The sequence below is a fragment of the Rhodoferax sp. GW821-FHT10B06 genome (assembly GCF_059415605.1).
The window spans coordinates 1-112,623 of the sequence record NZ_JBWKNO010000007.1 but is presented as its reverse complement, the minus strand read 5'-3'; the positions used below and the strand labels follow the sequence as shown (position 1 = coordinate 112,623).

At 61.0% G+C, this 112,623-nt stretch carries 104 protein-coding genes, 2 tRNA genes and 1 pseudogene (1 of these 107 only partly in view); 60 read left to right on the top strand and 47 right to left on the bottom strand.

What is annotated here, in order from left to right; translation table 11 throughout:
• On the top strand, window positions 1-180 hold the 3' end of the coding sequence (locus AC07O2_RS13125) for an ABC transporter ATP-binding protein (protein WP_495076187.1). 546 nt of this gene lie to the left of the window's left edge; the window shows 180 of its 726 coding nt (coding positions 547-726); its start codon lies off the left edge, out of view; its stop codon occupies window positions 178-180.
• Window positions 181-199: 19 nt separating this feature from the next.
• Here AC07O2_RS13125 and AC07O2_RS13120 read toward each other — a convergent pair whose 3' ends face one another.
• The 4 genes from AC07O2_RS13120 to tauA all read right to left on the bottom strand — a co-directional run bounded on the left by AC07O2_RS13120 (window position 200) and on the right by tauA (window position 3,286).
• Entirely contained in the window at window positions 200-421 is a 222-nt protein-coding gene (locus AC07O2_RS13120; RefSeq protein WP_495076186.1) for a YMGG-like glycine zipper-containing protein, read from the bottom strand.
• Window positions 422-609: 188 nt separating this feature from the next.
• Entirely contained in the window at window positions 610-1,473 is an 864-nt protein-coding gene (locus tag AC07O2_RS13115; RefSeq protein WP_495076185.1) for an ABC transporter permease subunit, read from the bottom strand.
• On the bottom strand, window positions 1,470-2,264 hold the full coding sequence (locus AC07O2_RS13110) for a taurine ABC transporter ATP-binding protein (RefSeq protein ID WP_495076184.1): 795 nt from the start codon (window positions 2,262-2,264) through the stop codon (window positions 1,470-1,472). Before AC07O2_RS13110 ends, AC07O2_RS13115 begins: the two co-directional genes overlap by 4 nt.
• An 8-nt stretch (window positions 2,265-2,272) precedes the next feature.
• On the bottom strand, window positions 2,273-3,286 hold the full coding sequence (tauA, locus tag AC07O2_RS13105) for a taurine ABC transporter substrate-binding protein (protein ID WP_495076183.1): 1,014 nt from the start codon (window positions 3,284-3,286) through the stop codon (window positions 2,273-2,275).
• Between the two features lie 558 nt (window positions 3,287-3,844).
• Here tauA and AC07O2_RS13100 point away from each other — a divergent pair.
• On the top strand, window positions 3,845-4,768 hold the full coding sequence (locus AC07O2_RS13100) for a choice-of-anchor L domain-containing protein (RefSeq protein WP_495076182.1): 924 nt from the start codon (window positions 3,845-3,847) through the stop codon (window positions 4,766-4,768).
• Window positions 4,769-4,857: 89 nt separating this feature from the next.
• A complete protein-coding gene (gene prsT / locus AC07O2_RS13095) occupies window positions 4,858-7,713 on the top strand; it encodes an XrtA/PEP-CTERM system TPR-repeat protein PrsT (protein WP_495076181.1) in 2,856 nt (951 codons plus the stop codon).
• Between the two features lie 100 nt (window positions 7,714-7,813).
• Here prsT and AC07O2_RS13090 read toward each other — a convergent pair whose 3' ends face one another.
• Complete coding sequence (locus AC07O2_RS13090) at window positions 7,814-8,968, bottom strand: hypothetical protein (protein ID WP_495076180.1); 1,155 nt, start codon at window positions 8,966-8,968, stop codon at window positions 7,814-7,816.
• Window positions 8,969-9,252: 284 nt separating this feature from the next.
• On the opposite strand from AC07O2_RS13090, the gene smc reads away from it, so the two are divergent.
• The 7 genes and pseudogenes from smc to AC07O2_RS13055 all read left to right on the top strand — a co-directional run bounded on the left by smc (window position 9,253) and on the right by AC07O2_RS13055 (window position 18,184).
• Window positions 9,253-12,780, top strand: coding sequence for a chromosome segregation protein SMC (smc, locus tag AC07O2_RS13085; RefSeq protein ID WP_495076179.1), 3,528 nt, complete (start codon window positions 9,253-9,255; stop codon window positions 12,778-12,780).
• The gene (locus AC07O2_RS13080) at window positions 12,777-13,808 is read left to right on the top strand and encodes a cell division protein ZipA C-terminal FtsZ-binding domain-containing protein (RefSeq protein ID WP_495076178.1); all 1,032 of its coding nucleotides are present in this window, start codon (window positions 12,777-12,779) and stop codon (window positions 13,806-13,808) included. The genes smc and AC07O2_RS13080 overlap by 4 nt, the downstream gene beginning before the upstream one ends.
• A 149-nt stretch (window positions 13,809-13,957) precedes the next feature.
• On the top strand, window positions 13,958-16,048 hold the full coding sequence (gene ligA, locus AC07O2_RS13075; RefSeq protein WP_495076177.1) for an NAD-dependent DNA ligase LigA: 2,091 nt from the start codon (window positions 13,958-13,960) through the stop codon (window positions 16,046-16,048).
• Complete coding sequence (gene def / locus AC07O2_RS13070) at window positions 16,045-16,584, top strand: peptide deformylase (RefSeq protein WP_495076176.1); 540 nt, start codon at window positions 16,045-16,047, stop codon at window positions 16,582-16,584. The genes ligA and def overlap by 4 nt, the downstream gene beginning before the upstream one ends.
• Before the next feature lie 95 nt (window positions 16,585-16,679).
• On the top strand, window positions 16,680-17,171 hold the full coding sequence (locus AC07O2_RS13065; protein WP_495076175.1) for a hypothetical protein: 492 nt from the start codon (window positions 16,680-16,682) through the stop codon (window positions 17,169-17,171).
• An 86-nt stretch (window positions 17,172-17,257) separates the two neighbouring features.
• Window positions 17,258-17,665: pseudogene (locus AC07O2_RS13060) on the top strand (NAD(P)-binding domain-containing protein); the annotation flags it as partial.
• Between the two features lie 9 nt (window positions 17,666-17,674).
• Window positions 17,675-18,184: a DUF1932 domain-containing protein gene (locus AC07O2_RS13055; protein ID WP_495076321.1), complete on the top strand. Its 510-nt coding sequence runs from the start codon at window positions 17,675-17,677 to the stop codon at window positions 18,182-18,184.
• Window positions 18,185-18,261: 77 nt separating this feature from the next.
• Here the strand turns inward: AC07O2_RS13055 and AC07O2_RS13050 are convergent, their stop codons facing one another.
• Both AC07O2_RS13050 and AC07O2_RS13045 read right to left on the bottom strand, forming a co-directional pair.
• Window positions 18,262-19,152: a dienelactone hydrolase family protein gene (locus AC07O2_RS13050; RefSeq protein ID WP_495076174.1), complete on the bottom strand. Its 891-nt coding sequence runs from the start codon at window positions 19,150-19,152 to the stop codon at window positions 18,262-18,264.
• A gap of 74 nt (window positions 19,153-19,226) precedes the next feature.
• Complete coding sequence (locus tag AC07O2_RS13045; RefSeq protein WP_495076173.1) at window positions 19,227-19,784, bottom strand: C40 family peptidase; 558 nt, start codon at window positions 19,782-19,784, stop codon at window positions 19,227-19,229.
• A gap of 248 nt (window positions 19,785-20,032) precedes the next feature.
• Between AC07O2_RS13045 and AC07O2_RS13040 the strand changes: the two genes are divergently transcribed.
• From AC07O2_RS13040 to AC07O2_RS13030, 3 genes are all read left to right on the top strand, one after another.
• Window positions 20,033-21,031 (top strand): S1/P1 nuclease, encoded by a 999-nt coding sequence (locus AC07O2_RS13040; RefSeq protein WP_495076172.1) that lies wholly within the window; start codon window positions 20,033-20,035, stop codon window positions 21,029-21,031.
• A 153-nt stretch (window positions 21,032-21,184) separates the two neighbouring features.
• Complete coding sequence (locus tag AC07O2_RS13035) at window positions 21,185-22,534, top strand: glutamine synthetase family protein (protein ID WP_495076171.1); 1,350 nt, start codon at window positions 21,185-21,187, stop codon at window positions 22,532-22,534.
• 75 nt (window positions 22,535-22,609) lie between these two features.
• Window positions 22,610-23,782, top strand: coding sequence for an extracellular solute-binding protein (locus AC07O2_RS13030; RefSeq protein ID WP_495076170.1), 1,173 nt, complete (start codon window positions 22,610-22,612; stop codon window positions 23,780-23,782).
• A gap of 75 nt (window positions 23,783-23,857) precedes the next feature.
• Here AC07O2_RS13030 and AC07O2_RS13025 read toward each other — a convergent pair whose 3' ends face one another.
• Complete coding sequence (locus AC07O2_RS13025; protein WP_495076169.1) at window positions 23,858-24,412, bottom strand: LuxR C-terminal-related transcriptional regulator; 555 nt, start codon at window positions 24,410-24,412, stop codon at window positions 23,858-23,860.
• A gap of 77 nt (window positions 24,413-24,489) precedes the next feature.
• Between AC07O2_RS13025 and AC07O2_RS13020 the strand changes: the two genes are divergently transcribed.
• On the top strand, window positions 24,490-25,197 hold the full coding sequence (locus AC07O2_RS13020; protein ID WP_495076168.1) for a CoA transferase subunit A: 708 nt from the start codon (window positions 24,490-24,492) through the stop codon (window positions 25,195-25,197).
• Between the two features lie 2 nt (window positions 25,198-25,199).
• Window positions 25,200-25,838, top strand: coding sequence for a CoA transferase subunit B (locus AC07O2_RS13015; protein WP_495076167.1), 639 nt, complete (start codon window positions 25,200-25,202; stop codon window positions 25,836-25,838).
• Window positions 25,839-25,841: 3 nt separating this feature from the next.
• On the opposite strand, the gene AC07O2_RS13010 is transcribed toward AC07O2_RS13015, so the two are convergent.
• The 3 genes from AC07O2_RS13010 to AC07O2_RS13000 all read right to left on the bottom strand — a co-directional run bounded on the left by AC07O2_RS13010 (window position 25,842) and on the right by AC07O2_RS13000 (window position 28,642).
• Window positions 25,842-27,017: a PQQ-dependent sugar dehydrogenase gene (locus tag AC07O2_RS13010; protein WP_495076166.1), complete on the bottom strand. Its 1,176-nt coding sequence runs from the start codon at window positions 27,015-27,017 to the stop codon at window positions 25,842-25,844.
• 77 nt (window positions 27,018-27,094) lie between these two features.
• Window positions 27,095-27,168, bottom strand: a tRNA-Gly gene (locus tag AC07O2_RS13005).
• A gap of 28 nt (window positions 27,169-27,196) precedes the next feature.
• Window positions 27,197-28,642 carry a gamma-aminobutyraldehyde dehydrogenase gene (locus AC07O2_RS13000; protein ID WP_495076165.1) on the bottom strand — a complete coding sequence of 482 codons (1,446 nt, stop codon included), beginning with the start codon at window positions 28,640-28,642 and terminating at the stop codon, window positions 27,197-27,199.
• A gap of 170 nt (window positions 28,643-28,812) precedes the next feature.
• Here AC07O2_RS13000 and alaS point away from each other — a divergent pair, with 170 nt between their 5' ends.
• From alaS to AC07O2_RS12975, 5 genes are all read left to right on the top strand, one after another.
• Complete coding sequence (gene alaS / locus AC07O2_RS12995) at window positions 28,813-31,533, top strand: alanine--tRNA ligase (RefSeq protein ID WP_495076164.1); 2,721 nt, start codon at window positions 28,813-28,815, stop codon at window positions 31,531-31,533.
• Between the two features lie 42 nt (window positions 31,534-31,575).
• On the top strand, window positions 31,576-32,679 hold the full coding sequence (locus tag AC07O2_RS12990; protein ID WP_495076163.1) for an ABC transporter substrate-binding protein: 1,104 nt from the start codon (window positions 31,576-31,578) through the stop codon (window positions 32,677-32,679).
• A gap of 15 nt (window positions 32,680-32,694) precedes the next feature.
• Window positions 32,695-33,930, top strand: a complete 1,236-nt coding sequence (locus AC07O2_RS12985) for a sensor domain-containing diguanylate cyclase (RefSeq protein ID WP_495076162.1) — start codon at window positions 32,695-32,697, stop codon at window positions 33,928-33,930.
• A gap of 225 nt (window positions 33,931-34,155) precedes the next feature.
• Window positions 34,156-34,638 (top strand): class I SAM-dependent methyltransferase, encoded by a 483-nt coding sequence (locus tag AC07O2_RS12980; protein WP_495076161.1) that lies wholly within the window; start codon window positions 34,156-34,158, stop codon window positions 34,636-34,638.
• Window positions 34,639-34,709: 71 nt separating this feature from the next.
• On the top strand, window positions 34,710-35,573 hold the full coding sequence (locus AC07O2_RS12975) for a dienelactone hydrolase family protein (RefSeq protein WP_495076160.1): 864 nt from the start codon (window positions 34,710-34,712) through the stop codon (window positions 35,571-35,573).
• Window positions 35,574-35,631: 58 nt separating this feature from the next.
• Here the strand turns inward: AC07O2_RS12975 and AC07O2_RS12970 are convergent, their stop codons facing one another.
• Together AC07O2_RS12970 and AC07O2_RS12965 are read right to left on the bottom strand one after the other, a co-directional pair.
• The gene (locus AC07O2_RS12970) at window positions 35,632-37,146 is read right to left on the bottom strand and encodes a methyl-accepting chemotaxis protein (RefSeq protein WP_495076159.1); all 1,515 of its coding nucleotides are present in this window, start codon (window positions 37,144-37,146) and stop codon (window positions 35,632-35,634) included.
• A gap of 243 nt (window positions 37,147-37,389) precedes the next feature.
• Window positions 37,390-39,942 carry an ATP-binding protein gene (locus AC07O2_RS12965; protein WP_495076158.1) on the bottom strand — a complete coding sequence of 851 codons (2,553 nt, stop codon included), beginning with the start codon at window positions 39,940-39,942 and terminating at the stop codon, window positions 37,390-37,392.
• 206 nt (window positions 39,943-40,148) lie between these two features.
• On the opposite strand from AC07O2_RS12965, the gene AC07O2_RS12960 reads away from it, so the two are divergent.
• The 3 genes from AC07O2_RS12960 (at window position 40,149) to AC07O2_RS12950 (ending at window position 41,646) form a co-directional block, all read left to right on the top strand.
• Window positions 40,149-40,490, top strand: coding sequence for a hypothetical protein (locus AC07O2_RS12960; protein WP_495076157.1), 342 nt, complete (start codon window positions 40,149-40,151; stop codon window positions 40,488-40,490).
• Between the two features lie 152 nt (window positions 40,491-40,642).
• Window positions 40,643-41,353 carry a response regulator gene (locus AC07O2_RS12955; RefSeq protein WP_495076156.1) on the top strand — a complete coding sequence of 237 codons (711 nt, stop codon included), beginning with the start codon at window positions 40,643-40,645 and terminating at the stop codon, window positions 41,351-41,353.
• 11 nt (window positions 41,354-41,364) lie between these two features.
• A complete protein-coding gene (locus AC07O2_RS12950) occupies window positions 41,365-41,646 on the top strand; it encodes a hypothetical protein (RefSeq protein WP_495076155.1) in 282 nt (93 codons plus the stop codon).
• On the opposite strand, the gene AC07O2_RS12945 is transcribed toward AC07O2_RS12950, so the two are convergent.
• The 5 genes from AC07O2_RS12945 to AC07O2_RS12925 all read right to left on the bottom strand — a co-directional run bounded on the left by AC07O2_RS12945 (window position 41,636) and on the right by AC07O2_RS12925 (window position 46,327).
• Window positions 41,636-42,523: a pseudouridine synthase gene (locus AC07O2_RS12945; protein WP_495076154.1), complete on the bottom strand. Its 888-nt coding sequence runs from the start codon at window positions 42,521-42,523 to the stop codon at window positions 41,636-41,638. The two genes, AC07O2_RS12950 and AC07O2_RS12945, sit on opposite strands and share 11 nt — an antisense overlap.
• Window positions 42,520-43,242 carry a tRNA (guanosine(46)-N7)-methyltransferase TrmB gene (gene trmB, locus AC07O2_RS12940; RefSeq protein WP_495076153.1) on the bottom strand — a complete coding sequence of 241 codons (723 nt, stop codon included), beginning with the start codon at window positions 43,240-43,242 and terminating at the stop codon, window positions 42,520-42,522. The genes AC07O2_RS12945 and trmB overlap by 4 nt, the downstream gene beginning before the upstream one ends.
• A complete protein-coding gene (gluQRS, locus tag AC07O2_RS12935; protein ID WP_495076152.1) occupies window positions 43,239-44,195 on the bottom strand; it encodes a tRNA glutamyl-Q(34) synthetase GluQRS in 957 nt (318 codons plus the stop codon). The genes trmB and gluQRS overlap by 4 nt, the downstream gene beginning before the upstream one ends.
• A gap of 20 nt (window positions 44,196-44,215) precedes the next feature.
• Window positions 44,216-45,286 (bottom strand): NAD(P)/FAD-dependent oxidoreductase, encoded by a 1,071-nt coding sequence (locus AC07O2_RS12930; RefSeq protein ID WP_495076151.1) that lies wholly within the window; start codon window positions 45,284-45,286, stop codon window positions 44,216-44,218.
• Between the two features lie 99 nt (window positions 45,287-45,385).
• Complete coding sequence (locus tag AC07O2_RS12925; protein ID WP_495076150.1) at window positions 45,386-46,327, bottom strand: LysR family transcriptional regulator; 942 nt, start codon at window positions 46,325-46,327, stop codon at window positions 45,386-45,388.
• A gap of 127 nt (window positions 46,328-46,454) precedes the next feature.
• Between AC07O2_RS12925 and AC07O2_RS12920 the strand changes: the two genes are divergently transcribed.
• From AC07O2_RS12920 to AC07O2_RS12905, 4 genes are all read left to right on the top strand, one after another.
• On the top strand, window positions 46,455-47,156 hold the full coding sequence (locus AC07O2_RS12920; RefSeq protein ID WP_495076149.1) for a pirin family protein: 702 nt from the start codon (window positions 46,455-46,457) through the stop codon (window positions 47,154-47,156).
• 32 nt (window positions 47,157-47,188) lie between these two features.
• Window positions 47,189-47,599 carry a DoxX family protein gene (locus AC07O2_RS12915; protein ID WP_495076148.1) on the top strand — a complete coding sequence of 137 codons (411 nt, stop codon included), beginning with the start codon at window positions 47,189-47,191 and terminating at the stop codon, window positions 47,597-47,599.
• 58 nt (window positions 47,600-47,657) lie between these two features.
• A complete protein-coding gene (locus AC07O2_RS12910; RefSeq protein ID WP_495076147.1) occupies window positions 47,658-48,212 on the top strand; it encodes a flavodoxin family protein in 555 nt (184 codons plus the stop codon).
• An 82-nt stretch (window positions 48,213-48,294) separates the two neighbouring features.
• Window positions 48,295-49,170, top strand: coding sequence for a pirin family protein (locus tag AC07O2_RS12905; RefSeq protein ID WP_495076146.1), 876 nt, complete (start codon window positions 48,295-48,297; stop codon window positions 49,168-49,170).
• Here the strand turns inward: AC07O2_RS12905 and AC07O2_RS12900 are convergent.
• The gene (locus tag AC07O2_RS12900) at window positions 49,167-50,087 is read right to left on the bottom strand and encodes a DMT family transporter (RefSeq protein WP_495076145.1); all 921 of its coding nucleotides are present in this window, start codon (window positions 50,085-50,087) and stop codon (window positions 49,167-49,169) included. The genes AC07O2_RS12905 and AC07O2_RS12900 overlap by 4 nt on opposite strands.
• A 120-nt stretch (window positions 50,088-50,207) precedes the next feature.
• Between AC07O2_RS12900 and AC07O2_RS12895 the strand changes: the two genes are divergently transcribed.
• From AC07O2_RS12895 to AC07O2_RS12885, 3 genes are all read left to right on the top strand, one after another.
• A complete protein-coding gene (locus AC07O2_RS12895; RefSeq protein ID WP_495076144.1) occupies window positions 50,208-51,119 on the top strand; it encodes a LysR family transcriptional regulator in 912 nt (303 codons plus the stop codon).
• 104 nt (window positions 51,120-51,223) lie between these two features.
• On the top strand, window positions 51,224-54,139 hold the full coding sequence (locus tag AC07O2_RS12890; protein ID WP_495076143.1) for a tetratricopeptide repeat protein: 2,916 nt from the start codon (window positions 51,224-51,226) through the stop codon (window positions 54,137-54,139).
• Window positions 54,136-54,534, top strand: coding sequence for a hypothetical protein (locus AC07O2_RS12885; RefSeq protein WP_495076142.1), 399 nt, complete (start codon window positions 54,136-54,138; stop codon window positions 54,532-54,534). Before AC07O2_RS12890 ends, AC07O2_RS12885 begins: the two co-directional genes overlap by 4 nt.
• 71 nt (window positions 54,535-54,605) lie before the next feature.
• Here the strand turns inward: AC07O2_RS12885 and AC07O2_RS12880 are convergent, their stop codons facing one another.
• On the bottom strand, window positions 54,606-55,370 hold the full coding sequence (locus AC07O2_RS12880; RefSeq protein ID WP_495076141.1) for a sulfurtransferase: 765 nt from the start codon (window positions 55,368-55,370) through the stop codon (window positions 54,606-54,608).
• A 54-nt stretch (window positions 55,371-55,424) separates the two neighbouring features.
• Here AC07O2_RS12880 and dnaE point away from each other — a divergent pair, with 54 nt between their 5' ends.
• Window positions 55,425-58,964, top strand: a complete 3,540-nt coding sequence (dnaE, locus tag AC07O2_RS12875; RefSeq protein WP_495076140.1) for a DNA polymerase III subunit alpha — start codon at window positions 55,425-55,427, stop codon at window positions 58,962-58,964.
• Window positions 58,965-59,021: 57 nt separating this feature from the next.
• On the opposite strand, the gene AC07O2_RS12870 is transcribed toward dnaE, so the two are convergent.
• The gene (locus tag AC07O2_RS12870) at window positions 59,022-60,674 is read right to left on the bottom strand and encodes a SulP family inorganic anion transporter (protein WP_495076139.1); all 1,653 of its coding nucleotides are present in this window, start codon (window positions 60,672-60,674) and stop codon (window positions 59,022-59,024) included.
• Window positions 60,675-60,802: 128 nt separating this feature from the next.
• On the opposite strand from AC07O2_RS12870, the gene imuA reads away from it, so the two are divergent.
• From imuA to sixA, 5 genes are all read left to right on the top strand, one after another.
• A complete protein-coding gene (imuA, locus tag AC07O2_RS12865) occupies window positions 60,803-61,516 on the top strand; it encodes a translesion DNA synthesis-associated protein ImuA (RefSeq protein WP_495076138.1) in 714 nt (237 codons plus the stop codon).
• Window positions 61,476-62,825, top strand: a complete 1,350-nt coding sequence (locus AC07O2_RS12860; RefSeq protein WP_495076137.1) for a Y-family DNA polymerase — start codon at window positions 61,476-61,478, stop codon at window positions 62,823-62,825. Before imuA ends, AC07O2_RS12860 begins: the two co-directional genes overlap by 41 nt.
• On the top strand, window positions 62,818-65,991 hold the full coding sequence (locus AC07O2_RS12855; protein ID WP_495076136.1) for an error-prone DNA polymerase: 3,174 nt from the start codon (window positions 62,818-62,820) through the stop codon (window positions 65,989-65,991). The genes AC07O2_RS12860 and AC07O2_RS12855 overlap by 8 nt, the downstream gene beginning before the upstream one ends.
• 216 nt (window positions 65,992-66,207) lie before the next feature.
• Window positions 66,208-68,301: a polyphosphate kinase 1 gene (ppk1, locus tag AC07O2_RS12850; RefSeq protein ID WP_495076135.1), complete on the top strand. Its 2,094-nt coding sequence runs from the start codon at window positions 66,208-66,210 to the stop codon at window positions 68,299-68,301.
• 5 nt (window positions 68,302-68,306) lie between these two features.
• The gene (sixA, locus tag AC07O2_RS12845; RefSeq protein WP_495076134.1) at window positions 68,307-68,768 is read left to right on the top strand and encodes a phosphohistidine phosphatase SixA; all 462 of its coding nucleotides are present in this window, start codon (window positions 68,307-68,309) and stop codon (window positions 68,766-68,768) included.
• A gap of 53 nt (window positions 68,769-68,821) precedes the next feature.
• On the opposite strand, the gene AC07O2_RS12840 is transcribed toward sixA, so the two are convergent.
• Complete coding sequence (locus AC07O2_RS12840; RefSeq protein ID WP_495076133.1) at window positions 68,822-69,352, bottom strand: hypothetical protein; 531 nt, start codon at window positions 69,350-69,352, stop codon at window positions 68,822-68,824.
• Window positions 69,353-69,492: 140 nt separating this feature from the next.
• Between AC07O2_RS12840 and AC07O2_RS12835 the strand changes: the two genes are divergently transcribed.
• Together AC07O2_RS12835 and AC07O2_RS12830 are read left to right on the top strand one after the other, a co-directional pair.
• Window positions 69,493-71,376: an EAL domain-containing protein gene (locus AC07O2_RS12835; RefSeq protein WP_495076132.1), complete on the top strand. Its 1,884-nt coding sequence runs from the start codon at window positions 69,493-69,495 to the stop codon at window positions 71,374-71,376.
• Window positions 71,377-71,432: 56 nt separating this feature from the next.
• Window positions 71,433-71,509: transfer RNA gene (locus AC07O2_RS12830), tRNA-Pro, on the top strand.
• A 424-nt stretch (window positions 71,510-71,933) separates the two neighbouring features.
• Here the strand turns inward: AC07O2_RS12830 and AC07O2_RS12825 are convergent.
• Window positions 71,934-72,776 carry a hypothetical protein gene (locus tag AC07O2_RS12825; RefSeq protein WP_495076131.1) on the bottom strand — a complete coding sequence of 281 codons (843 nt, stop codon included), beginning with the start codon at window positions 72,774-72,776 and terminating at the stop codon, window positions 71,934-71,936.
• 15 nt (window positions 72,777-72,791) lie between these two features.
• Between AC07O2_RS12825 and AC07O2_RS12820 the strand changes: the two genes are divergently transcribed.
• The 6 genes from AC07O2_RS12820 (at window position 72,792) to AC07O2_RS12795 (ending at window position 81,145) form a co-directional block, all read left to right on the top strand.
• Entirely contained in the window at window positions 72,792-73,658 is an 867-nt protein-coding gene (locus AC07O2_RS12820) for a M15 family metallopeptidase (protein WP_495076130.1), read from the top strand.
• Window positions 73,659-73,756: 98 nt separating this feature from the next.
• The gene (locus tag AC07O2_RS12815) at window positions 73,757-74,020 is read left to right on the top strand and encodes a PAAR domain-containing protein (protein WP_495076129.1); all 264 of its coding nucleotides are present in this window, start codon (window positions 73,757-73,759) and stop codon (window positions 74,018-74,020) included.
• A gap of 39 nt (window positions 74,021-74,059) precedes the next feature.
• Complete coding sequence (locus AC07O2_RS12810; RefSeq protein WP_495076128.1) at window positions 74,060-75,487, top strand: hypothetical protein; 1,428 nt, start codon at window positions 74,060-74,062, stop codon at window positions 75,485-75,487.
• Between the two features lie 72 nt (window positions 75,488-75,559).
• Window positions 75,560-79,381: a type VI secretion system membrane subunit TssM gene (gene tssM / locus AC07O2_RS12805; protein WP_495076127.1), complete on the top strand. Its 3,822-nt coding sequence runs from the start codon at window positions 75,560-75,562 to the stop codon at window positions 79,379-79,381.
• A complete protein-coding gene (gene tagF / locus AC07O2_RS12800; protein WP_495076126.1) occupies window positions 79,378-80,364 on the top strand; it encodes a type VI secretion system-associated protein TagF in 987 nt (328 codons plus the stop codon). The genes tssM and tagF overlap by 4 nt, the downstream gene beginning before the upstream one ends.
• 4 nt (window positions 80,365-80,368) lie before the next feature.
• Window positions 80,369-81,145, top strand: a complete 777-nt coding sequence (locus tag AC07O2_RS12795; RefSeq protein ID WP_495076320.1) for an OmpA family protein — start codon at window positions 80,369-80,371, stop codon at window positions 81,143-81,145.
• Window positions 81,146-81,172: 27 nt separating this feature from the next.
• Here AC07O2_RS12795 and tssA read toward each other — a convergent pair whose 3' ends face one another.
• On the bottom strand, window positions 81,173-82,234 hold the full coding sequence (gene tssA, locus AC07O2_RS12790; RefSeq protein ID WP_495076125.1) for a type VI secretion system protein TssA: 1,062 nt from the start codon (window positions 82,232-82,234) through the stop codon (window positions 81,173-81,175).
• A 103-nt stretch (window positions 82,235-82,337) separates the two neighbouring features.
• On the bottom strand, window positions 82,338-85,820 hold the full coding sequence (gene mfd / locus AC07O2_RS12785; RefSeq protein ID WP_495076124.1) for a transcription-repair coupling factor: 3,483 nt from the start codon (window positions 85,818-85,820) through the stop codon (window positions 82,338-82,340).
• An 82-nt stretch (window positions 85,821-85,902) separates the two neighbouring features.
• Between mfd and ispD the strand changes: the two genes are divergently transcribed.
• Window positions 85,903-86,637, top strand: coding sequence for a 2-C-methyl-D-erythritol 4-phosphate cytidylyltransferase (ispD, locus tag AC07O2_RS12780; RefSeq protein ID WP_495076123.1), 735 nt, complete (start codon window positions 85,903-85,905; stop codon window positions 86,635-86,637).
• On the top strand, window positions 86,637-87,110 hold the full coding sequence (gene ispF, locus AC07O2_RS12775; RefSeq protein ID WP_495076122.1) for a 2-C-methyl-D-erythritol 2,4-cyclodiphosphate synthase: 474 nt from the start codon (window positions 86,637-86,639) through the stop codon (window positions 87,108-87,110). The genes ispD and ispF overlap by 1 nt, the downstream gene beginning before the upstream one ends.
• Here the strand turns inward: ispF and AC07O2_RS12770 are convergent.
• Window positions 87,099-88,442 (bottom strand): ATP-binding protein, encoded by a 1,344-nt coding sequence (locus AC07O2_RS12770; protein WP_495076319.1) that lies wholly within the window; start codon window positions 88,440-88,442, stop codon window positions 87,099-87,101. The genes ispF and AC07O2_RS12770 overlap by 12 nt on opposite strands.
• A 129-nt stretch (window positions 88,443-88,571) precedes the next feature.
• Window positions 88,572-89,303: an osmolarity response regulator transcription factor OmpR gene (gene ompR / locus AC07O2_RS12765; RefSeq protein WP_490594065.1), complete on the bottom strand. Its 732-nt coding sequence runs from the start codon at window positions 89,301-89,303 to the stop codon at window positions 88,572-88,574.
• A 193-nt stretch (window positions 89,304-89,496) separates the two neighbouring features.
• On the opposite strand from ompR, the gene AC07O2_RS12760 reads away from it, so the two are divergent.
• Together AC07O2_RS12760 and arfB are read left to right on the top strand one after the other, a co-directional pair.
• Window positions 89,497-90,228 (top strand): SIMPL domain-containing protein, encoded by a 732-nt coding sequence (locus AC07O2_RS12760; RefSeq protein ID WP_495076121.1) that lies wholly within the window; start codon window positions 89,497-89,499, stop codon window positions 90,226-90,228.
• Complete coding sequence (gene arfB / locus AC07O2_RS12755) at window positions 90,228-90,644, top strand: alternative ribosome rescue aminoacyl-tRNA hydrolase ArfB (RefSeq protein ID WP_495076120.1); 417 nt, start codon at window positions 90,228-90,230, stop codon at window positions 90,642-90,644. The genes AC07O2_RS12760 and arfB overlap by 1 nt, the downstream gene beginning before the upstream one ends.
• Window positions 90,645-90,654: 10 nt before the next feature.
• Here arfB and AC07O2_RS12750 read toward each other — a convergent pair whose 3' ends face one another.
• From AC07O2_RS12750 to AC07O2_RS12735, 4 genes are all read right to left on the bottom strand, one after another.
• Window positions 90,655-91,452 (bottom strand): UDP-2,3-diacylglucosamine diphosphatase, encoded by a 798-nt coding sequence (locus AC07O2_RS12750; protein WP_495076119.1) that lies wholly within the window; start codon window positions 91,450-91,452, stop codon window positions 90,655-90,657.
• A gap of 7 nt (window positions 91,453-91,459) precedes the next feature.
• Window positions 91,460-91,966: a peptidylprolyl isomerase gene (locus AC07O2_RS12745; RefSeq protein ID WP_495076118.1), complete on the bottom strand. Its 507-nt coding sequence runs from the start codon at window positions 91,964-91,966 to the stop codon at window positions 91,460-91,462.
• Window positions 91,967-92,037: 71 nt separating this feature from the next.
• Window positions 92,038-92,616: a peptidylprolyl isomerase gene (locus AC07O2_RS12740; RefSeq protein WP_495076117.1), complete on the bottom strand. Its 579-nt coding sequence runs from the start codon at window positions 92,614-92,616 to the stop codon at window positions 92,038-92,040.
• 64 nt (window positions 92,617-92,680) lie between these two features.
• Entirely contained in the window at window positions 92,681-93,223 is a 543-nt protein-coding gene (locus AC07O2_RS12735; protein ID WP_495076116.1) for a tetratricopeptide repeat protein, read from the bottom strand.
• Window positions 93,224-93,414: 191 nt separating this feature from the next.
• On the opposite strand from AC07O2_RS12735, the gene cysS reads away from it, so the two are divergent.
• From cysS to AC07O2_RS12720, 3 genes are all read left to right on the top strand, one after another.
• Window positions 93,415-94,791 carry a cysteine--tRNA ligase gene (cysS, locus tag AC07O2_RS12730; RefSeq protein WP_495076115.1) on the top strand — a complete coding sequence of 459 codons (1,377 nt, stop codon included), beginning with the start codon at window positions 93,415-93,417 and terminating at the stop codon, window positions 94,789-94,791.
• 48 nt (window positions 94,792-94,839) lie between these two features.
• Window positions 94,840-95,508 (top strand): DNA-3-methyladenine glycosylase family protein, encoded by a 669-nt coding sequence (locus AC07O2_RS12725; RefSeq protein WP_495076114.1) that lies wholly within the window; start codon window positions 94,840-94,842, stop codon window positions 95,506-95,508.
• A 78-nt stretch (window positions 95,509-95,586) separates the two neighbouring features.
• On the top strand, window positions 95,587-96,564 hold the full coding sequence (locus AC07O2_RS12720; protein WP_495076113.1) for an acetyl-CoA carboxylase carboxyltransferase subunit alpha: 978 nt from the start codon (window positions 95,587-95,589) through the stop codon (window positions 96,562-96,564).
• Between the two features lie 64 nt (window positions 96,565-96,628).
• Here AC07O2_RS12720 and AC07O2_RS12715 read toward each other — a convergent pair whose 3' ends face one another.
• Window positions 96,629-98,044 carry a phospholipase D-like domain-containing protein gene (locus AC07O2_RS12715; RefSeq protein WP_495076112.1) on the bottom strand — a complete coding sequence of 472 codons (1,416 nt, stop codon included), beginning with the start codon at window positions 98,042-98,044 and terminating at the stop codon, window positions 96,629-96,631.
• Between the two features lie 128 nt (window positions 98,045-98,172).
• On the opposite strand from AC07O2_RS12715, the gene AC07O2_RS12710 reads away from it, so the two are divergent.
• Complete coding sequence (locus AC07O2_RS12710; RefSeq protein WP_495076111.1) at window positions 98,173-98,358, top strand: hypothetical protein; 186 nt, start codon at window positions 98,173-98,175, stop codon at window positions 98,356-98,358.
• Between the two features lie 23 nt (window positions 98,359-98,381).
• Here the strand turns inward: AC07O2_RS12710 and AC07O2_RS12705 are convergent, their stop codons facing one another.
• The 6 genes from AC07O2_RS12705 to AC07O2_RS12680 form a co-directional block, all read right to left on the bottom strand.
• Window positions 98,382-98,651 carry a hypothetical protein gene (locus AC07O2_RS12705; protein WP_495076110.1) on the bottom strand — a complete coding sequence of 90 codons (270 nt, stop codon included), beginning with the start codon at window positions 98,649-98,651 and terminating at the stop codon, window positions 98,382-98,384.
• A gap of 70 nt (window positions 98,652-98,721) precedes the next feature.
• Entirely contained in the window at window positions 98,722-99,486 is a 765-nt protein-coding gene (locus AC07O2_RS12700) for an amino acid ABC transporter ATP-binding protein (protein WP_495076109.1), read from the bottom strand.
• Entirely contained in the window at window positions 99,470-100,123 is a 654-nt protein-coding gene (locus AC07O2_RS12695) for an amino acid ABC transporter permease (protein ID WP_495076108.1), read from the bottom strand. Before AC07O2_RS12695 ends, AC07O2_RS12700 begins: the two co-directional genes overlap by 17 nt.
• Window positions 100,124-100,140: 17 nt before the next feature.
• Window positions 100,141-100,812 (bottom strand): amino acid ABC transporter permease, encoded by a 672-nt coding sequence (locus AC07O2_RS12690; RefSeq protein WP_495076107.1) that lies wholly within the window; start codon window positions 100,810-100,812, stop codon window positions 100,141-100,143.
• A 96-nt stretch (window positions 100,813-100,908) separates the two neighbouring features.
• On the bottom strand, window positions 100,909-101,700 hold the full coding sequence (locus tag AC07O2_RS12685; protein WP_495076106.1) for a transporter substrate-binding domain-containing protein: 792 nt from the start codon (window positions 101,698-101,700) through the stop codon (window positions 100,909-100,911).
• The gene (locus AC07O2_RS12680) at window positions 101,697-102,476 is read right to left on the bottom strand and encodes a GntR family transcriptional regulator (protein WP_495076105.1); all 780 of its coding nucleotides are present in this window, start codon (window positions 102,474-102,476) and stop codon (window positions 101,697-101,699) included. Before AC07O2_RS12680 ends, AC07O2_RS12685 begins: the two co-directional genes overlap by 4 nt.
• Before the next feature lie 167 nt (window positions 102,477-102,643).
• Here AC07O2_RS12680 and AC07O2_RS12675 point away from each other — a divergent pair, with 167 nt between their 5' ends.
• A complete protein-coding gene (locus tag AC07O2_RS12675) occupies window positions 102,644-103,630 on the top strand; it encodes a diguanylate cyclase domain-containing protein (protein WP_495076104.1) in 987 nt (328 codons plus the stop codon).
• Here AC07O2_RS12675 and AC07O2_RS12670 read toward each other — a convergent pair.
• The 7 genes from AC07O2_RS12670 to AC07O2_RS12640 form a co-directional block, all read right to left on the bottom strand.
• A complete protein-coding gene (locus AC07O2_RS12670; protein ID WP_495076103.1) occupies window positions 103,627-103,989 on the bottom strand; it encodes a PilZ domain-containing protein in 363 nt (120 codons plus the stop codon). The genes AC07O2_RS12675 and AC07O2_RS12670 overlap by 4 nt on opposite strands.
• A 38-nt stretch (window positions 103,990-104,027) precedes the next feature.
• A complete protein-coding gene (locus AC07O2_RS12665; RefSeq protein WP_495076102.1) occupies window positions 104,028-104,267 on the bottom strand; it encodes an HNH endonuclease in 240 nt (79 codons plus the stop codon).
• A 115-nt stretch (window positions 104,268-104,382) separates the two neighbouring features.
• Window positions 104,383-104,802 (bottom strand): hypothetical protein, encoded by a 420-nt coding sequence (locus AC07O2_RS12660; RefSeq protein WP_495076101.1) that lies wholly within the window; start codon window positions 104,800-104,802, stop codon window positions 104,383-104,385.
• Window positions 104,803-105,002: 200 nt separating this feature from the next.
• Window positions 105,003-106,256, bottom strand: a complete 1,254-nt coding sequence (locus AC07O2_RS12655) for a hypothetical protein (RefSeq protein ID WP_495076100.1) — start codon at window positions 106,254-106,256, stop codon at window positions 105,003-105,005.
• Window positions 106,257-106,266: 10 nt separating this feature from the next.
• Window positions 106,267-107,016, bottom strand: a complete 750-nt coding sequence (locus AC07O2_RS12650; protein ID WP_495076099.1) for a hypothetical protein — start codon at window positions 107,014-107,016, stop codon at window positions 106,267-106,269.
• Between the two features lie 40 nt (window positions 107,017-107,056).
• Window positions 107,057-107,587 carry a hypothetical protein gene (locus tag AC07O2_RS12645; RefSeq protein WP_495076098.1) on the bottom strand — a complete coding sequence of 177 codons (531 nt, stop codon included), beginning with the start codon at window positions 107,585-107,587 and terminating at the stop codon, window positions 107,057-107,059.
• Complete coding sequence (locus AC07O2_RS12640; protein WP_495076097.1) at window positions 107,584-107,862, bottom strand: DnaJ domain-containing protein; 279 nt, start codon at window positions 107,860-107,862, stop codon at window positions 107,584-107,586. The genes AC07O2_RS12645 and AC07O2_RS12640 overlap by 4 nt, the downstream gene beginning before the upstream one ends.
• A gap of 429 nt (window positions 107,863-108,291) precedes the next feature.
• Between AC07O2_RS12640 and AC07O2_RS12635 the strand changes: the two genes are divergently transcribed.
• The 5 genes from AC07O2_RS12635 to AC07O2_RS12615 all read left to right on the top strand — a co-directional run bounded on the left by AC07O2_RS12635 (window position 108,292) and on the right by AC07O2_RS12615 (window position 110,105).
• Window positions 108,292-108,522 carry a hypothetical protein gene (locus AC07O2_RS12635; RefSeq protein ID WP_490594091.1) on the top strand — a complete coding sequence of 77 codons (231 nt, stop codon included), beginning with the start codon at window positions 108,292-108,294 and terminating at the stop codon, window positions 108,520-108,522.
• Between the two features lie 85 nt (window positions 108,523-108,607).
• Window positions 108,608-108,775 carry a hypothetical protein gene (locus AC07O2_RS12630; RefSeq protein ID WP_490594092.1) on the top strand — a complete coding sequence of 56 codons (168 nt, stop codon included), beginning with the start codon at window positions 108,608-108,610 and terminating at the stop codon, window positions 108,773-108,775.
• Window positions 108,776-108,877: 102 nt separating this feature from the next.
• Window positions 108,878-109,117, top strand: coding sequence for a hypothetical protein (locus AC07O2_RS12625; RefSeq protein WP_495076096.1), 240 nt, complete (start codon window positions 108,878-108,880; stop codon window positions 109,115-109,117).
• Between the two features lie 2 nt (window positions 109,118-109,119).
• Window positions 109,120-109,497, top strand: coding sequence for a DOPA 4,5-dioxygenase family protein (locus AC07O2_RS12620; RefSeq protein ID WP_495076095.1), 378 nt, complete (start codon window positions 109,120-109,122; stop codon window positions 109,495-109,497).
• 2 nt (window positions 109,498-109,499) lie between these two features.
• Window positions 109,500-110,105, top strand: a complete 606-nt coding sequence (locus AC07O2_RS12615) for a DUF2242 domain-containing protein (RefSeq protein ID WP_495076094.1) — start codon at window positions 109,500-109,502, stop codon at window positions 110,103-110,105.
• Between the two features lie 7 nt (window positions 110,106-110,112).
• On the opposite strand, the gene AC07O2_RS12610 is transcribed toward AC07O2_RS12615, so the two are convergent.
• Together AC07O2_RS12610 and AC07O2_RS12605 are read right to left on the bottom strand one after the other, a co-directional pair.
• Window positions 110,113-110,481 carry a thioredoxin family protein gene (locus AC07O2_RS12610; RefSeq protein ID WP_495076093.1) on the bottom strand — a complete coding sequence of 123 codons (369 nt, stop codon included), beginning with the start codon at window positions 110,479-110,481 and terminating at the stop codon, window positions 110,113-110,115.
• Between the two features lie 39 nt (window positions 110,482-110,520).
• Complete coding sequence (locus AC07O2_RS12605; protein ID WP_495076092.1) at window positions 110,521-111,426, bottom strand: LysR family transcriptional regulator; 906 nt, start codon at window positions 111,424-111,426, stop codon at window positions 110,521-110,523.
• 80 nt (window positions 111,427-111,506) lie between these two features.
• Here AC07O2_RS12605 and AC07O2_RS12600 point away from each other — a divergent pair, with 80 nt between their 5' ends.
• Both AC07O2_RS12600 and AC07O2_RS12595 read left to right on the top strand, forming a co-directional pair.
• Entirely contained in the window at window positions 111,507-111,848 is a 342-nt protein-coding gene (locus AC07O2_RS12600) for a protocatechuate 4,5-dioxygenase subunit alpha (RefSeq protein ID WP_495076091.1), read from the top strand.
• A 2-nt stretch (window positions 111,849-111,850) separates the two neighbouring features.
• Window positions 111,851-112,623: class III extradiol dioxygenase family protein (locus AC07O2_RS12595; RefSeq protein WP_495076090.1), on the top strand; the 773-nt coding region annotated here is incomplete at its 3' end.

The following is a 112,623-nucleotide window of genomic DNA, read 5'->3' as shown; positions in this document are numbered from 1 at the left end:
CGCATCACCCGCGAGGAAGGCTTGTCGGCCATCATCGTCGAGCAGCATCCGCAGGCGATTCTGGCGATCTCCGATACCGCTGCCGTGCTGGACCGCGGAACCGTGGTCTACACCGGAACGGCAAAAAGCCTGCAAGAGCAGCCGGAGCTGCTCAGCAGGCTTTTGGGTGTGTCGCGTTAGCTAGGCAGCGCAGATCAGCTTACTTGCTGACTTCGTGGCCGATGAAGGCGCCGGCTGCTGCACCAGCGGCCGTGCCTACCGCGTTACCCCCTAGAACCAGGCCGGCAGCACCGCCGATGGCTGCGCCAGTAGCGGTGTTTTGCTGCCTGCGGTTCATGCCTGCGCAGCCGCCCAAGGTGAGCAAAACGGCGGCTATGGTGGCAGTAGCGATGGCGCGGTGGATGCGGTAGTTGCTGTTCATGGAGTTTCTCCTGTGGGTTTTGTATATCTACAGTATTGAAAATTCCCGACCATCCGCACAGCAGACGATGCCGTTACTGTTCGTAGCCCGATTCCTACATACAGGGCTTTTGCTCCTCCTATTCATCTGGGTAAAAAGGCTGCTGGCGCAGCTAATTCCTGCGCCAGTAGCTATCAAATTTGAAGCAGTCAGTGTTTGCCCTTCCAGGGCAGTAGCCAGCGCTCTAGTAGGCGCATGGCCAGGGAAAACGCAAACGCGCAGGCCGCGATGATGACGATGCCGACAAACACCGCGTCAGTCGCCAGGAAGTGGGATGCCGACATCACCATGAAGCCTATGCCGCGCGTGGCCGCGATCAGTTCCGCCGCTACCAGCGTGCTCCAGCCCACGCCCAGCGCGATGCGGATGCCGGTCAAAATCTCTGGCAGCGCAGACGGCAGTACCACCTGGCTGAACAACTGCCAGCGGTTGGCGCCCAGCGACAGCGCAGCGTTCACCCGCTCTTGCGACAGGGACCGCACGCCGGCCTGGGCCGACAGCACGACGGGCGCGAACATGGCCAGCGTCAGCAGAGTGATCTTCGACGCTTCGCCTATGCCCAGCCAGATGATCATCAGCGGCAGATAGGCCAGCGGCGGCAGCGGCCAGTAGAACTCTATGGGCGTGTCCAGGATCCCCTTGGCCCAGCGGTTCAGCCCCATGGCGATGCCCACTGGTATGCCCAGTGCCACCGCGATGGCGGCGGCCGACAGAATGCGCCCCAGGCTGGCCCGCACATGCTCCCATAGCGAGGCATTGGCGTAGCCGTCTTCCCAGATGCTGCGGGCCGTGGCTAGCACCTCGGCCGGGGTGGGCAGGAACAGGTGCGGCACCAGTCCGGTCTGCGCCACGGCCCACCACAGCAGCAGGATGGCGGCGCCAGTGGCGACACTGGTGGTGACGGTGCTGTGTTCGCCCACGCCAAAGCTGCGCATTTTCACCAGCCTCGGTGTGGTCGCCGGTGTGGGCGTGCTGCTGGCGTGGATGTTGCCGGGTACGGCAAGTTCGCTCATAACGTGGCCTCTTCTGTACTGTGTTCGGATCGGTGGACGATGGCGCGTATGTCTTCGCGCAGCTGGGCGAAGGCGGGCGATGTCTTGATGGCGCGGGCGTCGCCGTCGCGGGCGTACTGGCGTACAAAGTCCAGATTGAAGCGCGCCACAATGCGACCCGGCCGGGGTGACATGACGATCAGCTCGGTACCCAGGAACAGCGCTTCTTCGATGGAATGGGTGATGAAAAACACCCGCTTGCCGGTGCGCGCCCAGACGGATACCAGCAGCTCTTGCATATGCTCTCGGGTCATGCTGTCCAGCGCGCCAAAGGGCTCGTCCATCAACAAGATGTCCGGGTCGGGCGCCAGGGCACGGGCCAGGCCCACGCGCTGGCGCATGCCGCCTGACAGCTCGTAGGGCGCGGCGTTGGCAAAGTCCTGCAGACCCACCAGGCGCAGCAGCTCCAGCGCCCGCTCGTGGCGCTCGGCGCGCGGCAGGCCGGCAAACTGCAGGCCCAGGGCGACGTTGTCGAGCACGGATTTCCAGGGCAGCAGCGTGTCCTTTTGGAACACCACGCCACGATCGGCACCCGGACCCTCTACCGGGCGCCCGTCCAGCGTGATGCTGCCATCGGACAAAGGTAAGAAGCCGGCCATGGCGTTCAGCAAGGTGGATTTGCCGCAGCCGGAAGTGCCCAGAGCCACCACAAAGCTGCCCTGTGGGATGTCCAGCGATACCCGGTCCAGCGCATGCACCGGCCGGCCGTCGCGGGCTTCAAAAAATACGCTGGCGTGTTGGACGCGGAGCATGGATGCGCTTATTTCTTCAGGGCTACCACGGCGGCGGGCGTCACAAAGGCCGCGTAGCTGGGCAATACCTCGGGGATCTTCTTTTGCTCTTTCAGGAACACCGAGGTTTCCTTCAGGATGCGGGCCACGCCTGACTTCTCGCCGCCGCCCAGCCACGCGTCAGACGCTTGGGTGTTCAGGCTCAGCAACGACAGGTTTTGCAGCGCAGCGGCCTGGTCGGCCGGGGTGCCGCCGAGCAGCTTGGCCAGCAGCTTGGTGTTTTCGCTGTCGGCGGTCCATGCGGCCTTGTTGCTGGTGAACGAGGTGGTGTATTTGTCCACCACGCTGGAGAAGGACTTCAGGAACTCCGGGTGCTCCTTGGCGAAGGCGGCGGTGGCCACCCAGGCGGAGAAGGTCGGCGCGCCTTTGTCGGCCACATCCTTGGAGGTCACCAGCACTTTGCCGTTCTTCTTCAGCTCGGTCAGCGCCGGGTCCCAGACAAAGCCGCCGTCAATATCGCCCCGGTTGAAGGCGGCCACGATGTCGGGCTGGGGAATGGCAAAAACCTGCACATCTTTTTCAGTCAGGCCCTGGGTCTTCAGCAGCGCTAGCAGCTGGTAGTGGTCGGTGGACACGGGGGCTGCGGCCAGCTTCTTGCCCTTCAGGTCGGCCAGGCTGTTGATGCCGGAGCCGTTGCGCACCACCAGGGCCTCATCGATGCCGGAGATGGAGGCCACGTAGAAGGCCTTGACGTCCAGGCCGCGCGAGGTGGCGGCAGCGTAGGGGCTGGAGCCCACGTAGCCAATCTGTACATCGCCCGATGCAATGGCTGCAAAGATGTCGGCACCGGAGTTGAAGCGACGGAAGTCGATCTCAAAACCCGTGGTCTTGGCGTAGTCGCCATTGGCAATGCCGACCGACGAGGGCAGGGCGTCCGTCTGGTAGCCCACCACTACTTTTTTGTCGGCCGCTGTGGCCGTGAGGGCGGTGCCCAATACCAGCGCGCCCACGGCGGCCGTCCATAGTTTTTGTGCGAATCGCATGCTTCCAGCTCCTGATAGTTTGCGGCCACGGCAAGCGGCGGCCTTGGAGCGGAATCTTAGGTTTAGATGTGTATGCAGCTATAGAACGATATCAACATACGATATGCGAATAATTGGGGCTCGAAGAACTTAAAGATTGAATAAGTTTCCTGCTTAGATGTTGCCTGCGCTAAATCCTATGAAGTTAGCAGCATTTTCAAGATCTATCGGGAAAAGAGGCGCAGCCTAAAAAAATAGAGCTAATGGGTTTGTTGCTTCGCTTGTAAATGCAGATGAGCTACCGACATGCCCAAATCCTTGCCTCTGCATTCTCAGCAACCAGCAAGCGCAGTTGAGTTTAAGGGGCCGCTTACCATGCGCTCGGGCGTCGTTCAAAGCCTTTTCACTTGTATTTAATTGTGTCGATGATCTTTACATTGGTACATGTAAGCATATGTATTTTCTTTGTAAGTGATTGATTTTGTTGGGATTAATTGAATTTAAAAAACTGGCTCGAATGTTGCTGCTTGATAAATGTGATGTGCAAACCTGTTTACTTTCAACCCAATGGGAGACTCTATGCGTAAATTTTTTTTGAATAGCAAGTCTGCAGCACTTGCTGCAGCATTTACCGTCATGGGACTTGCCTCGACCGGTGCGTCGGCTGCATTGGCTATTACGCCGATTACCAGCACAGCGGGCATTGCCTCTACTTTGGAAAGTGCTTTGCTCGCTCCGTCCAGCGGTATATCCGTCGTTGCGGGCACGTCGACCTACCAAGGCGTTAATACCGCGGGCGTGCAACAGTCTGGTACTTACACGGGCTTTAATGTGACCTCTTCGGGTGGCGATCCGACGCTGTCCATGGCTGACGGTATTGTGTTGACGAGCGGTATTGCAAATATCCCCTTGACCAATACGGCCCATCCATTCAGCCACACCACAAATAGTGGCGCATATGCGCCTTTGGGGGCCTTGAGTGCAAGCAAAGGCGGTACGAGCACTACTTTTGACGCCAATGTCTTGAGCTTCAATTTCAATGTGGACAGCAGCATTAGCTCGGTTTCCGCGAAGTTTTTGTTTGGCACAGAAGAGTTTCCTACCCAAACGGTCACCGATATTTTTGGGTTTTTCGTTGATGGTGTGAACTTTGCCCAGTTCAGTAACGGTCAGCTGATTTCCAATACTCCTGGCAGTCCGACCAATTTCTTCAACAACAGTTCCGGCGCGTACGGCATTGAATTTGATGGTTTGACCCAAGTCTTTACGGTTACCGGTCTTCTGGGTGCAGGCAATGCGGATGGAACTCACACGATCACGATTGCGATTGCAGATACTTCCGACTCTATCTATGACAGTGCAGTGTTCATTAATTCTTTGACGGCCGGAACTGCGACTGGCGGTGGTATCGGAAATAACACGGTTCCAGAACCCGGTTCGTTGGCTTTGATCGGGTTGGCGCTGGCGGCCTCTGTGATGGTCAAGCGCGGCAAGAAGGCTTGATTGGCGTGAACGGTTATTAACGGCGTAGTTATTTGTTTTATTACTACGCTTTTTTGAGCGTCTGATTTAGACACATTCCCCACGGGAATGTGTCTTTTCTTTATTTTGCAGTACCATTTTCGTTAAGCCTCAAGGCTTGCGGTACCCATCCATGGTTTTTGAACATGCCGATCCGCTTTTTAATCTGCGTCCCAGCTATTGCAATCTTGTTGGCGGCTTGTGGCGGCGGTAGCTATGACAGCTATATGGCATCGGCCAAAGAGGCTTTGGCCAAGGGAGATAAGGCTGCGGCAATTATCCAATTGAAGAATGCAGTGCAGCAGCTACCTGAAGCCGGTGAAGCACGCTTGATGCTTGGGCAAGTTTTTCTCGATTCTGGTGACACTTCATCGGCGGCTATCGAATTTCGCAAGGCGGCTGATCTCAAATACTCGCCGGCGCGTGTGGCGCCTGCCACGGCACGTCTGCTGCTGGAGCAGCGGGACTACAAGAAAGTCGTAACGCAGTTTGCTGAAACAACACTGGCCGATCCTTTGGGGCAAGCTGATCTGAAAACATCGCTTGCTGCTGCGTATGAGGCGCTGGGCGATCACCCCCATGCTGATGCCGCATTGGACGAAGCCCAAAAGGCCGTTCCGCATTTTTCCCCTGCAGATATTTTGCGGATACGCATCAATGCAAGAGCTGGTCGCTATGTTGAGGCGTTGCGGCTAATCAATGAGACTTTGGAGCGAGATACCCGTTTGGGTGAGGTTTGGCGACTGAAAGGTGACGTACTGCTGAATAGTGGGGGCAGTGCATCAGATGCCGTATCGGCTTACCGCCATGCGCTTTCGTTGCGGAAGGTCGATCTAGCTGCCCATGCAGGATTGTTAGACCATTTGATTGCCGTTGGTGACATGACCGCTGCTGCAGCCCAATTTGAAAACATGAAAGCGGCGCTGCCGGGAAATCCACAGACTCGGTATTACGAAGCATTGCTCACCTACCACCGTAAAGATTATGCGCTGGCACGCGAGCAGGTGCAGCAACTGATAAAAATGGCGCCAGAGCATTTGCGGACTCTGCAATTGGCCGGTGCCGTGGAGTTTGAATTGAAGTCTTACTCCCGTGCCGAGGAGTTTTTAGCGAAGGCTTTGCTCATAAACCCTGACTTGAGGACATCCCGGTGGATGCTGGCGCAGACATACCTTTTGACGGATCAACCAGCCAAAGCTGTAGCAATAGTTGAATACCTTTTGCAAAAAGGCTCGTCAGATGCGCAAACTCTAGCACTTGCTGGTGAAGCCTATAGGCGTGTGGGCGAGCAGAAGAAAGCACAGACTTATTTTGCGCAAGCGGCGAAGCGCAATCCTGCCGACACGCGTAGCCGGACCCTTCTGGTACTGGACAAGTTGTCTAATACCGAGAGCACGGCCAATGCCAAGTCGGACGCGTTGATTGACGAATTGAAGGCCATTGCAGCCAGCGACGCCGGAATCTCCACGGACGTGGCACTCGTTCGAACTCAGCTTCAACACCGCAATTTCGAGAAGGCGCTGCTCGCAATTGATGGACTCGAACGTAAACAGCCCGACAAGCCTTTCGGCGCCAATTTACGCGGTATGGTTGAGCTTGCGCGCAACGATGTGCCAACGGCTCGCAAAAATTTCGAGCGTGCCGTGGCGCTCGACAAAACCTATTACCCCCCGGTTGCGATGCTGGCTACGCTGGATATAGCTGAAAAGAAACCGGAGCAGGCGCGCAAGCGGTTTGATGATCTCTTGGTTGCGAATCCCAAAAGCGTTGAAGCTTTGCTGGGAAAGGCGGATTTATTGGCCCAATCCGGAGCCAACAAGGATGACGTAACGGCTTTGATCGATAGTGCGGTGAAGCTGCAACCTGATGCATCGTCTGCGCGTATTGCTTTGGTAGAGCATCAGTTGCGCAACAACGATACCAAAGCCGCCTTGCAGGCGGCACGCGATGGTCTCGCTGCCATGCCCCATGATCCGTCCATGCTAAACACCATGGGCGTCGTGTTGACGCGTGCGGGCGAATACAACCAGGCTATTGACACGTTCAATAAACTTGCTCTTGCCATGCCGCGATCACCGACGCCCTATTTGCGCCTTGCCGAGGTTGCTGTGGCGCAAAAGGATATGGCATCGGCTAATGACAACTTGAAGCGTGCCATCGAAATTGCACCTGATATGGTGGCTGCCAGAAGTCGCCTGGTGGAGGTCCAGATTGCATCAGGTGACGCTGCTGGCGCTTTGGTCAGCGCACGTGTCTTGCAGAAAGAACGTCCTGAGCTTGCACTTCCCGATACTTTGGAGGGAGATGTGCTGGTCGTACAGCAAAGCTGGCCCGCCGCAGTCGTGGCGTATCGCCGCAGCTTTGACAAGGCGCAAGACTCTGGAGTGGCCATAAAGCTCCATGCAGCTTTAAATAAGACGGGTGCTTCTGCAGACGCTGAAAAGCTGGCGTCACGCTGGCTTGGTAACCATCCCGATGACGTCAACTTTCTTTTCCATCTGGCCGGTTCTGAGTCACTGCAAGGCCGGTTCGCTGATGCTGAAAGGCATTTCCAGGCAGTCGTGAAATTGAGTCCCGACAATGCGGCCGCATTTAACAATTTAGCCTGGGTTACTTTGAAGCTGGGCAAGCCCGGAGCCACGGCTTATGCTGAAAAAGCCAACTTGCTTCAACCACAGCAGTATGCGTATATGGATACGTTGGCAATGGCTTTGGCCGCCGATAACAAGTTGACGCGTGCCATTGAGGTGCAAAAAGCAGCGGTTGCGTTGCAGCCATCGGATCACTGGATGCGTTTACGTTTGGCCAAGCTCTATATCAAGGCGGATGACAAGGCACAAGGGCGCGTGGAGCTTGAGCGTATTGCCAAAATTGGTCGAAGTTTTCCTGGCCAAACAGAAGTGAGCGAATTGTTGAAAACCATGTAGTTCACCGCTGTGGCTCGGTTGTTATGGAGGTGGAGGATACCTCCATCACAATCACTCCACTAGTGTCTTGCATATGTAGTTATTAACTTGATAGCAAGCTTCAGTCGGTGATCTGTGGTGGCTGTGGGTGTTGCTGCAGATACCAGGCGCGCAGGCCGTCGTCTTCGAAGGCGTAGTCGCCGCGGCCGGCACGCCAGATCAACTCTTTGTCGCGCAGCGCGTCCAGCGCGCCCTGGATGGCTGAGTTGTTCAAGGCTTTGCCCAGCACGGCCTGGTAGGCGGCTAGCGCAGTTTCGGCAAATGGGGTGTAGTCGGGGGCCAGGCGGGCGATGGCGTCGAGCACGGCCTTTTGCGCGCCGGGCAGGCTGTTATAGGCAGATGCAAATTCCTGCCAGGCGCGGCTCTGCAGCTGCTGGGCGTTGCGTTCAATCAGTGCGTCCAGCGCCTCGGCGCCGCCCCAGTCGGCCACGGCTTCGCCGACCACGCGCTTCAGCATCTCGGGCCGGCGGCCCAGCAGGTCAAAGGCGCGCTCCAGCGTCTCGGCGCTGAAAGCCTTGCCATCGGCAAATTGGGGTTTCAGCCAGGAGGCGTAAGCTTCTACAAAGCCCCGGTCCAGCAGCGGGAATCGGGTTACGCCGGCGCCGTAGAAGGGCTCGCTCTTGCGCAGCACCAGGTGCGTCAGCTTGTCGCGGTTGGAGCCGGTCATCACCAGGTACAGGCCGCGCTCGGGCGTGCCTTGGTTGAGGCGATCACGCGCGGCTTTGAGCGCGAACATGGCCTGGGTGCCGGCGGGGGTGGACAGGGCATGCTGGGCTTCGTCCACCAGCAGCACCAGGGGTTTGCCGCATTTCAGGCGCAGCCGCTCCAGCGCGTCGGCCAGCGTGGCGCCACCGGTCTGGCCGATCTTGTTCAGGTCCAGACTCAGAGCCCCCAGTACATTCAGCTTGTCCAGCCCCACGCCCTTGGCGGCCTTGAGCACCACGCCATCAAAGCGGGCCAGGGCTTCGCGCACCACGGAGATGATGAGTTCGGCCGGGTCGCGGCTGCGGTCGGACCACAGGTCTACGTACAGTGTCTCCCAGCCGCGCTTGCGCATCTCGGGCACCATGTCTTCGCGCAAAAAGGTGGATTTACCAGTGCGCCGGGGTGCGGCCAGGAACAGACCGGAGGTGGCGTCCAGGATGCCACGGCCCTCCAGCGCGTCGCAGTAGCTGGCCGCCAGGGCGGTGCGGCGGTAGGTGAAGAGGTCGGCCATGGGTTTTATGGATTAATTATTTCGTAAAACATAATTTTACGGAAGATTGGATAATTGCACCATAAAGCCCTTGCTTGCGGCACGATGCTGCCGGGCTTGTGAAAGAAATACGGGCCTACCGCAGATTCTGTCTGCGCTGCAAGCTATTGAATTGGTAGCAATTGGTAGCAGTTGATCTGGGATACGCCCGGGGGCTCGGGTAAACTCGATTCTGCTTTTGTGGCGCGTATCGCGTATACAAATGCCTTGCAGACCAACCCACTCGCTATAACAACCAGACTTCGGTGCGCCTCCAATCCATCAAGCTCGCGGGCTTCAAGTCCTTTGCCGAACCCACCACCTTCCATCTGCCGGGCCAACTGGTTGGCGTGGTGGGGCCGAACGGCTGCGGCAAGTCCAACATCATGGACGCGGTGCGCTGGGTGCTGGGCGAAAGCAAGGCCAGCGAGCTGCGCGGCGAGTCCATGCAGGACGTGATCTTCAACGGCACCACCACGCGCAAGCCGGCCAGCCGCTCCAGCGTGGAGCTGGTGTTCGAGAACAACGACCACCGTGCCGGCGGCCAGTGGGGCCAGTTTGCCGAGATCGCCGTCAAGCGCGTGCTGACCCGTGAAGGCAATAGCAGCTACTACATCAACAACCAGCCGGTGCGCCGGCGCGACGTGCAAGACGTGTTCCTGGGCACCGGCCTGGGCCCGCGTGCCTACGCCATCATCGGCCAGGGCACCATCAGCCGCATCATCGAGTCGCGGCCAGAAGAGCTGCGCCTGTTCCTCGAAGAAGCTGCCGGCGTCTCCAAATACAAGGAGCGCCGCCGCGAGACCGAGAACCGCCTGAGCGACACGCGTGAAAACCTGACCCGCGTGGAAGACATCCTGCGCGAGCTCAACGCCAACCTGGAGCGCCTGGAAAAGCAGGCCGAGGTGGCCCACAAGTACAACACCCTGCACGCCAGCGCCACGCTGAAGCAGCATCAGCTGTGGTTCCTGAAGAAGACCGAGAGCGAGGCTGACCAGGGCAAGGTCAAGGCCGACGCCGCCCAGGCGGTGAACGACCTGGAGTCGCGCATTGCCGACCTGCGCCATGTCGAGGCCGAGCTAGAAACCATACGCCAGGCGCATTACGACGCGGGCGACGCGGTCAACCAGGCCCAGGGCAAGCTGTACGAGGCCAGTGCCGAAGTCGGCCGGTTGGAGGGCGAAATCCGCTTCGTGGTCGAAGGACGCCAGCGCGTCGAGCTGCGCCTGACCACATTGAAAGAACAAATCCAGCAATGGGCTACGCGCCAGGAAGACGCGCATTTCGAACTTGAAAATCTGGAGGCCACCGGCATCGAGGCGGAAGAAAAAGCCGAGCTGCTCGCCGCCCAGGTGGAAGAGCAGGCCGGGCAGATTCCCGACCTGGAAGACGCCTTGCAAAGCGCCACCCGTGCCGCCAACGAGCAGCGCACAGGCGTGGTCCAGGTGCAGCAGCAGATCCAGGTGCTGGCCGCCGAGCAGCGCAGCATTGAAGAACAGTTCCGCCAGCTGGACCAGCGCCGTGAGCGCCTGGAGGGCGACAAGAAATCCCTGGCCGCACCCGACGATGCCCGTCTGGAGATGCTGCAAGGCCAGCTGGATGAAGCCACCGAGGCCGTGACAATAGCCGACGCGCGCCTGCAGGAGCTGCAGAAAAACCTGCCCCAGCTGGACGAAGACCGGCGCAGCAAGCAAACCGCCGTCAACACCGAATCTGCTCGCCAGGCCGATATCTCGGCCCGTCTGGAGGCGCTGAAGGCGCTGCAGGAAAAGGTCAAGACCGACGGCAAGCTCAAACCCTGGCTGACCCGCCACGGCCTGGAAGGGCTGCAAGGCGTGTGGGGCAAGTTGCACATTGAGCAGGGCTGGGAAAACGCCCTGGAAGCCGCACTGCGCGAGCGCATGGGCGCGCTGGAAGTATCCCGGCTGGACATGGTCCGTGCCTTCGCTGGCCTGGACGGCAATGATGTGCCTCCGGCCAAGCTGGCTTTCTACAGCGCGCCGCCGGCCGGCCCCGCACCAACTGCTGCCGCCTTGCCCCGTCTTGCCGATTTGCTGCGTTTGAACGATGCCGGCCTGGCCGCCTTGCTGGGCGACTGGCTGCACGGCTGCTATACCGCAGTCAGCTTTGAAGACGCGCTGCAGCAACGCAGCCAGCTGCAGACCGGCGAAGTGATTTATGTGCAAAGCGGCCACGCCGTCAGCCTGCACAGCGTATCTTTTTACGCCCAGGACTCCGAGCAGGCCGGCCTGTTGGCGCGAGCCCAGGAAATTGAAAATTTAGAGAAGCAGCTGCGCGCCCAGACGCTAATCAATGAGGAAACCCGCTACGCTTTGGTGCGTGCCGAGGCCGCCTACAACGAATCCTCGCAGCGCCTGGTCACGGCCCGGCGCGAAGCCAGCGAAGCACAAACCCAGGCCCACGCGCTGCAGGTCGAAACCCTGCGCCTGGGCCAGTTGGGCGAGCAGGCCCGTGCGCGCAGCCAGCAGCTGGCCGGCGACCTGGCCGAGGTCGAGGCCCAACTGGACGATCTGCAAGAGCGCCGCGTCACCGCTGAGGCCCGCTTCGAAGAGCTGGATATGCAGCTGGCCGACAGCCAGGAGCGCCATGCCCAGCTGGACGAGCGCGTCATCGAAGTGCAGCGCAAGCTGAACGAATGCCGTGAGCAGCAACGCAGCCTGGAGCGCCAGGCCCAAGAGGCCACCTTCGCCCAGCGCAGCCTGGGCGCGCGCCGTGCCGAGCTGGCGCGCGCGGTGGACATGGCGCAGCAGCAAACCGTGTCGCTGACCGACGAACAACAGCGCGCCCATGACGAACTGGCCCGCCTCAGCGACGCAGCCGCCCAGGGCGGCCTGCAGACCGCGCTGGCCCAGAAGCTGGAGCGCGAAGCCGCTCTGGGTGCACAGCGCAGCCAGTACGACGACCTGACCGCCCGCCTGCGCGCCGCCGACGAGGCCCGCATGCAGAATGAGCGCGCACTCGACCCGCTACGCCAGCGCATCACCGAATTCCAGCTGAAAGAGCAGGCCGCGCGCCTGGGCTCGGAGCAGTTCACCCAGTTGCTCACCGAGGCCAAGGCCGACCTGGAAGCGATTGCCAAGTCCATTGCCGATGGCGATGTGCGCATGCACGGCATGCAGAGCGAAATCGACAGGCTGAACCGCGAAATCACTGCCCTGGGCGCCGTGAATCTGGCCGCGCTGGACGAGCTGACCGTGGCGCGCGAGCGCAAGCAGTTCCTGGACGCGCAGACCGCCGACCTAGTGGACGCCATGACCACGCTGGAAGATGCCATCAAGAAGATCGACGGCGAAACCCGCGAACTGCTGTCCGGCACCTTTGACACCGTGAACGGCCATTTCGGCAAGATGTTTCCCGAGCTGTTCGGTGGCGGCAATGCGCGGCTGGTCATTACCGGCGACGAGATTCTGGATTCCGGCGTGCAGGTGGTGGCGCAGCCGCCCGGCAAGAAGAACCAGACCATCCATCTGCTGTCGGGCGGCGAGAAAGCCCTGACGGCGATTGCCCTGGTGTTCGCCATCTTCATGCTGAACCCGGCACCGTTTTGCCTGCTGGACGAGGTGGACGCGCCGCTGGACGACGCCAACACCGAGCGCTATGCCAAACTGGTGGCCAGCATGAGCCGCGAGACCCAATTTCTTTTCATCAGCCACAACAAGATCGCCATGGAAATGGCCCAGCAACTGATTGGCGTGACCATGCAGGAGCAGGGCGTTTCGCGCATTGTGGCGGTCGATATGGAGTCGGCCCTTTCCATGGCCGAAATGACATGACAACTACCCTACAACTGGGGCTGGCGGTGGGAGGCGGCCTGGTACTGGCCGCCGTCGTCGCACATAGCACCTGGACAGCCCGCAAAAACGCCCCCAAGCAACCCGATCCACCGCCGCCCAGCGCCTTCCCCGACACGGAGGAGGGTGTGCAACGCCAGGAACCATCGTTCGAGGGCGAGCTGCCGCCGTTGCCCGTGCCCGAGCGCAAGCCCGGCATGGACGCCTTGATAGACGGGCTGGCCACGGTGGCCGTGGAGCAGCCCGTGTCGGGCGACGCGGCCCTGGCCGCCATGCCGCCGACACGCCGCGTGGGCAGCAAACCCTTTGCCATCGAAGGACTGAATGCCTCCAGCCAGCAATGGGAAACCCCGGCCGCCGGCCAGCGCTACACCCAGTTTCAGACCGGCGTGCAGCTGGCCAACCGCACGGGTGCGCTGAACGAGATCGAGTTTTCCGAGTTCGTGATGAAGACCCAGGCCTTTGCCGATGCGGTCAACGGCCTGCCCGAGTTCCCCGAGATGCGTGAAGAAGTGGCCCGTGGCCGCGAGCTGGACCAGTTTGCCAACGACCACGACGCCCAGCTGGGCTTCACCCTGCGCGCCGTGCACGCGGCCTGGAGCCCCGGCTATGTGCAGCAGCATGCCGCACGCCTGGGCTTTGTGCCCTCGCTGATCCCGGGCCGTATGGTGTTGCCCTCGGCCACGGCGGGCATGCCGCCGGTGCTGGGCCTGGCTTTCGACGCCCAGGCCGCGCTGGCCGAAGACCCGGACCAATCGGCCCTGCGCGAGGTGTCGCTGAGCCTGGACGTGCCCCAGGTGGACCGCGCCGAGCAGCCCTTTGTGCGCATGCGTGAAACCGCCAAGGCCCTGGCCGAGGCCATGGACGGCAGCATCACCGACGACCGAGGCTACCCCTTGCCCCAGGATGCACTGGACGGCATCGGCGCCGAGCTGGAGAAGCTCTACGACACGCTGGAGTCGCGCGAGCTGGCTGCCGGCTCTGCATTGGCGAGACGGCTTTTTAGCTAACCCCCAGGCTTGCCCACTTCGTGTGGCCTCCTCCCCCCTTGCAGGGGGCAATACCAGCGGCCCGGCGAAGCCGGTTCCGCGGTATTCTGGAATAAGAAATCACCTCGCCTTATTGGCTGCGGTGTGTTGACGCCCATTGGATTTACGACATGGATGAAAACTTAGAGCTTTTTGGGGCGCCAGCGCAGGTAAATCCTGCGCCAGCAGCTATCAAAATAGAAGCATTGCGCGCACAGCTCAATGCCTGGAGCCACAGCTACTACGTGATGGACGCGCCGACCGTGCCCGACGCCGAGTACGACCGCGTGTTCCGCGAACTGCAGGCGCTGGAAGAGGCGCACCCCGAGCTGCTGACGGCCGATTCGCCGACCCAGCGCGTGGGCGGCAAGCCGCTGCCCGAGTTCGCCTCGGTGCGCCACGCCGTGCCCATGCTGAGCATCCGCACAGAAACGGACACCGAACCCAGCGGCGCGCTGAATTTCGACGCCCGCATCCGCAAGGAGCTGGGTCTGGCTGAGGGTGATGCACCGGTGGAATACGTGGCTGAGCCCAAGTTCGACGGCCTGGCCATGAGCTTGCGCTATGTGAACGGCGCGCTGGTGCAGGCCGCTACGCGCGGCGACGGCGAGTACGGCGAAGACGTGACGCAGAACATCCGCACCATGCGGCAGATCCCGCTGCGCCTGCAGGGCGATGCCCCTGCCGTGCTGGAGGTGCGCGGCGAGGTCTACATGCGGCGCGACGACTTCGATACGCTGAACGAACGCCAGCGCGAAGCTGGCCTGAAAACCTTTGTGAACCCGCGCAATGCGGCCGCCGGCGCGGTGCGTCAGCTGGACCCGGGCATTGCCCAAAAGCGCCCGCTGAAGTTCTTCGCCTACGGCCTGGGCGAAGTGACGCCGGTGGAGCAGGGCGGCCCGGTGTTCGACACCCATTACGCCATGCTGCAGACCTTGAAATCTTGGGGGTTCCCGGTCGCAGCGCAGGTACAGATTGCGCAGGGTGCTACGGAATTGGTAGCGTACCACCAGCAGACCGGTGCTGCGCGCGACCAGCTGCCCTACGACATCGACGGCGTGGTCTACAAAGTGAATGCGCTGGCCTTGCAGCGCCAGCTGGGCTTTGTGTCGCGCGAGCCGCGCTGGGCCGTGGCGCACAAATACCCGGCACAGGAGCAGCTGACCACCGTGCTGGGCATCGACGTGCAGGTGGGACGCACCGGCAAGCTGACGCCGGTGGCGCGGCTGGCGCCGGTATTCGTCGGTGGCGTGACGGTGACCAATGCCACGCTGCACAACCTGTTTGAACTGCGCCGTAAGCGGGTGCGTGTGGGCGACACCGCCATCGTGCGGCGTGCGGGCGATGTGATTCCCGAGGTAGTCGGGGTCGTTGAAAAAGTGCGTGAAATCTACGTGCCCAACTTCCGCATGCCGCGCCAATGCCCGATCTGCGGCAGCGCCGTGGTGCGCGAAAAGACCGAGATGAACCACCGTTGCAGCGGCGGCCTGTTCTGCCCGGCGCAGCGCAAGGAGGCGATATTGCATTTCGCCCACCGCCGCGCGGTGGAGATCGAAGGCCTGGGCGACAAGCTGGTCGAGCAACTGGTGGACGCCGGCATCATCCGCACCTTGCCTGACCTGTACAAGCTGGGCCTGACGGCCTTGTCCGAGCTGGACCGCATGGCCGACAAATCGGCCAAGAACATCCTGGCCGCGCTGGAGAAATCCAAGGACACGACCCTGCCGCGCTTTCTGTTCGGCCTGGGCATCCGCCATGTCGGAGAGGCTACGGCCAAGGAATTGGCCCGGCATTTCGGCAAGCTCGACAGCATCATGGATGCCAGTGTTGAGCAGCTGCTGGAGGTGGCCGACGTCGGCCCTATCGTGGCTTTGGCCATCCGCACCTTCTTCGACCAGCCGCATAACCGCGAAGTTGTCGAGCAACTGCGCGCTTGCGGCATCCGCTGGGAAGAGGGTGAGCCCGCCGCCCAGGCACCCAAGCCCCTGGCCGGCCAGACCTTTGTGCTCACCGGCACCTTCCCCACGCTGAGCCGCGATCAGGCCAAGGATCTGCTTGAAGCTGCGGGTGCCAAGGTGGCCGGTTCGGTGAGCAAGAAAACCCATTACGTCGTGGCCGGCGAGGAAGCCGGCAGCAAGCTGGACAAGGCACTGGCTTTGGGCGTGCCGGTATTGGACGAGGCGCAGATGCTGGCGCTGTTGAATGAAGGAGCTACGCCATGACCGTACACGCCATCTTGAAAATGGGCGATGCGCGCCTGCTGCGCGTGGCCCAGCCTGTGACCCATTTCGATACCGATGAGCTGCATCTGCTGGTCTCCGACATGCTGGACACCATGCGCGCGGCCAACGGCGCCGGGTTGGCGGCGCCGCAGATCGGCGTGGACCTGCAGCTGGTGGTGTTCGGCACGCGCGAGTCCAACCCGCGCTACCCGGACCGTCCGCTGGTGCCGCCTACGGTGCTGATCAACCCTGTGATCACGGCCCTGGGCGAGGTGGAGGACGATGATTGGGAGGGCTGTCTGTCTGTGCCCGGTCTGCGGGGCCTGGTGCCGCGCTGGTCCAAGATCCGCTATACCGGCTTTGACCAGTATGGCGACCCTATAGACCGTACGGTGGAGGGCTTCCACGCCCGCGTAGTGCAGCACGAGTGCGATCACCTCATAGGTCGGCTGTACCCCACGCGCATGCGCGATTTGACGCAGCTGGGTTATACCGAGGTGTTATTCCCTGGCCTGGCGCCTACAGACGACGATTGAGAACCAAACCTAACCGGTAGTTAGTGCCGGAAATCACCCGCTTTTCCGCGATTTACCGGGGCCCGCAGCCAAGCTGTGCAGCCTAAGATGCGCAGATGAAAGCAGTTCTTTGCACTCTCGTGGCTGCCCTGGCGCTGGGCGGCTGTGACACGGTCAGCAACAAGGCCGTTTCCTTTCTTTACTCCAGCACTCCCGCCCTGGCGGTGGTGGATGGCGTGCTGTACCAGGGCACGGCTACCGTGGGGCTGGACCGCACGGGCACGGTGCAGATGGCCTCAACCCAAACGCCTGTACGGGTGTGTTCGGGCAATTTCCGATATACCGCGACCACCACCGGTGTGTTGCAGTTGCATTGCGCGGGTGTGCCTACCTCCATGGCGTTCACTGCCATCAGCGATCTGAAGGCCTATGGCTGGGGCGGCAGCGATGCCAGTCCGGCGACTTTCACTTTTGGCATGGCTCCCGAGGACGCTGCTGCCTACTTGCGACTGCCACCTGCGGCACCCGTGCCAGCAGCACCAGTACCACCAGCAGCGGCTGTGCCTGCGCAGCCGGCCGCATCGGCGGTCGCAACACCGGTATCCTGAACCCTGCGCAGTGGGTGTTCAGCCCTTGCATATGGCGCGCGGGCGGGGGATAGTGGGCGCATGGCCGAAGCCTTGCACGGACACAGGCCCGGCAGACCCTAGCGGTCTTATTTTATAAACCTGATTTTCGGAGCAACTCCATGCAATTCAAGCACCTGGGCGTGGTCGGCTATGGCGAGGTGGGCAAGATTTTTGCGGCCGGCCTGGCCCCCCATGTGGGCGCGGTCAGCACCTGGGATTTGCAGTTCAGTGATAACCGCGTGCGCGATGCCGTGCCGGCTGGCGTGCAGGCCTGTGCTTCGTTTCAGGAGCTGTATGCGCAGGCGGACCTGGTGGTGTCGGCCGTGACCGCGTCGAGCGCGCTGGATGTGTCGGAAGACGCCGGCATGTGCATCCGCGAAGGCAGCATTTACCTGGACCTGAACTCGGTTTCGCCCAGCACCAAGAAGCGCTCGGCCAGCATGCTGGCTGCCGGTGGCGCGCACTACGTGGATGCGGGGGTAATGGCGTCGGTACCGCCTTACGGCATACGTGTGCCCATGCTGCTGGGTGGTCCCAAGGCCGAGGAGCTGGCCGAGACCCTACGCGGCTGGGGCATGGATGCCAAGGCCGTGTCGAATGAGGTTGGCGTGGCCTCGGCCATCAAGATGTGCCGCAGCGTGGTGGTCAAGGGAATGGAGGCGCTAGTGATGGAGAGCTATGCCGCAGCCCGCCATTACGGCGTGGAGGAGCACATGCTGGCCACGTTGGCCGAGACCTTCCCCGGTATCGACTGGCAGCAGCAAGGTAGCTACTTCTTCCAGCGGGTGGCACAACATGGCAAGCGCCGTGCCGAGGAAATGTTTGAGGCCGCCCGTACGGTACGCGACGCAGGCCTGGACCCGACTATGGCCACAGCAACAGCCCACAAGCAGGATGCCATGGCCCGCCTAGCCCGTGCCAGGCTGTTCGCTGATCTGGGGCCGGATGCGCGTTGGCAGGGCTATGCGGATCGGCTGCTGGGCAAAGAGTGAGTTGCTCTCAAATTGAGAGCTGTTGGCGCAGATAAATCCTGCGCCAGAGCCTTTTTTGAATAGCTCTTTTTGCTGGCTTAGCTGCGCAGGTTTTGGTTGAAAAAGGCCAGCGTCCGCTCCCATGCCAGCTTGGCTGCTGCAGCGTCATAGCGGGGCGTGGTGTCGTTGTTGAAGCCGTGCTGTGTGCCGGGGTACTGGTAGGCGGTATAGGGTACGCCGGCGGCCTTGAGTGCGGCTTCGTAGGTGGGCCAGGATGCGTTGATACGTTCGTCTACCGCGGCGAAGTGCATCAGCAGCGGGGCTTTGACTTGCGCTGCGGCACTGGCGGCAGGTTGGTTGCCGTAAAAGGGAACTGCGGCTCCCAAATCGGGCAAGCGGGTAGACAGCATATGGGCTATGCCGCCGCCGTAGCAGAAGCCTACAACGCCAATCTTGCCGCGCACTTCCGGGCGCGATTTGAGGAATTCGGCCGCGGCGATGAAGTCCTCCGCCGTTTTGCTTTGGTCCAGCTGGCTGAAAAGGGCAACGGCTTTTTGCTCGTCACCGGGGTAACCTCCAAGCGGGGTCAATGCGTCGGGCGCGAATGCAACAAAGTTATCAAGCGCCAGGCGCCGGGCGATATCTTCGATATGGGGATTCAGGCCGCGGTTCTCATGCACCACCAAGATGGCTGGCAGCGGGCCGGTAGCATTCGCTGGGCGCGCCAAATAGCCTTTGATGGTGCCATAGCCCTTGGGGGAAGAAACTGACAGCGTTTCAGTGGTGATGCGCGGGTCGTTGGGGGGGACTTGTTGGCCCAGTGCGAAATCGGGGCTGAGTGCGCCCAGCAACATGGTGGCTGTGACGCCGCCAACTGCGAATTTTTGGGCCTTTTCCAGGAAGCCTCGACGGTCCAGGTTTCCGTGTACGTAGGCGTCAAACAGTATCAACAGTTCCTGGTCAAAATCCTGGGCAGTTTTGCGTTGCATCGAAAGTCTCCAAAATTTGGAGCATATCGGTTTGCAGTATTACGCCAAAGACCGTTAGATATCGCGGGTCTTGCTCAGGGCTTGGCTTCTGCTTCGGGCTGTGGTGTGACGCGGCGGGCGCCATCGAAGCGGCGCTGCCAGTAGGCTTCACGCATGTCCTCCACGCGCACTTGAGAGCCCGTGCGTGGCGAGTGAATGAACTTCCCATCGCCCACATAGATGCCGACGTGGCTGAAAGCGCGTTTCATGGTGTTGAAGAAAACCAGGTCGCCTGGACGCAGTTCGCTCTTGTCGATGCGGTCGGTGGCGGCCGCTTGCTCTTTGGCTCGGCGTGGCAATACCAGGCCCACCGTTTGTTCGTACATGGCGCGCACGAAGCCGCTGCAATCAAAACCGGTCTCTGCGGAGTTGCCACCGCGTTTATAAGGAACTCCCAGGAAACCCATGGCATTCACCACTAAATCGGAGGCCTTGCTGCTCATGCTTTGGCGCACTTGCTCGAGCTGGTCCATGGTGTGGTTCAGCAGGCCTTTGTCGGCCAGGATTTTGTCTATCTCTTCATTGCTGGGTGGGGGAGGGGCGGCGTGGGCGGTGGAGCAGGCGAGCAGTAGAACAAGTATCCATTTTGGCATCCGGCGCAGGTTAGAGGGATTTGGCAGTCAAGTCAAGGCAGAAAGCCTAGCTTTGCAAAGCGGTCTGAAACTTGACGTAACCTTTGAAATTTTTTTGTATGCAGTTGTTCATGCATACTAGTTTTGAGGGCAATATTTTGGGCAGCAAGTGGCGCTATGTGCTGCTGTAAATGGCTGCATTGCCCCTTGGGCCGTCATGAAACTTGGACTCCAGTATGCATAACTACAAGAGATGGCTTGGCCCGGCCATGGCTGTTTTGGCCCTGTTAAGCGGCCTGCCGCAACAGGCCCTGGCATGGGGCCATCAAGGGCATATGGTGGTCGGCGCCTTAGCCGACCAATTGTTGACAGCTCGGGCCCGGGCGGGCTTGCAGGCCGATCTGGGTCTGTCGCTGGAGCAGGCCGCGCCATGGGCGGATTGCGTGAAAAACGTGGCCTTTGGGCCTAAAGGCTTTGCCTATGCAGCAGATGAGCGGTGGCCGTCACCTGCTTGCACACGTTTTGAGACCCAGGACGGCGTGCGGGCGATGCGGGGCTACGTGGCGCGTAACTGGGATACTTGCGGCCAGCGCGTCGACTGCCACAAGACCTACCACTTCACCGACGTGGCCTACCAGCATCTCCGTTACCGGGCGGACTATGTAGGGGTGAATGGGCACGACTTGGTGCATGCAATACGGGCGGCGGTTGCCATGCTGCAAGGCAAGCCTGTGCCTGCGCCCTTCAGCATCGCCAGCCGCGCAGAAGCCTTGCTGTTGTTGGCCCATTTTGTGGGTGACCTGCACCAGCCATTGCATGTGGGTGCCATGTATCTGGATGCAGATGCGCAGCCTGTAGATCCCGACGCCGGAGGCGTAGCAGCCGACGCTGTGTTTGCCACCCGGGGCGGTAACAGCCTGGAATTGGGCAGCAGCAATTTGCACGCGATGTGGGACGATATTCCGGATACCTTGCGTTCCAGCAGTATTCCGCCCGCTATGTTGCAGGATGCACGGGCCCTGCGCGTCAGTCGGGCCAAGCTAGAGCGTTGGGTGGATGCCTGGGTCCAGGATTCGCTCGCGGCGAGCCGGGAGGTTTTTGTGGGTGTGCATTTCAGTCCTGCAACGTTGCAGAAGGGTGCCCGGGTATGGCAGGCCAGCTTCGACGATGAGGCTGGCTACCGCGCGCGCCGGGAGCAGCTGCAAATACGCCAGTTGACCAAGGCCGGTGCGCGCTTGGCCCAGTTGATAAATGCCCTCTACCCGTGAGCCTGGGCCGTTTCACTTTTAAGCAAAATAGGCCTCTGGCGCACATATTGCGTGCGCGAGGTGCTATAAAAATAAAAGCAATAGACTGCAGCAGGCCGCTGCTTGATTCAATTACAGGAGCATTCGTTTATGGCGGTAGCCAAAAAAGAGAATATGACATTCAACGATCTGGAGCACTGGCTGAACCAGCGCCGCGTGACGGAAGTGGAGTGCCTGGTACCTGATTTGACGGGGGTGGCCCGTGGCAAGATCTTGCCACGCGAGAAGTTCACCGAAGACCGCGGCATGCGCATACCCGAGGCGGTGGTGGCGATGGGGGTGACTGGTGAACTACCGTCCCAGGGCCCTTATTACGATGTGGTCAACCCCACGGACCGCGATATGCATCTGCGGCCCGACCCGTCCACCGTGCGTATCGTGCCCTGGGCTTCCGACCCCACGGCGCAGGTGATCCACGACTGCTATGACCGCGACGGCAAGCTGGTGCCGTTTGCGCCACGCAGTGTGTTGCGCCGGGTCTGCGATCTCTATACCGCGCTGGACCTCGAGCCGGTGGTGGCGCCAGAGCTGGAGTTTTATCTGGTGGCCCGCAACACCGATCCGAACACCGTCCTGCGCCCGCCGGTTGGCCGCAGCGGCCGGGCTGAAACCTCCCGCCAGTCCTACAGCATCGACGCGGTGAACGAGTTCGACCCGCTGTTCGAGGAGCTCTACGACTACTGCGAAAAGATGGAGCTGAATGTTGACACCTTGATCCACGAGGCCGGCGCCGGGCAGATGGAGATCAATTTCTTCCACGCCCATCCGTTGGGCCTGGCGGACGAGGTGTTCTTCTTCAAGCGCACGGTGCGTGAAGTGGCTTTGCGCCACGATATGTACGCCACTTTCATGGCCAAGCCCATCGAGGGTGAACCGGGCAGTGCCATGCACGTGCACCAAAGCCTGGTCAGCAAAGCCACGGGGCGGAATATTTTCAGCAACGACGACGGCTCGCCGTCCGAGGCTTTCTTTCATTACATCGGTGGCTTGCAGCGCTATCTGCCCGCGGCCATGGCCCTGGTGGCACCTTATGTGAACAGCTACCGCCGTTTGTCGCGCAACACGGCGGCGCCAATCAATACCGAATGGGGTTACGACAACCGCACCGTGGGCATACGCTCGCCCATTTCCACGCCACAGGCGCGGCGGATCGAAAATCGTGTGATCGGTGTGGACGCCAATCCCTATGTGGCCATGGCCATGACCTTGGCCTGTGGCTACCTGGGCATGCAAAAGAAGATCAAACCCAAGTCCGAGATGAAGGGGGATGCATATCTGGCGCCCTTCACCTTGCCGCGCAGCCTGGGGGAGGCATTGGACTTGCTACGCAACGAGCCCGATCTGCATGAAATCCTGGGTGAGGATTTCATCACCGTCTACACGGAGATCAAGGAAATCGAGTTTGAAGAATTCATGAAGGTCATTTCGCCGTGGGAACGTGAGCATCTCCTGCTGCATGTGTGATGGTTTTGCTTTATACAATCTGATTTTTTCGGGGTTTCACTTTTTTATCTGTTCCTTTTAGGAGTTTTAAACGCTATGAAACAGCAAGCACTGGTTATTGCTTTGTCAGCCCTTTTCCTGGCCGCCTGCGGCAAAAAAGAAGAGGCGCCTGCGGCACCAGCCTCTGCGCCCGCACCGGCTCCGGTGGCTTCGGCGCCCGCTCCAGCACCAACCAATACCGAAGAAAAAGTGCTGAACGTCTATAACTGGCCCGACTACATCGCGGCCGATATGGTGGCCAACTTCGAGAAAGAAACCGGCATCAAGGTCAACTACCAGACCTTTGAGAACAATGAAGCCCTGCATGCCAAGCTGGTGGCCGGCAATAGCGGCTTTGACATCGTGGTGCCGGGCGCTGTGTTTGCCAAATCGCAAATCGATGGCGGCCTGCTGATGGCGCTGGATAAGAGCAAGATCCCAAATCTGGCCAATCTGGATCCGACCATCATGGAAAAGGTGGCCAGCGTGGACGCGGGCAATGCCCACCTGGTGCCATGGGCCTGGAGCTACACCACGGTGGCCATCAACAAGGGCAAGGTCGCCAAGGCACTGGGCTCCACCCCTTTGCCTGACAATGTCTGGGATCTGGTGTTCAACCCCACCTACACCTCCAAGCTCAAGTCTTGCGGCATTGCCTACCTGGATTCGCCCACCGAGGTGATTCCGCCAGCACTGCACTACCTGGACAAGAATCCGTACTCCGCCGATGTGGCCGACCACAAGGCCGCTGGCGCCATGCTGGCCAAGGTGCGCAAGGACATCCGCTTGTTCTCCAGCACCATGATCGATGACATGGCGGGCGGCAAGGCCTGCGTGGGCCTGGGCTGGGCTGGTGACCTGAACATCGCCAAGGCGCGCGCCATCGAGAACAAGAACGGTAACGACATCGAAGTACTGTTGCCCAAGAACGGCGGCCTGATCTTCTTTGACAACCTGGCAATTCCGAAGGATGCGCAGCACCCCAACAACGCCATGGAGTTCATGAACTACTTCTTGCGTCCAGAGGTATCCGCGTCCCTGACCAACGAGCTGAGCTACCCCACGGCGAACAAGGCCAGTATCGAAAAGGTCAAGCCAGAAATCGCCAGCGACAAGACCATCTTCGTGGATGCGGACAATATGGCCAAGATGGTGTCGCCCACCAGCTTGAGCAATGAAACCCGCGAATCCATGAGCAACGTCTACACGCTGTTCAAGAAGAGCAAGTAATCTGCTGCCCCACCGGCCATGACCAGGCCGCACACCGTGCCAAGCGGTGTGCGGCTTTTTTCATGGGGTTGGTCGTCAGCCCCCGATCAGCCGGTGCGTCAGGTCTGCGGCGGTGGAGGCCTGGTATTTGCGCATCAAACGGGCGCGGTACAGCTCCACCGTGCGGTGGCTGATGCCTAGTGCGCGGCCTATTTCTTTGGATGTGAGACCACTGATCACATGGGCCGCTACCTCGCGTTCGCGTGGCGTCAGCGCAGCCTGCACGGGGCGGCGTGAAGAAAGGTCTTCAAAGCTCCAGATGCCCGCCGCATGCGGTGCGTTGCGGTCAAAGGCGCGGCCCGTGACGTGGCACCAGAAGACTTCACCCTTGAAGCGGCCGCCCACGCGCTGCATGATGCGCTCGTCGGCGTAATGGCCTGTGGCGTTGAGTATCGGGGCAATGCGTGCGCCGATACGCTCGAATTCGGCGGCACTCGGGTAGAGCATCTGAAACGACTGCCCCAGCAACTGCGCGCGTTCCGCGCCAAACATGTCGCACAGATGCTGGTTGCAATCCACGATGCTGCGGTTGCGCGAAACCACCAGGCCGACGGGAGCCAGCTCGAATGCCAGACGGTAATCCACATCCATCAGGTGGGCCCTCTACGAAAAACTACGTACATGAATACGTAGTATCGTATGCGCTGATCTTTTAACCGGAGAGCTGTGTGAACAAAATTTTCCCTTCTGCGGCGCAGGCGCTGCAAGGCGTGGTCCAGGACGGCCAACTGCTGGCGGTAGGCGGCTTTGGTCTGTGCGGCATCCCTGAAGCGCTGATTGACGCCCTGCGCGACAGCGGCGTGAAAGACCTGACGGTGATCTCCAACAACGCTGGTGTCGATGGCTTTGGCCTGGGCAAGCTGCTGGAGACCCGGCAGATCAAGAAAATGATCTCCAGCTATGTGGGCGAGAACAAGGAATTCGAGCGCCAGTACCTGGCTGGTGAACTGCAGCTGGAATTCACTCCCCAAGGCACTTTGGCCGAAAAACTGCGTGCCGGCGGCGCGGGCATACCAGCCTTCTTTACCAAGACCGGCGTAGGCACGCTGGTGGCCGAGGGCAAAGAGCTGCGCGAATTCGATGGCGAAACCTACGTCATGGAGCGCGCCTTGGTGCCTGAGGTGGCTCTGGTCAAAGCCCAGCGCGCCGACAAGTCTGGCAACCTGCAATTCCACCTGACTGCACGCAACTTCAATCCCGCCGCTGCAATGGCGGGCAAGGTCTGCGTCGTGGAAGTGGAAGAGATTGTGGAAACCGGCAGCATGGAGCCCGACCAGGTACACCTGCCCGGCATTTACGTGCACCGCATCGTGCTCAATGCGAACCCCGAGAAGCGCATCGAGAAGAGAACCCTCACCGAGAAAGCAGGAGCATAAGCATGGCCTGGACACAAGACCAAATGGCGGCCCGTGCGGCCCAGGAGCTGGAAGACGGCTTTTACGTAAATCTGGGTATTGGTATCCCCACGCTGGTGGCCAACCATGTGCCCGCCGACAAGGAAGTCTGGTTGCAGAGCGAGAACGGCATGCTGGGCATAGGCCCGTTTCCGACCGAAGACCAGGTGGACGCCGACCTGATCAATGCAGGCAAGCAAACCGTGACCACGCTGCCCGGCTCGTCGATTTTTGGCAGCCATGAAAGCTTCGCCATGATTCGCGGCGGCAAGATCAACCTCAGCATTCTGGGGGCCATGCAGGTCAGCGAGAAGGGCGATCTGGCCAACTGGATGATCCCCGGCAAGATGGTCAAAGGTATGGGCGGCGCGATGGACCTGGTGGCCGGCGTGAAGCGCGTCATCGTGCTCATGGAGCATGTGGCCAAGAAGAAAGACGGAACCGAAGACCTGAAGATTCTGCTCGCCTGCACCCTGCCGCTGACCGGCGTCGGCGTGGTCGATCGCATCATCACCGACCTGGCGGTGCTGGATGTGACACCTGCCGGTTTGAAGGTGGTGGAGCTGGCGCCTGGTGTGACGCTGGACGCACTGCAGGCCAAGACCGGCGTTAAGCTAGTTTGAGTTTCAGGGGCCCAGCCGCAGCAGCTTGCCGCTATCGGTGAGCAGCAGGATGGCCCCGTCGGGTGCTTGCGCCACGTCGCGGATGCGCTCGTGCAGATCGGTCAGCAAGGCTTCACGCGCTAGCACGGCGCTGGAGCTGACCGTCATGCGCCACAGCGCCTGGCCGGCGAGCGAGCCGGAGAATAAATTCCCCTTCCATTGCGGTATCAGATTGCCGGTGTAGAACAGCAGGCCTGCGGGGGCGATGGAGGTCGGCACCCAATAGGTCAATGGCTCCACATAGGTCGGTGCGTGCACGCCGCCACCGATGCGGCAGGCGTCGCCCACGGGGTCGCCGTAGTTGCAGCCATAGCTTTTCACCGGCCAGCCGTAGTTGGCACCGGCGCGGTCGATGTTGATCTCGTCGCCGCCTTGCGGCCCGTGCTCGCTGGTCCACAACTCACCTGTATCTGGATGCAATGCCGCACCCTGCACATTGCGGTGGCCCAGGCTCCAGATGCCGGGCAGCGCTGGCGGAGTAAACACCGGGTTGTCGGCAGGAATGCTGCCGTCGCGCTGGATGCGCACCACCTTGCCCAGGGTTTGCTGCAGGTCTTGTGCCGGGCTGCCGAGCTGGCGCTCCCCCATGGTGATAAACAGGGTTTTGTCCCGGGCGAACACCAGGCGCGATCCGTAGTGGTTGCTTCCACTGGTCTTGGGCTGCTGGCGGAACACCACGGCTACATCCTGCAGTGCATTGCCCACCAGCCGTCCGCGCGCTACGCTGGTGCCGGTCAAGCCGGCTTCACTACCGCTGCCGGGCTCTGAGAAGCTCCAGTACACCCAGGGTGTTGTCGCAAAATCCGGGTCCAGCGCCAGCCCTAACAAGCCGCCTTGGCCGCTGGTGTTGACTGGCAGGATGCCGCTGATGGCCGTGGCGTTTTTGAAATCGGCGCTGAGTCGCATCAGGCTGCCGCCGCGCTGCGATACCAGCAGCTCGCCCGAGGGCAAAAACACCATGCTCCATGGACTTGCCAGGCTGCTGTTCAAGGTGGTGATTTTTGGCACAACCACCGGTGCCGCGGCTTCGCTGCTACCACCTCCGCAGGCACTGATGCCGAGCCAAATGCCTATCACCACAAGCCAGCGCAATGGCAGCAGGGGCGAAAGATACGAGTGGGGCGGTTTCGGCAAGCGCATGGTGCAGGCTCCCTGGAGCAGCACCGCGTCGGTGGGGTTGGCGCGGGGCCGGTGACGGTCGTCGTGGCTTCAACGACTGGAGCGGGTGATGGGAATCGAACCCACGTATCGAGCTTGGGAAGCTAGCGTTCTACCATTGAACTACACCCGCTGAGATGACAAGATTATAGGGCGCTAGCCTAGCCGGCGTGCTTCACCATCACGTGGCGCACGCAGCTGTAGTCCTCCAGCGCGTAGACCGACATGTCCTTGCCGTAGCCAGAGTGTTTCATGCCGCCGTGCGGCATTTCCGACACCAGCATGAAATGGGTGTTGACCCAGGTGCAGCCGTATTGCAGGCGTGACGCCACCTGCATCGCCACGCCGACATCGCGGCTCCAGACCGAGCTGGACAGGCCGTAGTCGGAATCATTGGCCCAGGCGATGGCCTGCTCGGCATCTTTGACACGGGTGACAGACACCACCGGGCCGAAGACTTCGCTGCGCACGATTTCGTCGTCCTGTAGAGCGCCCGCCACCACGGTGGGCTTGTAGAAGAAGCCTTGGCTGCCCCAAGCGGCGCCGCCGGTGGTGACTTCCACGTGCGGCAATTGCGCGGCGCGGTCGACAAAGCTGGCGACGCGGTCGCGCTGGCGGGCCGAGATCAGCGGGCCCATTTCCACGCCGGGTTCTTGCTGCGTACCGACCTTGATGCTGGAGACGGCACTGCTCAGATCCGCCACCAGGCGTTCATAGATCTTTTCGCCGGCGTAGATGCGGCAGGCGGCGGTGCAGTCCTGGCCGGCGTTGTAGTACCCAAAGGTGCGCAGGCCTTCGACGACACTGGGCAGGTCGGCATCATCGAGCACGATCACCGGGGCCTTGCCGCCTAGCTCCAGATGCGTGCGTTTGATCCCGCGGGCGGCGGTTTCCATGATCTTGCTGCCGGTGGAGACATCGCCGGTCAGCGAGGCCATACGGATGCGCGGGTCGCGGATCAGCGGTGCGCCGACGGTGTCGCCGCGGCCGCAGACGATGTTGACCACGCCCGGCGGCAAGATGGCGGCCAGCATTTCGCCCAGGCGCAAGGTGGTCAGCGGGGTGTTTTCCGAGGGTTTGAGGACTACGGTATTGCCCATGGCGATGGCCGGGCCGAGCTTCCAGGCGGCCATCATCAGCGGGTAGTTCCAGGGCGCAATGGATGCCACCACGCCGAGTGGATCGCGCCGCACCATGCTGGTGTGGCCGGCCAGATATTCGCCGCCCAGTGCGCCGGTCAGGTTGCGCAGCGCGCCGGCGAAGAACCGAAACACGTCGGCAATCGCCGGAATCTCGTCATTGCGCGCTGCGCTCAAAGGTTTGCCGCAGTTCAGTGACTCCAGCGAGGCAAATTCATCGCCGTGGGCTTCGATGGCGTCGGCGATCTGCAGCAGATAGCCACTGCGGTCGCGCGGCGTCAGTGCGGCCCAAGCGGGGAAGGCATTGCTGGCGGCATCCACGGCCAGCCGCAACTGGTCGGCGCTGGCTTCGCGCACTTCGCACAGCACTTCGCCGGTGGAGGGGTTGAGCACGCTTTCCGCGCGGCCCTCGCCGGTGACGGTGGCACCGTTGATCAAAAGCTGGGTCGGAAAGCGCTGTGTAGCCATGGTCTGGATTCCTGTGTGCGGAAGGAAGGTAAGGATGCGCTATTTTGTAGGACTGGCTTGCTGTTGCCCAGCCTCTTTGCCATGGATTTGTAAAACGCGGCGCAGGAACTCCCTGCCGGGGGCGGCGATAATATGCGGCTCCATTGACCACCGCTCCAAGAACTACCGACATGACCCAGCCTGTTTTCACCGTCGCCGATATCCGCAAGACTTTCCTCGACTTCTTTGCATCCAAGGGCCACACGGTGGTGCCCAGCAGTTCGCTGGTACCGGGCAACGACCCGACGCTGATGTTCACCAACTCCGGCATGGTGCAGTTCAAGGACGTGTTTCTGGGCACCGACAAGCGCCCCTATGTGCGTGCGGCCTCGGTGCAGGCCTGCCTGCGTGCCGGTGGCAAACACAACGATCTGGAAAACGTCGGCTACACCGCGCGCCACCACACCTTTTTTGAAATGCTGGGCAACTGGAGCTTTGGCGACTACTTCAAGCGCGAGTCGCTGAAATGGGCCTGGGAGCTGCTGACCCAGGTGTACAAGCTGCCCGCTGACCGCCTGCTGGCCACGGTCTACGAAGAAGACGACGAAGCCTATGACATCTGGACCAAGGAAATCGGTCTGCCGCCCGAGCGCGTGATCCGCATCGGCGACAACAAGGGTGGCCGCTACAAGTCCGATAACTTCTGGATGATGGCCGATACAGGTCCTTGCGGCCCCTGCAGCGAGATCTTCTACGACCATGGCGATCACATCGAAGGCGGCCCCCCAGGCAGCCCCGGTGAAGACGGCGACCGCTTCATCGAGATCTGGAACAACGTGTTCATGCAGTTCAACATGGCGGAAGACGGCTCGGTCACGCCACTGCCCGCGCCCTGCGTCGATACCGGCATGGGCCTGGAGCGTCTGGCCGCCATCTTGCAGCATGTGCATAGCAACTACGAAATCGATATTTTTGACGCCCTGATCAAGGCCGCCGCCCGTGAAACCGGCGAACAGGACCTGGGCCACAAGAGCCTGCGCGTCATCGCCGACCACATCCGCGCCACCTCCTTCCTGGTCAGCGACGGTGTGATCCCCGGCAACGAAGGCCGCGGCTATGTGCAGCGCCGCATCATCCGCCGTGCCATCCGCCATGGTTACCTGCTGGGCCAGACCAAGCCTTTCTTCCACAAGCTGGTGCCCGATCTGGTGGCGCTGATGGGCGCAGCTTATCCGGCCATGGCGGCGCAGCAGGAACGCATTGCCGAAGTATTGAAGGCTGAAGAAGAACGCTTTTTCGAAACGTTGGCTAACGGTATGGAAATCTTGGATGCCGCACTTGATCCGCATTCACGAAGCGGATCAGGGTTTGGTGATGGAAGCGGTTTTGGCATGGGAGCCGGTAGTGGGGCTGGACGTGGCGATGGAAGTGGTGGCGATGATCTACCGTTCGTTCTGCCAGGTGAAGTAGCTTTTAAATTGCACGACACCTATGGCTTTCCGTTGGATCTGACACAAGATGTTTGCCGGGAACGCGGCGTAGAAGTGGACGAAGCAGGTTTTCATGCTGCCATGGAAGCGCAAAAAGCCAAGGGCCGTGCCGCTGGCAAATTCAAGATGGACCGGGGCCTGGAATACACCGGCGCAGACAACGCCTTCGTGGGCTACGAGAAGCTTGAAGCTACTGCAAAAATCGTAGCGCTCTACGCAGATGGTTCCAGCGTTGCAGCACTAAAAGTAGGTCAAACCGGCACCGTGGTGTTGGACACCACACCGTTCTACTCCGAGAGCGGCGGCCAGGTCGGCGATGAAGGCCTGATCACCAGCGGCTCGGCCCGCTTCGCGGTGGGCGACACCCAGAAGATCAAGACCGACGTGTTCGGCCACCAGGGCACGCTGGAATCCGGCACGCTGAATGTCGGCGACACGGTGACGGCTAGCGTCAACACCGCGCTGCGCGCCGCCACCCAGCGCAACCACTCGGTCACCCATTTGATGCACAAGGCCTTGCGCGAGGTGCTGGGCACGCATGTGCACCAAAAGGGCAGCCTGGTGAATGCCGAGCGCACCCGCTTCGACTTCACGCACAACGCGCCCGTGACCGACGCGCAAATCCTGCAGATCGAAGCCCTGGTGAATGCTGAAATTTTGGCTAATGCCGCGACTAAGGCCGAGCTAATGGATATCGAGTCGGCGCAGAAGACCGGCGCCATGATGCTGTTCGGTGAAAAGTACGGCGAAATCGTCCGCGTGCTGAGCATCGGCAGCACGCAGGAACTCTGCGGCGGCACCCACGTGCAGCGCACCGGCGACATCGGCCTGTTCAAGGTGGTGGGCGAGGGTGGCGTGGCCGCTGGCGTGCGCCGCATCGAAGCCGTGACCGGCGAGGGCGCCTTGGCCTACCTGCAAGACCTGGAGCGCACCGTGACGCAAGCCGCAGGTAGCTTCAAGGTGCAGCCGGCCGAGCTGCAAGCCCGCGTCACGCTGGCCTTGGAGAACATCAAGGCGCTGGAAAAAGAAGTCGCCCAGCTCAAGGGCAAGCTGGCTTCCAGCCAGGGCGACGAGCTGGTTAACAGCGCGGTGGATCTCAATGGCATCAAGCTGCTGGCCGCCAAGCTCGAAGGCGCCGACACCAAGACCCTGCGCGAGACCATGGACAAGCTCAAGGACAAGCTGAAAACTGCTGTCATCGTGCTGGCCGCTGTGGATGGCGACAAGGTGCAGATCGCCGTCGGTGTGACCAAGGACAGCGTGGACAAGGTGCAGGCCGGCGCACTGGCCAACTTTGTCGCCAGCCAGCTCGGTGGCAAGGGCGGCGGCAAGCCCGACATGGCCATGGCCGGCGGCACCGAACCGGCCAAGCTGCCAGCGGCCCTGGCATCGGTACAAGCCTGGGTGCGCGAACGGGTTTAACGCCGTACCGTCCTGGGATGTGTTGATCCCAGGAGTTCTATCGTGCAGCGCCTCACCCTGATCCGGCGCCTGGCCCTGTGCTGGGCCTTGCTGATGGCTTGGCCTGCGGGCGCCATGTCGGTGGCTTTTCTCAATCCAGGCAAGTCGGATGAAGCCTACTGGGTGGCGGCGGCTCAGGCCATGCAGGTGGCCGCGACCAGCCTGGGGCTGCAACTGGAGGTCCAGTTCGCCGAGCGCGACCATTTGCGCGTGCTGGAGCAGGCGCGTGCGTTGGTAGCGCGTCCCCCGGCCCAGCGGCCGGACTATGTGGTGTTTTCCAATGACAACGCCACTGGGGCGGAGCTGCTGCGCGTGTTCGACGGCTCCGGCATCCGGTGTTTCATGGCCTTCAGCCGCCTGTCTGTAGCCGAGGAAGCGCTACTGGGCGGGCCGCGCCAGCGCTTCAAGCAATGGTTGGGTTCACTGGAGCCGCGCGCGGCGGATGCGGGTTACCTGACGGCCAAGGCTTTGCTGGAGCAGGGGCGTGCCGCCAAGGCCCAGGCCCCCGACGGTAAATTGCATGTGCTGGCCCTGGCCGGCGACCGGTCCACGCCCAGCTCGGTATTGCGCAACCAGGGCCTGCTGCAGGCACTATCAGAAGCGGACGACGCCGTGCTGGATCAGATGGTCTATTCCAGCTGGAAGCGCGACAAGGCCGCCGAGCAGGCCGACTGGCTGTTTGCGCGCCATCCAGCGGCCCGGCTGGTGTGGGCCGGCAGCGACCAGATCGCTTTTGGTGCCATGCAGGCGCTGGAAAAGCGTGGTGGGCAGCCGGGCCAAAGCATGTGGTTCAGTGGTGTGAATACCTCGAAGGAGGCGCTGGAGGCCGTCAAGTCCGGCCGCCTGACAGCCCTGGCCGGTGGGCATTTCATGGCCGGTGCCTGGGCGCTGGTGATGCTGTACGACTACCAGCATGGCCATGATTTTGCGGACGAGGGGCTGCAGCTGGAGCGCCCGATGTTCGTCCTGTTCACGCCCGCCTTGGTACAAAAGTTTGAAGAGCGTTTTGGTCAGCGTTACAACAGCATTGACTTTCGCCGCTACAGCAAGGCGCTGAACCCCAAGCTGGCGCAATACAGTTTCGGATTTGCCCAATTGCTGCGTTGATTGCACACTGCATCCATGCCGAACCTACCGTTCCGGTCCCTCGCAGGGCATCTGATCCGCAACACGCTGGGTCTGGCCCTGTGTTGCATGCTGGCGGTGTTTGTGGTGCAGGTGGGGCTGATGCTGCAGCAGCACAAGGCGCAGTTCCAACAGCTGGTGGATGAGGTCGCCAAGACCAGCGCACCTTTGTTGTCCGTCAGCCTATGGGATATCGAGCCACAGGCCGTACAGCAGCAGGTGGATGTGATCGCCGATCGCCCGGAGGTCGGCTATGTGCTGCTGATGGTGGGCACCGGCCAGCAATTCGAAGCCGGCAACGCGCAGCTTCGTACGGAGCCGGGCAGCTTGCGCATACCCATTCCGGCGCCGCAGGGTGGCAAAGTGATAGGCGAACTGCGGCTGTGGGCTAATCCCCAGTTCGTGGTGAACGAGGTACGGCGTACGGCCTTGAGTGTGCTGGCCGGCTATGGCCTGTTCACCGTGCTGATTTGTGGTTTGATCTCCTACATGCTGCGCCGCGAGTTGCAGCGGCCCTTGCAGCATCTGGCACGGTTTGCCCGCGAGCTGACGCCCGAGACCCTGGTCGAGCCGCTGGCGCTGGACCGACCGCAGCGTGCGCGTATCGATGAAATCGACTTGGTGGCCCATGGATTTTCCAAGCTGCAAAACGGCTTGCGCGAGCACATCGCCAACCTGGACCAGATGGTGGCCGAGCGCACCCAGCAGCTGCAAACCCTGGTGGAGGCCAACCACCAGCTGTCCATTACCGACGCACTGACCGGTTGTTTCAACCGTCGTCATCTGGAAGAGCGGATGCACGGCGAGCTGGAGCGCGCGCGCCGCTATGGGCGGCCGTTTTCGGTGATCTGCATGGACCTGGACCACTTCAAGCAGATCAACGACCGGTTCGGCCACGCCTGCGGTGATGCCGTGTTGCGCGCCACGGCAGAGCGTTTACGCGGCGTGTCGCGCAGCCAGGTGGATTGGGTGGTGCGCCTGGGCGGCGAAGAGTTCCTGATTGTGCTGCCCGAGACCGACGAGACCGCGGCCTTGCATACCGCCGAGCGTCTGCGCCACTTGCTGGAGTCCGAGCCCGTGCGTTTCGACGGACAGTCCATTTCCATGACCGCCAGTTTCGGTGCTGTGCAGGCCCGGCCAGAGGAAGATGGCAGCGCCTTGATCCTGCGGGCCGATGCCCTGCTGTACCAGGCCAAGGCCGCTGGTCGGAACCGGGTATTTCCAACACGGTAGGCCGAAGCAGACTGCCTACTGGTTGTTACAGATAGAAGCTAGCCAGGTCACAAAGGGCGTGACTATGATGCGCCGATGCTCGTACCTTCTTGGTTAGAAACGGGGAAATTTCACGCGTCGGCGCTGCGTGGCCGCCTGCGCCGTTGGGCGTTTCCCAAGCCATTGCCCCAAGACGGGGTACTGCGTTTGCATCTGGGTTGCGGGCCTGTCGATCATCCAGGCTTTGTGAACATTGATGGCATTGACCGACCGCATGTGCATTTTGTGCAGTCCCTGACACGGCTGCGGCGTTTCAAGGATGGCAGCGTGGACTTTGTGTATTGCTCCCATGCCGCCGAGCATTTTCCGCGCGACCGTACCGTGGGGATTTTCAAGGAGTGGTGCAGGGTGCTGGTGCCCGGCGGGCGCTTGTGCATTTCGGTGCCGGACTTCGACCGCATTCTGGAGATGTACCAGCGCAGCGGCCAGGACATGGAAGCTATTTTGCCGCCGTTGTTTGGGGGCCAGGACTATCCGTTCAACTTCCATTTCACGGCGTTTAACCAGCAGTCCTTGCGCAAGGTTTTGCTGCAGGCCGGATTTTCTTCGGTGCAAGCTTGGCAACCGGGCAGTGATGCCTTTCATAATCTGCCTGACTGGTCTGCTCGCTCGATTGCGGTGGCAGCCCATCCGGTACCTATCAGCCTGAACCTCGAGGCCACCAAATAGGGCCTGCGCCGGCGACGCCGGCATGCGTTCATCATTTCTTCTTTTTATTGCTATTTAATTCGTAGCTACTTATGCATATTCCATCGGCGCTGAAGCGCTTGTTTTTAGTATCTCTGTGTGCGGCCACCCAGGCAGTCACCGCTGCCCCGGGGCAGGAAGTTCATTTCAACAGCCTGGACGGAACCCGTTTGCGTGCCTGGCTGTTTCTGCCCGACGCGCCGGGGCCTGCGACCCGCCCTGCGGTGGTGGCCGTACACGGCTGTGGCGGCTTGTATGCAAAGGGCGGCAAGCTGAATGCCCGGCACCAGGCCATGGCCGATATGCTGCTGGGCCAGGGCTATGCCGTGCTGTTCCCCGACAGCCTGACATCGCGCGGTGAGGATTCGCTGTGCAATCAGAAAATGGCCCAGCGCGACATCACACAGACCCAGCGGCGCAGCGATGTTCTGGGCGCGCTGGCCTGGGTGGCGGCCCAGCCATGGGCCCGGCCCAAGGCCATTGCAGCCCTGGGCTGGTCGCATGGCGGCAGCGCCGTGTTGGCTGCCACCGACCGCCGCCAGCCCGAGGTGGCGGCACAGCCCAACACCTTTGCAGCTGCGATTGCCTTTTACCCAGGCTGCGCCGCCGCCAACAAGGCCGGCTACCAGCCGAACACCCGCTTGATGTTGCTGCTGGGTGAGAGCGACGACTGGACACCTGCAGCACCGTGCATCGCGCTGGGGCAGGCGGTGGGGGCCGAGCTGCATGTGTACCCCGGCAGTTACCACGAGTTTGACAACCCCACGGGCGGTGTGCGCCTACTGCGCAATGTGCCCAATGGCGTGCGCCCCGGCCAGGGTGTGCATGCGGGCCGTAACCCCGCAGCTCGGGAACAGGCCTATGCCAGCGTACGCGAAGAACTACGTCAGACCCTGGGTACTATTGCTATCAAATAAGTAGCGTGTTGCGCAGGTTCTACCTGCGCTGGAGGCCTGTTGGTCTGTTAGCGGCTTGTCAGGCAACAACCAGGTTCTTGTAGACCCCGCAGCCCACGGCCAGGTCGTCGACCAGCTGGACGAAGGACATCTTGGTTTGCACCCGCCCGGTACTGGGGTTGGTGATGTTGTATTCCACCCAGCCGGGCTCGCGTTCTGCCTGGGCGTAGATGGCGTGCAGCAGGCCCGCGCCGTCGATGCCGGCAATGTCCTGGACCCGCGTGCCGACCTTGGCAGGGTTGCCGCCAAAGGCGCGGTAGTTGCCGCTGCGGTCCAGTGCGAAGACGTACATGTCCCGGTCATGGAAACCCTGGGCAGGTTGGGTCAGGTCGCGCAGAAATCCATCGGTAGAACCACTGCGGTGCCGGTGCGCCACGGCCCGCTCGACCAGGGCCATGGCTTCTTCGGCCGAGCCCTGCTGCAGCTTGAACAGTGCCACGGCTTCCACCAGGGTGGAGGCGCGACTTTCCAGTGTGGACGCCTGGGTGACGGCGTGCTCCACCATGTGCGCGTTTTGCTGGGTGATTTCGTCCAGTTGGCGCACGGCGCTGGTGATCTCGCTCAGGCCGGTGCTTTGTTCGGCGCTGGAAACAGAGATGTGCGCCATATTGCTGGCCACGTCGCGGATGCCGGACACCACCTTGTTCAGTGTGCTGCCCGCACTGCGGATTTTTTGCACGCTGGTGGCCACCTGGCTGCTGGAGGTGCCGATGAGCAGGCGGATCTCCTTGGCTGCGCCGGCCGAACGCTGGGCCAGTGAACGCACCTCGCTGGCCACCACGGCAAAACCCCGGCCGGATTCACCCGCGCGGGCGGCTTCCACGGCGGCGTTCAGGGCCAGGATATTCGTCTGAAAGGCCAGGCCGTCAATCACACCCACGATCTCGTCCATGCGCTGGGCGCTGCCTTGTATGGCCTCTACCGAAGCGATGGCATCGGCCATGGTGCTGCTGCCCTGGTCGGCTGCGTCGCGCACGCTGGCGGCCTGGGTATTGGCCTGGCTGGCGGTGTGCGCGGTGGTCTGCACGGTGCTGGATAGTTGCTCCACGCTGGCAGCGGTTTGCTCCAGGTTGGCCGCCTGCTGCTCGGTGCGGTCGGACAGGTCGCGGTTGCCGCTGGCCAGGCTTTTGCCCGCATAGGCGACGAAAGCCGCGTTGCTGCGCACATTGGCGACCATGGCCGATACCGTAGAGCCAATTTGCTGCGTGGCGTTGGCCAGCGCGGCCAGTTCGTCGCTGCCACGCACTTGCAGCTTCAGGCGCAAGTCACCCTTGACCAACTGGGCCATGGCCTGCTGTACCTGCTGCAGGTCTTGCGCCAAGCTGTGGTGAAAACATAGCAGTGCATAGGCCGATACCAGCAGTCCGGACGCGCACAGCCAGGGCATGGCGCTGGAGGCCGAACCCAGGAATGCATTCAGCGTAACGCCGACCGGCAGGGCCAGTAGCACCGCGGCCAGCAGCAATACCTTGCCCAGCAAGGGCAGGCGCCGCATCAGCTGTACACCCGGGGAAAGAACGGCTTGGAAAAGCATGGTTTTTGTCTCGTAGATAGTTGTTGTCGTGCTTGTTTGGCCCCGGCAGAGCCGGACCAGACGCTAGTGCCGTTTTAGGGGCATGGGCTTACACAAAACTGTCAACACGATGTTACGGGGCCCGCAGATGTCCCGCAAGCTGATTTACTATCAAAAGCGTAGCTGCTGGTGCAGGTTTTGTCTGCGCCAGAGTGGTTTTTTCTTGCTTTAGTTGCAGCAGGCTGGCGGTCTTGGGCCTGCGCGTCAAAGAGTCTGATCGTTCAGGCCGAAGGCCAGTGCTTCCACGTCTTCGTGGCGCAGGCCCGCGCCCAGGGTCTTGAGCCGGTCGAACTGGGTGGCGTCCAGCAGTTGGAGTGCCATGTGTTCGGCACATTCAGCGCAGCGGGCTTCGTTCACTTCGCGTGACTTGCCGTGTGCGGCGTGCACCTTGTCGGCATAGCCCAGCAGACAGACAGCGGTTTGCGGACGGTTTTCCAGCGCCGCCAGCAGAGCCAGGTTGTCCGCGGCATACACCTGGGCATCAAAGTGCAGCACCTGTGGCCAGCAGGCCTGCGCTAGCGCGCGGGCCTGGGCCGTATCGCCCTTGGCCAGCCAGGCCCCAGTGAGGTGCAACTGCACCAGCAACAGGGTGGCCATGTGCCGGGTGTTGGCCAGGCGCTGTTGCAGTGCCAGGTAGCGGGTGATGGAGGCATCCACGCGGCCGGCGGCCAGCTCCATGTAGGCGATGATGTCCTCGCCGCGCAGCAGTGCCTCGGAATAGCCGGCCAGTGCGTCCAGTGTGGCTTTTTGCAGCAACTGCTCGATGGCCTGGTCAAATGCACCGGCAACGAAATTGCAGGTTAGTGAAGCAAACAGGCCGTAGCTGCGCACGATGGGCGGCCAGGTGGGGTCTTCAATGGCCCACATCTCTGACAGCACTTCGCGCTGTTCCTGGCGCTGCTCGGGTCCATAAGTCAGTGCATAGACCAGCGCGGCCAGCGCATGGTACAGGTTGCGCTTTTCGCCCGGCTGGGCGCGGTACAGGGTGCAGGCGCGGCGCGCCAGGCGGCAGCCCAGGGCGGGTTGCCGGTAGGCCCAGAAATAGGCTGCACGGCTGGACCAGCGGGCCTGCAGGCCGGTGGGCAGCTTGTCCGTGACCAGTGGTGCGGTGGCTTCCCAGACGTAGCGGCGTTCACGGCGGCGGTCGCTGCTGAGCGCCTCGGCCAGGCCCGGGGCGATGGCCACGGCACTTTGAGGGTCGTTGTGCAGGGCCCAGTTCAGCGCCTCGCGGCCATTGCCCAGGTCGGGTGCCAGCGCGGCATACCAGTCGTCTATGCGCTGCTTGCCGCTGAAGAAGTCAATGTCGGCCTGCTCGAACAGATGGCGCATGGCCAGCGCATGGCGTTGGCGCAAGGTGGGCTCTTCGCTGGCGGCGCCCAGCTGCTCCAGAGCAAAGCTGCGCGGCGTGTCCAGCAGGTGGTAGCGCGGCACCTGTTCGTCGTGGTTGGTGCGCTCTGCAATTACCAGAGAGCGGTCCACCAGCGCGCCCAGCACGTCCACGACAGACCATTCGTCCAGGTTGTCGTCGGCCACCACCTGTTTGGCCATTTCCAGCGAAAAACCACCAACGAAGACGCCTAGCCGGCGGAACACGGTTTGCTCCACACCATCGAGCAGGCTGTAGCTCCATTCCAGCGCCGCGCGCAGGGTTTTTTGCCGCGCCGGAGCACGCCGGCTGCCGCCATTGAGTAGGCGCAGGCGCTGGTTCAGGGAGTTGGCCAGGGGCGCCAGGCCCAGCAGGGGCACGCGGGCCGCTGCCAGCTCGATAGCCAGCGGCAAGCCGTCCAGGCGCCGGCATATCTCCACCACCGTGTCCAGGTTTTCGGGGCCCAGAGTGAAACGCCGGTCCGCCGCCTGTGCGCGCTGCGCAAACAGGGCCACGGCGCCGTATTCGCGGGCCTCTTCCAGAGCAGTCAGGCGGTCGGGCAGGGCAAGCGCATCCAGCCGGTAAACCCATTCATCGGCCAGCTTGAGCGGTGCCTGGCTGGTGACCAGCACCTTGAGCTGGGGCGCTGCCTGGTGCAGTGCCTGCAGTATGCGGGCGACTTCGTCCAGCAAATGCTCGGCGTTGTCGATGGCAATCAGCATGGACAGCGGGCGTACCGCCTCCATCAAGCCTTTGAGCGGGTCACCGTGGCCCGACTGCAGCCCCAGCGCGCCGGCAACGGTGCTGGCGACGAATTCGGGTGCGGTTTGCGGCGCCAGATCAACCCAGGCCACGCCATGCTGGTGGGCGCTGCGCCGCTCGTGCAGCAGCCACTGCGCCAACAGCGATTTGCCTATGCCGCCCGCGCCCACGATGGTCAACAGGCGGTGCTGGGTCAGCAAACTGCCCAGATTCGACACGTCGGAGGCGCGACCGATCAGCTGTGTCAGCACCGAGGGTAGGTGGGTGACCGCAGGCGCTTCGGCGGCGCTGTTGCTCATGGGCGGCGGTGCGGGGGGGATTGGCGTGCTGGGCGCACCGCTGGCCTCCAGGGCAAAGCGGTAGCCGCGCCCCGGAATAGTGACGATGGCCTGCGGGCCCAAGAGCTTGCGCAGCGTGGAAACCTGGGCTTGCAGATTGTTTTCTTCTACCACCAGCCCGGGCCAGGCCATGTCCAGCAGTTCGTCCTTGGTGACGACCCGGTCGCGGTGCTCTACCAGGGCCATTAACACGTCAAAGGCACGCGCTCCCGGGTTGGTGGCCGTGCCGTCTACAAGAACCATGCGCTGGGATGGCCGGACCTCGAAGCGGCCAAAACGGTAGCTATTCAACAACTAAGTACCTGCATACAAAAAATAGGTCTCTGGATGGCACCCTGCTGCCACGGAGGCGGGGACGCCGGGAAATCGCGGATGGGCCGGGTTTCAGAAGTTTTCAGATCGGTTTCAGGCAGATCAAGGACGTACAAACCGGTTCGGAGGACAGTCCACCCCTGTCACGGCAGCGACATGTTGCCTGATTGTCAAGGACAAAACGCATGACCCCCGAACCATTTACAACTCGTGACAGTGGATTTCCAGAAACTTTCGGTGATTCTTCACAGTTTCAAGCCGATCCACATACGCACGCCCCCCATTACTTTGACCGTCCTGGCCTCGTATGGATTCTGGTCTGCGTGCTGTTTGCCACTGCGGCAGCGCGCTGGTTGCCACATCTGGCCGAGCCTGCCGGCATGCGCACTGCGTTGGTAGCCATGGGCTGGAGCACCGCCGCATCCGCACAAACGGCGAGTCTGCCACAGGATGCAGGTACCGGCGGCGCAGCGCGGAAGGCCCCTGTGCACGAGGGTGTTACGGCAGCTGTTTTTCGTCAATATTAGGGATGCGAAGCATGCTCAGCCTACCTAAGATGGATCGCATCACAGGCCTTGTAAACGGCTTGCATCTACGGCCACAACACGGCCATTCAGCCCATTTTGAACAACGTTGGCGGTTTACGTTTCCATCGATCTCGGGCTTAGGGAGTCTATTTATGTTTGCCAAAAAACCGATCAGTGTTTTGATTGCCGAAAGCAACCCCGAGGTTTTGCTCAAGTTCGCGGCCGCTATCGAGCAGGACCAGGCGCTGAGCCTGGCCGCTGCTGTATCCACCGGCACTGCCGCAACGGTGGTGGTTGAGCAAAGCATGCCCGATGTCTTGTTGCTGGACCTGGCCTTGAGCGATATGCCGGCGGTGGACGTTATCCGCCATATGGCGTGGCACCACCCCGCCACCGAGGTACTGGTACTCACCCAATTCGGCAACGATGAGCAGGTGTTGGCCTGTATCGAAGCCGGCGCCAGTGGCTATTTCTTCAAGGATGCCGCAGAAGATGATCTGGGTAGCTGTATCCATACTTTGTGTGGCGGCGGTGCGGCAATCAGCCCAGGTATGGCACGGCGTGTGCTTGGTCGGTTTCGTCTGCGCGCAGGGGTGAGCAGCGTGTCTGCCTGGTCCATGTCTCTGGCGGACTCCATCCACCCGCTGTCGGAGCGCGAGGCAGATATTCTGCGTTGGGTTGCACGTGGGATGTCGCTGGAGCAGATCAGTGAATTGGCCGGTTGCCCGTCGCAAACCCTTTTGTGCCACGTGAAGACGGTATACGGCAAATTGGCCGCGCAGGCCCGGGGCGATGCATTGGCTTTTTGCCATGAATCGGATGCCCGGCAGGACGGCATGGTTTCCTTGCAGCATATTGGTTGACAGGAGTGAACATGCGCACCACAACGGTTCGTCCCAAACCCATGCCCCGTATCCGTGCAAAGAACGGCCCCTGGTGGTCGTTGCTCGTCTGGCTGCTGTTTTCCGTTGCGTTGGTAGCTGTGGGTATTTTGTTGACCCCTGACTCGGGCGTTGCCTATGTCGATGAGAGCCTCCCTGCAACGGCGGCCCATTCCGCGCCCAGTGCGGCCGATGCTGCCGTGCCCATGGCCAGCACGGTGTTGCTGCCCAACGAGCCCGCAGGCACACCGGTTGTCTGGGCGCCTAAACTTTAAGTTCCCTCGTACTGCTGAATTGCCGCGCCTGCCCCGTGATGGGGTCGGTGAAAGCTATGCAGCGCGCTAGCAACTGCAGCGGCGCGCTGAAATCGCCGTCGGCCACCGGAACCAGCTCGGGGTACCAGTGGTCATTGCGAATGGGAACGCCCAAGGCCGCCATATGGATGCGCAACTGGTGGGTGCGCCCGGTCGTAGGGCTTAGCTGGTAGCGGGCCCATTCGCCCATGGTTTCCAGCAGGGCGATGTGGGTTTCCGCATTGGCTTCGCCGGGCACTTCGCAGTAGCGAAAAAAGGGTTCACCTTGCACGATACGGCTGCGCCGCACGGCTGGCAGTTCTGCGCGCCAGGGGGCGATGGCCTCGTAGGTTTTATGCACCTGGTGCAGCCGGAATAGCGCGTGGTAGGCATCGCGCTCAGCCTGGTGGATGCAAAACAGGGTGACGCCGGCGGTTTCCCGGTCCAGCCGGTGCAGCGGTGCCAGGCTGTCCAGGCCTAGCGCCTGCTTGAGGCGTACCAGCACGGTTTCCTGCACATAGCGTCCACCCGGTACCGTGGGCAAAAAATGCGGTTTGTCTACGGCAACCAGATGCGCGTCCTGGAACAGCAGCGTATATTCAAAAGGAATGCGGGGCTCTTTCGCCAGGTGGCGGTAGTAGTACAGACGGGTATGCGGGCGGTAGGCCGCGTCGGGCAACACCGGCTGGGCCTGTTCGTCCAGCACCAGGCCGTCTTGCATGCGCTGCAGCCACACTTCGGGCTGTACCGTGGGGAATCTATCCGCCAGGAAATCGATAGTGCGGAGCCAGTCTCCGCCGGGCAGCCCCACGCAGCTGGGGCCTACGCCGTCCCGGGTGGGGAGGTGGGCAGGTATCAAACCCGTTGGAACACCAGGTCCCACACGCCATGGCCCAGCTTGATGCCGCGGTTCTCGAACTTGGTGAGCGGTCGGTAGTCGGGCTTGGGGGCGTAGTCGGCGGCCGTGTTGCGCAGCAGCGGCTCGGCTCCCAGTACTTCCAGCATTTGCTCGGCGTAGTTTTGCCAGTCGGTGGCGCAGTGCAGATAGCCGCCGGGCTTCAGGCGTGCGGCCAGCTTGGCCACCAGCGGCGCCTGCAGCAGGCGGCGCTTGTTGTGCTTCTTCTTGTGCCAGGGGTCGGGGAAGAACACGTGGATGCCGTCCAGGCTGGCCAGTGGCAGCATGTGGTCGATGACGTCCACGGCGTCGTGCGAGACGATGCGGATATTCGGTATGGATTGTTCGCCAATGCGTTTCAGCAGCGCGCCTACGCCGGGCTGGTGCACTTCGCAGCACAGAAAGTCCTTCTCTGGCAGCACGCTGGCGATGTGGGCCGTGGCTTCGCCCATGCCAAAGCCGATTTCCAGGATGTGCGGGGCACTGCGGCCAAAGGTGGCGTCCAGGTCCAGTGGTGCGGCGCGGTAGGGCAGCAGGAATTGAGGGCCCAGGGTTTCGAAGGCCTTGGTCTGCCCGGTGGTCGTGCGGCCGGCGCGGAGCACAAAACTCTTGATGGTCTTGGGATGGGGCACGGCCGGGCGGCCTGCGTCTGCGGGGGGGATGGGGTTTGTTGCGTCGTTCACAGGGTGGGATTGTAGAGAGCGCGCCAGCCCTCCACCCAGGCCGCCAGCGCATCGGCACAGCTGCTGCCTACGGCCGGCAGGCCCAGTACCTGGGCTGCTGCCTGCAAGGCGGCCAGCGGCGCGGTCAGATCCAGCGGCTGGGCGCCGTTTTGTTTGGACAACTTTTCGCCATTTGGGCCGCACACCAGCTTTGTGTGCAGGTACTGCGGCGTGGGCAGGCCCAGGGCCTGTTGCAGATGGATCTGGCGCGGCGTGTTGTCGGCCAGGTCCTGGCCGCGCACCACATGGCTAATGCCTTGGGCGGCGTCGTCCACCACCACGGCCAACTGGTAGGCCCACAGCCCGTCGGCACGGCGCAAGACGAAGTCGCCTACCTCGGTGGCCAGGTTTTGCTCCTGTAGACCCAAGCGCCTATCGTGCCACGCCAGGCTGGTGTTTGCTATGGTATTCGTAGCGGCTTGCGCAGGTATTTCCTGCGCTAGAGGGTTCTTTTCTTTAAATGCATCGGTACGCATACGCCAGGCTCGGGCGGGCCGACCCTGCAGGCCAGTGCGGCAGGTGCCGGGGTAGACCAGCTCGGCATGGCGTTGGCGCGGCTGGCCGTGTGCGGCGCAGGCCGCTTCTATGTCCTTGCGGGAGCAGGCACAGGGGTAGGCCCAACCGCTGTGGACCAGAGCGTCCAAAGCCTGCTGGTATAGCGCGCCGCGTGTGGATTGGGCAACTGGCGGGGCGTCTGGCACCAGGCTGCAGGCGACGAGCTGCTGCAATATCTGCGTGCTGGCGCCGGGGATGCAGCGCGGCGTGTCTACGTCTTCTATGCGCACCAGCCAGGTACCGCCATGTGCTCTGGCGTCCAGCCAACTGGCCAGCGCGGCCACCAGCGAGCCCGCGTGCAACAGGCCGGTCGGCGAGGGCGCGAAGCGCCCGGTGTAGGTCGGCAAGCTATCCGTCAAGCGACTGGTTAAGCGACTGGTTAAGCAATAGCGAGCGCCATTTCCAGGCCGGAGATGAACGCGTCCTCCACCCGGTGGCCAATGCACCAGTCGCCGCAGGCACCAATGTCGGACTTGTCATCCCACAGATGGCTTTGGCCCAGGGGTTGCACGGTTTGCGCATAGCGCCAGCGGTGTACCGCGGAGAAGTTGGGCTCGGCGCGGATGCCAGTGACCTCGGTGAAGGCTTTCAGCAGCTTGGCCTGCACGCGGGCGCTGTCGTCTTCCAGGTGTTCAAGCGACCACGCAGCGCTGGCCTGCACTGTCCAGCGCTCCACGCCGCCACGTCCGGGTTTGCTGGACTCGCGTGCCAGCCAGGCAATACGGTGGTGGTTGCTACGGGCGGCATTCCACTGCGGGCCCAGGTGCGCCATGGTGGGCTGTACGGCTTGGGGGAAAGCCAGCATCAGGGTCCAGCAGGGTGCGACCTGCACGCGGCGTATGTCGCGCACCAGGCGGGCGGCCTGGGCGGATTTTTGCAGCAGGTCCTCGGTTTGCGGGTGCGGCATGGCCAGCACGACTGCATCAAAGCCGGAGAACACATGTTGGGCTTCGGGCGACCCTGGCATGCCGGTGGTGCGCAGCTGCCATTGCTTTTTATTCAACGGATCACGTTCGATGCGGGTGACCTGGGTTTCCAACTCCAGGCGCTGGTCGTCCAGCAAGGGCTTGGCCCAGTGTTTGGCCAGGGCATTCATGCCCGGTGTGGGAACCCAATGCGGGTCGCGCGATGGAAGGGCTGCAGCGGCAACGCGGCCAAAGGTGTCCAGCACCCGCACCGAGCTGGCGCTCCAGGGGCGGCAAATGCCTTTGGCGGTCTCCAGCGCCAGGGCAAAGCGCGGGTCGCGCACGGTGAAATACTGGGTGCCGTGGTCGAAGGTGCCGAAGCTGCTGCTGCGGGTGGACATGCGCCCGCCCACGCCACGGCTTTTGTCAAACAGGGTGACGTTGTGGCCAGCCTGCATCAGGGTTCTGGCGCAAGTGATACCGGCTATGCCTGCACCCACAACGGCGATCTGGCGCGGAATAAAGGGAGAGCTGGTCTTTGTCATGTTGGCTTTCTTCTTGGAGTGGATGTTAGAACGTACGCACGCATTCGCAGTCAACCAACCCCACTGTACAACTGTTGCGCAGGTGGTCTGTGGAACTTCTCAATTGCTGGCCTGGCGGTCCAGCAGGGCCTTGCGCGTGGCCGGACTTTTCAGTTGCTGCAGCCACCATTGCAGGGCGCGTCCTTGGGTGCCACCGGTGTCGGCACGCCAGGCATAGCTGATGTGGATGACGCGGCTGGCGCGTTCCACCTCACGGCTCACCAGACGCCCGGTTTCCAGGTACGGACGGGCCAGGCTTTCGGGTAGAAAACCACCGCCCAAGCCGCGTAAATGGGCATCCAGCTTGGCACGCATGCTGGGTACGGTGAATACGTCCTGCCCGCCCAGCAGGCCAAAGGTGAGGGCGTTGCCGCGCTGGGCGGAGTCGGCCACGGCTACGGCGCGGTGCTGCTGTATCAGCACGTCGCTGAGGGGCTCGGGCGCGTTGGCCAGTGGGTGGTGCGGCGCTACGGCGTAGATGAAGCGCATTTCCCCCAGGCGTTCGCCCAGGATGTTGGAGTTGGTGTTGGTTTCCATCGCCACGCCGATGGACAGGTCGGCAATGCCGGAGACCAGAGCTTCCAGCGTGCCGTACAGCACTTCTTCGCGGATCTTCAGCCGGGTGGGTGGGTTCAGGGCAAAGAAGGCTTCACACAGCTCCAGCACGGTGCTGCGCGAGATCACGCTGTCCACCGCAATGGTCAACTGCGGCTCCCAGCCGGTGGCCACGCGTTTGACGCGGTTGGCCACTGCCGAAATATCCTCCAGCAGACGCTGGCCTTCGCGCAACAGCTCGGCCCCGGCGACGGTGAGCTTGGCCTGGCGCGAGCTGCGGTCGAACAGCAGTACGTCTAGTGCGTCTTCGATCTGCCGTACCCTGTAGGTCAGAGCGCTGGGCACCATGCCCAGGCTGCGCGCCGCCGCCGCGAAGCTGCCCTGGGCCTGGATGGTGACCAGCATGGACAAGGCTTCGGGCGTCAGTACATCGCGTGCGTTTTGCATGGTTCGTTATTTTTCATTGAAATTTTTCGAATGATGCCATCAAACGATGTGGACGGCCAGAAGGGTGCTCGGGCCTAAAGTTCAGTCCATGGATTCGACAGCCGAATCCCACTATCAGGAGATGAAAGTGCTCACGATTCGCAAATCACAAGACCGTGGCCATGCAGACCATGGCTGGTTGAAGTCCCACCACAGCTTTTCGTTTGCCGGCTATTACGACCCGGAACACATGGGCTGGGGCAATTTGCGCGTCATCAACGAAGACACCATCACGCCGGGTTCGGGCTTTGGCACCCATGGCCACCGTGATATGGAAATCATCAGCTATGTGCTACAGGGCGAGCTGGCCCACCGGGACACCATGGGCAACGTCAAAGGCATTCCGCCCGGCGATGTGCAGCGCATGAGTGCGGGCCGTGGCGTGCAGCACAGCGAGTTCAACCATGCGCCGGATGCGTGCACGCATTTCCTGCAAATATGGATCACCCCCAACGTGACCGGCATCCAGCCCAGCTACGAGCAAAAGACCTTTGCGGACTGCGAAAAGCGCGGTGTTTTGCGCCTCGTGGCATCGCCTGATGGCGCCAACAGCTCTGTGACCATCCATGCCGATGCGGCGGTGTATGCGGGCTTGTTCGATGGCGATGAATCTGCGACCCTGGCGCTGGACCCGGCGCGCAAGAGTTATGTGCATTTGGTGCGCGGTGCGCTGGAGGTCAACGGCAAGCCGCTGGTCACCGGCGACGCGGCACTGATCGAGAGCGAATCCTTGTTGACGCTCACCCATGGCAAGCAGGCCGAAGTACTGGTTTTTGACCTGGCTGCCTGAATTTTTAAATCTGTTCATTGAAAGAAAACACCATGTTCAAAACTTTGCAAAATCCTCTGAGCTTTATTGGCCGTCTGTTGCTGGCCGTCCTGTTCCTGCCGGCCGGTATCGGCAAGATCACGGGCTTTGCGGGCACTGTGGGCTATATCAGCTCGGTGAACATGCCGTTTCCTACGCTGAGCGCGCTGTTCGCCATCCTGTTTGAAGTGGGTGGTGGCTTGGCCTTGGTCTTTGGCCTGGGTACCCGCTGGGCAGCACTGGCCTTGTCGGTTTTCACCCTGGTGGCCAGCTTCTTCTTCCACGCGTTTTGGGCCGTGCCGGCCGAAGCTGCGATGGTGACCCAGCTGCTGTTCATCAAGAATATCGCCGTGGTGGGTGGCCTGCTGACCCTGGCCGCCTGGGGTCCTGGCGCTTGGAGCCTGGATGCCCGCAGCGGTAATTGAGCTCCGTTACAGTATTTCTCGTGTGCCCTGTGTTTAACTTTTCAAGAAAGAAACTTGTATGACTAAGACTGTTGTTGTCTACCACTCTGGCTATGGCCACACCCAACGCGTTGCCCAGGCTGTGGCCGAAGGCGCGAATGCCGAGCTGATCGCTATCGATGCTGAGGGCAATGTGTCCGAAGCGGGCTGGGCCATGATCGGCGCAGCAGACGCCATCATCTTCGGCACGCCCACCTACATGGGTGGCCCGAGCTGGCAGTTCAAGAAGTTTGCCGATGCCTCCAGCAAAGCCTGGTTCACCAGCGCCTGGAAAGACAAAGTGTTTGGCGGCTTTACCAACAGCGCCAGCTTCAGCGGTGACAAGCAAGTCACCCTGATCTATCTGCAAACCCTGGCATCGCAACAAGGTGGCATCTGGGTCAGCCTGGGCCAAATGCCCAGCAACACCAAGGCCGCTACCCGCAATGACCTGAATAACATTGGTGGTTCGGTGGGCGTGCTGGTGCAGTCGCCCTCGGATTCCAGCCCCGCAGAAATGTCGCAGGGCGACCTGGACACCGCCAAGAACTACGGCAAGCGCGTAGCTGACATCACCGCCAAGTTCAAGGCATAAACTGCAGGCTTGGCAAAACTCGAACGCCAGGCCATTCGGCCTGGCGTTTTCACTTGTTCACCAGAACATCAGGAGCCGACCCATGAGCATCGAACATCAATTAACAGGCCACACCAAGGATTTGGGCGGTGGCTTCATGGTGCGCCGCTTGCTGCCATCGGCACAGCGCCAGTCGGTCGGTCCATTCCTGTTTTTTGACCATTTCGGTCCGGTCACCATTCCGCCTGGTGGCGGCCATGCGGTGCGTCCGCATCCGCACATTGGCCTGGCCACGGTGACCTACTTATTCGAAGGCGCGATGCTGCACCGCGACAGCCTGGGCGTGGTCCAGCAGATCGAGCCAGGCGCCATCAACTGGATGACCGCCGGGCGCGGCATCGTGCATTCCGAGCGCCCGCCGCCGGCCCTGGCCGAGTCCACCTACGTCAACCACGGCCTGCAGCTGTGGGCCGCCTTGCCCCAGGCGTTTGAAGAGGTGGAACCCAGCTTCAGCCACACGGCGGCGGCCGATATTCCCGAGCTCACGCTGGGCGATGCCGATATACGCGTGCTGGTGGGCCAGGCCTGGGGTCTGCGTTCGCCCGTGCCCACATTCGCTTCCACCCTGTACCTGGATATTGCGTTGTCCGCTGGCGGTAGTTTTGAATTGCCGCCGCTGGAGCAGGAACTGGCGCTGTACTGCGTGGATGCCGAGCTGGAGGTGGATGGCACCGTGCTGCCATCACACACCTTGGCGCTGCTGGCCTCCGGCGTGACTACCACCATCCGCAGCACGGCAGCCGCGCGCCTGGTGGTGCTGGGCGGTGACGCGCTGGACGGCCACCGCTTCATTAGCTGGAACTTTGTCTCCAGCCGCAAGGAGCGCATTTTGCAGGCCCAGGACGACTGGGAGGCGCAGCGCATGGGCCAGGTGCCGGGCGATACGGAATTCATCCCGCTGCCGCCGCGCCGTCCTTAAATCGTAGACACGCTCTTGGGCTTGCTCAGCCCCCAGGCCACACCCGCCAACGCCACCAGGCCTCCCACGGCGTGGTAGCTGTGCAGCTCTTCCCCCAGCAGCGCCCAAGCCGCCAACGCCACCAGCACCGGCAGCAGGTTCATGGTCAGAGTGGCGCGGGCCGCACCCCAGAACTTGATGCCAGTCATCCAGAAAAATGGTGCGCCTATGGAGGCCGGAATGGCTGCGTACAGCACCAGCGGCGCATTCGCTGCGGTGATGGGCGATATGCTGCTGCCCAGCCAGAACGGCAGCAGGCACAAGATGCCCATGGCAATCTGCGCATACAGCTGCTGCCAGGTCGAAAGCGGCAGGTTCCAGCGCTTCAGCAGCACGCCGTACAACGCATTCGACGATACGGCCAGCAGCATCCACACATCGCCCACCTGCACCGAGCCCTGTAGCAAGGCCCACGGCGCGCCGTGCGTGGTCAGCACCAGCAGGCCCAGCAGGGAAACGGTTATGCCCACCAGCTTGCGGGCGGAAAGATCTTCCCCCGCCATGGCGCTTGCCAACAGCGCCGACAGCAGTGGCATGCAGGCCACGATGGCGCCCATATTCACCGCGGTGGTGGTCCTGGCGGCTTCGTAAGCCAGGCTTTGGTAGGTGGCCATGCCCAGGCCGCCCAGTACAGCCAGCTTGGGCAGGTGCTGCAGGATGGTGGCGCGGTGTTGCCAGGCGGCGCGCCCGAGAAACGGCGTCAGTATCAAAAACGCCAGCAACCAGCGGTACAAGGCGATGGATGCCGGCGCAATCACCGCAGCCGCAGCCTTGGTGACGATGGTGTTGCCGGTCCACAGCAACACGGCCGCCAGCGGCGCAAGTGCGGCGCCCTGGAAGCTGCTGAAAGAGGCGGGAGCGGAAGAAGATGTGGACATACGGTTACCTTGTGGGTATCAAGTTGGGTCTATTTTTCAGTGTTTCGATGCATCAATAAAGTGCAACATTCGATCTATATCCATGCAAGCTGTGCATGCATGCGGGAGAATCACCGCACCATGGACCTGAACCACCTGATCGATCTGGACGCCTTGCTCAGCGAAGGCAGTGTGGCCGGCGCGGCCAAGAAGCTGCACCTCAGCGCGCCCGCCATGAGCCGGCGCTTGGCGCATTTGCGCCATGCCCTTGGCGACCCGCTGTTTGTGCTGGCCGGCCGCCGCCTGGTACCCACGGCCAGGGCATTGGACCTGCGGGAACGGGTACAGGCCGCGATGGAAGATGTGCGCGGCATTCTGGCTCCGCCGGTGGTGGACTTCAGCCGCCTGGAACGCACGCTGACGCTGCGCGCCAACGACGGCTTCATCGGCGCCTGGGCACCCCGGCTGCTGGCGCGCACTCTCGCCGAGGCGCCCGGTGTGCGCCTGCGCTTCGTGCCCCGCACCGATACGCATATGGAGCAGCTGCGCAGCGGCGAGATCGATCTGGACCTGGGCGTGCTGCATGCGCCCGCGCCGGAAATCAAAAGCCAGCTGCTGATGCGGGTCGGCTTTGTGGGCGTGGTGCGGGCCGGGCATGCGTTGCAACAACTGGCCGAAGTGGATGTGGCAGCCTTCACCCGCTGGCCGCATGTGACGCCGTCGCGGCGCGGGCGCGCCCACGGCTCCATCGACGAGGCCCTGCAGGTCGTGGGAGCGCAACGCCAGGTGGTGGCGGTGGTGCCGGGTTTCCAGACGGCGTTGGCCATGGTGCAGGCCTCGGACTGCATAGCTGTGATGCCGGAGCCCTTTGCGCTGTGGAACGCCGGAGCCGGCCAGTTTTTCATTTTTGCGCTGCCGGTGCAGACCCAGGGCGTGGACATTGCCCTCAACTGGCACCCGCGCATGCACGGCGACCCGGTGCACTGCTGGCTGCGCGAGCATGTGCGCGCGGTCACTGCCATCGCCTGGCCTGCCGAAATTTATACGAAATAGGCCTGCAGCGCAGAAATTACCTGCGCAGGCAGCTCATATTTTTATAGCATAGGCTGCAGGAAATCCGCTATCCCAAACCGGCGCCCGGCTCCATAATCCGCGCCATGGGCCACACCGCAAGCATCTTTGGCGACGGCAATACCGTTGTCCAAATCGAAGGTGACAACAACATCGTGCAGCTGGGCCGCGCGCATCTGGTGCTGACGCGGTTCGAGGCGCAACGCAGGCTGGACACCCCCCTGAACCGGCTCACCCCCTATGCACGCTCCACGCCCCTGCTGGGCCGCGATGCGGAAATGGCCAGCCTGCGCAGCTTTTTGCAAGACGCCAGACCCATCAGCGTGCGGGTCATGGTGGGCAGCGGCGGCAGCGGCAAGACCCGGCTGGCGCTGGACCTGTGTGACAGCCTGGCGCAAGAGGGCTGGAACACCGGCTTCATCACCGGCGCCGAGCTGGACCGCTTTGTGGCCCAGCAAAACCTCAGTGCCTGGCGTTGGCAGAAGCCCACCCTGGTGGTGATCGACTACGCCGCCGCCAAGGCCGAAACCCTGAAGCTCTGGTTGTCCGAGCTGGCCGACCACAGCCAGCCCCCGTCAGATCCTTCGCATCCGCTGCGCCTGCTGCTGCTGGAGCGCCATGCCGACCCTCAGGGCGGCTGGTGGCAAACCGTGTTTGGCGGTGACGCGCGCCAGTACGCCCGCCAGGCCTTGCTGGACCCGCCTGTGCCAGTGGAAATCCGCCGCCTGGTGGAGCAGCAGGACCGGCTGGCGCTGCTGCGCAATATGCTGGACCAGCAGGCCATCTGGTTGCCGCTGGACGGGCCCGTGCTGCAGGCCCAATTGATGGCCGCGCCCTGGGGCGGTGATCCCTTGTTTCTGATGATGGCCGCCATGCACATGGCCAGGCTGGGCCATGCCCAGGCCTTGTCCCTGGGGCGTACCGACCTGGCGATGGCGGTGGCTGGCTGGGAGATACAGCGCCTGCAAAAACTGGCCCAGGCGCAGCACCTGGACCCGGCTTGGGTGCTGCACCTGGCCGCCTGCGCCACGCTGGCCCAGGGGCTGGAGCACAAGGCGTTCATTGCGTTCGCGGTGGCGGAGAAGGCCGTCTCCGGCTGGGAGGGCGCACCACCCGCCGTGGCCAAGCTGCTGGAGCAAGCCCTGCCGCAGCCCGGCGGCATAGCCCCCGTTACCCCCGACCTGATTGGCGAGGCCCTGGTGCTGCAGGTACTACGCGATGACCCGGACGCCGTGCAGCGCTGCTATGCCACCCTGGGCCATAAGGTGGCCGAGGCCGCAGTCCGCTGCGCACAGGACTTTGCCGCCGAGTCACCGCTGCCGCTGCAATGGCTGAATGCCATGGTGGATGCGGCCCAGCAGGATGTGCCTGCGCTATTGCAGCTACTGTTCAGCCTGCCCATGGGGAGCGTGGTGCTGGGCGATGTCAGCCTGCGGGTGGCGCAATGCCTGCAGACCCAATGTGCGGACGACCCCACTGCGAACCCTGGACTGCAGGCGGCGGCCTTGCTGAGCCTGTCTCTCGCACAGTCACAGGTGGGGCAGCCCGAAGCCGCTTTGCTGGCCGCGCAACAGGCCGAGGCGCTGTACCGCAGCCTGGCGGAGCAGCAGCCAGACCTATTCACCGCCGACCTGGGCCGGGCCCTGAACAACCTGGCGTTTATGCACAGCAATCTGGCGCAGGCGAAGGCCGCTGTGCGGGCGGGGCTGCAGGCCGTGGCTCTGTACGCCGGCCTGGTGGCACAGCAACCCGAGGCCTTTACGCCAGACTGGGCCGTGGCCCAGCTGAACCTGGCCAAGGCGCAGATCGAGATGGGGCAGCTGGGGGCGGCTCTGCACACAGTGAATCAATCCATTATTTTGTACCGCGGCCTGGTGGCGCAGCAGCCGGATGTGTACGCACCGAATCTGGCCAGGTCGCTGAACAACCTGGCCTATATCCACAGCCAGCAGGGCCAGTCGCAGGCGGCTTTGCAGAGTGCTCTGGAGGCGGTGGAGCTGTACCGTGCGCTGGCCGCACAGCGGCCCGACCTATTTACCTCGGAGCTGGCGTTTTCGTTGTTCAATCTGACCAAATCGCAGGTCGAGCTGGGCCAGTTTCAAATGGCTTTGCCCGTGGCCCAGGAGGCACTGGATTTGCACCGGCAACTGGCCCGGCAGCGGCCCGAGGTGTTTTTGTCGCTGCTCGCACGGTCGCAGACGAATCTGTCTTACATCCACAGCGCATTGGGCCAGCATGCAGAGGCTCTGCAGTCGGCGCAGCAAGCGGTGGACACCTACCACCAGCTGGCATTGCAGCGGCCCGAGGTGTTCCAGCCCGACCTGGCCATGGCCTTGCTGAATCTGACCAAATCTCAAGTGGAGTCCGGCGAGCCTGCCGCCGCCCTGCAGTCGGCGCAGGAGTCCGCCGACCTGTATCGCAGTCTGGCCCTGCACGCACCGGATGTGTATACCCCTGAGCTGGGCAAGGCGCTGAGCAATCTGGCGGGTATGCAGCTGGCCAATGGCTTGGTTGACGCCGCCGTTGAAACAGCGCAGCAGGCGACCGTGTTGCACCAAGGGTTGGAGGTGGCGCGGCCTGGCGTGTTTTCTGCGGACTGGGCCAGAGCGCTTTTCATCCTTTCCCGTGCCCATGCCACGCAGGAACAGTTTGGTGCGGCCCGGCAGGCGGCGCAGCAGTCTGTGGATTTGTACCGCCCCCTGGCGGCGCAGCTGCCCGATTTGTATGGCCCCGACCTGGCCCGGTCGCTGTATCTGTTGGCCGTGTGCATCCACAGGGAAGAGGGCGAGGGCGCCGGTGGCGCCCTCGCCGTTGCCCAGGCGGCGGTGCAGGCCCTGTTGCCGCATTTTCTGCAACGGACCGAGGCCTATGTGGAGCTGATGCAGCCATTGTTGAGCGACTACTTTGCGCTATGCCAGGCTGCAGGCCAGGAGCCCGACCAGGCGTTGCTGACCCCGCTACAGCCTTTTTTTGCCCAAACCGATGAGGAAGCACCGCCATGATCGATCCCGTAACCCTTTCCGCCCTGGTCAGCAGCACCGTGGCGCTGCTGTCACCCTTGCTGGCCAAGGCCGTGGACAAAGGCGCAGAGGAACTGGGCAAGTCGGCCATGGGTGCTTTGCTGGACAAGTTCAAGCAGCGCCTGGGTGGCACGCCGGCCGAAAAGCCGCTGCAAGACCTGGCCAAGCAACCCGAAGATGCCGACAACCAGGCAGATCTGCGCAAGCAGCTCAAGGCGGCGGTACAGGCCGACCCGGCCTTGGCGGCATTCCTGCAGCAGTGGCTGGAGCAAGGCCGCCAGCAGGCACAGGCCCTGGGCATTACGCAGACCGCCACGGTCACGGGCAACGACAACAAAACGGTGCAGATTGCCGGCTCGGGCAACTCGGTGTCGTGAGTGTTTTGCTATTTTATTGATAGCTTCCAGCGCAGGTATATTCTGCGCTGGCGGCCTAAAAGGCTTGAAGCCTAGATTTTCGCTGCAGCCAGGTCGCTGGCCGACAGATCGGCTTCCAGCGTGCGCCGCTCGTCGAACACAAAGCAGCTGCCGTGGTAGTGGCTGCCATCGGTTTCCTCGAAGTATTTAAGGATGCCGCCTTCCAGCTGGTACACATGCTCCAGCCCCTGTTCGCGCATCAGGATGGCGGCTTTTTCGCAGCGTATGCCACCGGTGCAAAAGCTCACCACGGTTTTGTCCTGCAGCTCGGCCTTGTGTTCCAGCAGGGCCGGGGGAAACTGGCTGAACTTGTCTATGCGCCAGTCGATGGCATCGTCAAACGTGCCGTGGTCCACCTCGAAGGCGTTGCGCGTGTCCAGCGTGACCACAGGGCGACCTTCGTCGTCCACGCCCTGGTCCAGCCAGCGTTTCAGCGTGGCCGCGCTGACGGCGGGTGCACGGCCGTCCGGGCGGCTGAAGTCGGGCTGGATGGTGGGGCAGTCCATGCGGATGATTTCGTTCTTTACCTTCACCAGCATCTTCTTGAAGGGCTGGGCGGTCGACCAGCTTTCCTTGGGCGCCAGGTCGGCAAAGCGCGGGTCTTGCTGCAGGCGGGCCACAAAGGCACGCACGGCGGCCTCGGGCGCAGCCAGGAACAGGTTGATGCCTTCGCCTGCCAGCAGGATGGTGCCCTTGAGTTGCAGCTCCAGGGCCCAGGCGTGCAGCTGCTCGCGCAGGGCTGCCGCGTCTGGCAGGGGGACGAATTTGTAGGAGGAGATGTTCAGGATGGAGTTCACCCAGCGATTTTAAGAGCCCGCTTTCAGACTTGGCCCGCGACCTAAAATGGTCGGATGTTTGTCCATCTCCGCCTCCATACCGAATTTTCCGTCGTTGACGGCACCAACCGCATCGACGAAGTCGTCAAAGCCGCCGCCAAGGACCAGCAGCCCGCGCTGGCGATTACCGACCTGAGCAACCTGTTCGGCGCGCTCAAGTTCTACAAGGAAGGCCGGGGCAAGGGCGTCAAACCCATCATCGGCGCCGAGATTTTTCTGGAAGGCCAGGGCCTGGACCTGACGGCGCTGAGCCGCGTGATCGTGCTGGTGCAGAACAAGCAGGGCTACTTGAACCTGTCCGAGCTGCTGGCGCGCGGCTTTACCCAGAATATTGTGAAGAACCAGGCGGTGATCAAGCTGGCCTGGCTGCAGGAGCTGAACGAGGGGCTGATCTGCCTCTCGGGCGCGCAAGCCGGCCCGGTGGGCCAGGCCCTGGTGCAGGGCGATACCGCGCGGGCCGAAGAGGCAGCGCTACAGTTTGCCGCGCTGTTCCCCCAGCGCTTTTACCTGGAGCTGCAACGCGCCGGCCGGCCGGACGACGAGGCCCAGGTCGTGGGCGCGGTGCAACTGGCGGCGCGCCTGCAGCTGCCGGTGGTGGCGACCCACCCGGTGCAGTTCGGCGAGGTGGATGACTACGACGCCCACGAGGCCCGGGTATGCATTTCTGAAGGCGAGATTTTGGGCAACCAGCGTCGGGTGCGCCGCTTCACCCGCGAGCAGTATTTCAAGACCACGGAGCAAATGCTGGCCTTGTTTGCCGACCTGCCTTCTGCCGTGGCCAACACGCTGCAGATCGCCAAGCGCTGCAACCTGAGCCTGGTGCTGGGCAAGCCGCAGCTGCCGGACTTCCCCACGCCCCTGGTGGATGGCGTGCGCATGACGCCCGAGGACTATTTCCGCTACGCATCGCACGAGGGGTTGAAAGAGCGCCTGCTGCACCTGTATCCCGATGAAGCCAAGCGCGAGGCCGAGCGCCCGCGCTATGTGGAGCGGCTGGAGTTCGAGCTCACCACCATTTTGAAGATGGGCTTCCCGGGCTACTTCCTGATCGTGGGGGACTTCATCAACTGGGCCAAGAACAACGGCTGCCCGGTGGGGCCGGGCCGGGGCTCTGGTGCCGGTTCGCTGGTGGCCTATGCGCTGAAGATTACCGACCTGGACCCGCTGCAGTACAAGCTGCTGTTCGAACGTTTCCTGAACCCGGAGCGGGTGTCCATGCCTGACTTCGACATCGACTTCTGCCAGAGCAACCGCGACCGCGTGATCGATTACGTGAAGGAAAAATACGGCAAGAACGCCGTGAGCCAGATCGCCACCTTCGGAACCCTGGCCGCCAAGGCGGCCATCCGCGACGTGGGCCGTGTCATGGACATGAGCTACAACTTCTGTGATGGCATCTCCAAGCTGGTGCCGGGCAAGCCCGGTATGTCGTACACGCTGGCCTATCCGCCCGAACCCAAGAAGGACGGCGACAAGAACAACTACGCGCTGGAGCTGGAGCCCCTGCTGTACGAGCGCGTGCGCACCGAAGAAGACGTGAAGACCGTCATCGAAATGGCGCAAAAGCTGGAGGGCATGACCCGCAACATCGGCATGCACGCCGGGGGTGTGCTGATTGCCCCGGGCAAGCTCACCGACTTCTGCCCGCTGTACCAGCAGCCCGGCAGCGAGTCGGCCGTGAGCCAGTACGACAAGGACGACGTGGAGGCCATCGGCCTGGTGAAGTTCGACTTCTTGGGCCTGGCCACGCTGACCATCCTGGAGATCGCCAAGGAGTTCATCATCCTGCGCCATCCGGGCCAGGAGAACTTCGCCTTCGAGAACATCCCGCTGGACGACAAGCCCACTTACAAGCTGTTCTCTGACGGCAAGACCGAAGCCGTGTTCCAGTTTGAAAGTCGCGGCATGCAGGGCATGTTGAAAGACGCCAAGCCCAGCCGGCTGGAAGACCTGATTGCGTTGAACGCGCTGTACCGCCCAGGGCCTATGGACCTGATCCCCAGCTTCGTGGCGCGCAAGCACGGCCGCGAGGAAGTGGAGTACCCGCACCCGGCGGTGGCCGAGATGCTGAGCGAGACCTACGGCATCATGGTCTACCAGGAGCAGGTGATGCAGACCGCGCAGATCCTGGGCGGCTACTCGCTTGGCGGCGCGGACATGTTGCGCCGCGCCATGGGTAAGAAGAAGGCCGAGGAAATGGCCGAGCACCGCGAGAAGTTCCGCGCCGGTGCCCTGGCCACCCACAACATCCCAGAGGCCAAGGCCGACGAAATCTTCGACTTGATGGAGAAGTTCGCGGGCTATGGTTTCAACAAGTCGCATGCTGCCGCCTACTCGTTGCTGGCGTACCACACGGGTTGGCTGAAGGTGCATTACCGCGCCGAATTCTTCTGCGCCAACTTGACGGTGGAAATGGACGACACCGACAAGCTCAAGCTGCTGTTTGAGGATGCGGTGAAGATGGGCCTGAGCTTCGAGCCGCCCAACATCAACCTGGGCCGCTACCGCTTCGAGCCGGTGACCGACAAGCTGATCCGCTACGGCCTGGGCGCCGTGAAGGGCTCGGGCCAGCAGGCGATTGAGGCCATCGTGGCGGCACGCGAAGCCGGTGGGCCGTTCAAGAGCCTGTTCGACTTCTGCGTGCGGGTGGACAAGTCCAAGCTGAACAAGCGCACGGTGGAAGCACTCATCAAGGCCGGCGCCTTTGACGCTATCGAGATCAACCGCGCAGCGCTGATCGCCTCCATCGACCGTGCCTTTGCCTTTGCGGCAGCCACGCTGGCGAATGCCGACCAGGGCGGCCTGTTCGACATGCTGGAGGACGACAGCCACGGCTCCAGCACGCAGGAGCCGGACCTTGTCGAAACCCCGATGTGGGGCATCAAGGAGCGGCTGACGCTGGAGAAAACGGCAGTGGGCTTCTACCTGTCGGGCCATTTGTTCGACGAGGTGCGCAAGGAGGTGCGCCGCTTCGCCAAGCGCGAGATTGCCGATGCAGTGGACAGCCGCGACATCGTCATGCTGGCCGGCATCATCAGCGACTTGCGCGTCATCAACGGCCAGCGCGGCAAGCTGGGCCTGTTCCGGCTGGACGACGGCTCGGGCATGATCGACGCCCGCGTCAGCGACGCCATCATGAGCGCCAACAAAGACCTGTTCAAGGACGACGAGCTCATCATCGCCATGGGCAAGGTACAGACCGACCGCTTTGGCGGTGGCGGCCTGCAGTTCAGCATCAATGAGGCCTGGAGCCTGGCTACCGCGCGTTGCCGCTACGCCAAGTTCCTGCGTCTGCAGCTGCCACCGAACGCCACCGGCTCCGGCCTGGACATTGCCAAGCTGGTGAAGGATTTCCCGCCGGTGCGTGAAACCACCGAACAGGGCGACGTGGTGCATGGCCTGCCGGTGCGCCTGTCGGTACAGCGCCAAACCCCGCAGGGCGTGGCCGTGGCCGACCTGTTGCTGGGCGACAAGGCCCGTTTCTTCCCCACCGATGCGGCACTGGCCCAGTGCCTGGCGCAGGCAGCGCAGGCCGTGGTGGCCTATGAGGAATAGGGCGTCTGGTGCAGTTTGCTATTAAATGAATAGCTGCTGCCGCAGGTATTGCCTGCGCTAGCGGCCGTTTTTATCTATAGCCGCCTGCACCGCATCGGCCACGCTCCAGAAGCAGACGGTGCTGGCGCTAGGGCCGGGCCCGCGTAGCAGCAACTCGCGCACGCTTTCTTTCACCCGGGCCAGCAGCAGGCGGTGGCCTGTGCGCAGGGCCCAGCTGTGGAACTCTGCCAGGGTCTCCACGGCGGTGCTGTCCAGGTCGGTACTTTCCTCCAGGCTGAGCACGATGGTCAGCGGCGCCGCCTGGGCTTCGGCCAGCCGGCGCACCTCGGCTAGGATCTGCTCGGCGTTGGCAAAGAACAGCGGAGCCTCCGGGCGCACCACCAGTACGCCAGGGTGCAGCCGGGCTTCCGGGTGGCGGGCCGCGTCGATGAAGTCATGCGTGCCCGGCAGCTCGCCCAGTACGCTGACCCGCGTTTGTGAAAAGCGCCGCACGGCCGCCACGATGGACAGCAGCACGGCCAGCAGCATGCCTTGTAGCACCCCCAGGGCGATGACGGCCAGCACGGCGCAAATGGCCAGTACCTCGTCCCGCCCCAGGCGCCACAGGGTCAGCAAGGGGCGCGGGTTGAGCGCATGCGTCAGGGCCGACACAACCACCGCGGCCAGCACCGGCTGCGGCAGCAGGGCCAGCCAGGGGCCGGCCAGCGGCACCAGCACAAAAATGACCAGGGCGGCCAGCAGACCGGAGGTCTTGCCTTGCGCTCCAGCATCCTCGTTGGCCGCGCTGGCAGAGAATCCGGCGCCCACCGGCAAGCCCTGGAAGATGCCCGACGCCAGATTGGCCGCGCCCAGGGCCGCCAGCTCGCGGTTGGGTTCCACCATGTCGTTGTGCTTGAGCGCCAGCGTACGTATGGAGCCCCAGGACTCGGCGTACAGAATTACCACCAGTGGGACCGCCAGCTCGGCCACACGCAGCCAGGCGTTGTGGTCCAACGTCGGCCATGCCAGATGGATGTGGCCCATGTCAATGGCGCCCACCAGGGGCACGCCGTGCGCCGGCAGGTCCAGCAGCGCAGCGGCCGCCATGCCCAGCAGCATCACGGCCAACGCGGCGGGAAACAGGGCAATGCGTTTCAGCAGCCGCAGGCAGACATAGGCCCCGCAGCCCAGGCCCAGCGTCCAGGGGTTCCAGGCCGGTAGGTCCCGCAGCAGCTGCCACAGAATCTGGGGGGCGCTTGTACCATGCGCGGCCACGCCCGCGATATGCGGCAGCTGTTTGATGACGATGGTCACGGCCAGGCCAAAGGCAAAGCCGCGCAGCACCGGCCGCGAGATGAAGGCCGCCAGATGGCCTATGCGGGCGGCCGCACTCAGTGCAAACAATGCGCCCACCAGCAGCACCATGGCCGATGACAGCATCAGCGCGCTGGCGGTGTTGAAGCCCGCCGCCACCAGCGTGGCAACCGCGGCGGCCAGGATGGTGGCAGACGAAGAAGTGGGCGACACGATGGCATACCGGCTACCGCCCAGGGCGGCATAGGCCAACAGCCCTGCCACGCTAGACACGATGGCGTGCTGCGGCGCCACACCGGCAATGCCCGCGTAGGCAATGGCTTCGGGGATCAGTAAGCCGGCCACGGACAGACCGGCGACCGCATTGCGCAGTGGGCTGCCGGGTAGGGGAGGGATGGCTGGTTCCTGCGGGCCCATGGAGTGTGTCTTTCTGTGTGCGGAGCGCCATTACACACCAGCAGCACACCTGGGCCTGAGAGGCTTCCACAAGCTGCCAGTCTATTCAAAATACTGTATATTTAAACAGTTAACTGAGAAAACACCCCATGCCCGGCAACACCGTTCCCTTTCTCGACTCCGTCTGGCGCGCCAGCGAGTTGAGCCTGGGCGCCATGGCCACCGTGTCCAGCGGCCATGCGCTGCTGGATGCCGCCTTGCCCGGCAGCGGCTGGCCCTGCGGCAGCCTGACGGAAATCCTGCAGGCCCAGCACGGCGTGCACGAATGGCGCCTGCTGCTGCCGGCCCTGCGGGCGGTGGCCGGCACGGTGGTGCTGGTGGGCAGCCCGCTGCTGCCGAATATGCCGGCGCTGGCCTGCCAGGGCCTGGCCATGGATGCGCTGCTGCGCATAGACGCCGAGCGCGCGGCAGACCAGCTGTGGGCCACCGAGCAGGCGCTGCGCTGCCGCGATGTAGGCGCTGTGCTGGTCTGGCTGGCCCATGCACGCTCCGACCAGCTGCGCCGCTTGCACATGGCCGCGCAAAGCGCCAACCAGGCGCAGGCTCCGCTGGTGTTCGCGTTCCGCCCGCTGTTGGCGCAAGACGCGTCTTCGCCCGCGCCGCTGCGCCTGCGCATGGGCAGTGCACCCGAGCACCGACTGGAGATCGGCATTCTGAAACGCCGCGGCCCCACGCTGGACCGCCCCTTGATGCTGCTGCCGGCGCTACCGCCGGCTCTGGTGAAGCCGGCACGGGTACCGGCGCCTTCTTTCGCCCCGCTCCATGCTGTGGATCGCCCTCGCACCCCTTCCACCACCGCTTGAGGCGAAAGCCGAAGCGGAGGCGGCGCCGGACCCGATCGCGGGCACCGGCGCGCTGCTGCAGGCCCTGGCCTGGGCGATGCTGCAGTTCAGCCCGCGCGTCTGTCTGGTGGAGCAGGCGGTGCTGCTGGAGGTAGAGGCCAGCCTGCGGCTGTTCCATGGCAAGCGCGACCTGGTACGGGCGGTGCAGCAGCAGGCTGCGCTGTGGCAGCACGGCCATCTGGCGGTGGCGCCGACGGCGTTGGGGGCGTTGGCATTGCTGAGGCAGCACAGTGGCCCGCTGGCGGGCTGCAAACCGCAGACTTTGCAGAGCACGCTGGATAGCTTGCCGCTGCATTGCCTGGCGGCGTTGGCCAGCCATCTGCCGACCCTGCAGCGCCTGGGCTGCCGCAGCCTGGGCCAGGTGCGGGCGTTGCCGCGCGCGGGCGTGTCGCGGCGTTTTGGTGCCGGCGTGCTGGATGCACTGGACCGGGCGTACGGGTTGAAGCCGGAAATCTACCCCTGGGTGGCGCTACCCGAGCAGTTCCGCCTGCGGCTGGAGTTCAGCGGCCGCATCGAGGTGGCGCAGGGCATGTTGTTTGGCGTGCAGCGCCTGCTGCTGCAGCTGAAAGCCTGGTTGCAGGCGCGGCAAAGTGGCGCTATCGGAGTGCGCCTGCATTGGGAGCACGATATGCAGCGCCGTAGCGAGGCGGCGGCCGGGTCTATGGAAGTCCGCACGGCCGAGGCCACGCGCGATACATCCCACCTGGCCAAGTTGCTGGCAGAGCATCTGGCCCACACCCCGCTGGCCGCACCGGTGGTGGCCATCACGCTGGAGGCGCTGGGCGTGGAGCGACTGCAGGTCGGTAGCCAGAGCCTGCTACCGGGGGACCAGGTGCGCGGTGAGTCGCTGCAGCAGTTCATCGAGCGTGTTGCCGCCCGGCTCGGGCCGCAGCAGGTGCTGCGTGCCCAGGCCGTGGCCGACCACCGGCCACAGTACATGCAGACCTGGGCCGCGGCCAGCACTGCGGCGGCCGGCAAGCCAATCACGCCGGACCCGGCCCAGGCCTCGCACCCGCCCTGGATACTGCGCAGCCCGCTGCCGCTGGGCATGGACGGCCACCGGCCGGTGTACCAGGGCCCGCTAACCCTGCTGGCCGGGCCGGAGCGTATTGAGTCTGGCTGGTGGGATGGGCAGGGGGACGGGCACGGGGGCGACCTTACCTTGCGCGACTATTTCATCGCCCACAGCGCGGCATCGGGCCTGCTCTGGGTGTACCGCGAACGTCTGCGCGGTGCGATGGGCTGGTATCTGCACGGTGTGTATGGATAGCCGCGCCACCTCCAGCACCATGGCCTTGCCGGGTTATGCCGAGCTGCACTGCCTGAGCAACTTCAGTTTCCAGCGCGGGGCCTCGCACCCGCAGGAGCTGGTGGCGCGCGCCCTCAAGCTGGGTTACACGGCTTTGGCGATCACCGACGAATGTTCGGTGGCCGGCGTGGTGCGAGCCCATGTGGCGGCGCGCGGCACGCCGCTGCATCTGCTGATCGGCGCCGAATTCATGCTGCAGGGGGAGGGCGGCGGCACGCTGGTACTGCTGGCGCGCAACCGGCGTGGTTACGGCCAGCTGTGTGAATGGATCACACGGTGCCGCGCTGGCAGCCGCACCGAAAAAGACCCTTACCGCCAGGATGCCGCGCATTGGGAAGCCCACGCCGGCGCATTGAATGAATGCCTGGCTTTGTTCGCACCGCAGCGCCGGATGGATGAAATGGATGTAGACCACATCAGCGCCCGCGCCGAGTGGCTGCAGCGCCTGTTTCCGCAGCGCAGCTGGATCGCGGTGGAATTGTTGCAGCGCATGGACGATGCGCGCTGGCTGCACACGCTGCAGCAGGTCGGCCAACGCAGTGGCTTGCGCCTGGTGGCAGCCAGCGGGGCATTGATGCATGTGCGTTCGCGCAAGCGCCTGCATGACGTGATCACCGCCGTCCGGTTGGGCCGACCAATGGCTGAGTGCGGTTTTGCGTTGGAGCCGAATGCCGAGGCCCATCTGCGCACCCGCGTGCGGCTGGCTGGCCTGTACCCGATCGAACTGCTGCAGGAGAGCCTGCTGGTTGCCGCGCTGTGTACCTTCAACCTGGATGAGCTGCAATACGAGTATCCGCAGGAGGTGGTGCCGCAGGGCCACACGCCGGCCAGCTTTTTGCGCCTCAGCGCGCTGGCCGGTGCGGCCCAGCGCTACCCGGGCGGCGTGCCGGACGGTGTGCTGCAGCGGCTGGAGCATGAGCTGGCGCTGATTGGCGAGCTGCGCTATGAGAAGTATTTCTTGACCGTCTACGACATCGTGCGCTTTGCGCGCAGCCAAGACATCTTGTGCCAGGGCCGGGGCTCGGCTGCCAATTCGGTGGTTTGCTACTGTCTGCATGTCACCGAGGTGGACCCGATGCGCAGCAGCCTGCTGTTCGAGCGCTTCATCAGCCGCGAGCGTAACGAGCCGCCGGACATCGATGTGGACTTTGAACACGAGCGGCGCGAGGAGGTCATCCAGTACCTGTACACCCGCTTCGGTCGGCACCGCGCGGCACTGACGGCCACCGTGGTTAGCTACCGCTCGCGCAGCGCGATCCGCGACGTGGGCAAGGCACTAGGCTTGCCGCTGGACATGCTGGAGGCACTGGCCCACAACCATGTCTGGTGGGACGACCCCGAGGCTATGCCCGAGCGCCTGCGCGAAATCGGCGCCGACCCGGCCGCCAAGGCCATCGCGCTGCTGCTGGAGCTGGCACCGGCTCTGGTCGGCTTTCCGCGCCATCTGTCGCAGCACACCGGTGGTTTTGTGCTGACCGGCGACCGACTCACCTCCACCGTGCCGGTGCGCAACGCGTCCATGCAAGAGCGCACCACGATCGAATGGGACAAGGACGACATTGACGCACTGGGCCTGCTGAAGGTGGACGTGTTGGCACTCGGCATGCTGACGGCTATGCACCGCTGCCAGAACTTCATCCGCCAGTGGCGCGGCTATGCCTTTACGCGGCAGCACATCAAGGACGGCGACGATGCCACCTATGACATGTGCTGCGCCGCCGACACCATAGGCGTGTTCCAGATCGAATCACGGGCTCAGCAGAGCATGCTGCCCCGGTTGCGGCCGCGTGAGTATTACGACCTGGTGGTACAGGTGGCCATCGTGCGGCCCGGGCCGATCCAGGGCGGCATGGTGCACCCGTATCTGCGGCGGCGCCAGGGGTTGGAGCCCAAAACCTTGCCCAATGAGGCGCTTGGCCCAGCCCTTGAGCGCACACTGGGCGTGCCGATTTTTCAAGAGCAGGTGATGCAGATCGCGATGATCGCCGCCGGCTTCAGCGCCGGCGAGGCGGATGAGTTGCGCCGCGCCATGGCCGCCTGGAAACGCAAGGGCGGGCTGGAGAAATTCCACCAGCGCATCATGGATGGCATGGCTGCGCGTGGCTACGCGTCTGAGTTCGCCGAAGCCATCTTCCGCCAAATGCAGGGCTTTGGTGACTATGGCTTCCCTGAGAGCCATGCCGCCAGCTTCGCGCTGCTGGTCTACGACAGCGCCTGGATGAAATGCCACGAGCCGGCCTGCTTTCTGGCGGCCATGCTGAACTCGCTGCCCATGGGCTTTTACGGCCCGTCGCAGCTGGTACAGGACGCGCAGCGTCACGGTGTCGAGGTTCGGCCGGCGGACGTGACGCATAGCGACTGGGACTGCACGCTGGAGAGCGGTGGGCCGCTGCAGCCGGGCCGGTTGCCGCAACCCGCGGTACGTCTGGGGCTGCGCCTGGTGTCTGGCGTGTCGCAGAAGCCGATGCAGCGTCTGATGGAGGCGCGTGCCGTCCAGCCGTTCCGTAACACCGAAGACCTGGCCCTGCGCGCCCAGCTGGATGCCGCCACGCTGAACGCGTTGGCCCGTGCCGATGCGCTGGCCAGCCTGTCGGGCCATAGGCGCCAGCAGGTGTGGGACGCGTCGGCCCTGCACGCCACACCAGCGTTGCTGCGCGATGCACCGGTATATGAGGATCTGCTGGCGCTGGAGGCAGCCCCTGAGTCCGAAGAAATCGTTTGGGACTACGCAGCGCTGGGCATGACGCTGCGGCGCCACCCGGTGGCCCTGCTGCGGCCGTATTTGCGCAGCAAACGCCTGCTCTCGGCCGCAGAGCTGTTTGCGCTGCCCGAGGCGGCGACGGGCCGCGTGGTGCGCGCCTGCGGCCTGGTCACTGTGCGGCAGCAGCCGGGCACGGCCAAGGGCATTGTGTTCGTGACGCTGGAGGACGAAACCGGTAGCGTCAACGTGATCGTGCGCAAGAGTCTGCGCGACAGCCAACGGACGCAGCTACTGCACTCCCAATTGTTGGCGGTCTACGGCCAGTGGCAGCGCGTGGGCGAAGTACGCCACCTGCTGGCGCAGCATTTGCGCGACGCCAGCTATCTGCTGGGTGAACTGACCACCAGCAGCCGAGATTTCCATTGATGCTTATGCAAAAAATGCTATCAAAATGATGGCGCCTAGCGCAGACAATACCTGCGCTAAAAGCATAAATGGCTATGCTGTTTTTGCTATCAAAAATATTGCATCGGCTAGTGCTTTGTGTCGTCATTGGATTGACACATTACTGTCATCAAATGAGGGGACACTTGCGATTAGCATCGCGCGCCGCGTGCCTTGTATAGCCTCTATAAAGACCTGATGTCTCAGCATAAAAAACCTCCCGCTGCTTCCGCCAATTTGCCTGCCGTGCCCTTGCTGGACCGCGACCACAGCATCCTGGCCTTCAACGAGCGGGTGCTGGACTGGGCGGTGCGCGCCGACGTGCCCTTGCTGGAGCGTTTGCGCTATCTGTGCATTGTGTCGTCCAATCTGGACGAGTTTTTTGAGGTGCGGGGTGCACCGCATCTGATCGCTGCGCAGAACAACGACTACCAAGGCGTCTACAGCGTCCATTCCTTCAAGAAGCTAGCTGCTGCGGCACACGACCTGGTGGCGCGCCAATACGCTTTGTACAACCAGCATCTGATGCCGGCCTTCGAGAAAGAGGGCTTCCAGATCATTTCGCACGGCGAACGCAATCCAGAGCAGCGACGCTGGGTCAAAGCCTACTTTGACCGCGAGGTACGCCCCCTGCTGATGCCGGTGGGCCTGGACCCGTCGCACCCGTTTCCCCAGGTGGCCAACAAGTCGTTGAACTTCATCGTGCGGCTAACCGGCGAAGACGCTTTTGGCCGCGAGAACGACATCACCATCGTCAAGGTGCCGCGTGTACTGCCGCGCTTCATCCGCATGCCAGATGCGGTGTCGGGCAAGCGCGTTCTGTTTGTGTCGTTGTCCAGCGTGATCCGGGCCCATCTGCAAGAGATGTTTACCGGGCGCACGGTGGGGCAGTTTTCGCAGTTCCGCGTCACCCGCCATTCCGACCTGGCGGTGGACGAAGACGAGGTACGCGACCTGCGCACCGCGCTACGCCAGGGGCTGGAGATACGCCACTACGGGCAGGCTGTGCGTCTGGAGGTGTCGGCGGACTGTTCGGAATACCTGTCGGCCTTTCTGCTGAAACAGTTCAAGCTGCCCGAGCAGGCGCTGTACCGCGTGCATGGCCCGGTGAATCTGGCACGCCTGACGCAGCTGATCGATCTGGTGAACCGGCCGTCGATGCTGTTCCCGCCTTTCCATGCCAGCTGGCCCCAGCAGCTGACGCAGGGGCAGTCATTTTTCGACCGGCTGAAGCAAAGTGATGTGCTGATCCACCAGCCGTTTGAGAGTTTTGACGCGGTGCTGGCCTTTTTGCGCGAGGCCGTCAACGACCCGCAGGTGCTGGCCATCAAGCAGACCATTTACCGCACTGGTGCTGATTCCGAGCTAATGGCCTTGCTGCGCGAGGCTGTGCGCCGCGGCAAGGAAGTCACCGTGGTGCTGGAGCTGAAAGCCCGTTTCGACGAAGAGGCGAATATCAACTGGGCCGAGATGCTGGAATCCATCGGCGCCCAGGTGGTGTATGGCGTGGTGGGTCTGAAGACCCACGCCAAGATGCTGCTGGTGACGCGCCGCGAGGGCAAGCAGCTGCGCCGCTACGGCCATTTGTCCACCGGCAACTACAACCCGCGTACTGCGCGGCTGTACACAGACCTGAGCTATCTGACGGCCGACCCGGCCCTGACCGGCGACATGGAGCATGTGTTCGTGCACATTGCCGGCCTGAGCAAATTGCCCCGCTTGCAGCGCCTGTGGCTGGCTCCCTTCGAGCTGCACGATAAATTGATCGACAAGGTGCGCGCCGTCGGCAAGGCGGCCGCCCAGGGGGTGCCGGGCCGCATCGTGGCCAAGATGAATGCGCTGACCGACGAGCACCTGATCGCGGCCCTGATGCTGGCAGGCCAGCAGGGTGTGAAGATCGACCTGATCGTGCGCGGTGCCTGCATGCTGCCCGCGCAGGAGCCAGGTAGCACGGAGAATATCCGCGTGCGCTCTGTCATCGGGCGCTTTCTGGAGCACTCGCGGGTGTTTTATTTCCGCAGCGCCGAGCAGGAAGATTTGTACCTGTCGAGTGCCGACTGGATGAACCGCAATATGCTGCGCCGTATCGAACTGGCTTGGCCGGTGACCGACCCGCAGCTGCGCCAACGTGTGATTGATGAGTGCCTGGTGCCATATCTGCTGGACCAGCGCGATGCCTGGGACATGGTTGCGGGCGGCCAGTATGTGCGTGTGCAGCAGCCAGAAGGTCATGGCGCGCAGGCCGCGCTGATGGGGCGTTATGGCCTCCACCGACGGGCGCACGACGCGTAAACACCATGGATCTGGTCTTGTGGCGCCATGCCGAAGCTGAAGAGGGGAGTGAAACCCTGGGCGACATGGACCGAGCCCTGACCTCGCGCGGTAGCAAGCAGGCCCAGCGCATGGCGCAGTGGCTGGACCGCCATTTGCCCGAGAGTACGCGGGTGCTCGCAAGCCCCGCGCGCCGCACGGAGCAAACCGTGCAAGCCCTGGGGCGTCGCTACAAGCTGCGTCCGGACCTGGCCCCGGGCTGTTCGCCAGAGCAGTTGTTGGCTGCAGCGCAGTGGCCCGACAGCAAGTCTGCAGTGCTGCTGGTGGGGCACCAACCTACCCTGGGGCAGACGATTGCCCAATTGCTGGGCCTGCGGGAGTTGGAGCTGCCGGTGCGCAAGGGTGCGGTGTGGTGGCTGCGCCGGCGTGAGCGGGACGGCCAGGCGCAGACCGTGGTTGTATCCGTGCAGGGGCCGGAGACAATTTAGTTCACCTTCCAGCGCCACGGCATGGCAGCCTGGACGCCAAATGCGTCGCCGAATCAGGCCCTTTTGGCGACCTTCTTGAGGGTTTTTTTAGCGGCTGCCGGCACATCTGCGCTGGCGGCTGCAGGGCGGCCGGTTTTGATGGCGGGTACGGCTTGCAGGGCGGTGCGCAGCGCGCTGTCCGACATGGCGGCCAGGGCCTTGATGCCGGCTCGCAGCAATTCACTTTTCTTGGCGGGTTGTGCCAGTTTGATAGTGCGTTGCTTCAACTCGTCCAGCACCACATATTCGGCTTTGGGAATGGTGAAGCTGTCACGTACCAGCTTGGGCTTCTTGACCTTGGTGGGCTTGCTGGCAGCAACTGCCTTGGGCTTGGCAGCGGCGGCAGCCACCGGGCTTTTCACAGTCTTGGTTTTTACGGCCTTTGCCTTGGGGGCGGGCGCTTTGGCTGCGCTGCTAATCTTGACGGCAACCGTTTTGGTGGCGGCCGGTTTGGCAACAGGAGACTTTTCAACCGCAGGCGCGGTTACTGTTGCGGGCAAGGTGGGGGCTGCGGTGGTGCTTGCAACTTTGGGGCTGGTAGTCATCAAAAAAATCCTTTAAACGATTTATATAGTTTATATGGTTTTTGATGATTTGCAAAAAAACAATAGCAGATGCACCCCGTTTCATCGCTCTGTCACAGCACTGTATTAACTTGAACGATTGTCATGACCGGTGGAGTGGAATGGTGAATGCTTCTATGGTGGATGCGCCGAGTTTGAGTCTGGGCTATCAGCCGGAGCGTGTGCGCCTGGGGCAGGGCGCTTTGGCTCAATTGATGCGTGCCAATGCCTTGCACTCGGTGTTTCAGCCCATTGTGGACTTGCGCAGCGGCAATGTTTACGCGCATGAAGCCTTGATCCGCAGCTCGCCAGGTGCTGCGTTGCTGGGGGCCGATGCGCTGTTTGCTGCAGCACGCTCTGAAAATCTGCTGTTCGAGTTTGAGCTGTATTGCGTGCGCGTTGCACTGGAAGGCTGGGGGCGCCTGCAGGAGCCTGGACGTCTGTTTGTCAACATCAGTGCCGATGCGCTGGTGGAGGTGGTGAGTCGCCAGGGCTGCCAGAAACTGATCGATACGGTGCGTGGCTATGGAGTCTTGCCGCGCATGCTGGTACTGGAGTTGACCGAGCATGAGCGCGTCAATGATATGGCGCAACTGATTGGCGTAGCCCGCGAGGTGCGCGCGGCGGGCATGTCTTTGGCGCTGGATGATTTTGGCGATGGCCGCTCCAGCTTACGCCTATGGTCACAGGTCAAGCCCGAGATTGTGAAGATCGACAAGTACTTCACCAAGGAAATTTCGCAGCACGCTGACAATCTGCAAACGCTGCAAGCCTTGAAGCAGATCGCCACCATTTTTGGTACCCAGTTGGTGGCTGAGGGCATTGAAACCGAAGATGATTTGCGGGTGCTGCGTGACCTGGATCTGGCCTATGGCCAGGGCTATTTGCTGGGGCGGCCTGCTGCGTCGCCACGGGTGAAAGCCAAGAACGAGGCCATCCAGGTATTGAGCGACTCCCTGGTGTCAATCTTCCCGGCATCGGGACGGGTTTCGCGCTCGGGCGTGCTGCGTGGACTCGCCGTACAAAACGCACCCTGCGCCGGCATCCACACTACCAACGACCAGTTGTCGGCCATGTTTCTGCGCCATCCCGAGTTGCATGCGATTGCTATCGTGGACCAAGAAAGACCTTTGGCTTTGGTGAACCGGCACCAGTTCATGACCCATTACGCCACGCCGTACTACCGGGAGGTGCACGGCCGCAAGCCTTGTTTGCTGAACGCCAACCATGCGCCGCGCCTGGTGGAGCGTGACCACAACGTGGATGAGCTGGTGGGCATCCTGACGTCCCAAGATCAGCGCTATCTGACCGAAGGCTTCATCGTGACTGAAAACGGGCGTTATTTGGGATTGGGAACCGGCGACCAACTGGTGCGCTCGGTGACCGAGGTGCGGCTGGAAGCCGCGCGCCATGCGAATCCGCTCACTTTCTTGCCGGGCAATATTCCTATCAGTCAGCATATAGAGCGCCTGATGGAAGCCGGAGCCGACTTTGTGGCCTGCTATGCCGACCTGAACCATTTCAAGCCTTTCAACGACCATTACGGGTACTGGCGTGGCGATGAAATGATCCGCTTGGTGGCTAAGCTTGCCTTGTCGCACTGTGACGCCAAGCGCGACTTTGTGGGCCATGTGGGTGGTGACGATTTCATTTTTCTATTCCAAAGCAATGACTGGGTACAGCGCTGTGAAATCATCGTGCAGGAATTCAGTGAGCGGGCCTTGGCCCTGTTTGACGATGCTGCACGCCTGCAAGGCGGCATTTACGCCGAAGACCGCCAAGGCATACCCCGTTTTTTCCCTTTCACCACGTTGTCGATTGGGGCCATCCGCATACGGCGCGGCCAGTATGCGCAGGCCGAAGATGTCGCCAATGCCGCTGCGTTGGCCAAGCATGATGCCAAGATGCAAGGCACAGGGCTGTTTATCCGTGACGCAGCGGTACACCCTGCTGCAGAGGCTGTGGCACGGGCAGCGCAGCGTGCAGATTTGATGGCGAATGTGTGAATAAATTCGCCGGGCTCCAAATCAGCCCAAAAGTCGTTGTAGAATAGAAGACTAGTCGGGGCGTAGCGCAGCCTGGTAGCGCATCTGGTTTGGGACCAGAGGGTCGAAGGTTCGAATCCTTTCGCCCCGACCATTAATAGCAAGGGTTAGTAGGTGAAAGCCTACTAACCCTTTTGCTTTTGTACTGTCGTTTGCGGGATTTGCATATCTCTTCACCATTGCCGTGGGCTTGCTGCTGTGCCTGCGGTGTCGTATCTATTCTTGGATCTCTGTTCAATTCAGCCAGCCATTCAGTTGCTCGTCTGGATTGCGCTGACGGCAATGGTCCTTCAGAGAGTCTTGTTTGCTATTAAGTTAATAGCTATCTGCGCAAGTTTTGTCTGCGCAGTTGATTGATTTTCCTTACAGCTATTGTGTGGCGCCCAGCAGAAGACGTTTGTTGCGCGGAGTACTGCAGCTCGTTAGTCCCCATGCCCGTAGCGCTTGGTACCGGGAGATGATTCAGAGGTTTTCAGATTTGCAGATATGTCGCTATATGGGCTTGTCGCAGACCTGACTTACTTGGCCTTGCATGCCGCTTCAGTTGTATGTCCTGCACATATGCGCTTTTGACACAGTTTTGCTTCGGTTCCACCTAGGCGTTTGCAACGCTTGATGAGTGCGGCCGTGCTGTCCCCTGCACGGCGTTCCACGATGTCTTGTGTGGGCTTTTTTGCAACTCGTTTGGAGGGACTTTGTGCGGCCTGTGGCTCTACTTCGGTATGGGCCACCAGGGCTGAAATCAAACTGACGTCGTTGTCGATTGGGTCCATGGATTTGGAGGGCAGTGGCGGGATGGGCTTGCTGCGTTCTACTGCCACTTTGACGGGTTCTGCACGTTGGGTAGGTTGTGCCGTTACATGTGGCTTGACGGGGGCGGTAATTGGCGTCGAGCCTAATGCAGCACTAATCGTGTTGCTTGGTACTTGGACGCCAGCTTCCAGCAGGTTTGTAAGCGGATCCAGATGGCTGTCCTTTGCATTGGAGGTAGTTGGACTGGAGGATTTTTCATCAACATTGATGATGGTTGCTGCTGGCGGTGCAGCGGCCAGTACGGCTTCGGGCACCGCTGGCGCTGAGGGCGCAGTCGTTGCAATAGGCGGTGTTGTGGCCGAGGTGTATTTATCTACCGTTGGTGCATTTGATCCCGTGCGGTTGATGAGCCCCCACGCAGCCGTAATGGCAACACCACCTAGTAACAACCAAACCAAACTTTTCTTCCCCAAGTTTGAGGAGGAATTCTGACGCTCCTTTGCGGAGACGCTACCAAGAATACGCGCATGCTCCTTGTCATTTGACTCGGTTGCAGAGAGAAGACTGGGCCGACTAGGGCTGGACTTGGGCTGTTCAGGGTGCTGCAAAATGCATGTTCCTCATTGATCTACATTGCAAGGCTTTTAGTGCTTTTCGTCACTCTTGGTGTGTGCTTCTTATTGGCTTGTTTTATTGCCTGGATGATTCTATTCACGTCAGGACGCGATACGGTGCTACGGCAAGTTGAAGGTATGGCCGCAAAGTGCGTGCACAGCATACATCGTGGGCTGCGTTCTAAAGACCGTGCCGTGGGTCAGTTGGGACTGTCTTTCCATGCTGCATTAGTGGGACTGGCGCGCAGCTTTCAACGGCATTCTTTGCTATGGGCCGGAGGGCTTTTTTTAATTTTGCTTCCGCCATTTGTGGCATTGCTTTTCAGTGACAAATCCATGTTGCAAGGTTTTGATGATTCCAGCCGCAACGCGAACGTGCAGGTGTCGGAATTGCTGCGGGGCGAACTACTGGTTCCACCGCCACCTTTGCCTCCAGACTTTTTTACGTCACAAGAAGTAACAATGGTGCGGCCTATGTTGGTTTCGGCAAGTCGCAACTGGCAATTACTCAATAGTGAGTACACCCAGCGGCTGCTGCTGGTGTTCAAAATCATGAAAGAAAAATACGATTACGACATGACAATTTTGGAAGGTTATCGCAGCCCTGAACGACAGAACATGCTTGCAGCATTGGGCCCCAATGTGACCAATGTCGCAGCATTTCAAAGCTACCATCAGTATGGCCTTGCTGCCGATTGCGCTTTCATGCGCTATGGAAAATTGGTGATCAGTGAAAAGGACCCATGGGCCATGCAAGGCTACCGTTTGTATGGCGAAGTGGCTGAGTCGGTGGGGCTGACCTGGGGTGGGCGCTGGAAGATGATGGATCTGGGTCATACCGAACTGCATTTGCCCGGCGTTCTGAAGAAACCATGAAGACTTCTGAAATCATCTCGTGTGCTCTAGACGCCACGTTGTGCCAGATAGACTAAGACGTTAATAGAAGATAGAAGATAGAAGAACAAGGAATTCAAATGGGAAAGGCATTTATTGTATTAGGCGACAAAACCTCGCATGGCGGGACGGTCGTGTCTGCATCGGGCCAAACTGTTACTGGTGGCGTTGGTGTGGCGAGGATTGGCGACAAGGTAACCTGTCCTATCAAGGGGCACGGCGACAATCAAATTGTGAGCGGTGACGCCATGCTGATTGTGGACGGTGCGCCGGTAGCGCGTGATGGCGACAAAACTGCTTGCGGCGCTACCTTGATAGCAAGCCAAGGCTTAACTACATCTTGAGCTCAAACGCATGCCGATTGTTTTGAGAGTGGGTTGCTGATGCTGGCTTGGTTCAAGCGCAGCGCACTGGTGGTGCTGTGCTTCGTCGCAGTGTGGTTGCTGATGGTGGTGTACTGGCGTAACAACCACAGAATGCCGGCAGCTTCAGAAGCTGTCTTGTATTTGTTTGTATTGCCTGCAGCTTTTTTGTTGTGTGTTTGGCTGTTTCGCAAGTCAATGGCTTTAGTGGTAGCCCGCGCAGAAAAAGCGACAGTCGCCGCAGCGTCTGCGGCTGCCGTTCATCCTGCTGTGCATGCGGATAACTCTGCGGCAGAACGTGATTGGCATTTGGCGGTTCTGGCCACTGCTTTGCGGTCGCCACATGGCGCATCCGCTGAGGAGTTGGCGGTTGCCTTGAAATCTCAGGATATACGTTTGCAACTGGATACCGAGTTAACCACGTTGGATGGTTTCCCAGTTAAAACCGGGCGCATCACCGATCTAGACAGTGGTGCTGTTTTGGATGCAGTTACGTCTTGGCAAGGTGCTGCTCACGAACCTGTGCAGAACTGGTCGGATGAGCAGTTGCGTGCCTTGAGCATGGGTACTGATGTGTTGCAAGAGCTGCTGCCGCAGTTGCTTTCTCACCCGCATCTTGCCGCTTACATCCAGAGTGCAAAGACGGGGTCTGCCGTGCGCGATGGCGTGGTTTTGCCAATGCTGCAGTTGCTGGCGTTTTGGCCCCATCGTTGGACGGACGAAATGTGCCAGGCGTCGTCAAGATGGTTCAAGCACCAGTTGGTGCAGCATGGCTGGCCACTTGAAAAACTGGAGTTGGTGGGTACGACTAAAGCAGAACCCTTGGCGCAGTTGGATGCAGTGCTGGTGCAGGCCCATCGTCTCGCTGCGCCATGCCTATGCGTGGTTGTTGCGTGTGAATCCTGGATAGGCGAAGAAAGTATTCTGGCCTGGGATCAAGCAGGGCAGCTGCGCAAGGCCAAGGTCGAGTCGGGACAGACACCAGGAGAGGGGGCCGTAGGCTTTTTGTTGGCCGACATGCAGCAGGCGCAGTTGCTGGCTGCCGGTGCTCCATACGCCAAAATGCACCGTGTGGCTTTGGGGCGCAGAGATAAATCGGCAGATGCAAGTGGGCGAATCAGCGGCGAATTGTTGGTGCAACTGGTACAAGATGCCATTCAAGCGGCGGGGATTGCGCCTGAGAAGATAAGTTTGATTGCCAGCGATGGAGATCACCGTCGGCTGGCGGAACTGTTCAGCCTGGAAGCCAGTGTGTTTCCTGATCTGGACTTTCGCAGCCAATGTTTGAAAGTAGCTGCAGACTGCGGCAGTGCTGGCGCTGTATCTAGCTTGACTGCGCTGGCGTTGGCGCACCATGAAGCAAGTGTAGAGCAAGGCATTGCCTTGTGTATTGGCTGCCAGGACGCTTATGAACGTGTGGTGATGGTCGTACAGCCTTGTACTCCCTGACCCGTCGAAACGACTGTGTCGTAGACGCCATTGGCGTTTCGCACTAGTCCCAACAATGACATTGACTACAACATGCAACGAATCTGGCAGTTTTTGACCAACACGAACACGTTGGTGGTAATTGGGTTCGCCGCACTGGCGGGCTTCTTGTTTTTGGGTGCCAGTACGATGCAGCTGGCGGCAATTTGGGCGGTCGGCTTGTTTTTGATGGCGCTTGGTCTATGGCTGGCTTTTCAGCTTTTCAAGCGCTGGCGCGCCAAGCGTGCAGCCGGACAGCTAGGCGATATGCTGGAAAGCCAGGCTGATAAATCGGTGTCTAAAAGCAGCAATTTCCAGCGTGATGAAGTTGAGCTTATCCGCAAGCGCATGTTGGATGCGATCAACACCATTAAGACATCCAAGCTGGGTTTGCGCTCGGGCGCTGCTGCTTTATATGAGCTGCCCTGGTACATGGTGATTGGCAATCCGGCAGCTGGTAAAAGTACGGCAATCGTCAATTCAGGCTTGCAGTTTCCGTTGGCAGACAAGCACGGCAAGATCATTCAGGGCCTGGGCGGTACACGCAATTGCGATTGGTTTTTCACGACAGATGGCATATTGCTGGACACGGCTGGGCGGTATTCGGTGTATGACGAAGACCGTGCGGAGTGGTTTAGCTTTCTGAGCCTGCTGAAGAAAAACCGTAAGCAGGCGCCTATTAACGGCATCATCATGGCGGTAAGCATTGCCGAGTTGGTTGGCAGCAGGCCAGAAGCCGTGATTATGCTAGCGCAGAATTTACGTGCACGTGTACAGGAGTTGACCGAGAGACTGGAGGTGTTTGCGCCGGTCTACGTTATGTTCACCAAGGCGGATTTGATCACTGGATTCAATGAGTTCTTTGCCGGTAGCGAGCTGTCTGAAAGTGAGCGTGTTTGGGGTGCCACCATGCCTTATGCACGCTATAGCAGCGGCCAGGAGATCGTCAATTTCTTTGATACCCGGTTTGACGAATTGCATGATGGTTTGAAGGATATGAGTTTGGCCAGCATGTCCATGAGTCGGGGTGAACGCCTGCCCGCAGGCGTGCTGACTTTTCCCTTGGAGTTTTCTTCTATCAAGGGGGTTTTGCGATCCTTCATCACCACTTTGTTTGAGGAAAATCCTTACCAATTCAAGCCCGTATTCCGTGGCTTCTATTTCACGAGTGCCTTGCAAGAGGGGAGTGCCTCTGGCTCCTCGGCGCAGCGCATTGCCGAACGGTTTGGTTTGCAGTTGCGCCCTCAAGAACAGACTGAAGTGCGGTCACAGCATGGTTTCTTCTTGCTGAATTTGTTTAAACAGGTGATCTTTGCGGATAAGCAATTGGTTGCGCAATATGCCAGCCCTGCCAAGACACGCATGCGTTATGTCGCGTTCTTTGTTGCAACAGCTTTGGTTGGCCTGGCATTGGGCGGCTGGAGCTGGTCCTATGTGGGTAACAAACAGCTCGCCGCGAATGTACAGGCAGATCTGGACAAGGTGGTAAAGCTGCAAGACAAACGGTTGGATCTGCAGTCGCGATTCGAGGCTTTGGAAATTTTGCAAGATCGGATCGAGCAGCTCAGCAAGCTTCACGCAAGCCAGCCTTTGTCAGTTGGTCTAGGGCTGTACCAGGGGGACCTGCTGGAACGCAAGCTGCGCGAGGAGTACTACGCCGGCATCAAGGAAGTCATGCTGAATCCGGTAGCAGCGAATATCGAGGCCTATCTCAGCGAGGTCAATGCTGGCGCCGACAAATTGGAGCCGATGTCACGTCCTCCCCAGTTTGCCAACGTGTCCACCACAGACAAGCAGGCAGGAGCTGCACAAAGTTCACAACAATACAAGGACGTCTCGCCTGCCAATGTGGAAGACGCTTACAACGCACTCAAAACTTACTTGATGTTGGGAGACAAGTCGCGAGCGGAAACGGGCCATTTGAATGACCAGATCACCCGCTTCTGGCGCGGTTGGCTGGAGAGTAATCGCGGCAATATGCCCCGAGAGCAGCTTATTCGTAGCGCAGAGCGCTTGATCAGTTTTTCCTTGGAACAGATCAACGACCCATCTTGGCCTGTGATGGATAACAAACTGACTTTGGTGGACCAGACCCGTGAGAGCCTGCGGCGTGTGGTACGTGGCATGCCAGCACGGGATCGGGTATATGCCGAGGTCAAGGCGCGCGCGTCCACCCGCTTTCCCAGTGTCACCGTGGCCCGCCTTGTCGGAGATCAAGACAAGGAATTGGTGCTGGGGAGCTACGTCATTCCCGGAACCTTCACACGCGATGCCTGGGAAAAGTACATCGAAGAAGCTTTCAAGGATGCCGCCAACAAGGAACTGCAAAGTAGTGACTGGGTGCTGAAGACGGCATCCAAAGACGATTTAACCCTGGAGGGCAGCCCCGAGCAAATTCAGAAGGCCTTGGTCAACCAATACAAGACCGAATACGCCAAAGAGTGGCAGAAGTTTGTACAAGGTGTGGCGGTGGCCGACCTGAACAGTTTTGAGTCTGCAGTCACGGCAATGAACCGACTGGGTGACCCCGTTACCTCGCCCATCAACAAGATTGTGACAACGGTTTACCAGGAGACATCTTGGGATAACCCGTCCTTGGTCAACGCAGGCCTCAAGAACGCCCAGTCGGGAGTCATCGATTGGTTCAAGCAGACGGTGCTGGGGCAAGCGCCGGTACCTGTAAACGTCAACCTCAATATGGGAGCCACTGGCGCAGAAATTCCTTTGGGGCCTGTAGGCAAGGAGTTTGCGGGCGTGGCCAAGTTGGTGGTCGTTAAGGATAAGGATGCATCGCTAATGCGCGGCTATATGGAGACTCTATCCAAGCTACGTACCCGCTTCAACCAGATCAAGAACCAGGGAGATACGGGACCTGGAGCAAAGCAATTGATGCAACAGACCCTGGAAGGCAGCAGTTCCGAACTGTCGGATGGGTTGAAGTATGTAGATGAACAGATGCTTACCGGCATGAGCGATGCACAGAAGCAAGCTATTCGTCCCTTGCTGGTGCGGCCGCTGATCCAGGCTTTCGCGGTTATCGTTAAGCCTACAGAGGCTGAAATGAATAAGGTTTGGCTGGCGCAGGTATACGAACCCTTCCAAAAGACTTTGGCAGGAAAGTACCCATTCACGGTGGACTCCAAAATCGAAGCAAATAGCGCCGAGATTGGAGCGATCTTTGGTGCCGATGGCGCCATAGCCAAATTTGTAACTACTTCCATGGGGCCATTGGTGGTGAGGCGTGGCGATACCTTGGCGCCCAAGACCTGGGCCAATATGGGGATCAACTTGTTGCCGTCTGTCTCGGCCAATTTCGCAGGCTGGGTTGCTCCGCAGGCTGCGGCAGGCGCTGCGGCGCAGGCTGGTGGAGCCTCAGATCCGCAAACCGTGTTCCAGATACAACCTTTGCCAGCGCCTGGTACGACGGAATACACAGTGGAGATCGACGGCCAGATGCTGCGGTACCGTAATACCCAGGCCCAATGGACCAATTTCGTGTGGCCGAATGCGCAAGGTGTGCCTGGTGCCAAGATCACGGCGGTGACGTTTGATGGACGTACCGTGGAGGTGGCCAACCAGCCTGGCCGTTTTGGCTTGGAGCGGCTGATTAATTCTGCGACCCGCAAGCGCAAAGATGGTGGCGTATTTGAATTGGGCTGGAGCAATGGCGCAGTGGCCGTGGCGATGGACCTGAAAATTATCAGTAGCTCGCAGGTCTCCGGCGCAACCTCAGACAAAGGCGGAAGTACGCCTACCTTGCGTGGAATGAAGTTGCCCGAAGCTATTGCGGGCGGTACGGCGGCTCCTGCCGACCCGGTTCAGGCTGTGAACCCACCGGTGTCTGTTGCTTCTAGCACTGTAGGAGCCTCGCAATGAGCAGCGCTGCCACTCCTACCAAAATGGGTTACTTTGGAAAACTGCCTTCACGTGGAGACTTTGTCAAAGCTGCAGACAATAGTGCGCTCATCGGCTTGTTGGACGATTGGCTGGCCCAATCAATGGAGCTGTTGTCTGTAGATCCACGCTGGAAGATCATCTACGACGCAGTGCCGCCATTGCACTTTGTTTTCATGGGCCCGCGCAGCAAGCGGGCTGTTGCAGGGCATTTACGCGCCAGCACCGATCAAGCGCAACGGCGCTTTCCATTTCTGACAATGGGCACGATGGATATCGAAGACCCGTCTGCCTTTGTCAAACGTAGCCCATTGATCTTGTCCAGATTGTGGACGCGTCTGGAGTCTTTAACTGCGAGTGCTACGTCGTCTCAGGATCCTGCTGCATCTCTGCAGAGCCTGGCGACTGCGACCGTGGATCTTGAGCTGAATACCGCAGGGTATGACGCAGCCTTCGCTGACTTTCTGGAGATGCAAACTATTGGTGCTTTGGACAGTTTGCTCGCACGTTCTGGCTTCGCTGGCAATGCCCGTCAGCTGATTCTGGCCCTGGGTTTGTTATTGCAGCCTGTCATGGCCAGTAGCTCCAGCCGCTTGGATAAAAGCCTGGTTTTGCCGTTGCCAAGCGATCCCATATATCGGCCATTGGTGGCAACTTTCTGGATGCATTTGATTGTCCCGTTTTTACAGCGTGCTGATTTCGAGCTGGTTTTGTTTTTGACCCAAATCCATGGGAACCCAAGCATGGTTCTAGGTTTTGGCGGTGCATCCGCTCGCACCTTGCATGCGGTGTTGGACCCCCAGGTTGGTAGTGAACAGCATATTGCTTTTGATTCTGCTGACTGGATTGAAGAGCAGTTGGCTGCTGACTATGGTTTGAAGAAGCTGTCCAGCTATTTATCTTTGCCGAATCTGTCTTTGAAGTCCGCACACGATTCGTTTCGTGAAGCGTTTTTGGGAGCTTGATGCCATGCGTCGCCTGTGGTTTTTTCTTTTTTTGATTCCGAGCTGGATCGGCGCGCAAACAGTGGCTCCTCCTGTCGTGACGCCAAATCCTGGTCAGGTTTTGGCTGCTGGCACAGTGCCGGACGAAGCTACCAAATCCAGTGTGTTGGCACGACTGCGCGAGTTATATGGTGCAGATAAGGTGGTGGACCAAATTGCTATAGGTTCTGTCGTGTCCCCTGCCAATTGGAGTACTTATGTGCAGAAAATTATCGGCCCCAATCTCAAGCTGGTCAGCCGTGGTCAGCTCAAGATTGATGGTACGGCCGTCAGCGTGCATGGGGAAGTGGCGAACGAAGCACAGCGTCAACAGGTAGCCAGTGCGATTGCCACCAGCCTCAATCCGACCTATACCGTCAACAATGGACTGCGCGTATCGGCGTCGGAACAGGGCATTTTGGATAGTACTTTGGCCAACCGGATTGTGGAGTTCGAAAGCGGCCAGACGACACTGACGCCTGCTGGTAAGACCATTCTGGACGAGATGGCTCTTGCCTTGCAAAAACTCAAAGACCGCAAGGTAGAAATCATCGGCCATACCGATGACAAGGGCCTGCGGGCCAGCAATCTGGCATTAAGCCAGGCGCGTGCAGACGCGGTAAAAATTTATCTGGGATCTAAGGGCATCAATGTCGCGCTGCTATCCACCTCTGGGCAAGGCCCCGACCGACCCGTAGCCAGCAACGATACGACCGACGGTCGTGCCCGCAATCGGCGCATCGAATTCCGAATTGCGCAGTAAACAGTAACGCTTCAGCCGGTGAGGTTCTTAGTGCCCATCGGCGGGCGGCATCTGCAAACCCAGCAGTTCTTCGATATGCGCCATGGATGCGCTGTCTTTGATGACTGTTTTCAGCCAGGCATGCAAGGGCAAGTCACCCCAGTGTGCAGCCTTTTCTGCCAGATAGGCAACAGGGCTATGGGGCTCCGTTTGTCTAAAGAATTCTGCCACTGCGCGTAGTTGTGCTAAAGCTTGGGTCCGGTTCTGTATGGGGCCATTGCGCATAGTGGCGAGAGTTGTAGTGGTAGGTAGCGGCTCGGTTACTGCGGTTTCAGCTTCTTCAGTAGGAGCGGCTTGGATGCCGATATCGGCCGCAAAGCGGGCGATGGTGCGCATTACCTGGTCCAGGCTATTCTTTGCAGCAGAGAACGTCGGGCCATCCATGCCAAGGCGTGCATCGACCGACTTTTCCATTTGCTGCAACGCGTCCAGGCAGTACTGCGAATCGGCAAGCAGCTCCTCGTAAAATTTGCGCGAGCTTTTGTGCCGAGCTGCTTCTAAGGTGGCCAGCTTTAAGCCTTCTTCCGGACGTCCACCTGCAGCGATGATTTTTTCGGCCTGCACGGCGCGTGTGCGTGCTGATTCAAAATCAGCCAGGGAAAACGCCGAGTCCTTGCCTTCGGTCAGCGGCATCTCGCGTAGCAGCGGTACCGCACGCGCCAGAATCCAACTCAGGTTGCCAACCCGTATGTCCTGGTCGTCATCTTCGGCCAGGGGGTGTATGTCGGCCCAATAGCTATCACATAGGCCGCTAATCAGGCTGAAACCATCGCCCAAGCCACGAAAGCGTTGGGTTTTAGCGCTTGCTTCGGTAAACCATACAGCCAACCGTAGATCTTTGCTTCTGGTGGAGAGCAGCGAAGTACAAAGTTGCACTACTGCATTCCAATCCGCTTCTTTGAGCGTGGTAACCCACTCACCCTGGTCCAGAGTGGGGTCGTCAAAGCGGCGTGCTTGTGCAATGGCATCCAGTTCTGGGGAGAAAGAAAGATCCTCACCGCAAGGGTGTGCATCGCTGATAGGTTGAAGAAGCGAGCTGACGGCCGACATGCTTTTAAGGGCTCCTGACATTGGAGAGTTAAGCCCCTGGCTTGGGGCGCAATGGACTTTTGATTATCTCGGCTTCTGGTCGCTTTTATATGTGACGCATGACCTAAGAAGCGACCGCTTCCACCTGGATGGGCTGCCCCAGGCTACGCAACACATCTCGCACCATCTGCGCGCGGTCTTTGGGCTCGGGCAGTTCGCGTTCAATGCGCAGCTTTTCGTTGCCAGCCAGCTTGATGTGCTTGTTCTTCTGGATCAGCTCGATGATGCGCATGGGTTCGATCGGCGGATTGGTCTTGAAGGTGATGTTGATCACGCCGGGCGCCGCATCGACCTTGACTACGCCATAGGGCCGCGCCAGCACCCGCAGGCGGTGGCCGTCGATCAGGGTCTGCGCCTGGGCAGGCAGTTTGCCGAAGCGGTCGACGATTTCTTCCAGCAGTGCGTCGATCTGGTCGGTGGTCTTGGCCGTGGCTAGCTTTTTGTAGAAGCTGAGCCGCAGGTGCACATCGCCGCAGTAGTCGTTCGGCAGCAGGGCCGGGGCGTGCAGGTTGATTTCCGTCGTGACGCTGAGCGGGCTTAGCAAATCGGGCTCGATGCCGGCTTTCAGGCAGCGCACGGCTTCGTTCAGCATCTCGTTGTACAGCTGGAAGCCGACTTCCAGCATATTGCCGCTCTGGTTTTCGCCCAGCACCTCGCCGGCGCCGCGGATTTCCAGATCGTGCATCGCCAGGTAGAAGCCAGAGCCCAACTCTTCCATCTTCTGGATCGCGTCCAGGCGCTGGCTGGCCTGCTTGGTCAGGCCTTCCAGGTCCGGCACCATCAGATAGGCATAGGCCTGGTGGTGGCTGCGACCCACGCGGCCGCGCAGCTGGTGCAGCTGGGCCAGGCCAAACTTGTCGGCCCGGGCCATGACGATGGTGTTGGCGCTGGGCACGTCGATACCGGTCTCAATAATCGTTGAGCACAGCAGCAGGTTGAAACGCTGGGCCACGAAGTCGCGCATCACGGATTCCAGCTGACGCTCGGGCATCTGGCCGTGGGCCACGGCGATGCGGGCCTCGGGCAGCAGCTCTTCGAGCTTTTGCCGGCGGTTCTCAATGGTCTCGACTTCGTTGTGCAGAAAGTAGACCTGACCGCCGCGCTTCAGCTCGCGCAGCACCGCCTCGCGGATCACGCCATTGCTCTCGGAGCGCACAAAGGTCTTGATGGCCAGCCGGCGCTGGGGCGCGGTGGCGATCACGCTCAGGTCACGCAGGCCTTCGAGCGCCATGCCCAGGGTGCGCGGGATTGGCGTGGCGGTCAGGGTCAGCACATCGATTTCGGCCCGCAGCGCTTTCATCTGCTCCTTGTGGCGCACACCAAAGCGGTGCTCCTCGTCGATGATCAGCAGGCCCAGGTTCGCGAACTTGGTCGATTCGCTCAATAGCTTATGGGTTCCCACCACAATATCCACGCCACCTTCTGCTATGCCTTTGAGAGCAGCGGTGATTTCCTTGCCCGAGCGGAAGCGCGATACCTCGGCCACCTTGACCGGCCATTTGGCGAAGCGGTCCACCAGGGTCTGGTAGTGCTGCTCGGCCAGCAGGGTGGTGGGCGCCAGCAGCGCCACCTGCTTGCCGCCGGTGATGGCGATGAAGGCGGCGCGCAAGGCCACCTCGGTCTTGCCGAAGCCGACATCGCCGCAGACCAGACGGTCCATGGGGCGTGGGCTGATCATGTCCTGGATGACGGCATGGATCGCGGCCTTCTGGTCGGGTGTTTCCTCAAAGCCGAAGTCGTTGGCAAACACCTCGTAGTCGTTTGGCGAGTAGCGGAACGCATGGCCTTCGCGGGCCGCGCGGCGGGCATAGATGTTCAGCAGCTCGGCGGCCGAGTCGCGTACCTGTTCGGCGGCCTTGCGCTTGGCCTTTTCCCACTGGCCCGAGCCGAGGCGGTGCAGCGGCGCCTCGTCGGCGCTGACGCCGGTGTAGCGGCTGATGTGCTGCAGCTGGCTGACCGGCACGTACAGCGTGGCCTTGTCGGCGTATTCCAGGAACAGAAATTCTTGCAAAACCGGGGTGCCGTCGGCGTTCTTGCCCTGGCCCAGGTCCAGGTGGACCAGGCCTTTGTAGCGGCCAATACCGTGGGCCGAGTGGACCACCGGGTCGCCCAGGCTCAGCTCGCTCAGGTCCTTGATCAACGCCTCGACATCGCTGACCTGTTCCTGCTTCTTGCGGCGGCGCGTGGTCGGGCCGGCGGCGAATAGCTCGGTTTCGGTGACGAAGTCGATGGCCTCGGCCAACCAGCTGAAACCGGTATTTAGCGCGGCGGTGGCGATGCCGACTTTTTCGCTGCTGGTCTGGAAGTCTTCCAGCGAGTCGAAGGCCGGCGGGTTCACCTGGCTGGCGCGCAGCAGGTCCAGCAGACTTTCGCGCCGGCCATTGCTTTCGGCCAGCAGCAGCACGCGGTGCGGCGTGCGCTGGATGTGCATCTTCAGCTGGGTCAGTGGGTCTTCGGCGCCGCGCGCCACCGACAGCACCGGCAGGGCTTCGAAACCGGTATCGCTGCTGCTTTCCACCGTGCGCAGCGCCAGCTGGGCGTGCTGGTTGGTCAGCGCGTAGAACTGCTCGGTGCCCAGGAACAGCGCCTCGGGCGGCAGGGCCGGGCGGTCGATATCGCCTTGCACCAGGCGGTAGCGCTCTTTGGTGTCTTGCCAGAAGCGCAGGATGGACGGCTCCAGGTCGCCGTGCAGCACCACGGTGGCGTCGGCACCGATGTAGTCGAACACCGTGGCCGTGTCTTCAAAGAACAGTGGCAGGTAGTACTCGATGCCGGCGGTGGCCACGCCATTGCCCATGTCCTTGTAGATGCGACTCTTGGTCGGGTCGCCGTCCAGCAGTTCACGCCAGCGGCTGCGGAACTTGGCGCGGGCGTCGTCGTCCATGGGGAACTCGCGGCCCGGCAGCAGGCGCACTTCGGGCACCGGGTACAGGCTGCGCTGGCTGTCGGGGTCGAAGGTGCGGATGCTGTCGATCTCGTCGTCAAACAAGTCCACCCGGTAAGGCACCTGGCTGCCCATGGGGAACAAGTCGATCAGGCCGCCGCGCACTGCGTATTCGCCGGGGCTGACCACCTGGGTCACGTGGCTGTAGCCGGCCAGGGTCAACTGGGCCTTCAACTTGGCTTCGTTCAGCTTCTGCTTGGTCTTGAACTGGAAGGTGTAGCCGGCCATGAAGCTGGGCGGCGCCAGCCGGTACAGCGCGGTGGTGGCCGGCACGATGACCACGTCGGCGCCGGTGTCCTTGTCGCGCTGGCTGATGCGCCATAGCGTGGCCAGGCGCTCGCTGATCAGGTCCTGGTGCGGCGAAAACGTGTCGTAAGGCAGGGTTTCCCAGTCGGGGAACATCGCGCAGCGCAGACTCGGCGCAAAGAAGACGATTTCTTCCATCAGCCGCTGGGCGTCGCTGGCGTCCGAGGTGAAGATCGCCGTCAGCGCACCCTTGGCTTTTTCCCGCAGGGCCAGTTGGGCCAGCAGCACCGCATCGGCCGAGCCTTGGGGCCGGGGCAGGGTGAAGCGTTTGCCGGGGGTAAGTTTGGGGAGGTCCATGGGCTGCAGTAGGCTTTGATTCTGGAATGCAAAAACACCCCCCGGCGCGAGGGCGGGGGGTGTGGATGAGGCTGATTTTAGAATGCAGGCAATGTCTACCGATACCTTACCTGCAGTACCCCGTTTTTTTGCCCTGATTCCTTGTGCTGGTGTGGGCAGCCGAGCCCTTGTAGCCGGTGCCGCGCCAACCCCAAAGCAGTACCAGCTTGTTGCTGGCCAGCCTATGGTGATGCATACCCTGGCTGCCTTTGCCAGCGTGCCACGGATTACCGATGTGCTGGTGGTGGTGGCGATGGGGGACGACTTTTTTGAGCACCAAAGTTCAACCTGTGTGGTGTCTGATTGCGGTGGCGCGACCCGGGCCGAATCGGTTTTCAATGGCTTGCACGATCTGTTTGAGCAAGGCGCTCAAGGCCATGACTGGGTACTGGTACACGACGCTGCGCGCTGCCTCATCACTCCGGCGCAAATTAATGCACTGATTGATGCCTGTGAATCGGATGCCGTGGGAGGCTTGCTGGCGCACAAATTGGCCGACACACTGAAAAGCGAAGACCAGGGGCGTGTGGCGAGCACTTTGCCGCGTAGCGATAAATGGTTGGCTCAAACACCGCAGATGTTCCGCATTGGTATGTTGTCACAGGCGCTGCAGTCCGCTGGGGCCGAGGTGACGGACGAGTCCAGTGCCATGGAGTCCATGGGCCTGGCGCCCAAACTGGTGCCGGGCAGTGCCCAGAATTTCAAGGTAACGTACCCTGACGACTTTGCGCTGGCTGAGGCTGTGCTGCGCAGTCGTTTATCTTCCAGGAGTTTTTAATGCAGTTTCGGATTGGAGAGGGCTGGGACGTCCACGCTCTGGTAGCTGGGCGTAAGCTGATATTGGGTGGCGTTGAAATCCCCCACACCATGGGGCTGCTGGGCCATTCGGATGCAGATGCCTTGCTGCATGCCATCACCGATGCGGTACTGGGCGCCGCTGCGCTGGGCGACATCGGCACACATTTTTCAGATACCGACCCGCAATTCAAAGGTGCCGACTCTATGGTGTTGCTGGCCGAGGCTGTGCGCCGTGTACAGGCCAAGGGTTATCGCATTGGCAATATCGACAGCACCATCATTGCCCAGGCTCCGAAGATGATGCCGCACATTCCAGCCATGCGTGAACGCATTGCTGCAGCGCTCGGGCTGGAATTGGATCAGATCAATATCAAGGCCAAGACAGCTGAAAAGATGGGGCCAGTGGGCCTGGGGCAGAGCATCGAGGCCCGGGCCGTCGTACTACTGTACTGAAGATATCCTGGGTTTGTTGGCCCTTTGCAATTTGATATGGGCGGCCAGACCGCCCGAAGAGCTATTGGTCAATTCAAACTCGCCTCCCATACGCTGTATGGCCTTGTCCACAATCGACAAGCCCAGACCGGCCCCAGTGGCGGCGGTACGGGCAGTATCGCCCCGGAAGAAGGGTTTCAGCAGGTTGTCCAATTGTTCGGGGTTTACGCCCTGGCCGTGGTCGCGCACCTTCAGCAGTACCCAGTCATCACGTGATTTGGCGGCAATGTCCACTTCGGCAATGCCGGAGCCTTCGGATTTTCCGTAGCGGCGTGCGTTCTCCAGTAGGTTGGAGATCACACGTGTCAGTTCCACCTCGTCGGCCAGCACCATCAACGCCTCGTCTACATTGAGGTTGATGCGCATATCCTCGTACTCGCGCACGGCATACAGGCTGGACTCGATCACCGCATTCAGCGACACCATTTTGAGTTCCACATGGTCTGGGCGTGCGTAGTCCAGGAATTTATCGATGATGGCATCCAGTTGCTCGATGTCGGCCACCATATGTTCACGGGCGTCGTAGTCGCCCACGCTCATTTCGGTTTCCAGGCGCAATCGTGCCAGCGGCGTGCGCAGGTCATGCGATATGCCGGCTAGCATGACCACGCGGTCCTGTTCAATCTTGGCCAGCTTTTGCGCCATGCGGTTGAAGCCGATATTCACCTCGCGGATTTCACCGGTCACGCCGCGTTCATCCAGGTGGCTGGCGTCAAAGTCACCTTCGCGCACGCGGCTGGTGGCGAACGACAACTGCTTCAACGGGCGGTTAATGAGGCGGGCAATCAGGGCTGCACCAGCCAGGGACAGGCCGCCGATGGTCAGCAGCCAGATCACCCAGGTTTTGTTGCTTGCGGGATTGAAGCGCTCACGATCAAGCTGCAACCAGTTGGGGTCGCCATTGATTTGAAAGCCAATCCATAGGCCTTCAACTCCGTTGACGCTGCGCGCTACAACAGTCGCCGGGCCCAGTAGGTTTTTGAGCTCTTGTGCGATGCGCTCGCTCAGGCTGTCGTGGTCAAAGGGTTGAAACTGGTCGGTGGGCTCACGCGGCAGGATGCGCAAGCCTTCTTGTTCGGCCATCGCCTTGATCAGAGAGACACGGGCTATCGGGTCGGTATGCAGCAGCGCTGCGCGGCTGAGGTTGACTTGTGAGGCGATCTGCTGCGCGGCCTGGATAGCACGTGGCGCAAAGTCGAGCGCCCGCAGTGTCATCAGCCAAGCAAGCATGCTGCCCATGAGCAGCGCCGCCAACAAAAAGAAGGTACGCCAGAACAGGCTGACGACGACCATCTGGCGTGACAGGTGTGACTTTTTGGTGCGCGTTTCCAGCGGCGCAGGAGCACTGGCGTCGATCTGGTTGGACCCGCCAGCGCGGTAGCTGGAAGACTGGCCGGTCCGCGGAGTTTTTCTCAAAATGGATTAACCCGCACCATCGGGTACGAATACATAGCCCACGCCCCATACGGTCTGAATGAAACGGGGGGCCGCAGCATCCACTTCCACCAACTTGCGTAGGCGGGACACCTGCACGTCCAAGCTGCGATCGAAAGGCTCGAATTCGCGGCCACGGGCCAGCAATGCCAGCTTTTCGCGTGACAGCGGCTGGCGCGGGTGACGGACCAGGGCCTTGAGCATGGCGAATTCACCGGTGGTCAGGGGGAGTTCTTCACCGTTGCGGTTCAAGGTGCGGGAGCCCAGGTCGAACGCAAACGGGCCGAAATTGATGATTTCGTTGTCTATCGATGGAGCTCCGGGCGCTTCCTTGGTCGGGCGACGGCGCAATACAGCATGGATGCGGGCCAGCAGCTCACGCGGGTTGAAGGGCTTACCCAGGTAGTCGTCTGCGCCTACTTCCAGGCCTACGATACGGTCAATGTCCTCGCCTTTGGCGGTCAGCATGATGATGGGCGTGCGGTCATTGCTGGCACGCAGGCGGCGGCAAATGCTCAAACCGTCTTCGCCGGGCATCATCAAATCCAGCACAATCAAATCGGCCGTGTCGCGCAACATGATGCGACTTAATGCTTTGCCGTCTTCGGCCAGCATGACTTCAAAGCCTTCTTGCACCAAGTAGCGGCGCAGCAAATCGCGAATTCGGGAGTCGTCATCGACAACCAAGATCTTGTCGGGTCGGCTGGCAGTCTGGTTCATAGTCCGTGTACTGTAAATATGTAACAAGGGGGGATTCTGCAGTGTGTAACAACGGAAAATCCTGGATAACGGTGGCTTCTGACAGACTGTTACAACTTTTGCAGGCCCTTAGCGGCCTGGTTTTGTAGCATTTTCACCAAAAATGGGATGTGCTTTTCGGCCCGATTTTCGATATCCACACCCCAAGGAAACAATGCAAAAAATCCCATTAATTGCTACTAAATTTATAGCTGCAAGCCTATTTGTAATATGCGTGCGCCCGGTATTTTCTCATGAGTCAACGAGTGTCGCCCCGCTTCACAATGTGGTGCAGTTGTCTGCCAGTGGTGCAGTGGAAGTTCAGCAGGACTGGCTGACCGTTGTGTTGGCAACCAGCCGCGACGGTGCGGACGCCGTTGTTTTGCAAAATCAGCTGAAAGTGGCCCTGGATAGTGCATTGGTCGAGGCCAAGAAATATGCCCAAGCCGGCCAACTGGACTTGCACACGGGCAATTTCAGTTTGTCGCCGCGCTATGGCAAGGACGGCAAAATCCAGGGATGGGTGGGCACAACCGAGTTGGTGCTGGAAGGACGAGACTTCAGCCGCATCGCCAGCACTGCCGGCAAGATCAATACTTTGACTATGTCGAATGTGGCTTTCAGCCTCAGCCGCAGCCAGCGAGCACAAGTCGAGGGCGATGCGCAATTACTCGCCATTGAGCAGTTCAAATCCAAAGCCCGGGACATCGCCAAGGGTTTTGGTTTTAGCGGCTACAGCTTGCGCGAGGTTTCTGTGAACACCAATGACACCGGTCCCACACCCCGTATGCGTCCCATGGCCATGAGTGCCAAATTGATGGAGGCCGATATGCCAGTGCCAACCGAGGCCGGCCGCAGCACCGTGCAGGTGACGGTGTCAGGTGCCGTCCAACTGACGGGGCCATGATGCATTTCCGTCCCCTGGCCATCGATCCAGCGGAGGTCGAACTCACGGCCATCCGTGCCCAGGGGGCAGGCGGGCAGAACGTCAACAAGGTGTCGAGTGCGGTACATCTGCGCTTTGACGTGCGGGCGTCCTCATTGCCGGAGGATGTCAAGGAGCGCCTGCTGGCATTGCGGGATGTCCGCATCACCCAGTTGGGGGTGGTGGTGATCAAAGCCCAGCAGTACCGCAGCCAGGAGCAGAACCGGGCCGAGGGCCTGCAGCGTTTGCAGTCCCTGGTGGAATCTGTGGCGGTAGCCCCCCGCGTACGTCGAGCGACCAAGCCTACCTACGGCTCGCAGCAACGCCGGCTAGAGGGCAAGGGGCTGCGTTCCAGTACCAAGGCACTGCGCGGCAAGATCCGTGATGGATCGTTGTAGCCAACAGGTCCTAAGCGATCTGGATGCGTACCAGGCCGTTAAATGAAATACGCAAGGCATCGCCACGCGGGGGCGTGGTGTCGGCGTCCCAGTCGCTAAGCACCCAGCGCTCCAGGTCCGTGCCCAGTGCATGTTGCGCCGGCCGGTGGGTATGGCCGTGTAATAACACCCGGGCGCGTGCCGCGGCCAGCCATTGGCAGGCTGCCGGGCCATCCACGTCGGCGTAGACCACGCCGCTATGTTTGCGGTTTTCGCTCTGGCTGCGGATGTTGCGGGCGATTTGCTGGCGCTGCGCCAGAGGCTGTGTCAGAAAATTGCTCTGCCAGGCGGGGCTACGCACCATTGCTCGGAACTGTAGGTAGTCCACATCGTCCAGGCACAAGGCATCGCCATGGCTAAGCAGCCAGCGTTGCCCGGCGAACTGCAAGACCGTAGGGTCGTCCAGCAGGGTCAGCTGGCAGGCATCGGCAGCCCGCTGCCCGAACAGAAAGTCCCGGTTGCCGTGCATGAAGAAAATCGGGCGTTGTTGGGCGGCTGCCTGTAGCACCTGGAGGCAGGTCGCATCGAACCCTGTTGGATCGGCGCCCACACCGTCGTCACCCACCCATACTTCAAACAAGTCACCCAGAATGAAGACGGCATCGGCCGTGGTGCTTGCCATATAGCGTTGCCACGCAGCAAAGGTGGCCGGCTCAGCGGCCTGCAAATGCAGGTCTGAAATGCAATCGACCGTGCGCCAGTGGGCAGGAGCTAGCAGCTCGGCCACTGGAGGCACGGTCGATGCTGGCGCGATGGAGGTCGGCGCCATGCAGTCCTTACAGCGCGACGGCTTTTTCGATGACCACGTCTTCCACGGGCACATCACCGTGGCCGCCGCGGTTACCTGTCTTCACTGCCTTGATGCCGTCCACAACTTCCGTGCCGGACACGACCTTGCCGAACACGGCATAGCCCCAGCCGGAGCTGGAGATTGCGGTGTGATTCAGGAAGCCGTTGTTGGCCACGTTGATGAAGAACTGGGCCGTAGCCGAATGCGGATCGCTGGTGCGGGCCATGGCAACGGTGTAGTTGTCATTCTTCAAGCCGTTATTGGCTTCGTTGTCGATAGGGGCGTCCGTACCCTTTTGCTTCATGCCGGGCTCGAAGCCACCGCCCTGGACCATGAAGCCAGGAATCACGCGGTGGAACACGGTGTTGTTGTAGTGGCCCTTGGCCACATAGGCCAGAAAGTTAGCGACCGACTTGGGGGCCTTTTCCTGGTCAAGTTCAAGGGTGATGACGCCGCGGTTGGCGATGTGGAGTTCGACTTTTGGGTTGCTCATGGCAGGTTTTCCTTATGGAGGTTGAAAGCGCTTTCGTGATCCCGGGGCGCCTGGCAACCCGGGCGGGAAAGTTAGAGAGGAGTGGCAGTACGGATGCTGATGGTGGTCACGGGAACGTCCTGGAACGGTCCCTTGCTGGCGGTAGCGCTGGTGCGGATCTTGTCAATCACGTCCATACCCGACACCACTTTGCCAAACACTGCATAACCGTAGCCGTCCGGCTGGGGGGCGTTCAGGTTGCTATTGTCTTTGACATTGATGAAAAACTGGGCGGTGGCCGAGTTGGGGTTGCCGGTACGCGCCATGGCAATCGTGCCACGGTCGTTCTTCAGCCCGTTATTGGCCTCCAGCGGAATGGGCGGGCGGGTAGGCTTTTGCTGTAAGTCGGGGGTAAAGCCGCCGCCCTGGACCATAAAGCCGTCGATCACACGGTGGAAGATGGTGCCGTCGTAATGTTTGTCTTGCACGTATTGCAGGAAGTTCGCCACGGTCTTGGGTGCTTTGTCGGGGTAGACCTCGACCACGAAGTCGCCGACGGAGGTGGCAAATTTGACCCGGGGTGCGTCGGCGGCAAATGCTGGAGCGGCGAGGGCACAAGCCCAGATGGCACCGGCAGTCAGCCAGGCGCGCTTGGAAGTAGAAAAAGCCATCATGTAGAAATGCTATGCAAAAAGGGCGCTGCAGCCTCATGAGACTGCAGCCGTGAACGCAGAGTTACTTTGCTTTGGGGGCGGCAGTGGGTGTCAGCACATCTTTCAGCAAAGCGACTTTTTTGGAGGCTTGCGGATTGTTGGCATTCAGCTGCAGCGACTTGCTATAGGACTGGCTCGCCAGCTTGGCGTAGATATCGCCCAGATTTTCATGGGCGGTGGCGTAGTTCGGGTTGATGCGGACCGCCATTTCCAGGGCCGTACGGGCCTTGTCGAAATCGTTCTGTCCGGCGTACAGCACGGCCAGATTGTTATAGGGCTCGGGCAGTTCGGGGAACTCCTGGGTGAGCTCCGTCAGGGTGGTGATTGCATCGGCGGGGTGGCCTGCTGCGCTTTGCACCGAAGACTTCAAGAAGCGCATTTGCGGGTCCCGTGGCTTGACAGCCAGGTACAGGTCTACTTTGGCCTGGGCCTCTGTCAGTTTGCCGGTGCGTAGCAACTGGTTCACATCGCTGTAGTCATCCGCGTAAGCTGCCGATGTCGCCACCAGGGCGCCAACAGCCAGCACGCGTAGCACAGTAGAAAAACGGAACTTTGGGTGCAGCATAGGGCCTCTTGAAAAGCATGCGAAGACAGGCCCAAACGAGGGCTATATACTCGGAAGATTGTAGCCCAGGGGTTTCGCAATAACGGACCCGCCCCCACCCAGGCGCGGATTTCAAGCTGCCTCCCTTGTCCAGTGTTACCCAGTGAAAAGCCCGCAGGACCACCATGCGTCCTGCGCCAACCCTAGATTCCATGAGTTTGCGCATATACAACACGCTTTCGCGTGCCACGGAAGAGTTTTCGCCGATCGAGCCAGGCCATGTGCGCATGTATGTATGCGGCATGACGATTTACGATCTGTGCCACATCGGCCATGCCCGCATGATGATGGCGTTTGACGTTGTGCAGCGTTGGCTGAAGGCTAGCGGCTTGCGCGTGACTTATGTGCGCAACATCACCGATATCGACGACAAGATCATCGCCCGCGCAGTGCAGCGCGGCATCACCATCCGCGCCCTGACCGACGAGATGACCCTGGCCATGCACCAGGACATCGGCCTGCTGGGTATAGAGCCGCCCAGCATCGAACCGCGTGCAACGGAATACGTGCCGCAGATGCTCAATCTGATTGGCATGCTGGAGCAGAAAGGCCTGGCCTACCGCACGCCGCAAGGCGATGTGAACTACGCCGTGCGCAAATTTCCGGGCTACGGCAAGTTGTCCGGCAAGTCGTTGGACGAACTGCATGCAGGTGAACGCGTGGCGGTACTGGACGGCAAGGAAGATCCCCTGGACTTCGTCCTATGGAAAGCCGCCAAACCCACCGAGCCCACCGACGCCAAATGGGACAGTGACTTCGGCCCCGGCCGCCCCGGCTGGCATATTGAATGCTCGGCCATGTCCTGCCAGACCCTGGGTGAAAGCTTCGACATCCACGGCGGTGGTGCCGATCTGCAGTTTCCGCACCACGAGAATGAAATCGCCCAGAGCGAAGGCGCGTCGGGCAAGCCCTTGGCTCGCTTCTGGGTGCACAACGGTTTTGTCCGGGTGGACAACGAGAAGATGTCCAAGAGCCTGGGCAACTTCTTCACCATCCGCGACGTGCTGCAGAAGTACGACGCTGAAACCCTGCGTTTCTTCCTGGTGCGTACCCATTACCGCAGCCCGTTGAATTACAGCGATGCGCATCTGGACGATGCTCGCACCGCTCTGAAACGCCTGTACACCGCACTCAGCCTGGTCGAACCCGAAGTGCCCGCACAGATCGACTGGACCCAGCCGTTTGCTGCCCGTTTCCAGGCCGCCATGAACGAAGACTTTGGCACGCCGGAAGCCCTGGCCGTGCTGTTTGACCTGGCATCCGACGTGAATCGCAGTCAGTCGCCAGCGCAGGCCGGCCTCTTGAAGGCCCTGGGTGCGACCCTGGGCTTGTTGCAGGGCAGCGCCAAGGCCTTTTTGCAGGCCGGTGCCGGTCTGGACGATGTCGCCATCAAGGCGCTGATTGTCCAGCGCGCGGAGGCCAAGGCCGCCCGCAACTTTGCCGAAGCCGACCGTATTCGCCAGGAGCTACTGGCCCAGGGCATTGCCCTCAAGGACTCCGCCAGCGGCACGACCTGGGAGGCAGCGTAGTGCTTTTTTTGCGAATGATTTCGCCCGTTGGCGCAAGTGGAATGTGCGATGGCTGCTACTAAAAAGATAGTAAAAGACAGCCCTACCGTATTCACTCCGGCCTACTGGGCAGATGCCCGCAAGCATCTGGTGAAAAAAGACCGGGTGATGAAGCGCTTGATTCCCCAGTTTGGCGATGTCTGCCTAGAGACCCGGGGTGATGCCTTCACCACACTGGCGCGCAGCGTCGTGGGCCAGCAGATATCGGTCAAGGCGGCGCAAACGGTGTGGGGCAAGTTTGTCAAACTGCCTGAACAGATGGTTCCACAGAGCGTGCTCAAGCTCAAGGTGGACGATATGCGCGCCGCCGGCCTGAGCGCGCGCAAGGTGGAATACCTGGTGGACCTGGCCCTGCATTTCGATGCCGGCAAGCTGCATGTCCAGGCCTGGGAGGATATGGACGACGAGGCCATCATTGCCGAGCTGGTGGCCATACGCGGCATCGGCCGCTGGACGGCCGAGATGTTCCTGATCTTCCACATGATGCGGCCGAATGTGCTGCCGCTGGACGATGTGGGTCTGATCAGTGGTATCAGCCAGAACTATTTTTCGGGCGACCCCGTCAGCCGTAGTGACGCGCGCGAAGTGGCTGCCGCCTGGGCACCGTACTGCAGCGTGGCAACTTGGTATATTTGGCGGTCTTTGGCCCCGGTGCCTGCTGCGGACGCGGCGAAATAAACACCTACTAGCTTTCAGGACTGGGGCGCGATGCACCTCCAGTCCTGAAAGTTATCTCACTACCTTAGGAGAATGACCTTGGCAAAAAGAACATTTCTGGATTTCGAGCAGCCGATTTCCGACCTCGAAACCAAGATCGAAGAGCTGCGCTATGTGCAGACCGAGTCTGCCGTGGATATTTCGGAAGAAATCGACCAGCTCAGCAAAAAGAGCCAACAACTCACCAAAGACATTTACAGCAACCTCACGCCCTGGCAGATCACCAAGATCGCCCGTCACGCCGAGCGTCCCTACACGCTGGACTATGTCAACGAAATCTTCACCGACTTCGTCGAGATGCACGGCGACCGCCACTTCGCCGATGACCTGAGCATCGTGGGCGGCCTGGCGCGCTTCAACGGTACGGCTTGTATGGTGATTGGTCACCAAAAGGGCCGCGACACCAAGGAGCGCGGCCTGCGCAACTTCGGCATGACCAAGCCCGAGGGTTACCGCAAGGCGCTGCGTCTGATGAAGACCGCCGAGAAATTCAAGCTGCCGGTGTTCACCTTTGTGGATACCCCCGGTGCCTACCCCGGCATTGACGCGGAAGAGCGTGGCCAGTCCGAAGCCATTGGCCGCAATATCTACGAGATGGCGCAGTTGGAAGTGCCCATCATCACCACCATCATCGGCGAAGGCGGCTCTGGCGGTGCGCTGGCGATCTCGGTGGGCGACCAAGTGGTGATGCTGCAGTACTCCATCTATTCCGTCATCAGCCCTGAAGGTTGCGCCTCCATCCTGTGGAAGACCTCTGAGAAAGCCGGCGATGCAGCCGACGCCCTGGGTATTACCGCGCACCGTCTCAAGGCCCTGGGCCTGGTGGACAAGATCGTGAACGAGCCCGTGGGTGGCGCCCACCGTGACCACAAGCAGATGGCCGCCTTCCTCAAGCGCGCCTTGAACGATGCGTACCGCCAGGTCAGTGATCTCAAGGTCAAGGAACTGCTGGACCGCCGTTACGACCGCCTGCAAAGTTACGGCCGCTTCACCGATACCAAGGCCGAAAGTAAATAAGCAAGTAAGCCGCAATTACCTGCATGCATGCCCTGGTGGACCTGTTCACCAGGGCATTTGTCCTTTAGAGCTGAAAAGCTACCCAGCGCACCGCCGCTTCCAGTAGTTCGCGCGCCAGGCCGGGAGCGCGTGGTTTGTAGGGTTTGGTATTGGCCAGCTGGTGTTCGATCCATTGGGCGAAGGTCTGCACCACGGGCGCATCGTAAAAGGCCACCATCAGTTCGTAATTGAGGAACAGGCTGCGCTCGTCCAGATTGGAAGAACCCACCAGTGCCATGTCCTCATCGATGAGCACGGCCTTGGCGTGCACCATATGCGGCGATAGCCATATGTGAGCCCCTGATGCAGCGAGCTCGCGAAGCGCGGCGTGGCGCGCAATATCGGCCAAACGGTGGTTGGAATGGGCGGGTATCAGCAGGGTCACGGTCACGCCGCGTCGGGCTGCCAGGGCCATGGCCACGAGCAGGGTCGAGTCGGGCACGAAATAGGGCGTTACTGCCAGTATGCGGCTTTTGGCTGTGAAGCAGGCCGACACCAGCAGCGTATAGACCGTGTCTTCGGTCTGGTCCGGACCACTGGGCACCAGGCGGGCCCGTGAGCCCGTAGTGTGGGCGAGACTTGTTGTGGGTGGCGGTGCGGCTTCGGTTACGCCGGTGATGGCGAAGTTCCAATCTCTGTCGAAGCGTTGTTGCGCCTGCTGCGCCAGGTCGCCGCGCAGATCAAAACTAAGGTCTATCCAGACCGGTTTGCTGCGGAAGGTCTGGGTCGACCTGGTGTCGCCCTCGAAGTACTCGGCCGCCAGATTGCGCCCTCCACACCACAACCACCGCCCGTCGGCTAGCACCATCTTGCGGTGGTTGCGCAGATTGGTACGCCCGCGCAAGGGGGAGCGCAACGGCGGTACGAACAAGGCCACCTGAACACCTGCCGCGCGCAGCTTGTTCAGCTTGACGGGGCCACCCAGATAGCGCCCTATGCCGTCTAGTAGCAGCCGTACCTGGATGCCTTCACGGGCGCGCCGCACCAGCAATTCGCAGATCTCATCGCCCAGCACATCCTTGCCCAAAACGAAGGTACAGATGTCCAGGCGCTGGTGCGCGCCGTGGATGCCCATCCGAAGGGCATCCAATGCCTGGCTGCCATGCGCGTGCACGGCCAATTGGCTAAACGAGGCCGCGTCACCCAGGCTCAGTGCCCTGGCCAGCCGCTCGGCCTCGGCGGGCGGGGCATTGTGGCTGGATGGGGTTGTAGGCGGCCTTCTCAGGCGCTTGGGACTGACAACTTTTCGGCTGCCAAATACCAGATACAGCGGCAAGGCCACATAGGGCAGAAGCACCAGGGAGACCACCCAGGCGATACCCGCGGACGGATGGCGGCGTTGTTTCAGCGCGTGTGAGCCTGCAGCGTAAATGCCCAGGCCCAGCAGGGCGATCAGGCCGTGCAGGGTAATCCATTGGCGGGCGAATATGTCGTGGAGCACAGCTTGTGTAAGACCGGTTTCAGGCCAGGTAAAGACGCTACAAAGTTATACACAGTCTAGTGCGTACCCGGTTGCAATCCCGCGCAAACAGGTTTGCAATAGCCCATGGCTACGTGAAAGGAGACGATATGCGAACCGAACTTCTGCAACCCGCTGCCACCATCGTCGCAGCACTGATCAATAAGGAGGCCGACCGCAGCTCCACGGGCCACCGCCTAAGCTGCCAGGAGCTGCTGGTCGCCACCTACCGCAAACTCGAAGCCGCGGTGGAGCAGATAGAACAGGAAGACAGCAACAAACACCGGCGTGAGTAGCCGGTAGGAACCGGGCCGATGGTCTAAAGCTGCCGGCCCGCCTTGTCCAGCCACATCTGCAGGCTGTCGTGCAGGTCGGTGTGGCTGAACGAGCAGCTTTCTTCACTGAACAGGGCGCTGGATTCCAGCCGATCCAGCAGGCCCAACAACACCTCGCCGTAGCGCGGGGGCAGGGCGGCCAGCAAGTCCGGGCATTGCCGTGCGGATTGACTGAACGCGTGGATGTCCAGGCTTGCATTGCGCAAGGCGTCCAGGCTTTGTTGCAAGCCGGCAAGTTCAGTGCGTGCGCTCATCGATTTGAATAAAAAGTGGCCCTGGCGCAGATTCTATCTGCGCAGGTAGCTACTAAATATATAGCAATTTTCAGTCGTGCAGTGAGGACAGGAACTGCTTCAGCTCTGGCGTTTGCGGGTTGCCGAACAGCTCATTGGGTGGCCCCATCTCGTGTACACGGCCCTGGTGCATGAAGATCACGCGGTCGCTGACTTTGCGGGCAAAGCTCATTTCGTGGGTCACCATCAGCAGGGTCATGCCCTCGTCGGCCAGGCTTTCCACTACGCGCAGAACCTCGCCCACCAGCTCGGGGTCGAGAGCGGAGGTGATTTCATCGCATAGCAGCACAGCCGGCTCCATGGCCAGAGCCCGGGCAATTGCCACGCGCTGCTGCTGGCCGCCAGAGAGCTGGTCGGGCCAGGCGTCGAACTTCTCGGCCAGGCCTACGCGGGCCAGCAGCTTGCGGGCCTGCTCCATGCCGGGTGCTTCGGCCTGCTGCTTCACCAGGCGGGGAGCCAGCATCACGTTCTTGCCAACCGTGAGGTGGGGGAACAGATTGAAGCCCTGGAAGATCATGCCCACGCGCTGGCGCAGTGCACGCATGGCCAGGGCGTTGTCATGCAGCAGGGGCTTGCTGTCTACGGTGAGCGAGCCGCTCTGGAATTCCTCCAGCCCATTGATGCAGCGCAGCAGTGTGCTTTTGCCTGAGCCGCTTTTACCGATGATGGCTATCACCTCGCCGGGCTGGACTTGCAGGTCGATGCCCTTGAGCACCTCGTTGCTGCCAAAGGATTTACGCAGGCCCTTGATTTCGACGATCGCGGGTGCGGACACGGGTTTAGCGACGGGCTGCATGCAGCTTCCTTTCAAGCATCTTGGCGTACAAACTGACGGGGAAACACAAAATGAAATACAGCAGAGCCACGCAGCTGTAGACCACAAAGGGTTTGAAGGTGGCGTTGGTGATCATGGTGCCGGCCTTGGTCAGCTCGATGAAGCCGATCACCGAGGCCAGGGCCGTGCCCTTGATGACCTGCACCAGGAAACCCACGGTCGGGGCGATGGCGATCTTCACCGCCTGGGGTAGCACCACGTAGCGCAGGCGTTCACCAAAACTCAAGGCCAGGCTGGCTGACGCCTCCCACTGCCCCTTGGGGATAGAGGCCACGCAGCCGCGCCAGATTTCGGTCAGAAAGGCGCTGGTGTACAGCGTCAATGCGGTGGCGGCTGCCACCCAGGCGCTGGTATTGACGCCAAACAAGGCAATGCCAAAGTAGGCCAGGAAAAGCTGCATCAGCAGCGGCGTACCCTGGAACACCTGCACATAGGCGCCTACGGCCTTATCGACGCCTTTGACCTGGCTGAGCCGGGCCACCAGCAGCAGTGCGCCGACGATGCCGCCGCCGATGAAGGCCATCAGCGACAGGCCAACCGTCCAGCGCGCAGCCAGCAGCAGGTTGCGAAAAATATCCCAAACGGAAAAATCAACCATGTGTAGATCCTTGGGGGTTAGCGGCCAAACACGAAGCGTGGGCCCAGCCAATTCAGCAGCTTGCGCATGGAGACCGACAGCGCCAGGTAGATGGCAGTGGCGATGATGAAGGCCTCGAACGCGCGGAAATTGCGGCTCTGGATCAGGTTGGCCGCGTAGCTCAGTTCTTCGGTAGAAATCTGTCCGCACACCGCCGAGCCCAGCATGACGATAATGATCTGGCTGACCATGGCCGGCCAGACCTTTTTCAGGGCAGGCGGCAGCACCACCCGGGTAAATATCTGCAGGCGCGACAAGGCCAGGCTCATAGCAGCTTCGATTTGCCCCTTGGGTGTGGCGTCGATGCCGGCGCGGATGATTTCCGTGGCGTAGGCGCCTAGGTTGATCACCATGGCCAGCACCGAAGCCACCTGGGGCGATAGCTTGAAGCCCAGCGCGGGCAAGCCGAAAAAGATGAAGAATAGTTGCACGATGAAAGGCGTGTTGCGGATCAGCTCCACATAGGCTCCCACCAGCCATTTGAGGGCCAGCGGCGCGGGTGCATTCTGGCTGCGCACCCAGGCGCAGGCGATGCCAACCACGGCGCCAATCAGCGTGGCCAGCAGCGTCAGCAGCAGCGTCCAGCCCACGCCCTTGAGCAGCAGCGGCCACTGCTCCAGCACAGCAATAAAGTCAAATTGGATGCGCATGGGCTGCCTCCGAGGATGGTGTTAGCTGGGGTCACGCGCCTCAAAGGCGCGCGGAATGGACGATGGGCTTGCCCCACATAAGGCGGGGCGGCCTATTTACTGCGGCAGATCGCCAGCGGGGCGGCCCAACCAGCGCACGGCCATCTTGTCGATGTCGCCGGATTTCTTGGCGTCGGCGATGATTTCATTCACCTTCAGGCGCAGCTTGTCTTCTCCCTTGGCCACGCCGATGAAGTTGGGAGAGTCTTTCAATAGCAGCTTGTATTCGGTGCCCAGCTGCGGGTTCTTGGCCATCAGGTTGCCGGCTACCGAGGCGCCCGTGGCAATCACCTGCACCTGCCCGGAGACGAAGGATGAGACGGTGACGTTGTTGTCTTCGAAGCGTTTGATGTCGGTACCGGCTGGGGCCAGCTTGGTCAGCTCCTGGTCTTCGATGGCACCACGGGTTACGCCGACGCTCTTGCCGTTCAGGTCGGCAAAGCTCTTGATGGCCAGGGATTTGGGTGCGAACACGGCCTGGAAGAAGGGCGAGTAGGCGGACGTGAAGTCGATCACTTTTTCACGCTCTGGGTTTTTGCCCAGGGTGGAGATCACCAGGTCAGCCTTTTTGGATTGCAGGTAAGCGATGCGGTTGGCGCTGGTAACGGGTGCGAGTTCGATGGCCACGCCCAGCTTGGCGGCAATGTAGTTGGCCATGTCCACGTCCAGGCCCTGGGGTTTGAGGTCGGTACCGACAAAGCCGTAGGGAGGGAAGTCGGTGGGAATGGCGATGGTGATCTTCTTGGCCTTCATCACGTCGTCCAGCGCCGTTTGGGCGTGGGCACCCAGGCTGGACAGCAGGGCGATGGTGACAAGGCCCAATTGGAAATGGCGGCGAGAGGTGGTCATAGCAAAGCTCCTAGGTAGGTGGATGGGTCTTCGGTGGGGTTCGCAGGTTTTTTGCGAGTTTTCAATGATCTTGTATGCAAGACTTGTGCCTCAGCGGCGAGGGCCGGCTTGCCTACCGGCGCCAGGGCGTCGCGCAACTGTGCCAACGGGTCGGCGTTTACGGGCAGCTTCAGCGCATGTTGAACGCTGCCGATGTGGGCTGCCATCAGGGCCTCGGCGCGGGCGATATCGCCTTTTTCGAGGGCGCTGACAATCTGTACATGGTCCTCACAGGACTGGGCAGCGTTGTGTGAGGACTGGTACAGCATGGCGATCAAGGTCGTGCGCGCGGTGTAGTCGCGCAGCGTGTCTGCCAATAGTGTGTTGCCCAAGCATTCGGCCAGGCAGACGTGAAAGTCGCCCAGCAAGAAGCTGCGCGTGCCAACGTCGCTCCCTTCCACGGCCGCCTGCTCTTGCTTGAGATGCTGTTTGAGCCGTTTCAGTGCGGGCTTTTCAATACCTTGCAGGCTGCGTATCAAGCCGGTTTCGATAACGCGGCGGGCTTCGAAGGCTTCTCGTGCTTCTTCTTGCGAAGGCTCGATCACATACCAGCCCCGGCGTGCGCTGACGGTCACAATGCCGCGCGCAGCCAGGTGGGTCAGCGCCTCACGCACGATGGTGCGACTGCAATCGAACAGCATGGCCAAAGGTTGCTCGCCCAAGCGGGAGCCAGGGGCCAGCTTTTGCGCCATCACGGCTTCGATAATGCGTTTGCTGATGTCGGATGCGGTGCTCATGGCTGCATATCATGCAGCATTTGTGCCAACTGGTATGCAAGATCGGTGCACCTATTTGGTGTGCCCTACCTATTTAATCCGTGCTTGGACGGGTCTATCTTGGTGCCAACGGTGTTGGCGTGGGATTTGCGATAGTTCTAAGATGGTGTTTTATTGAAAGGCCCACCATGTCGTTGCTGTATTACGGTAGCGCGCTGCTTTTGCTGTGCGCCTGTGGTGCTTGGGCTTTGTACGGGCTGCACAGTAGGGAGGTTGGGGGGCTGCGTTTGCGCTTTAATGCGGTGGCACGCAGCTCGGCGGACGCCATCTGTTTGGAGGATGCCCAGGGTGTGGTGCAGTACTGGAGCCCGGGTGCGGTAGTGATATTTGGTTATACCGCCAAGCAAATGTTGGGACAGCGCAGTCAGATTCTGGTGCCCGTGGACCGCCTGGAAGAAGAAGAACAGCTGCGCAGCCATGCAACTGAATCGGTTCAAACCCTGGAAACCGTGCGCCTGCACCAGAACGGCAGCCTGATTCCGGTGGTCATTGCGGCGACCGCCATGCTGGACGCCCGCGGGCAGCTGGTGGGCTTGTCCAGGGTGGTGCGTGACACTTCGATGCAAAAGCTGGCGACCGACTTGGTGCGCACCATGTCGATGAACGACGCCTTGACCGGCCTGCCCAATCTCAGCCTGCTGCGTGACCGCCTATGGCGCGCCCAGTTGCACAGCAACCGGCAGCGAAGTTTCTTTGCTGTGCTGTATGTGGACCTGGACCAGTTCAAGCAGGTCAACGACAAGCACGGGCACGCCATTGGCGACAAGCTGCTGGTCGAGGTAGCCGTGCGCATGATGGCGGCCATACGCCAGAACGATACAGTGGCTCGTCTGGGGGGCAATGAGTTCGTGGTGCTTCTGGAAGATCTGGGTGTCGAGGAGGTGTTTGCGGTAAATCACGTCAATGCCGTGGCAGACAAGGTGCTGGATCTGCTGGACCGCGACTATCTGCTGGGCGATTTGCGTCTGCGTTGCACGGCCAGCATCGGTATCCATTTGCTGCAGGGCGGCAATGGCAGCGTGGACCAGATCATCAAGGCCGCGAACACGGCCATGCGGGTGTCGCGCCAGGGGCGCCAGTCGGTGGCGCTAGGCGTTTTTCGGGGAAAGGTTTAAGACAGCATCAAGGCCTTGAACTCGCGGTCCAGCAACGCGGGGTCTGTCAGGTTCAGCTCTATCAGGCGACGCAGATGGGTCATGCTGTCCAGATCGATACTGCGACACATCAGGCCGATATCGTTGCCGTTGATATGTGCCACCTCAGTAGACATGGCGATATGCGCTTCGAGCTTGGCCAGCGGGATGCTGAGCTGGCTGAACATGCCTACCCGGATTTCGGCCGGAGCGGCCAGGCGTACCAAAGCACCCTTGAAGGACAGGTCCAGTACCTCTACCTGATGGCGGGCCATTGGCGTGGTCAGAAATGCCGGGGCATCAAAAGACACGCGCATGAATTGGCGGCGCTCGTTGGACATAGTTGTCTCCTTAATCGGTCCGGTGATTTTGCGCCAAATCAGGCGCCGTCCAACGGGTTTGCGGGCTTTTTCGCATGGCGCTGGTGGTTGCAGTGGTCGTGGCTGATAGCCAGGTTTTCCTGGTGGCTGCTGCCACCCTCGCTCAGCGGCTGGATATGTTCCAAGGTAGCAGCCCCGGGCGCCACATGTTCGCCGCATACCCAGCAGGGCACCTGGCCGTGCAACTGGCGGGCCACAATGTTGTAGATTTTTATGCGGGTGTGGCCAAGTCGGCTCATGCGGCGCCTGCGCTGGAATAGGTGGAAAAACGAGTATGGGCTGAAATGCCCGAGGATGCTATGTAGTTTATAGCGGCTGGTGCAGGTACTGCTTGCGCTGGAGGCCGAAAAGACCTCAGGCCTGTAGATCGATGCCGCGGGGTGCGCCTTGTAAGCGCTGGAACACGTTCAGCGTTTTGGACAGGCTGTGCACGCTTTGCAGGTCGTTGCGGTTGCGCGCGTCGTCAATACCGGTTTGCAAGCGGGCAATGATGTTGTTGGGTTGGTCGTAGATTGACGGGATCTTGCCGTGAAAATTGGTTTTGCTGGACGCTGTGGGCATGGTATCGGCCAGGGTGACGGTGTCTTCCTGGTCCAACTGACCCCTGCTGACCAGTTCACCCACGGTTTGACCCAGCTGGGAAGGGGTGATGCTGGTGAAGTCGTAGGTCGAGGATGCGTTATTGGAGCTGGTGCGGCTGGTTGATGCCGTATCGGTATAGGCGGCAGACAGCGCAGCAGCACCCGCCTTGCTGACCGGCGTTGCAGCGTACATATTGCCGCTTGCACCCATAACCCTCATATACGCCTCCATTGAACTTGCCCTCAGTCTCAACGAAATACGCCCAACCAATTTCTGGATGAACGCCGGAAAACGCCCCTATTTTAACTTTCGGACCGTTGTAATCAACTATCAAAAATAATAGCGCTCTGCGCAAGCATCACTTGCGCGAGGCCAACAAAGCATGTTTGTTTTTAGGTCGGCTTGCCTGCTTTTGCAAGCTTGGGCGCGGCCTTGACCAGATTGCAATGCAATTTCAGTGCCGCCATGGCTTCCACCAGGCGGGTATCGCGCTCGTCGTTCAGGTCGCGTTCGGTCTCTGCGACAAAGTTTTGCCACAGCGTCTGGTAGTCGTTGTGGTTCTCGTGCGGCGCATATTCGCGGATGAAGTCAGTGGCCAGCTGGGGCTGGTAGCTGCCTTTGCGGATTTTGCGCACCAGGCTGGCGGCCGCCGTTTCGGTCAGCGTGGTCTTGCGCGCCACACCGGCGGCAATGCACAGGAAGAGGGTGATCAACGAGCTGTCGTCGGTATGCCGCTGGGTTAACTTCAGCCACTGGTCGGAGATGGCCCGGTCCAATTCGCTGACATCTTCCACGCCTTCGTCCAGCCAAAAATAGCGGCCCATGAAGTTCAGCGACTGGATAAACAGTTTGCGCGGCTTTACCGAGGCGTCCAGTACCTTTGGCAGATCCTGCTCCACCATAGACTCCAGCGTGGCCTGCAGTACCGGACGCAGGTGGGTAGGGGCATCCTTGGGCATGGCAAGGTCTACCGGTTTGCCGGCTTCGGCACGTTTGCGCAACAGATTCACCACGGTTTCGAACTGCGGCCAATTCGGCATCAAGCTGCGACCGGCTGCCAGGGACAGCAGGCTGGTGCGGATGACGGCCTCCGAGTCGGTATCGGCAGCCTGCAGCTCGCGTCGTGCCACGCCCAATTTCTGGGCCAGCCAAAAGGCTGCGTCCAGGCGGGTCTGGATGGCTTCGCGCTTGGCCAGTTCCTGCTGGTATTCGGGCAAGGTCTTCAGCGTCCATTTGGCCAGCACCGGGATCATTTCGTCGCGGAAGCCGACGCTATCGATCATGCTGAAGTGGGTGTTGTCCGGCATGGACAGCAAGCCCTTGAGCATGTCGGAGCCAGCCTTGGAGCGCGACAGAAAGGAGTTCTCCCGCAGCAGCTCGGCCGCTTGGCGCAGGTCGCCGGCGCAGTCCTGCTCCAGATGCAGGCTGACCAGGTTGACCATGCGCTCACGCGACTTTTCCAGCTCCGGCCGCAGAAACTCAGTGCCAAAGTAGCGCGCGATCTGCACCATGCCCTTGGGCGCATCGTTGCGGATGGACTCAAGCTTGGCGTCGTCGATCAGTCCGTTCTGCAGGCCAAAGCGCAGCGCTTTCTCGAAGAAAGGCCGGTGGTCGTAGATCGAGATGCCGGCACTGGTTTCTTGCATGGTCATGGGCTTAGATCGCCGATTCTTCGTCGGGGTCCGCGGCTTTGCGCTGCGAGCCTTCGCCTTCGCCGTGGGTTTCGCGGAAGGGCGTGTGGCCACCCTGGTGCAGGCTATCGTCTTCGTCTTCGGATTCTTCCTCGAAGGCCTTGACACGGGCCCGCAGTATCACCATCACCTCGATCAGGATGTCAGGGCAGTCGTTGCGCAGCAGCCAAGTGAATTCCATCCAGTCGTGGTCGGCGATCTCGTCGCGGTCCACCTTGGCCTCGTTGTACATCTGCACGACCAGCTCGCCTTCGGACAGCACGGCGCCGGTGTCTTCCGATGCTTCGAAAGTACCGGTGCGCAAAAAGCTCTCCACCCGGCCCCAATGGTCGGCCAGGTAGTCGGCCAGGGCATCGCAACCACCTTCGCGTTCGCCAATGGCGCGCAGGAATTCAACCGGGTCGTTGTCATCCCGGAAGATGACCGAATTCATCATGCCGCGCAGGTGGGCGTGGGTCAGGTCCTTGTACTGCTTTTCGATGACCACGGCGCGCGAGAACTGCTCGGGCGTGACCAGCAGGTTGATGACCGAGTCCTTAGACGGGTCGTATTCGCGTATCACCGCCAACAGGTCTTTCGGAGGCAGTTGGTCCAGTGCCAGCACCAGGGCCTGGTCGCCTTCTTCGTCGGCCAGTTCCACCAGGGCGGATTCGGCGCCAACGATGTCTCCGGCCAGGATCAGGCTTTGGGCTTTGACGATTGCGGGGTAATGCATGGGTAGGGCCTTTACTCTTTACTCAACAGACTTATCTTGCTCACGCTTTGGGCGGCTTCGGGTCGAAGCCTTGCTCCTCCATCCAGGCGGCGCCGGCATCTTCGCGGTCGCGGGCGTCCTGCTCTTCGGGGTCGAAATCTTCTTCATCATCCTCGGGCTCGTCCACGGCGGCGCCGCGGTCATCGGCTCGGGTGTACAGGTATTCCAGGCAGGCGGCGACGGCCAGAAAGCGCTCCCCGGTGGGCTCTTGCAACACGCGTGCGGCCAGGGTCTTGGCCCAGGGGGCCAGTTGGATGGTTTGTGAGAGTTTTGCCCAGTCGGGAAACTCTTCAGGTTCTTGCGCGACCAGCAGATCCATGGATTTGGTGTTGGAGAAGCTGAAGCCCTGGTGGAAGGCGGTGGCCAGCATTTCAGGACTGTCGTCCATCATGTGGACCAGAAAGTCCACCTGGCTGCGTTTTTCCTTCAGGCGCTTTTCCAGCACGTTCTTGCCTTCGGAGTCGGACACCAGGTCGTCCATTTCCGCGTCGTAGGCGCGGGCGTGGTCGGCAAAGTAGCGGGAAAGTTTCATTTCAGGGCCTCATTCAGGTAGTTGTGCCAGATGCTGCGGGCGGTATCCAGCGGGTCGTCCAGCAGGCCGCGGCGGCGGTTGTCGTCATACGTCTTGCGACGCTCCTCGTCGGACAGCACCTCGTAGGCGGTTTGCACCGCACGGAACAGCTGGGGCGCGTCGGGGGAGGCGTTGCGGTCCGGGTGGTACTGCGAGGCGCGCAGCCGAAAGGCTTTTTTGATCTCGGCCAGCGTGGCGGCACTGGACAGCCCTAGCGCAGCATAGTGGTCTTGCATGGTTTTTCTTCACAAAAAAAGACAGCCCACATGGCGGGCTGTTTTTACATCTCGGCGCAAGCGCGCGGATGCAGGATTTTACCCGCTACAGAGCATGTGGGGGCCGGTGCAAGAATGCCAAGCCGTTTGCACGCGAAAAATGCTGTCGGTGCAGATAAATACTTCGCTGGGTGCTATCGAAAATGCAGCATTGGCGTCGCAGATCAGGACGCCAGCTCAGGTGGTCTGCTTATGAACATATCCAGCCTGAAATGGAAGGCTGCGACCCGGCAGATGTCCCTAAAGTTGAGAATGAACAAGAGCCTGCTATATGCCCACACACACCCTTATTCCGAAGGAGGACATCATTCAGGAGGATAATGTAGCCTCCTGTGTGGCCTGCGTGCCGTATGACTATGCCTCAGGGCATCCCGATAAAAGGTTTTATCCATGGCGAAAGCTGAATCCAAAACTGCCATGCTGGCCGACGGACTGCGTTACAAGTCCAAGGCTTCCGGCTCGCCCTTTGCGGCTGCTGCGTCGTTTGGTGGCGCCACCATGTCGTGCTTTTTGTGCGGCAAGCACCGTACCCGTTCGCTGATGGGTACCCGCAAGGTGCTCGGCAAGTCCCAGGCGGTTTGCTCTCCATCGTGCCAAGCGATGGATGAAGCCGCCAGCTAAATCCAACACCTGACCCCTGTTATGGCAAACTGCATTCGCGGTTGTGGCCTAATTGCGGGTTAACCAACTTTAAATGGAGTAATTGATGGCTAAAGAACCCCGCACCGAAGCAGAGCGTCGCGCTTCCCCCAAGCCCACGCCACTGCCCGGCTACACCAACCCCGTCAGCCGCGGTCAAAAGCGCAGCCTGGAACGCGGTGTTGCAACACGCAGCAAGAAAAACCCTGGCAAGCGTCCACACAAGGGCGGTTAATAATCCATCCAGGTGGCAACAACGCCGCGTAGGCGGGCCTGTATGGGTCGCCTACGCGGCGTTGTTGTTTCCGGTCGATCAATTTCAAGCAAAATCAGCCCCATGGTCAAACACAAATCCGGTCCTAGCGAATGGGTGACGAAAATGCTGGCGCTGATCCGCAGTGGCAATGCGACGGCGGCAATTGCACAAATCAAGGCCGCGCACAGCGCCAAGGATGTGGCTCAGCTGCGCACGCAGCTGCAACTGCCTAATGCACCCGCGCGGCATCCCAACGTCGATACAGCGCTGGACGAGCAGGCTGTGGCATTGGCCAGCCCACGGCTGCACCGGGCGCCTTAACCATGGCTGAAGTCGATACGCCGCACATTCGGGGCTTTCACGCCCATGTGTATTTCGACGCCAGCACGCTGGAGCAGGCCCGTGCCCTGTGCCTTGAGGCTGCCAGCAAGTTCAAGTTAGCGATGGGGCGGGTGCATGAGCAGCCTGTAGGGCCGCACCCTGACTGGAGCTGCCAACTCGCATTTGCTCCCTCGGTATTTGCCGAGTTGATCCCTTGGCTGGCGTTGCATCGGCGCGGCTTGGTGGTGTTCATCCACCCCATCACCGGTAATGATCTTATTGACCATCGGGACTATGCGATGTGGATGGGCGCAGTCCGGCCGCTGAACTTGTCGGTACTTTCAGGCTCGGACACTACCTATGAGCTTCCTGAAGATTAACGATGCCGACTTCTAAGCATTGGGTTCTATGGCTGCTGGCAGCTGGTGGTTTGGGTGCCTTGGCAGGATGCTCGCTCCCCATGCGGTCCATTCCACAGCAAGAAAACTTCAACTCCAAAGGGCAGTTTTCTCGTATGTTTGATGCCTCGCCTGCGGAAACTTGTGAGGCCGCTCGGAGGGCTTTGCTGAGCCAGGGCTACATCATCTCAGCCGCGAGCAAGGAACTGATTCAAGGGCAAAAAAGCTTCCAGCCTGAAAACGAAATTCATGTACAGGTGGATATTCGCGTGGTGTGTGTCTCAGAAAGCAAAAACGGCCGCATCAGTCTGGGTTTTGTGAGCGCGCTGCAAGACCGTTACGCATTGAAAAAGACCAACGCCTCCGCCAGTCTGGGGGTGGGTGCACTAGGGTCGTTTTCGCTGCCACTAAGCTCAAGTAGCGACGCCATGGTTAAGGTCAGCAGTGAAACTATCGCTTCTGAAACGTTCTACGATAGCTTTTTTTCCTTGGTGCAGCATTATCTGGTGCAAGACCAGGAAGACGATGATGACGACGAGCCCGCTGTCAAGCCTGCAACAAAACCACCCAAAGCGGGTGTAGAACACTGAGTCTGGGTTAGGTCAACGCGCGCAAACGCTGCGCTAGCGCGGCCACTGCGGATTTCGCTGGGGCTGGAGACGCAGGCGCCTCCAGTTGCGCCTGGATTAGGCGGTGTAAGGTTTCGACCTGTGGCGTGACACTGCCAAAGAAGCGCACCTGCTGGTCGACCAGAACCAGCAGGGTGGGGAAGTTGTCTACCTCAATCGGGTCTACCAGATCGGCCTGGTCTTCTATATCAATCCACACAAATTCGGCGCCGGGAAAGCTGGCCTTCATCTGCTCAAACCGGGCCTGGTATTCGCGGCAGCTGCCGCACCAATCGGCACACAGGCAAGCCACCCATAACGAAGAGTTGCTTACTATGGATTTAATAGCTTGTGACATAGATTCTGATTGCGCTAGCGGGTGATTTTAGGTCGAAGTTTATGGCTGCAATACTTCTATGGCGATGGCTTCCAGGGACCGGCGTAGCCAGCGTTGTACCGGGTCATGCTGGTGCCGCAAATGCCACAGCATATACATGGGCAAATTGGGGCAGGGCAGTGGTAGCGCGCAACTGTTGAAGTCGCGCAGCATAGCCCGGCCCAGTAGCCCCGGCATGGTGGCTAGCCAGGGGCTGCCCAGCAGAAAGGCGGCTATTCCAGCAAAGCCTGGCACGGTGACCGCCATACGGCGTTGTATGCCCTGTGTTTGCAGCCAATGGTCTATGTCTAGTGTGCGGCGCGGCTGGTACAGCACGCTCACATGCTCGCTGGCCAGGTAGTCAGCCAGCGTGTTCGGTGCGGCACGCGCGGTCGCGTCATAAAACACCCGGTAGGGCGTTTCAAACAAGCGTTTTTGTACGATGTCCGTGGCATCGGGAGGTCGGGGGGACAGTACCAGTTGGCAGCTGCCATCGCGCAGCATTTCCGCGCTGGGTACGCCCGAGGGAATGGTGTGCAAACTCACCATGGGTGCTTGCTGGCGCAGTTTGCGCAGCAGCGGGGGGAGCAGCAGATCGCGCTGCATATCGTTGGCCGCGATGGTGAAACGGACTTGCAGGGCAGCAGGGTCAAATTGCTCGGCGGTGGCGAGCCTTTGCATATCTTCCAGCAATAGGCGAGCTGGCTGGGCCAGAGCTTCGGCCCGTGCGGTGGGGACGATGCCACGCCCCGACTTCACGAACAGCGGGTCGCCCGTAATGCCGCGCAGCTTGTCGAGCAAATGGCTGACGGCCGATTGCGTCACACCTAGGCGTTGGGCGGCACGGGTGACCGAGCCTTCTTCCAGTACCGCCAGCAGCAGTTGCAGCAATTGGCCATCCATGTGTGAGTAATCGAATTTGCTCATGGGTTTGATCTTAATTATCGACTTTATTGAATGTGTGGCGGCGGGAATACTTCCCATCACCCACTTCACAGGAGACAACCATGGTCCACGTCGATATACCCGGCACCACCTTGTTTGATGGCGTCCAGGCCCGCAAGGGCTACGCACTAAACAAGATGTGCTTTTCGTTCAATACCGCCGAAGCCCGTGCAACTTTTCAGCAGGACGAGGAGGCTTATATGCGGGCTTTTGGCTTGAATGCCGAGCAGGCCGAGGCGATTCGCCAGCGCAATGTGCTGGCACTGATAGAGACCGGGGGCAATGTCTACTACCTGGCCAAATTTGCGGGCATCTTTGGCCTGGATATGCAGGACATAGGTGCACAGCAAACTGGTTTGAGCAAAGAGGCCTTCAAGGCCCGTTTGCTGGCAGCGGGAGCTTGACCATGGCACATATCGTTGGCGCTATCACCGCCTCCCACGTACCGGCCATCGGCCGTGCGATTGCCAAGGATCTGCAAAACGATCCTTACTGGAAACCATTCTTTGACGGTTTTCCACCCGTGCGCCAGTGGCTCAATGAAGTCAAACCCGATGTGGCCGTGGTCATCTACAACGACCATGGTTTGAACTTCTTTCTGGACAAAATGCCAACTTTCGCAGTGGGTGCGGCATCCACGTACCGCAATGCGGATGAGGGCTGGGGCCTGGCTGATATGGCACCGTTCCAGGGCAACCAGGATCTCTCGTGGCATTTAATCAACAGCTTGGTGAGCGAAGAGTTCGATATCACCAACTGCCAGGAGATGCTGGTAGACCATGCTTTTTGCTTGCCCATGGCACTGCTGTGGCCGGATGCAGATGCCCAGGGCTGTTGGCCCGTCACCACCGTGCCGGTGTGTTTGAACACGGTGCAGTTCCCGCTGCCTACCGCCGCGCGCTGTTACAAGCTGGGCGAAGCCATAGGACGGGCCGTGGCGTCCTGGGACAGCGACGCCCGGGTGGTCATCATCGGCACCGGTGGCCTGAGCCATCAACTCGACGGCCAGCGCGCTGGCTTCATCAACAAGGCATTTGATTTGCAGTTCATGCAGAGCCTGGTCAGCGATCCGGCCTGGGCGACCCGCTTCAGCATCCATGAGTTAGAGCGGCTAACAAAAGCGTGTCATCGTCAAATGCACATCGTGCGTTTGACGCGGGATGGGAAAGAACAGAAACA

Coding starts and splice junctions, on each gene's coding strand:
- AC07O2_RS12605 (WP_495076092.1), bottom strand. CDS start 111,426: ATGAGCAAATTCGATTACTCACACATGGATGGCCAATTGCTGCAACTG.
- AC07O2_RS13115 (WP_495076185.1), bottom strand. CDS start 1,473: ATGAGCGAACTTGCCGTACCCGGCAACATCCACGCCAGCAGCACGCCC.
- imuA (WP_495076138.1), top strand. CDS start 60,803: ATGCCCGGCAACACCGTTCCCTTTCTCGACTCCGTCTGGCGCGCCAGC.
- ligA (WP_495076177.1), top strand. CDS start 13,958: ATGGATGAAAACTTAGAGCTTTTTGGGGCGCCAGCGCAGGTAAATCCT.
- AC07O2_RS12615 (WP_495076094.1), top strand. CDS start 109,500: ATGCCGACTTCTAAGCATTGGGTTCTATGGCTGCTGGCAGCTGGTGGT.
- AC07O2_RS12695 (WP_495076108.1), bottom strand. CDS start 100,123: ATGGTTGATTTTTCCGTTTGGGATATTTTTCGCAACCTGCTGCTGGCT.
- AC07O2_RS12625 (WP_495076096.1), top strand. CDS start 108,878: ATGGTCAAACACAAATCCGGTCCTAGCGAATGGGTGACGAAAATGCTG.
- AC07O2_RS13120 (WP_495076186.1), bottom strand. CDS start 421: ATGAACAGCAACTACCGCATCCACCGCGCCATCGCTACTGCCACCATA.
- AC07O2_RS12900 (WP_495076145.1), bottom strand. CDS start 50,087: ATGTCCACATCTTCTTCCGCTCCCGCCTCTTTCAGCAGCTTCCAGGGC.
- AC07O2_RS12655 (WP_495076100.1), bottom strand. CDS start 106,256: ATGCAAGAAACCAGTGCCGGCATCTCGATCTACGACCACCGGCCTTTC.
- AC07O2_RS12835 (WP_495076132.1), top strand. CDS start 69,493: ATGGTGAATGCTTCTATGGTGGATGCGCCGAGTTTGAGTCTGGGCTAT.
- AC07O2_RS12690 (WP_495076107.1), bottom strand. CDS start 100,812: ATGCGCATCCAATTTGACTTTATTGCTGTGCTGGAGCAGTGGCCGCTG.
- AC07O2_RS12860 (WP_495076137.1), top strand. CDS start 61,476: ATGCTGTGGATCGCCCTCGCACCCCTTCCACCACCGCTTGAGGCGAAA.
- AC07O2_RS12685 (WP_495076106.1), bottom strand. CDS start 101,700: ATGACCACCTCTCGCCGCCATTTCCAATTGGGCCTTGTCACCATCGCC.
- AC07O2_RS12885 (WP_495076142.1), top strand. CDS start 54,136: ATGATCGATCCCGTAACCCTTTCCGCCCTGGTCAGCAGCACCGTGGCG.
- tagF (WP_495076126.1), top strand. CDS start 79,378: ATGAGCAGCGCTGCCACTCCTACCAAAATGGGTTACTTTGGAAAACTG.
- AC07O2_RS12680 (WP_495076105.1), bottom strand. CDS start 102,476: ATGAGCACCGCATCCGACATCAGCAAACGCATTATCGAAGCCGTGATG.
- AC07O2_RS12970 (WP_495076159.1), bottom strand. CDS start 37,146: ATGCTTTTCCAAGCCGTTCTTTCCCCGGGTGTACAGCTGATGCGGCGC.
- AC07O2_RS12640 (WP_495076097.1), bottom strand. CDS start 107,862: ATGCAAGACCACTATGCTGCGCTAGGGCTGTCCAGTGCCGCCACGCTG.
- ompR (WP_490594065.1), bottom strand. CDS start 89,303: ATGAACCAGACTGCCAGCCGACCCGACAAGATCTTGGTTGTCGATGAC.
- AC07O2_RS12890 (WP_495076143.1), top strand. CDS start 51,224: ATGGGCCACACCGCAAGCATCTTTGGCGACGGCAATACCGTTGTCCAA.
- ispF (WP_495076122.1), top strand. CDS start 86,637: ATGCAGTTTCGGATTGGAGAGGGCTGGGACGTCCACGCTCTGGTAGCT.
- AC07O2_RS12675 (WP_495076104.1), top strand. CDS start 102,644: ATGTCGTTGCTGTATTACGGTAGCGCGCTGCTTTTGCTGTGCGCCTGT.
- AC07O2_RS13025 (WP_495076169.1), bottom strand. CDS start 24,412: ATGGATGTGGATTACCGTCTGGCATTCGAGCTGGCTCCCGTCGGCCTG.
- AC07O2_RS13100 (WP_495076182.1), top strand. CDS start 3,845: ATGCGTAAATTTTTTTTGAATAGCAAGTCTGCAGCACTTGCTGCAGCA.
- AC07O2_RS12895 (WP_495076144.1), top strand. CDS start 50,208: ATGGACCTGAACCACCTGATCGATCTGGACGCCTTGCTCAGCGAAGGC.
- def (WP_495076176.1), top strand. CDS start 16,045: ATGACCGTACACGCCATCTTGAAAATGGGCGATGCGCGCCTGCTGCGC.
- AC07O2_RS13090 (WP_495076180.1), bottom strand. CDS start 8,968: ATGGCCGACCTCTTCACCTACCGCCGCACCGCCCTGGCGGCCAGCTAC.
- AC07O2_RS12735 (WP_495076116.1), bottom strand. CDS start 93,223: ATGCTGCACCCAAAGTTCCGTTTTTCTACTGTGCTACGCGTGCTGGCT.
- AC07O2_RS13055 (WP_495076321.1), top strand. CDS start 17,675: ATGGCGTCGGTACCGCCTTACGGCATACGTGTGCCCATGCTGCTGGGT.
- AC07O2_RS13010 (WP_495076166.1), bottom strand. CDS start 27,017: ATGCGCTTGCCGAAACCGCCCCACTCGTATCTTTCGCCCCTGCTGCCA.
- AC07O2_RS12960 (WP_495076157.1), top strand. CDS start 40,149: ATGACCCCCGAACCATTTACAACTCGTGACAGTGGATTTCCAGAAACT.
- AC07O2_RS12740 (WP_495076117.1), bottom strand. CDS start 92,616: ATGGCTTTTTCTACTTCCAAGCGCGCCTGGCTGACTGCCGGTGCCATC.
- AC07O2_RS12815 (WP_495076129.1), top strand. CDS start 73,757: ATGGGAAAGGCATTTATTGTATTAGGCGACAAAACCTCGCATGGCGGG.
- AC07O2_RS12950 (WP_495076155.1), top strand. CDS start 41,365: ATGCGCACCACAACGGTTCGTCCCAAACCCATGCCCCGTATCCGTGCA.
- AC07O2_RS12725 (WP_495076114.1), top strand. CDS start 94,840: ATGGCTGCTACTAAAAAGATAGTAAAAGACAGCCCTACCGTATTCACT.
- AC07O2_RS12700 (WP_495076109.1), bottom strand. CDS start 99,486: ATGCAGCCCGTCGCTAAACCCGTGTCCGCACCCGCGATCGTCGAAATC.
- AC07O2_RS12910 (WP_495076147.1), top strand. CDS start 47,658: ATGACTAAGACTGTTGTTGTCTACCACTCTGGCTATGGCCACACCCAA.
- AC07O2_RS12925 (WP_495076150.1), bottom strand. CDS start 46,327: ATGCAAAACGCACGCGATGTACTGACGCCCGAAGCCTTGTCCATGCTG.
- AC07O2_RS12810 (WP_495076128.1), top strand. CDS start 74,060: ATGCTGGCTTGGTTCAAGCGCAGCGCACTGGTGGTGCTGTGCTTCGTC.
- AC07O2_RS12670 (WP_495076103.1), bottom strand. CDS start 103,989: ATGTCCAACGAGCGCCGCCAATTCATGCGCGTGTCTTTTGATGCCCCG.
- AC07O2_RS12915 (WP_495076148.1), top strand. CDS start 47,189: ATGTTCAAAACTTTGCAAAATCCTCTGAGCTTTATTGGCCGTCTGTTG.
- AC07O2_RS12665 (WP_495076102.1), bottom strand. CDS start 104,267: ATGAGCCGACTTGGCCACACCCGCATAAAAATCTACAACATTGTGGCC.
- AC07O2_RS13050 (WP_495076174.1), bottom strand. CDS start 19,152: ATGCAACGCAAAACTGCCCAGGATTTTGACCAGGAACTGTTGATACTG.
- AC07O2_RS12750 (WP_495076119.1), bottom strand. CDS start 91,452: ATGGCGCCGACCTCCATCGCGCCAGCATCGACCGTGCCTCCAGTGGCC.
- ispD (WP_495076123.1), top strand. CDS start 85,903: ATGCAGGCAATGTCTACCGATACCTTACCTGCAGTACCCCGTTTTTTT.
- AC07O2_RS12930 (WP_495076151.1), bottom strand. CDS start 45,286: ATGACAAAGACCAGCTCTCCCTTTATTCCGCGCCAGATCGCCGTTGTG.
- tssA (WP_495076125.1), bottom strand. CDS start 82,234: ATGTCGGCCGTCAGCTCGCTTCTTCAACCTATCAGCGATGCACACCCT.
- AC07O2_RS13030 (WP_495076170.1), top strand. CDS start 22,610: ATGAAACAGCAAGCACTGGTTATTGCTTTGTCAGCCCTTTTCCTGGCC.
- AC07O2_RS12855 (WP_495076136.1), top strand. CDS start 62,818: ATGGATAGCCGCGCCACCTCCAGCACCATGGCCTTGCCGGGTTATGCC.
- cysS (WP_495076115.1), top strand. CDS start 93,415: ATGAGTTTGCGCATATACAACACGCTTTCGCGTGCCACGGAAGAGTTT.
- AC07O2_RS13080 (WP_495076178.1), top strand. CDS start 12,777: ATGACAACTACCCTACAACTGGGGCTGGCGGTGGGAGGCGGCCTGGTA.
- AC07O2_RS12955 (WP_495076156.1), top strand. CDS start 40,643: ATGTTTGCCAAAAAACCGATCAGTGTTTTGATTGCCGAAAGCAACCCC.
- AC07O2_RS12870 (WP_495076139.1), bottom strand. CDS start 60,674: ATGGGCCCGCAGGAACCAGCCATCCCTCCCCTACCCGGCAGCCCACTG.
- AC07O2_RS12905 (WP_495076146.1), top strand. CDS start 48,295: ATGAGCATCGAACATCAATTAACAGGCCACACCAAGGATTTGGGCGGT.
- AC07O2_RS12660 (WP_495076101.1), bottom strand. CDS start 104,802: ATGTACGCTGCAACGCCGGTCAGCAAGGCGGGTGCTGCTGCGCTGTCT.
- AC07O2_RS12770 (WP_495076319.1), bottom strand. CDS start 88,442: ATGGTCGTCGTCAGCCTGTTCTGGCGTACCTTCTTTTTGTTGGCGGCG.
- tauA (WP_495076183.1), bottom strand. CDS start 3,286: ATGCGATTCGCACAAAAACTATGGACGGCCGCCGTGGGCGCGCTGGTA.
- dnaE (WP_495076140.1), top strand. CDS start 55,425: ATGTTTGTCCATCTCCGCCTCCATACCGAATTTTCCGTCGTTGACGGC.
- tssM (WP_495076127.1), top strand. CDS start 75,560: ATGCAACGAATCTGGCAGTTTTTGACCAACACGAACACGTTGGTGGTA.
- AC07O2_RS12635 (WP_490594091.1), top strand. CDS start 108,292: ATGGCGAAAGCTGAATCCAAAACTGCCATGCTGGCCGACGGACTGCGT.
- AC07O2_RS12610 (WP_495076093.1), bottom strand. CDS start 110,481: ATGTCACAAGCTATTAAATCCATAGTAAGCAACTCTTCGTTATGGGTG.
- AC07O2_RS12745 (WP_495076118.1), bottom strand. CDS start 91,966: ATGAGCAACCCAAAAGTCGAACTCCACATCGCCAACCGCGGCGTCATC.
- AC07O2_RS12840 (WP_495076133.1), bottom strand. CDS start 69,352: ATGACTACCAGCCCCAAAGTTGCAAGCACCACCGCAGCCCCCACCTTG.
- AC07O2_RS13045 (WP_495076173.1), bottom strand. CDS start 19,784: ATGCCAAAATGGATACTTGTTCTACTGCTCGCCTGCTCCACCGCCCAC.
- AC07O2_RS13065 (WP_495076175.1), top strand. CDS start 16,680: ATGAAAGCAGTTCTTTGCACTCTCGTGGCTGCCCTGGCGCTGGGCGGC.
- arfB (WP_495076120.1), top strand. CDS start 90,228: ATGCATTTCCGTCCCCTGGCCATCGATCCAGCGGAGGTCGAACTCACG.
- AC07O2_RS13040 (WP_495076172.1), top strand. CDS start 20,033: ATGGCTGTTTTGGCCCTGTTAAGCGGCCTGCCGCAACAGGCCCTGGCA.
- AC07O2_RS13035 (WP_495076171.1), top strand. CDS start 21,185: ATGACATTCAACGATCTGGAGCACTGGCTGAACCAGCGCCGCGTGACG.
- sixA (WP_495076134.1), top strand. CDS start 68,307: ATGGATCTGGTCTTGTGGCGCCATGCCGAAGCTGAAGAGGGGAGTGAA.
- AC07O2_RS13110 (WP_495076184.1), bottom strand. CDS start 2,264: ATGCTCCGCGTCCAACACGCCAGCGTATTTTTTGAAGCCCGCGACGGC.
- AC07O2_RS12760 (WP_495076121.1), top strand. CDS start 89,497: ATGCAAAAAATCCCATTAATTGCTACTAAATTTATAGCTGCAAGCCTA.
- AC07O2_RS12650 (WP_495076099.1), bottom strand. CDS start 107,016: ATGCATTACCCCGCAATCGTCAAAGCCCAAAGCCTGATCCTGGCCGGA.
- AC07O2_RS12985 (WP_495076162.1), top strand. CDS start 32,695: ATGCCGAACCTACCGTTCCGGTCCCTCGCAGGGCATCTGATCCGCAAC.
- ppk1 (WP_495076135.1), top strand. CDS start 66,208: ATGTCTCAGCATAAAAAACCTCCCGCTGCTTCCGCCAATTTGCCTGCC.
- mfd (WP_495076124.1), bottom strand. CDS start 85,820: ATGGACCTCCCCAAACTTACCCCCGGCAAACGCTTCACCCTGCCCCGG.
- AC07O2_RS12710 (WP_495076111.1), top strand. CDS start 98,173: ATGCGAACCGAACTTCTGCAACCCGCTGCCACCATCGTCGCAGCACTG.
- AC07O2_RS13015 (WP_495076167.1), top strand. CDS start 25,200: ATGGCCTGGACACAAGACCAAATGGCGGCCCGTGCGGCCCAGGAGCTG.
- AC07O2_RS12705 (WP_495076110.1), bottom strand. CDS start 98,651: ATGAGCGCACGCACTGAACTTGCCGGCTTGCAACAAAGCCTGGACGCC.
- alaS (WP_495076164.1), top strand. CDS start 28,813: ATGACCCAGCCTGTTTTCACCGTCGCCGATATCCGCAAGACTTTCCTC.
- AC07O2_RS12600 (WP_495076091.1), top strand. CDS start 111,507: ATGGTCCACGTCGATATACCCGGCACCACCTTGTTTGATGGCGTCCAG.
- AC07O2_RS12795 (WP_495076320.1), top strand. CDS start 80,369: ATGCGTCGCCTGTGGTTTTTTCTTTTTTTGATTCCGAGCTGGATCGGC.
- AC07O2_RS12645 (WP_495076098.1), bottom strand. CDS start 107,587: ATGAAACTTTCCCGCTACTTTGCCGACCACGCCCGCGCCTACGACGCG.
- AC07O2_RS12630 (WP_490594092.1), top strand. CDS start 108,608: ATGGCTAAAGAACCCCGCACCGAAGCAGAGCGTCGCGCTTCCCCCAAG.
- AC07O2_RS13000 (WP_495076165.1), bottom strand. CDS start 28,642: ATGGCTACACAGCGCTTTCCGACCCAGCTTTTGATCAACGGTGCCACC.
- AC07O2_RS12975 (WP_495076160.1), top strand. CDS start 34,710: ATGCATATTCCATCGGCGCTGAAGCGCTTGTTTTTAGTATCTCTGTGT.
- AC07O2_RS12620 (WP_495076095.1), top strand. CDS start 109,120: ATGGCTGAAGTCGATACGCCGCACATTCGGGGCTTTCACGCCCATGTG.